113 protein-coding genes, 1 tRNA gene and 2 pseudogenes (1 of these 116 cut by a window edge) are annotated in these 109,651 nt (G+C 64.5%); 51 read left to right on the top strand and 65 right to left on the bottom strand.

Annotated elements, in window-relative coordinates:
- The 3 genes in view from tcuB to tcuA are tightly spaced (at most 23 nt apart) and all read right to left on the bottom strand, a layout consistent with a single transcriptional unit that may run on beyond the window.
- Window positions 1-243 carry the beginning of a tricarballylate utilization 4Fe-4S protein TcuB gene (tcuB, locus tag JQ580_RS26405; protein WP_212283127.1) on the bottom strand. The gene continues 858 nt to the left of window position 1, outside the view, so the window shows 243 of its 1,101 coding nt (coding positions 1-243); it begins with the start codon at window positions 241-243; its stop codon lies beyond the left edge, outside the window.
- Window positions 244-247: 4 nt separating this feature from the next.
- Complete coding sequence (locus JQ580_RS26400) at window positions 248-1,276, bottom strand: alpha/beta hydrolase (RefSeq protein WP_212283125.1); 1,029 nt, start codon at window positions 1,274-1,276, stop codon at window positions 248-250.
- 23 nt (window positions 1,277-1,299) lie between these two features.
- On the bottom strand, window positions 1,300-2,691 hold the full coding sequence (gene tcuA / locus JQ580_RS26395) for an FAD-dependent tricarballylate dehydrogenase TcuA (protein ID WP_212283123.1): 1,392 nt from the start codon (window positions 2,689-2,691) through the stop codon (window positions 1,300-1,302).
- A 151-nt stretch (window positions 2,692-2,842) separates the two neighbouring features.
- Between tcuA and JQ580_RS26390 the strand changes: the two genes are divergently transcribed.
- Window positions 2,843-3,538 (top strand): GntR family transcriptional regulator, encoded by a 696-nt coding sequence (locus tag JQ580_RS26390; protein ID WP_212283122.1) that lies wholly within the window; start codon window positions 2,843-2,845, stop codon window positions 3,536-3,538.
- Between the two features lies 1 nt (window position 3,539).
- Here JQ580_RS26390 and JQ580_RS26385 read toward each other — a convergent pair whose 3' ends face one another.
- The 15 genes from JQ580_RS26385 to mobB all read right to left on the bottom strand — a co-directional run bounded on the left by JQ580_RS26385 (window position 3,540) and on the right by mobB (window position 21,403).
- Entirely contained in the window at window positions 3,540-4,295 is a 756-nt protein-coding gene (locus JQ580_RS26385) for an IclR family transcriptional regulator (RefSeq protein ID WP_212283120.1), read from the bottom strand.
- 8 nt (window positions 4,296-4,303) lie between these two features.
- Window positions 4,304-5,185 (bottom strand): NAD(P)-dependent oxidoreductase, encoded by an 882-nt coding sequence (locus tag JQ580_RS26380; RefSeq protein ID WP_212283111.1) that lies wholly within the window; start codon window positions 5,183-5,185, stop codon window positions 4,304-4,306.
- A 59-nt stretch (window positions 5,186-5,244) separates the two neighbouring features.
- Window positions 5,245-6,399, bottom strand: coding sequence for an ABC transporter substrate-binding protein (locus JQ580_RS26375; RefSeq protein ID WP_311982488.1), 1,155 nt, complete (start codon window positions 6,397-6,399; stop codon window positions 5,245-5,247).
- Between the two features lie 58 nt (window positions 6,400-6,457).
- Window positions 6,458-7,318, bottom strand: coding sequence for an alpha/beta fold hydrolase (locus tag JQ580_RS26370; protein ID WP_212283109.1), 861 nt, complete (start codon window positions 7,316-7,318; stop codon window positions 6,458-6,460).
- The gene (locus JQ580_RS26365; protein ID WP_212283108.1) at window positions 7,315-7,758 is read right to left on the bottom strand and encodes a hypothetical protein; all 444 of its coding nucleotides are present in this window, start codon (window positions 7,756-7,758) and stop codon (window positions 7,315-7,317) included. The genes JQ580_RS26370 and JQ580_RS26365 overlap by 4 nt, the downstream gene beginning before the upstream one ends.
- 139 nt (window positions 7,759-7,897) lie before the next feature.
- Window positions 7,898-8,371 (bottom strand): Cys-tRNA(Pro) deacylase, encoded by a 474-nt coding sequence (gene ybaK, locus JQ580_RS26360; protein ID WP_212283107.1) that lies wholly within the window; start codon window positions 8,369-8,371, stop codon window positions 7,898-7,900.
- A gap of 253 nt (window positions 8,372-8,624) precedes the next feature.
- Entirely contained in the window at window positions 8,625-11,393 is a 2,769-nt protein-coding gene (gene fdhF / locus JQ580_RS26355; RefSeq protein WP_212283106.1) for a formate dehydrogenase subunit alpha, read from the bottom strand.
- Window positions 11,390-13,093, bottom strand: coding sequence for an NADH-ubiquinone oxidoreductase-F iron-sulfur binding region domain-containing protein (locus tag JQ580_RS26350; protein WP_212283105.1), 1,704 nt, complete (start codon window positions 13,091-13,093; stop codon window positions 11,390-11,392). The genes fdhF and JQ580_RS26350 overlap by 4 nt, the downstream gene beginning before the upstream one ends.
- A gap of 279 nt (window positions 13,094-13,372) precedes the next feature.
- The gene (locus tag JQ580_RS26345) at window positions 13,373-13,654 is read right to left on the bottom strand and encodes a hypothetical protein (RefSeq protein ID WP_212283104.1); all 282 of its coding nucleotides are present in this window, start codon (window positions 13,652-13,654) and stop codon (window positions 13,373-13,375) included.
- 85 nt (window positions 13,655-13,739) lie between these two features.
- Entirely contained in the window at window positions 13,740-15,392 is a 1,653-nt protein-coding gene (locus JQ580_RS26340) for an OFA family MFS transporter (RefSeq protein WP_212283103.1), read from the bottom strand.
- 347 nt (window positions 15,393-15,739) lie between these two features.
- On the bottom strand, window positions 15,740-17,764 hold the full coding sequence (locus tag JQ580_RS26335) for a sensor histidine kinase (RefSeq protein ID WP_212283102.1): 2,025 nt from the start codon (window positions 17,762-17,764) through the stop codon (window positions 15,740-15,742).
- Window positions 17,757-19,190, bottom strand: coding sequence for a sigma-54-dependent transcriptional regulator (locus JQ580_RS26330; RefSeq protein WP_212283101.1), 1,434 nt, complete (start codon window positions 19,188-19,190; stop codon window positions 17,757-17,759). The genes JQ580_RS26335 and JQ580_RS26330 overlap by 8 nt, the downstream gene beginning before the upstream one ends.
- A gap of 141 nt (window positions 19,191-19,331) precedes the next feature.
- Window positions 19,332-19,565, bottom strand: a complete 234-nt coding sequence (locus JQ580_RS26325) for a sulfurtransferase TusA family protein (protein ID WP_212283100.1) — start codon at window positions 19,563-19,565, stop codon at window positions 19,332-19,334.
- Between the two features lie 44 nt (window positions 19,566-19,609).
- Entirely contained in the window at window positions 19,610-20,866 is a 1,257-nt protein-coding gene (locus tag JQ580_RS26320; protein WP_212283099.1) for a molybdopterin molybdotransferase MoeA, read from the bottom strand.
- 9 nt (window positions 20,867-20,875) lie between these two features.
- Window positions 20,876-21,403 carry a molybdopterin-guanine dinucleotide biosynthesis protein B gene (mobB, locus tag JQ580_RS26315; protein WP_212283098.1) on the bottom strand — a complete coding sequence of 176 codons (528 nt, stop codon included), beginning with the start codon at window positions 21,401-21,403 and terminating at the stop codon, window positions 20,876-20,878.
- A gap of 212 nt (window positions 21,404-21,615) precedes the next feature.
- Between mobB and JQ580_RS26310 the strand changes: the two genes are divergently transcribed.
- Complete coding sequence (locus JQ580_RS26310) at window positions 21,616-22,506, top strand: formate dehydrogenase accessory sulfurtransferase FdhD (RefSeq protein WP_212283097.1); 891 nt, start codon at window positions 21,616-21,618, stop codon at window positions 22,504-22,506.
- Complete coding sequence (gene mobA / locus JQ580_RS26305) at window positions 22,493-23,128, top strand: molybdenum cofactor guanylyltransferase MobA (RefSeq protein ID WP_212283242.1); 636 nt, start codon at window positions 22,493-22,495, stop codon at window positions 23,126-23,128. The genes JQ580_RS26310 and mobA overlap by 14 nt, the downstream gene beginning before the upstream one ends.
- A gap of 5 nt (window positions 23,129-23,133) precedes the next feature.
- Here the strand turns inward: mobA and JQ580_RS26300 are convergent, their stop codons facing one another.
- The gene (locus JQ580_RS26300) at window positions 23,134-23,499 is read right to left on the bottom strand and encodes a hypothetical protein (protein ID WP_311982493.1); all 366 of its coding nucleotides are present in this window, start codon (window positions 23,497-23,499) and stop codon (window positions 23,134-23,136) included.
- Between the two features lie 44 nt (window positions 23,500-23,543).
- Between JQ580_RS26300 and JQ580_RS26295 the strand changes: the two genes are divergently transcribed.
- Window positions 23,544-23,750 (top strand): hypothetical protein, encoded by a 207-nt coding sequence (locus JQ580_RS26295; RefSeq protein ID WP_212283096.1) that lies wholly within the window; start codon window positions 23,544-23,546, stop codon window positions 23,748-23,750.
- Between the two features lie 26 nt (window positions 23,751-23,776).
- On the opposite strand, the gene JQ580_RS26290 is transcribed toward JQ580_RS26295, so the two are convergent.
- The 3 genes from JQ580_RS26290 to JQ580_RS26280 are packed head-to-tail and all read right to left on the bottom strand — an operon-like array spanning window position 23,777 to window position 27,728.
- On the bottom strand, window positions 23,777-25,726 hold the full coding sequence (locus tag JQ580_RS26290) for a molybdopterin biosynthesis protein (protein WP_212283095.1): 1,950 nt from the start codon (window positions 25,724-25,726) through the stop codon (window positions 23,777-23,779).
- A 10-nt stretch (window positions 25,727-25,736) separates the two neighbouring features.
- The gene (locus JQ580_RS26285; RefSeq protein WP_212283094.1) at window positions 25,737-26,846 is read right to left on the bottom strand and encodes a molybdopterin-binding protein; all 1,110 of its coding nucleotides are present in this window, start codon (window positions 26,844-26,846) and stop codon (window positions 25,737-25,739) included.
- Between the two features lie 54 nt (window positions 26,847-26,900).
- Window positions 26,901-27,728, bottom strand: coding sequence for an ABC transporter substrate-binding protein (locus JQ580_RS26280; RefSeq protein ID WP_212283093.1), 828 nt, complete (start codon window positions 27,726-27,728; stop codon window positions 26,901-26,903).
- A gap of 286 nt (window positions 27,729-28,014) precedes the next feature.
- Here JQ580_RS26280 and JQ580_RS26275 point away from each other — a divergent pair, with 286 nt between their 5' ends.
- The gene (locus JQ580_RS26275; protein ID WP_212283092.1) at window positions 28,015-28,908 is read left to right on the top strand and encodes a helix-turn-helix transcriptional regulator; all 894 of its coding nucleotides are present in this window, start codon (window positions 28,015-28,017) and stop codon (window positions 28,906-28,908) included.
- A 100-nt stretch (window positions 28,909-29,008) separates the two neighbouring features.
- Window positions 29,009-30,223: an ABC transporter substrate-binding protein gene (locus JQ580_RS26270; RefSeq protein ID WP_212283091.1), complete on the top strand. Its 1,215-nt coding sequence runs from the start codon at window positions 29,009-29,011 to the stop codon at window positions 30,221-30,223.
- A 181-nt stretch (window positions 30,224-30,404) separates the two neighbouring features.
- Here JQ580_RS26270 and JQ580_RS26265 read toward each other — a convergent pair whose 3' ends face one another.
- On the bottom strand, window positions 30,405-31,367 hold the full coding sequence (locus tag JQ580_RS26265) for a TAXI family TRAP transporter solute-binding subunit (RefSeq protein WP_212283090.1): 963 nt from the start codon (window positions 31,365-31,367) through the stop codon (window positions 30,405-30,407).
- Window positions 31,368-31,474: 107 nt separating this feature from the next.
- Between JQ580_RS26265 and JQ580_RS26260 the strand changes: the two genes are divergently transcribed.
- Window positions 31,475-32,449, top strand: coding sequence for a Bug family tripartite tricarboxylate transporter substrate binding protein (locus JQ580_RS26260; RefSeq protein ID WP_212283089.1), 975 nt, complete (start codon window positions 31,475-31,477; stop codon window positions 32,447-32,449).
- 337 nt (window positions 32,450-32,786) lie between these two features.
- Window positions 32,787-32,862: transfer RNA gene (locus tag JQ580_RS26255), tRNA-Ile, on the top strand.
- 57 nt (window positions 32,863-32,919) lie between these two features.
- On the opposite strand, the gene JQ580_RS26250 is transcribed toward JQ580_RS26255, so the two are convergent.
- Window positions 32,920-33,396, bottom strand: coding sequence for a DUF3833 family protein (locus JQ580_RS26250; protein WP_212283088.1), 477 nt, complete (start codon window positions 33,394-33,396; stop codon window positions 32,920-32,922).
- Between the two features lie 247 nt (window positions 33,397-33,643).
- Between JQ580_RS26250 and JQ580_RS26245 the strand changes: the two genes are divergently transcribed.
- Both JQ580_RS26245 and JQ580_RS26240 read left to right on the top strand, forming a co-directional pair.
- Window positions 33,644-33,913, top strand: a complete 270-nt coding sequence (locus JQ580_RS26245; RefSeq protein ID WP_212283087.1) for a hypothetical protein — start codon at window positions 33,644-33,646, stop codon at window positions 33,911-33,913.
- A 31-nt stretch (window positions 33,914-33,944) separates the two neighbouring features.
- Entirely contained in the window at window positions 33,945-34,439 is a 495-nt protein-coding gene (locus tag JQ580_RS26240) for a 2'-5' RNA ligase family protein (protein ID WP_212283086.1), read from the top strand.
- Here the strand turns inward: JQ580_RS26240 and JQ580_RS26235 are convergent.
- Together JQ580_RS26235 and ku are read right to left on the bottom strand one after the other, a co-directional pair.
- On the bottom strand, window positions 34,436-34,762 hold the full coding sequence (locus JQ580_RS26235) for a hypothetical protein (protein WP_212283085.1): 327 nt from the start codon (window positions 34,760-34,762) through the stop codon (window positions 34,436-34,438). The genes JQ580_RS26240 and JQ580_RS26235 overlap by 4 nt on opposite strands.
- Complete coding sequence (gene ku, locus JQ580_RS26230) at window positions 34,759-35,709, bottom strand: non-homologous end joining protein Ku (protein WP_212283084.1); 951 nt, start codon at window positions 35,707-35,709, stop codon at window positions 34,759-34,761. The genes JQ580_RS26235 and ku overlap by 4 nt, the downstream gene beginning before the upstream one ends.
- 161 nt (window positions 35,710-35,870) lie before the next feature.
- On the opposite strand from ku, the gene JQ580_RS34135 reads away from it, so the two are divergent.
- The 3 genes from JQ580_RS34135 to JQ580_RS26220 all read left to right on the top strand — a co-directional run bounded on the left by JQ580_RS34135 (window position 35,871) and on the right by JQ580_RS26220 (window position 36,909).
- Complete coding sequence (locus JQ580_RS34135) at window positions 35,871-35,999, top strand: hypothetical protein (protein WP_274542492.1); 129 nt, start codon at window positions 35,871-35,873, stop codon at window positions 35,997-35,999.
- A gap of 113 nt (window positions 36,000-36,112) precedes the next feature.
- Entirely contained in the window at window positions 36,113-36,481 is a 369-nt protein-coding gene (locus tag JQ580_RS26225; RefSeq protein WP_212283083.1) for a rhodanese-like domain-containing protein, read from the top strand.
- Window positions 36,482-36,717: 236 nt separating this feature from the next.
- Window positions 36,718-36,909, top strand: a complete 192-nt coding sequence (locus JQ580_RS26220; RefSeq protein ID WP_212283082.1) for a hypothetical protein — start codon at window positions 36,718-36,720, stop codon at window positions 36,907-36,909.
- A 127-nt stretch (window positions 36,910-37,036) separates the two neighbouring features.
- Here the strand turns inward: JQ580_RS26220 and JQ580_RS26215 are convergent, their stop codons facing one another.
- On the bottom strand, window positions 37,037-37,999 hold the full coding sequence (locus JQ580_RS26215; protein ID WP_212283081.1) for a helix-turn-helix domain-containing protein: 963 nt from the start codon (window positions 37,997-37,999) through the stop codon (window positions 37,037-37,039).
- Window positions 38,000-38,240: 241 nt separating this feature from the next.
- Here JQ580_RS26215 and JQ580_RS26210 point away from each other — a divergent pair, with 241 nt between their 5' ends.
- The 5 genes from JQ580_RS26210 to JQ580_RS26190 all read left to right on the top strand — a co-directional run bounded on the left by JQ580_RS26210 (window position 38,241) and on the right by JQ580_RS26190 (window position 45,046).
- Window positions 38,241-39,212, top strand: coding sequence for an ABC transporter permease (locus JQ580_RS26210; RefSeq protein WP_212283080.1), 972 nt, complete (start codon window positions 38,241-38,243; stop codon window positions 39,210-39,212).
- A 39-nt stretch (window positions 39,213-39,251) separates the two neighbouring features.
- The gene (locus JQ580_RS26205; RefSeq protein WP_212283079.1) at window positions 39,252-40,268 is read left to right on the top strand and encodes a sugar ABC transporter substrate-binding protein; all 1,017 of its coding nucleotides are present in this window, start codon (window positions 39,252-39,254) and stop codon (window positions 40,266-40,268) included.
- Window positions 40,269-40,344: 76 nt separating this feature from the next.
- Window positions 40,345-42,462, top strand: coding sequence for an ABC transporter permease (locus tag JQ580_RS26200; RefSeq protein WP_212283078.1), 2,118 nt, complete (start codon window positions 40,345-40,347; stop codon window positions 42,460-42,462).
- A complete protein-coding gene (locus JQ580_RS26195) occupies window positions 42,459-43,553 on the top strand; it encodes a hypothetical protein (RefSeq protein WP_212283077.1) in 1,095 nt (364 codons plus the stop codon). The genes JQ580_RS26200 and JQ580_RS26195 overlap by 4 nt, the downstream gene beginning before the upstream one ends.
- A complete protein-coding gene (locus JQ580_RS26190; protein ID WP_212283076.1) occupies window positions 43,550-45,046 on the top strand; it encodes a sugar ABC transporter ATP-binding protein in 1,497 nt (498 codons plus the stop codon). The genes JQ580_RS26195 and JQ580_RS26190 overlap by 4 nt, the downstream gene beginning before the upstream one ends.
- 42 nt (window positions 45,047-45,088) lie before the next feature.
- Here JQ580_RS26190 and JQ580_RS26185 read toward each other — a convergent pair whose 3' ends face one another.
- A complete protein-coding gene (locus tag JQ580_RS26185; protein ID WP_212283075.1) occupies window positions 45,089-45,301 on the bottom strand; it encodes a hypothetical protein in 213 nt (70 codons plus the stop codon).
- 238 nt (window positions 45,302-45,539) lie between these two features.
- Window positions 45,540-46,334 (bottom strand): adenylate/guanylate cyclase domain-containing protein, encoded by a 795-nt coding sequence (locus JQ580_RS26180; RefSeq protein ID WP_212283074.1) that lies wholly within the window; start codon window positions 46,332-46,334, stop codon window positions 45,540-45,542.
- Window positions 46,335-46,582: 248 nt separating this feature from the next.
- Here JQ580_RS26180 and JQ580_RS26175 point away from each other — a divergent pair, with 248 nt between their 5' ends.
- Window positions 46,583-47,086 carry a hypothetical protein gene (locus tag JQ580_RS26175; RefSeq protein WP_212283073.1) on the top strand — a complete coding sequence of 168 codons (504 nt, stop codon included), beginning with the start codon at window positions 46,583-46,585 and terminating at the stop codon, window positions 47,084-47,086.
- Between the two features lie 14 nt (window positions 47,087-47,100).
- Here JQ580_RS26175 and JQ580_RS26170 read toward each other — a convergent pair whose 3' ends face one another.
- The 6 genes and pseudogenes from JQ580_RS26170 to JQ580_RS26145 all read right to left on the bottom strand — a co-directional run.
- Window positions 47,101-47,373, bottom strand: a complete 273-nt coding sequence (locus JQ580_RS26170; protein WP_212283072.1) for a hypothetical protein — start codon at window positions 47,371-47,373, stop codon at window positions 47,101-47,103.
- A gap of 62 nt (window positions 47,374-47,435) precedes the next feature.
- Window positions 47,436-47,693, bottom strand: a complete 258-nt coding sequence (locus tag JQ580_RS26165) for a DUF3551 domain-containing protein (protein ID WP_212283071.1) — start codon at window positions 47,691-47,693, stop codon at window positions 47,436-47,438.
- A gap of 188 nt (window positions 47,694-47,881) precedes the next feature.
- Complete coding sequence (locus tag JQ580_RS26160) at window positions 47,882-48,157, bottom strand: hypothetical protein (RefSeq protein ID WP_212283070.1); 276 nt, start codon at window positions 48,155-48,157, stop codon at window positions 47,882-47,884.
- 540 nt (window positions 48,158-48,697) lie between these two features.
- Entirely contained in the window at window positions 48,698-49,915 is a 1,218-nt protein-coding gene (locus JQ580_RS26155; protein WP_249134439.1) for an adenylate/guanylate cyclase domain-containing protein, read from the bottom strand.
- 76 nt (window positions 49,916-49,991) lie between these two features.
- Window positions 49,992-50,576, bottom strand: coding sequence for a HutD/Ves family protein (locus JQ580_RS26150; RefSeq protein ID WP_212283069.1), 585 nt, complete (start codon window positions 50,574-50,576; stop codon window positions 49,992-49,994).
- Between the two features lie 58 nt (window positions 50,577-50,634).
- Window positions 50,635-50,802, bottom strand: a pseudogene (locus JQ580_RS26145) (SDR family oxidoreductase); the annotation flags it as partial.
- 1 nt (window position 50,803) lies between these two features.
- Between JQ580_RS26145 and JQ580_RS34260 the strand changes: the two are divergent.
- Window positions 50,804-50,875, top strand: a pseudogene (locus tag JQ580_RS34260) (VOC family protein); the annotation flags it as partial.
- A gap of 95 nt (window positions 50,876-50,970) precedes the next feature.
- Entirely contained in the window at window positions 50,971-51,783 is an 813-nt protein-coding gene (locus tag JQ580_RS26140; RefSeq protein ID WP_212283068.1) for a class I SAM-dependent methyltransferase, read from the top strand.
- 22 nt (window positions 51,784-51,805) lie between these two features.
- Here JQ580_RS26140 and JQ580_RS26135 read toward each other — a convergent pair whose 3' ends face one another.
- The 9 genes from JQ580_RS26135 to JQ580_RS26095 all read right to left on the bottom strand — a co-directional run bounded on the left by JQ580_RS26135 (window position 51,806) and on the right by JQ580_RS26095 (window position 63,135).
- Window positions 51,806-53,365 carry a L,D-transpeptidase gene (locus JQ580_RS26135; RefSeq protein ID WP_212283067.1) on the bottom strand — a complete coding sequence of 520 codons (1,560 nt, stop codon included), beginning with the start codon at window positions 53,363-53,365 and terminating at the stop codon, window positions 51,806-51,808.
- Between the two features lie 301 nt (window positions 53,366-53,666).
- Complete coding sequence (locus JQ580_RS26130) at window positions 53,667-54,863, bottom strand: CaiB/BaiF CoA transferase family protein (protein ID WP_212283066.1); 1,197 nt, start codon at window positions 54,861-54,863, stop codon at window positions 53,667-53,669.
- Window positions 54,864-54,946: 83 nt separating this feature from the next.
- Entirely contained in the window at window positions 54,947-56,161 is a 1,215-nt protein-coding gene (locus JQ580_RS26125; protein WP_212283065.1) for an ABC transporter substrate-binding protein, read from the bottom strand.
- Between the two features lie 215 nt (window positions 56,162-56,376).
- Complete coding sequence (locus JQ580_RS26120; protein ID WP_212283064.1) at window positions 56,377-57,072, bottom strand: ABC transporter ATP-binding protein; 696 nt, start codon at window positions 57,070-57,072, stop codon at window positions 56,377-56,379.
- Complete coding sequence (locus JQ580_RS26115; RefSeq protein WP_212283063.1) at window positions 57,072-57,842, bottom strand: ABC transporter ATP-binding protein; 771 nt, start codon at window positions 57,840-57,842, stop codon at window positions 57,072-57,074. The genes JQ580_RS26120 and JQ580_RS26115 overlap by 1 nt, the downstream gene beginning before the upstream one ends.
- A complete protein-coding gene (locus JQ580_RS26110) occupies window positions 57,839-59,143 on the bottom strand; it encodes a branched-chain amino acid ABC transporter permease (RefSeq protein WP_212283062.1) in 1,305 nt (434 codons plus the stop codon). The genes JQ580_RS26115 and JQ580_RS26110 overlap by 4 nt, the downstream gene beginning before the upstream one ends.
- Entirely contained in the window at window positions 59,140-60,087 is a 948-nt protein-coding gene (locus JQ580_RS26105; RefSeq protein WP_212283061.1) for a branched-chain amino acid ABC transporter permease, read from the bottom strand. The genes JQ580_RS26110 and JQ580_RS26105 overlap by 4 nt, the downstream gene beginning before the upstream one ends.
- A gap of 120 nt (window positions 60,088-60,207) precedes the next feature.
- A complete protein-coding gene (locus JQ580_RS26100; RefSeq protein ID WP_212283237.1) occupies window positions 60,208-61,440 on the bottom strand; it encodes a branched-chain amino acid ABC transporter substrate-binding protein in 1,233 nt (410 codons plus the stop codon).
- Window positions 61,441-61,698: 258 nt separating this feature from the next.
- The gene (locus tag JQ580_RS26095; RefSeq protein WP_212283060.1) at window positions 61,699-63,135 is read right to left on the bottom strand and encodes a lipopolysaccharide biosynthesis protein; all 1,437 of its coding nucleotides are present in this window, start codon (window positions 63,133-63,135) and stop codon (window positions 61,699-61,701) included.
- 320 nt (window positions 63,136-63,455) lie between these two features.
- Here JQ580_RS26095 and JQ580_RS26090 point away from each other — a divergent pair, with 320 nt between their 5' ends.
- Window positions 63,456-64,523, top strand: coding sequence for an endo-1,4-beta-xylanase (locus JQ580_RS26090; RefSeq protein ID WP_212283059.1), 1,068 nt, complete (start codon window positions 63,456-63,458; stop codon window positions 64,521-64,523).
- Between the two features lie 8 nt (window positions 64,524-64,531).
- Here the strand turns inward: JQ580_RS26090 and JQ580_RS26085 are convergent, their stop codons facing one another.
- Window positions 64,532-65,482, bottom strand: a complete 951-nt coding sequence (locus tag JQ580_RS26085) for a DUF6492 family protein (RefSeq protein WP_212283058.1) — start codon at window positions 65,480-65,482, stop codon at window positions 64,532-64,534.
- Window positions 65,483-65,576: 94 nt separating this feature from the next.
- A complete protein-coding gene (locus JQ580_RS26080; RefSeq protein WP_212283057.1) occupies window positions 65,577-65,885 on the bottom strand; it encodes a hypothetical protein in 309 nt (102 codons plus the stop codon).
- A gap of 183 nt (window positions 65,886-66,068) precedes the next feature.
- On the opposite strand from JQ580_RS26080, the gene JQ580_RS26075 reads away from it, so the two are divergent.
- Window positions 66,069-66,800: a 4'-phosphopantetheinyl transferase family protein gene (locus tag JQ580_RS26075; protein ID WP_212283056.1), complete on the top strand. Its 732-nt coding sequence runs from the start codon at window positions 66,069-66,071 to the stop codon at window positions 66,798-66,800.
- Window positions 66,801-66,819: 19 nt separating this feature from the next.
- On the opposite strand, the gene JQ580_RS26070 is transcribed toward JQ580_RS26075, so the two are convergent.
- The 3 genes from JQ580_RS26070 to JQ580_RS26060 form a co-directional block, all read right to left on the bottom strand.
- Window positions 66,820-67,845 (bottom strand): histone deacetylase family protein, encoded by a 1,026-nt coding sequence (locus tag JQ580_RS26070; protein WP_212283055.1) that lies wholly within the window; start codon window positions 67,843-67,845, stop codon window positions 66,820-66,822.
- 110 nt (window positions 67,846-67,955) lie between these two features.
- The gene (locus JQ580_RS26065) at window positions 67,956-68,897 is read right to left on the bottom strand and encodes an SMP-30/gluconolactonase/LRE family protein (RefSeq protein ID WP_212283054.1); all 942 of its coding nucleotides are present in this window, start codon (window positions 68,895-68,897) and stop codon (window positions 67,956-67,958) included.
- Entirely contained in the window at window positions 68,854-70,869 is a 2,016-nt protein-coding gene (locus JQ580_RS26060) for a PQQ-dependent sugar dehydrogenase (protein ID WP_249134438.1), read from the bottom strand. The genes JQ580_RS26065 and JQ580_RS26060 overlap by 44 nt, the downstream gene beginning before the upstream one ends.
- A 264-nt stretch (window positions 70,870-71,133) precedes the next feature.
- Between JQ580_RS26060 and JQ580_RS26055 the strand changes: the two genes are divergently transcribed.
- Window positions 71,134-71,367: a DUF6894 family protein gene (locus tag JQ580_RS26055; RefSeq protein ID WP_106951415.1), complete on the top strand. Its 234-nt coding sequence runs from the start codon at window positions 71,134-71,136 to the stop codon at window positions 71,365-71,367.
- Between the two features lie 9 nt (window positions 71,368-71,376).
- Window positions 71,377-71,553 (top strand): hypothetical protein, encoded by a 177-nt coding sequence (locus tag JQ580_RS26050; protein ID WP_212283052.1) that lies wholly within the window; start codon window positions 71,377-71,379, stop codon window positions 71,551-71,553.
- A 121-nt stretch (window positions 71,554-71,674) separates the two neighbouring features.
- Here JQ580_RS26050 and JQ580_RS26045 read toward each other — a convergent pair whose 3' ends face one another.
- Entirely contained in the window at window positions 71,675-72,448 is a 774-nt protein-coding gene (locus JQ580_RS26045; RefSeq protein ID WP_212283051.1) for an enoyl-CoA hydratase-related protein, read from the bottom strand.
- A gap of 120 nt (window positions 72,449-72,568) precedes the next feature.
- On the opposite strand from JQ580_RS26045, the gene JQ580_RS26040 reads away from it, so the two are divergent.
- Both JQ580_RS26040 and JQ580_RS26035 read left to right on the top strand, forming a co-directional pair.
- Window positions 72,569-74,158: a gamma-glutamyltransferase family protein gene (locus JQ580_RS26040; RefSeq protein ID WP_212283050.1), complete on the top strand. Its 1,590-nt coding sequence runs from the start codon at window positions 72,569-72,571 to the stop codon at window positions 74,156-74,158.
- Between the two features lie 158 nt (window positions 74,159-74,316).
- The gene (locus JQ580_RS26035; RefSeq protein ID WP_212283049.1) at window positions 74,317-74,547 is read left to right on the top strand and encodes a hypothetical protein; all 231 of its coding nucleotides are present in this window, start codon (window positions 74,317-74,319) and stop codon (window positions 74,545-74,547) included.
- A gap of 52 nt (window positions 74,548-74,599) precedes the next feature.
- Here JQ580_RS26035 and JQ580_RS26030 read toward each other — a convergent pair whose 3' ends face one another.
- The 4 genes from JQ580_RS26030 to JQ580_RS26015 are packed head-to-tail and all read right to left on the bottom strand — an operon-like array spanning window position 74,600 to window position 78,063.
- Entirely contained in the window at window positions 74,600-75,883 is a 1,284-nt protein-coding gene (locus tag JQ580_RS26030; RefSeq protein WP_212283048.1) for an NAD(P)/FAD-dependent oxidoreductase, read from the bottom strand.
- 12 nt (window positions 75,884-75,895) lie between these two features.
- Window positions 75,896-76,627 carry an amino acid ABC transporter ATP-binding protein gene (locus tag JQ580_RS26025; RefSeq protein WP_212283047.1) on the bottom strand — a complete coding sequence of 244 codons (732 nt, stop codon included), beginning with the start codon at window positions 76,625-76,627 and terminating at the stop codon, window positions 75,896-75,898.
- Window positions 76,624-77,277 carry an amino acid ABC transporter permease gene (locus JQ580_RS26020; RefSeq protein WP_106951421.1) on the bottom strand — a complete coding sequence of 218 codons (654 nt, stop codon included), beginning with the start codon at window positions 77,275-77,277 and terminating at the stop codon, window positions 76,624-76,626. Before JQ580_RS26020 ends, JQ580_RS26025 begins: the two co-directional genes overlap by 4 nt.
- 27 nt (window positions 77,278-77,304) lie before the next feature.
- Window positions 77,305-78,063 (bottom strand): ABC transporter substrate-binding protein, encoded by a 759-nt coding sequence (locus JQ580_RS26015; RefSeq protein WP_212283046.1) that lies wholly within the window; start codon window positions 78,061-78,063, stop codon window positions 77,305-77,307.
- Window positions 78,064-78,230: 167 nt separating this feature from the next.
- On the opposite strand from JQ580_RS26015, the gene JQ580_RS26010 reads away from it, so the two are divergent.
- Complete coding sequence (locus JQ580_RS26010) at window positions 78,231-78,875, top strand: helix-turn-helix domain-containing protein (RefSeq protein WP_212283045.1); 645 nt, start codon at window positions 78,231-78,233, stop codon at window positions 78,873-78,875.
- A gap of 154 nt (window positions 78,876-79,029) precedes the next feature.
- On the opposite strand, the gene JQ580_RS26005 is transcribed toward JQ580_RS26010, so the two are convergent.
- Together JQ580_RS26005 and aptA are read right to left on the bottom strand one after the other, a co-directional pair.
- Window positions 79,030-80,295: a D-amino acid dehydrogenase gene (locus JQ580_RS26005; RefSeq protein ID WP_212283044.1), complete on the bottom strand. Its 1,266-nt coding sequence runs from the start codon at window positions 80,293-80,295 to the stop codon at window positions 79,030-79,032.
- Between the two features lie 70 nt (window positions 80,296-80,365).
- Window positions 80,366-81,694: an omega-aminotransferase AptA gene (gene aptA / locus JQ580_RS26000; protein WP_212283043.1), complete on the bottom strand. Its 1,329-nt coding sequence runs from the start codon at window positions 81,692-81,694 to the stop codon at window positions 80,366-80,368.
- Window positions 81,695-81,842: 148 nt separating this feature from the next.
- On the opposite strand from aptA, the gene JQ580_RS25995 reads away from it, so the two are divergent.
- Window positions 81,843-82,391 carry a cupin domain-containing protein gene (locus JQ580_RS25995; RefSeq protein ID WP_212283042.1) on the top strand — a complete coding sequence of 183 codons (549 nt, stop codon included), beginning with the start codon at window positions 81,843-81,845 and terminating at the stop codon, window positions 82,389-82,391.
- Window positions 82,392-82,582: 191 nt separating this feature from the next.
- Window positions 82,583-82,735, top strand: coding sequence for a hypothetical protein (locus JQ580_RS25990; protein WP_199581104.1), 153 nt, complete (start codon window positions 82,583-82,585; stop codon window positions 82,733-82,735).
- A 42-nt stretch (window positions 82,736-82,777) separates the two neighbouring features.
- Here the strand turns inward: JQ580_RS25990 and JQ580_RS25985 are convergent, their stop codons facing one another.
- From JQ580_RS25985 to JQ580_RS25975, 3 genes are read right to left on the bottom strand one after another with little or no spacing between them, the layout of a single operon-like run.
- Window positions 82,778-85,039 (bottom strand): xanthine dehydrogenase family protein molybdopterin-binding subunit, encoded by a 2,262-nt coding sequence (locus JQ580_RS25985; protein ID WP_212283041.1) that lies wholly within the window; start codon window positions 85,037-85,039, stop codon window positions 82,778-82,780.
- Window positions 85,032-86,087 carry an FAD binding domain-containing protein gene (locus tag JQ580_RS25980; protein WP_212283040.1) on the bottom strand — a complete coding sequence of 352 codons (1,056 nt, stop codon included), beginning with the start codon at window positions 86,085-86,087 and terminating at the stop codon, window positions 85,032-85,034. Before JQ580_RS25980 ends, JQ580_RS25985 begins: the two co-directional genes overlap by 8 nt.
- Window positions 86,084-86,581 carry a (2Fe-2S)-binding protein gene (locus tag JQ580_RS25975; RefSeq protein ID WP_212283039.1) on the bottom strand — a complete coding sequence of 166 codons (498 nt, stop codon included), beginning with the start codon at window positions 86,579-86,581 and terminating at the stop codon, window positions 86,084-86,086. Before JQ580_RS25975 ends, JQ580_RS25980 begins: the two co-directional genes overlap by 4 nt.
- A 249-nt stretch (window positions 86,582-86,830) precedes the next feature.
- On the opposite strand from JQ580_RS25975, the gene JQ580_RS25970 reads away from it, so the two are divergent.
- Complete coding sequence (locus tag JQ580_RS25970; protein ID WP_212283235.1) at window positions 86,831-87,472, top strand: TetR/AcrR family transcriptional regulator; 642 nt, start codon at window positions 86,831-86,833, stop codon at window positions 87,470-87,472.
- A gap of 2 nt (window positions 87,473-87,474) precedes the next feature.
- Here JQ580_RS25970 and JQ580_RS25965 read toward each other — a convergent pair whose 3' ends face one another.
- Window positions 87,475-88,365 (bottom strand): LysR family transcriptional regulator, encoded by an 891-nt coding sequence (locus JQ580_RS25965; RefSeq protein ID WP_212283038.1) that lies wholly within the window; start codon window positions 88,363-88,365, stop codon window positions 87,475-87,477.
- Between the two features lie 108 nt (window positions 88,366-88,473).
- Here JQ580_RS25965 and JQ580_RS25960 point away from each other — a divergent pair, with 108 nt between their 5' ends.
- Together JQ580_RS25960 and JQ580_RS25955 are read left to right on the top strand one after the other, a co-directional pair.
- Window positions 88,474-88,890 (top strand): cupin domain-containing protein, encoded by a 417-nt coding sequence (locus JQ580_RS25960; RefSeq protein ID WP_212283037.1) that lies wholly within the window; start codon window positions 88,474-88,476, stop codon window positions 88,888-88,890.
- Between the two features lie 67 nt (window positions 88,891-88,957).
- Window positions 88,958-89,362 carry a DUF4864 domain-containing protein gene (locus JQ580_RS25955; protein WP_212283036.1) on the top strand — a complete coding sequence of 135 codons (405 nt, stop codon included), beginning with the start codon at window positions 88,958-88,960 and terminating at the stop codon, window positions 89,360-89,362.
- On the opposite strand, the gene JQ580_RS25950 is transcribed toward JQ580_RS25955, so the two are convergent.
- Entirely contained in the window at window positions 89,359-90,624 is a 1,266-nt protein-coding gene (locus JQ580_RS25950) for an MFS transporter (protein WP_212283035.1), read from the bottom strand. The genes JQ580_RS25955 and JQ580_RS25950 overlap by 4 nt on opposite strands.
- 151 nt (window positions 90,625-90,775) lie before the next feature.
- Here JQ580_RS25950 and JQ580_RS25945 point away from each other — a divergent pair, with 151 nt between their 5' ends.
- The 12 genes from JQ580_RS25945 to JQ580_RS25890 all read left to right on the top strand — a co-directional run bounded on the left by JQ580_RS25945 (window position 90,776) and on the right by JQ580_RS25890 (window position 99,687).
- Complete coding sequence (locus JQ580_RS25945) at window positions 90,776-91,219, top strand: hypothetical protein (protein ID WP_212283034.1); 444 nt, start codon at window positions 90,776-90,778, stop codon at window positions 91,217-91,219.
- A gap of 73 nt (window positions 91,220-91,292) precedes the next feature.
- Window positions 91,293-91,577: a hypothetical protein gene (locus JQ580_RS25940; protein WP_212283033.1), complete on the top strand. Its 285-nt coding sequence runs from the start codon at window positions 91,293-91,295 to the stop codon at window positions 91,575-91,577.
- Window positions 91,578-91,586: 9 nt separating this feature from the next.
- Window positions 91,587-93,011 carry a TolC family protein gene (locus tag JQ580_RS25935; protein ID WP_212283032.1) on the top strand — a complete coding sequence of 475 codons (1,425 nt, stop codon included), beginning with the start codon at window positions 91,587-91,589 and terminating at the stop codon, window positions 93,009-93,011.
- A 13-nt stretch (window positions 93,012-93,024) separates the two neighbouring features.
- Window positions 93,025-94,359, top strand: coding sequence for a copper oxidase (locus tag JQ580_RS25930; RefSeq protein WP_212283031.1), 1,335 nt, complete (start codon window positions 93,025-93,027; stop codon window positions 94,357-94,359).
- A 32-nt stretch (window positions 94,360-94,391) separates the two neighbouring features.
- Window positions 94,392-94,844: a cupredoxin domain-containing protein gene (locus JQ580_RS25925; protein WP_249134437.1), complete on the top strand. Its 453-nt coding sequence runs from the start codon at window positions 94,392-94,394 to the stop codon at window positions 94,842-94,844.
- Window positions 94,845-94,860: 16 nt separating this feature from the next.
- Window positions 94,861-95,163, top strand: a complete 303-nt coding sequence (locus JQ580_RS25920; protein WP_094895184.1) for a copper-binding protein — start codon at window positions 94,861-94,863, stop codon at window positions 95,161-95,163.
- A gap of 253 nt (window positions 95,164-95,416) precedes the next feature.
- On the top strand, window positions 95,417-96,679 hold the full coding sequence (locus tag JQ580_RS25915; RefSeq protein ID WP_212283029.1) for a tyrosine-type recombinase/integrase: 1,263 nt from the start codon (window positions 95,417-95,419) through the stop codon (window positions 96,677-96,679).
- A gap of 138 nt (window positions 96,680-96,817) precedes the next feature.
- Window positions 96,818-97,273: a hypothetical protein gene (locus tag JQ580_RS25910; protein WP_212283028.1), complete on the top strand. Its 456-nt coding sequence runs from the start codon at window positions 96,818-96,820 to the stop codon at window positions 97,271-97,273.
- A 15-nt stretch (window positions 97,274-97,288) separates the two neighbouring features.
- Entirely contained in the window at window positions 97,289-97,813 is a 525-nt protein-coding gene (locus JQ580_RS25905; protein WP_212283027.1) for a hypothetical protein, read from the top strand.
- Between the two features lie 217 nt (window positions 97,814-98,030).
- Window positions 98,031-98,414 (top strand): hypothetical protein, encoded by a 384-nt coding sequence (locus JQ580_RS25900; protein WP_212283026.1) that lies wholly within the window; start codon window positions 98,031-98,033, stop codon window positions 98,412-98,414.
- A gap of 123 nt (window positions 98,415-98,537) precedes the next feature.
- Entirely contained in the window at window positions 98,538-99,218 is a 681-nt protein-coding gene (locus JQ580_RS25895; RefSeq protein ID WP_212283025.1) for a DUF5343 domain-containing protein, read from the top strand.
- Window positions 99,211-99,687, top strand: a complete 477-nt coding sequence (locus tag JQ580_RS25890; protein WP_212283024.1) for a TIGR02391 family protein — start codon at window positions 99,211-99,213, stop codon at window positions 99,685-99,687. Before JQ580_RS25895 ends, JQ580_RS25890 begins: the two co-directional genes overlap by 8 nt.
- Here the strand turns inward: JQ580_RS25890 and JQ580_RS25885 are convergent.
- Complete coding sequence (locus tag JQ580_RS25885; RefSeq protein WP_212283023.1) at window positions 99,684-99,830, bottom strand: hypothetical protein; 147 nt, start codon at window positions 99,828-99,830, stop codon at window positions 99,684-99,686. The two genes, JQ580_RS25890 and JQ580_RS25885, sit on opposite strands and share 4 nt — an antisense overlap.
- 477 nt (window positions 99,831-100,307) lie before the next feature.
- Here JQ580_RS25885 and JQ580_RS25880 point away from each other — a divergent pair, with 477 nt between their 5' ends.
- Window positions 100,308-100,985 (top strand): hypothetical protein, encoded by a 678-nt coding sequence (locus tag JQ580_RS25880; protein WP_212283022.1) that lies wholly within the window; start codon window positions 100,308-100,310, stop codon window positions 100,983-100,985.
- 19 nt (window positions 100,986-101,004) lie between these two features.
- Here JQ580_RS25880 and JQ580_RS25875 read toward each other — a convergent pair whose 3' ends face one another.
- The 3 genes from JQ580_RS25875 to JQ580_RS25865 all read right to left on the bottom strand — a co-directional run bounded on the left by JQ580_RS25875 (window position 101,005) and on the right by JQ580_RS25865 (window position 103,392).
- Window positions 101,005-102,030, bottom strand: coding sequence for an AAA family ATPase (locus JQ580_RS25875; RefSeq protein ID WP_212283021.1), 1,026 nt, complete (start codon window positions 102,028-102,030; stop codon window positions 101,005-101,007).
- The gene (locus tag JQ580_RS25870) at window positions 102,027-102,971 is read right to left on the bottom strand and encodes a bifunctional DNA primase/polymerase (protein WP_311982492.1); all 945 of its coding nucleotides are present in this window, start codon (window positions 102,969-102,971) and stop codon (window positions 102,027-102,029) included. The genes JQ580_RS25875 and JQ580_RS25870 overlap by 4 nt, the downstream gene beginning before the upstream one ends.
- Before the next feature lie 124 nt (window positions 102,972-103,095).
- Window positions 103,096-103,392 carry a helix-turn-helix transcriptional regulator gene (locus JQ580_RS25865; RefSeq protein WP_212283019.1) on the bottom strand — a complete coding sequence of 99 codons (297 nt, stop codon included), beginning with the start codon at window positions 103,390-103,392 and terminating at the stop codon, window positions 103,096-103,098.
- A gap of 852 nt (window positions 103,393-104,244) precedes the next feature.
- Between JQ580_RS25865 and JQ580_RS25860 the strand changes: the two genes are divergently transcribed.
- The 5 genes from JQ580_RS25860 to JQ580_RS25840 all read left to right on the top strand — a co-directional run bounded on the left by JQ580_RS25860 (window position 104,245) and on the right by JQ580_RS25840 (window position 109,226).
- A complete protein-coding gene (locus tag JQ580_RS25860) occupies window positions 104,245-104,781 on the top strand; it encodes a hypothetical protein (protein ID WP_212283018.1) in 537 nt (178 codons plus the stop codon).
- Window positions 104,782-104,873: 92 nt separating this feature from the next.
- Window positions 104,874-105,230 carry a hypothetical protein gene (locus tag JQ580_RS25855; protein ID WP_212283017.1) on the top strand — a complete coding sequence of 119 codons (357 nt, stop codon included), beginning with the start codon at window positions 104,874-104,876 and terminating at the stop codon, window positions 105,228-105,230.
- A 10-nt stretch (window positions 105,231-105,240) separates the two neighbouring features.
- Window positions 105,241-106,086 carry a hypothetical protein gene (locus tag JQ580_RS25850; protein WP_212283016.1) on the top strand — a complete coding sequence of 282 codons (846 nt, stop codon included), beginning with the start codon at window positions 105,241-105,243 and terminating at the stop codon, window positions 106,084-106,086.
- 500 nt (window positions 106,087-106,586) lie between these two features.
- Window positions 106,587-108,728, top strand: coding sequence for a flagellar biosynthesis protein FlhA (gene flhA / locus JQ580_RS25845; protein WP_212283015.1), 2,142 nt, complete (start codon window positions 106,587-106,589; stop codon window positions 108,726-108,728).
- Window positions 108,729-109,022: 294 nt separating this feature from the next.
- The gene (locus JQ580_RS25840) at window positions 109,023-109,226 is read left to right on the top strand and encodes a hypothetical protein (protein WP_106951440.1); all 204 of its coding nucleotides are present in this window, start codon (window positions 109,023-109,025) and stop codon (window positions 109,224-109,226) included.
- The last annotated feature ends 425 nt before the right edge of the window (window positions 109,227-109,651 follow it).

The following is a 109,651-nucleotide window of genomic DNA, read 5'->3' as shown; positions in this document are numbered from 1 at the left end:
ACGCGCGATCGCGAGCGTCTTGGGGACATTGACGTTGAACTCATGCGGCGGCGAGAATTGGCAGTCGACATAGCAGGCGCCGCAGGAATGGCAGAGATTGGCGAGGTAGTTGAGATCGCCGTCCGAGAAAGAGCGCCGCATCTCCATGGCGGGAAACACCGCGCAAAGACCCTCGCAGTAGCGGCAGGAATTGCAGACCGTCATCAGGCGGTCGGCCTCGTCCAGAATTCTGGTTCCGTGCATGGTTCTACTTCACCAGGCCTTTGCCCTCGAGCCATTTCTGGATCAGGGCAGCAACCTCGAGATTGTTCTTGTCCATCATCACCATGTGCGAATTGCCTTTGATCCCGACCTGCGGAAGATCGACGACGTCGACGCTGCCGCCGGCGGCCTTGATGGCGTCCGCGAAGGCGACGCCGTTGACGCGGATCTTGGGCCAGCGCGAGTCCTTCTCGATATAGTCGCCATAAACGATGAGCGTCGGGATGTTCTTCAGCAAGTCCGCCTTGGCGGGATCACCGATACCGGCCGGTTCGATCGCGATCAGCGCCTTGACCTTGTCGGGACGAGCCTGCGCAACCCTGAAGCCGAAGCTGCCGGCTTGGCTATGGAACAGGATCACCGAGGGGCCGACGCGATCGATCTCGGCGATATAGGCGGCGACGATCGCGTCGTCCGTCGTGGTCCAGCGAGGCACGTTCTGCTTGACGAAGTTCTCGTAGCCCTCGACGGGAAACTGGTTGCCCGGCAACAGCTTTCGCTTGGCGGGATCCGGATCGTACGAGTTTGGCCCATCGCCGATGCGAAAACGCTCGAACGGATTGGCGGTGGTGAGGAAGACCGGTTCACCCTTGAAGATATCGGGGTATTGCGCCCAGCCGGCGCGCCCGCGCTCCACCGCATCGGAATTGTAGACCGCCCAGCCCTTGCGCAGGAAATAGTTCAGCCAGCCCTCGCGTCCGTCGGGCGTGGTCTCGTAGGTGACGCCCGTCAGGCCGCCGCCATGCCACATCAGCAGCGGGTAGGCTCCCTTCTCGTTCGCCGGCAGGAAGTACTGCACGTACATCTGCTCGACCTGATAGGTGCCGTTGGGATCGACCTTGGCGGGCACGCCGCCGGGCGTGAACACGACCTCCTTCACCGGCTTGCCGGAGATCTCGACGAGACGCCCGCCGACATGGAACGAGCCCATGTCGCGCAGGGTGATCGGCTCGCCGGCGTGGGCGTGGCCGACGGCCAGCAGCACCGTGAGCGAAGTGATGGCAATGCGTGACATGGTTTCTCCCTCAAGTCTTTTCTTTAGTTTCGTGCATGTTTCGCCGCTTCGCGTCCTGCGATCCGCCCGAACACGCTGCCGATGGTCATGCCCATGCCGGCGGCGTAGCCCTTGCCGAGCACGTTGCCGGCCATGATCTCGCCGGCCGCGAACATGTTGGCCGACGGCCTGCCGTCAGCCATCTGCATCCGCGCCTCCTTGTTCACGCGTGTGCCGAGATAGGTGAAGGTGATGCCGGGCCGCACCGGATAGGCAAGATAAGGCGCCGCCTCGATCTTGCGCGCCCAATGCGTCTTGGGCGGGCTGATGCCCTCCGTCACGCAATCGTCCAGGATGGTATGGTCGAACGTCCCGGGCCGCACCGCCGCGTTGAATTCAGTGATCGTCTTCTCCAGCGCGGCCGGATCAAGCTCGAGCTTGCCGGCAAGTTCGGCGATCGTCTGCCCGGCAATCGGCGGAAACAGCGTCGGCATGAAGCTGGTGACGACGCTGGAATCGAAAATGATGTAGGCGATCTGGTCGGGCTGCGCCGCGACCAGCCGGCCCCAGATCGCGTAGCGCTTCGGCCAGATATCCTCGCCCTCGTCATAGAAGCGCTGCGCCTGCTTGTTCACGACGATGCCGAACACGACGGAGTCGTGGCGCGTGATGATGCCGCCGTCGAATTTCGGCGCGCGGGCGTCGATCGCCACGGCATGACACTGGGTTGGATCGCCGACCTCCTGCACGCCCTTGTCGAGCAGCATCTTCAGGATCGAACCGCGATTATAGGGCGTACCGCGGATCAGGAAATTGTCGGCCGCTTCGCCCCAATATTGCTTGAGCCATTCGATGTTGGCCTCGAACCCGCCGGCGGCTGCGACCAGCGAGGTCGCGCGGATCTCGGTTTCGCCCCTGATCGGCCGTTTGAGGCGCGCGGCGAGGAACATGCCGTCCTCGATCACGAGGTCGGTCACCTCCGCGTCGTACTCGACATCGACACCGAGCCGCTCGGCGGTCAGATACAAGGCGTTCAGCATCGCGCGGCCGCCGCCGAGAAAGAAGGAATTGGTGCGGCCGAGGCTGAGCGTGCCGCCGAGCGAGGGTTGCCAGCGCACGCCCTGCTCCACGATCCAGTTCAGGATGTCCTTGGACTCGCGGATCATGTGGCGCGCGAGCACCTCGTCGGTCTGCCCCCCGGTGACGCGCAGCAGGTCTTCCCAGAACTCCTCCTCGGTGTAGGGACCGGTCAGGATTTCGGTGGCCGCATCATGGGCGCAACGCATGTTGCGGGTGTGGCGGGTGTTGCCGCCGCGATAGAACTTCGGCGCGCCTTCGAGCACCAGCACCGAGGCACCGCCACGCCGCGCCGAGATCGCCGCACACAGCGCTGCGTTGCCGCCGCCGATCACCAGCACATCGTACTTGCTGCTCATGCCGTCTGCCCGATGCGACGAAGTTGGAGATATTCTGTCCGGCGGCGGGCCAGGTCAACCGCCGCCATTGCGTACTTTCGTATACAAAGATATACAGAAGCCCTGCAAGCGTCATCTCTGCATGGGCAGAATGCGCCTGCTCCGAGGCAATATGGCAAGGCGCCCGGCAAAGACAGGTGGATCGATCGCGCGCGGCGGCAGCGTTGCGCTGGGCGAAGCTGTCTTCCGCTCACTGTGCGAATCGCTGCAGGCCGGCAGCTATCGCGCCGGCGACCGCCTGCGCGAGGAGGAGGTCGCCCAGCGGCTCAAGGTCAGCCGTACGCCGGTTCGAGAAGCCTTGGGCCGGCTCGCGGCACGCGGCTTCGTCGAGCCCGCCGCCGGCCGCGGGCTGATCGTGCGCAGTCTCGACATCTCCGAGGTGCTTGAGCTTTACGCCATGCGCGAGATCATGGAAGGCGCCGCCGCGCGCCTCGCCGCCGAACATGCTTCGGCGCCCGAGGTGGACGCGCTTCGCGACATCGAGCAGGCCTTTGTCGAGGCCTCCGCGACCGACGCCGCCGGGATCGCAGGAGAATGGGCGAGGCTCAACCGCGCCTTCCACGAGGCGATCTGCCGTGCCGCCCGCAACCGCTACCTCGACAATGCGTCGCGGGAATTGCAGGACTGGATCGCCCTGCTCGGCCCGACCACCTTCACCGTCTCAGGGCGTCCCTCGACGAGCCATGGCGAGCACGAGGCTATCATCGATGCCATCGCCGCGCGAAACGGCGACAAGGCGGAGCAGCTCGCGCGCGCGCATATCCGCGAAGCGCTGCGCTGCCGGCTGAAATTGTTGCAGAAGCAGTAATCTATCGTCGTGCCCGGCGCGGAGGCCGCGCGTCGTCGGCCGCGGCGGCCAGCGCAACATCGAGCCGCTCCGTCGGCCCGCCCAGCGCCCGTGTCAGGCGGATGGCCGCGTTCAACAGCAGCGAGGTCATCGTCTTTAGCGTGTCCCGCGTGAAACGCGGCTTGGGCCCCGACAGCGACAAGGCGCCGACACATTTGCCGCCGGGGCCGAACACCGGGCAGGCGAGCCCGGCGCAATCGGGATCACGCTCGCCAAAGGAGACCGCGATGCAGCCCTCGCGAATCTCGTCGTAGCCCTCGCCCCTCTCGCCGTCGAAGGCCAGGATGACGCGGCCGGCCGCACCGCGGTCGAGCGGCAACAGCATGCCGGCCTCGACCCGGTCGAGCGTCGAATGCTGGGAATCGAGGCGAAAGACGCACAGCCTGCGCTTGGCGTCATGCCGCACGTGGAACGACGGGCTTTCGCACCCGTCGGCCACCAGTTGCCGCAACAGGGGCGTCACCCGGTCATGCAGATTATTGCTGCGCTGGTAGACCGCGCCGAGCCGGAACGGCGTCGGGCCGAGATGGTAGCGTCCATCGGCGAACTGCACGAGATAGCCGAATTCCTGCAGCGACGCCATCAGCCGCAGCAGCGTGCTCTTGTACATCTTGGTGCGCCGGGCAAGCTCGGCCAGCGTCATCGGCTCCGGTGCGTCCTCGAAGGCCGCCAAGATGCTCAGGGCACGATCGACGGCGGCAACGCCGGGCGAAGGCATGTCGTCTCCTATTGGGGAAATCCGGAGGGATCGATGAGTTTCGCGATGACGGGAAAATACGCATCGCCCATTCCCTTGTCGATCGTCTCCTCAAAGAGCTCGCGCATCAACGCCGCCCCGCGGAGGTTCAACCCGGCCTGCGCGCCGAGTTCGAGTGCATAGGAGAGATCCTTCATGGCATATTCGGTCGAGAAGGCACGCAGCGGAAACTCCTTGGCGACGATCGCTTTCATGCCATGGTTGCGCAACGCGAAGCTGTCCGCCGAGCCCTTCGACAGCGTCTCCAGCAGCAGCTGTGGATCGACGCCGTTATGCTTGGCCAGCGCCACGGCCTCCGCCAGCGCATTCACCGTCTCGAACAGCACCATGTTGTTGAGAATCTTCGTCACTTGCCCTGCGCCGGTGCCGCCACAGAGGGTCACATCCGTGGCGAAATGCCGAATCAGCGGCTCGACAGCAGCGAATTGCTCAGCCGTCGCGCCGACCATGACGCTGAGCGTGCCGTCCTGCGCTGCCTGGCGGGTGCGCGCGATCGGCGCATCGATCCAGAGCGCGCCTGTGTCGGCGAGCTGCTTGGCAAACGAGCGGGTCTGGCCGACATCGGAGGTGCCGAGATCGATCACGGTCTGGCCGCGCCTGATCTTCGGCAAGATGCTCTCGAAAACGGACTTCACGTGCCGGGCGCTGGGCAGACACAGGAAGATCGTCTCGCTGCCACCGACGACATCCCCGATCGACGGCGCCGTGGCCGCCCCATCAGCCGCGATCCGCGCCAAGGGCTCCTTGGCAAGGTCGAAGGCGAGCACGGTTCGTCCGCTCTTGCGCACCAGGTTGCGACAGATCGGCTCGCCCATGACACCGAGACCGATGAATCCAATTGAGTCAGACATTCCGTGCTCTCCGAAGAATTCCTGAAGCCGGGCGGGCGCATCCCGCCCGGCCCGCGCAGTTACTTGACCAGCGGGCAGCCGCCGTCGCTCATCGGCCGAAACACCTCTTCGCCCGGCTTGGAGCTGACGATCCGGTAATAGTCGAACTTGTACTTGGACTCCTCCGGCTTCTTCACCTGGACCAGGTACATGGTGTGCAGCACGCGTCCGTCCGGGCGGATCGCGACATCCTTGTTATACATGTCGTTGACTTTCAGCTCGTGCATCTTGGCGGCGACGGCCGTCGCGTCGGTAGTCCCGGCCGCCTTGACGGCAGCGAGGTAGTGATGGACGCCGCTATAGACGCCGGCCTGCACCATGCTGGCGACCTTTCCGTCCATCAGGCCGGCATACCGCTTCGACCAGGCCCGGGTTTCTTCGTTGAGGTCCCAGTAGAACGAGGTCGTCACCTGCAGGCCCTGCGTGACCTTCAGCCCGAGCGAGTTGACGTCGGTGATGAAGACGAGCAGGCCGGCGAGCTTCTGACCACCCTCGACCACGCCGAACTCACCGGCCTGCTTGATCGCGGTCTGCACGTCGGCGCCTGATGTCGCGAGGCCAACGACGTCGGCCTTGGAGCCCTGCGCCTGCAACAGGAACGACGCGAAGTCAGCGGTGCCGAGCGGATGCGCGGCCGAGCCGATCACCTTGCCGCCGGCCGCCTCGATGAACTTCGTGGCGTCGCGCTGCAGCGCATGGCCGAAGGCATAATCGGCCGTGACGAAATACCAGGTCTTGCCGCCGGCCCGTGTAATCGCGTCACTCGTGAGTTTCGACAGCGCGTAGGTGTCGTAGTTGAAGTGGAAGCTGACGGGCGAGCAGGACTTGCCGGTGAAATCGGACGAACCGGGGCCCGAGATGACGAAGATCTTGTTCTTCTGCTTGGCGACTTCGAGGATGGCAAAGCCGGCGGAAGAGGCCGCGCCGTCCGCGATCATGTCGACACCTTCGTTGTCGAACCACTTTCGCGCCGTGGCCGAAGCGATGTCGGGCTTGTTTTGGTGGTCGGCCGAGATGATCTCGATCTTCTTGCCCAGCACCTCGTTGCCGAAATCTTCGGCCGCCAGCTTTGCGGCCGCGACCGAGCCGCGTCCGCCATTGTCGGCGAACACGCCGGACTGGTCGTTGAGCACGCCGATCCTGATGACATTGTCGGCTGCAAATGCTGTGCTCATTTGAGCGGCCAGAACAGCCGCCAACATCATACGCAATTTCATAACACACGCCTCCCGTTTACAACTTTTGCTTATCGATGACGTCTTGCAGTACCGGCGCGATGTAGCGACGGAACTGGTCTGGGTTTTCACTCATCGGAAAATGGCCGAGCCGCTCCATGACGGTCGCCTTTGCGCCGGGGATGCCGGCGGCGGTCCGCAGCGTGTCTTCCGGCGTGCAGGAAAAATCATATTCGCCGGTCAGCAGGTAGAGCGGGCACTGATTGACGTCGATGCCACCCGTGCGTCCGCGCAGATCGCCGTCGACGCGATAGAAATAGAGATCGCCCTTGAAGACACCGGGGCCACCCTGCTTGTAGCCCCACAACGTCTCGTTGCGAGCGGCCTCGGGTCCATCCGGCGCGATCAAACCCGACACCAGGGCGGCGCAGACCTCTCCGCCATGGACGTCGGGCCGGTTCAGCCATGTCGTGTCGTACCAGGGCTGCTGGAAGTCCGCCGCCTCGAGCCCGATCAAGGCGCGGAAGTCGCGCGCATGTTCGATCGCGAGGTTGAGCACGATACGCCCCCCGATCGAGCACCCCATCACCACGGGCCGATCCAGCCCGAGCGCTTTGCAGAATGCGCGGATGGTCGCGGTGTAGCTCGCGGTCGTCAGCCGGTATTCGCTGCCATATCGGCTATCGGGCGGATTGGATTTGCCGTGCCAGGGCATGTCGAAAGCGATGATGCGATAGTTTCTGGTGAACTCCTCGTCGACCAGCAGATGACGCCATTGCCGCGCATCGGAGCCTGCGGTGTGCAGACAGACCAACGGAATGCCGGTGCCGTTCTCTTCGAAATAGATCCGGTTGATCTCACCCTCGATCTCGACATGCACGTAGCGGCCAAAGATGGGCTCGATGAAGCCGCCGGTCATGACGCGCCTCCCAAGCCGGTGCGACGTGGCAATGCGAGCAGACCCTTGAAGTATTGAAGATGGGTCATGAAGGGATGGATCTCGCCTTCGAGGGTCGCCTCTCCGCGCTTTGTCAACGCTAGCAGATCGTGCCAACCAGCTGGCGGGCGTGACTGCCAATAGGCCGCCAACGCGGCCGGCGTGGCGCGATATGCGAAGCGCCAGGATCGCATCAACACAGGAGCGCGCGTCATATCCACGATCTGCCCGGCGCGGATTGTGATGTGGAACGGCTGCGTGCTCGGCCCGAGCAGGCAATCGACGTCGAGCCAGCGACCGCGAGCCGTCAACGTCGCATCGCGCGCCAGCAGAGCCGGGATCGCCTCGAAGGCTGCGATGACGGCGTCAGGGCTATGTGGGATCGGCGCATCACTGCTCCCGCCGCCGCGCTCAGTTGTCATGGCTTCATCCCCATCGTTCTATCTATCAGAACATCATTCTATTTTGTGATAGTTCTATACTGGGCTCGCGCATGAACTCAAGTCCCCTGTCGGGGCCAAGAAGCCACATAGGCGCTACCGAAAACCCTATCGGTCGTCGTCAGGCACGCACGTCAGCGACGATCGCCTTCAATGCCCCCTGCGCATCGGTGGGTTTGAGGCGAACCTGCAGACCGCGTTGTCCGCCATTGAGATAGACCAGATCATGCGCAAGCGCGCTCTGCTCGATTACGGTGGGTACCTGCTTGCGCTGGCCGAACGGGCTGATGCCGCCGACCTTGTAGCCGGTGAGGCGCTCGGCCTCCGGCGGCTTCATCATTTGCGCCGACTTGCCGCTCGCGGCTGCGGCGAGCTTCTTCATCGACACTTCCTGGTCGGACGGCACGACAACGCAGACCGGCTTGCCGTCGACCTGCGCCATCAGCGTCTTGAGAACGCGCGCGGGGTCCTCGCCGAGCGCAGCGGCCGCCTGGAGGCCGATACTCTCGGCGTCAGGATCGTAGTCGTAGGCGTGGACGGTGAAGGCAATACCGGCAGCCGTGAGCGCGCGGGTGGCGGGGGTGACCTTGGACATTGGTCACATGTAGCACCGCCATTGCGAGGAGCGAAGGTACGATGGGCTGAGGGCGTATGTGCGCTACACCTTCAGGGCCGTCCCCGCGAACGCGGGGACCCATAATCCCGGGAGGAGTTTGGCCAGGGCTCTTTGTCGAGACTACGACCGTCGGTAATCGTGAGTTCAGGCGGTATGGGTCCCCGCGTTCGCGGGGACGGCAGCGGAGCTTGGAGGCGCTATGCCGCAGGTTCCGCTGGCGAGAAGGCCCTCGCTACTCTGCCGCGTCCCGCATCTCCGCGCGTTCGGCTCTGGCCGCGCAGAATTTGAACTCCGGAATCTTGCCGAACGGATCGAGCGCCGGGTTGGTCAGCAGGTTGGCCGCTGCTTCCGCGTAGCAGAAGGGCATGAACACCATGTTTTCCGGCACGTCGCGGTCGGAGCGGACCTTGACCTCGACGGCGCCGCGACGCGTCTCCAGACGGATGAAATCGCCGGGCGCGAGCTTCTTCCTGTGCATGTCCTTGGGCGACATGAAGGCAACCGCCTCCGGCTCGATCTGGTCGAGCACGTGGGCGCGGCGGGTCATCGAGCCGGTGTGCCAGTGCTCCAGCACGCGGCCGGTCGAGAGCACCATCGGATATTCGGCGTCGGGCAATTCATCCGGCGGAATGACGTGGGCCGGCACGATCTTGCCGCGACCGCTTGCTGTCGGAAAGCCCGTGGTGAAGATGATCTCGTTGCCGGGCACGTCGGGGCCGTCGACTGGATAAGTGACGGCGCCTTCGCGCAGCAGCCGCTCCCAGGTGATGTTCTTCAGCGACGGCATCAATTGCGCCATCTCGGTGAAGACGTCGCCGGGACCGGCATAGTCCCAGGGCAGGCCCATGCGCTTGCCGATCTCCTGGATGATCCAGAGATCCTGCCGCGCATCTCCGGGCGGCTTGACCACCTGACGCGCGAGTTGCACGCGGCGGTCGGTGTTGGTGAAAGAGCCTTCCTTCTCGGCAAACGCAGATGCCGGCAGGATGACATCGGCGTGAAAGGCGGTCTCGGTGACGAAGAGATCCTGCACCACGAGATGATCGAGCATGGCGAGCGCCTGGCGCGCATGCTGCAGATCGGGGTCGGACATCGCGGGATTCTCGCCCTCGATATACATGCCCGTGATCTCGCCGGCATGGATCGCATTCATGATCTCGACCACGGTCAGGCCGCGGACGGGATCGAGATCCTGTTGCCAAAGCTTTTCGAAGCTACCGCGCAGATCGTCGCGGCCGACCGGCTGATAGTCCGGCAGGAACATCGGGATCAGGCCGGCGTCAGAGGCGCCCTGCACGTTGTTCTGGCCGCGCAGCGGATGCAGGCCGGTGCCGGGCCGGCCGACCTGGCCGGTGATGAGCGCCAGCGCGATCAGGCAGCGCGCATTGTCGGTGCCGTGGACATGCTGGCTGATGCCCATGCCCCAGAAGATGATCGACGATTTCGCACGCGCATAGGTCCGCGCCACTTCGCGCAGCGTCTGCGCCGGGATACCGCAGATCGCCTCCATCTTCTCCGGCGTGAATTCCTTGATCTTCTCCTTGAGGTCCGCGAAGCCCTCGGTGTAGCCGGCAATGTACTGGTCGTCGGTCAGGCCTTCGGTGATGATCGTGTGGATCATCGCGTTCAGCATCGCGACGTCGGAGCCCGGCTTGAACTGCAGATGCTTCGTCGCGTGACGCGACAGCGACTGCCGGCGCGGATCCATCACGAAAAGCTTGGCGCCGTTCTGCTTCACCGCGTTCTTGATGAAGGTCGCGGCCACCGGATGGTTCACGGTCGGGTTGGCGCCGATCACGATGATTACTTCGGCATCCATCGCGGCCGAGAACGGCGCCGACACCGCGCCCGAGCTCAAGCCTTCGAACAGCGCCGCCACCGACGAGGCGTGGCACAGACGGGTGCAATGGTCGACATTGTTGGAGCCGAAGCCGGTACGCACCAGCTTCTGGAACAGATAGGCCTCTTCGTTCGAGCCCTTGGCCGAGCCGAAACCGGCCAGCGCCTTCACACCCTTCTCGTCGCGGATCTTGACGAGGCCCTTGGCGGCGATATCGAGCGCTTCTTCCCAGCTCGCCTCACGAAAATGCGTGAAGGGATTGGCCGGGTCGACCTGGTCGTTGGAATCCTTCTTCGCGTTCGGCAGCCGGACCAGCGGCTTGGTCAGACGATGCGGATGGTGGATGTAGTCGAAGCCGAAGCGGCCCTTCACGCAGAGTCGGTTGTGATTGGCGGGGCCGTCGCGGCCTTCCGCATAAATCACCTTCTCGTCCTTGACCTCGTAGGTGACCTGGCAGCCGACGCCGCAGAACGGGCAGAGCGAGTCCACCTTCCTGTCGGCATAGGTGACGCGGGTCTGCTTGTCGTCAAGCATCACGGCCGGCATCAACGCGCCGGTCGGGCAGGCCTGAACGCATTCGCCGCAGGCGACGCAGGTCGACTCGCCCATGGGGTCGTCGAAGTCGAACACGATCTTCGAGCCATGGCTGCGATAAGCCATGCCGATGACATCGTTGACCTGGACCTCGCGACAAGCGCGCACGCACAGGCCGCACTGGATGCAGGCATCGAGATTGACGCGCATCGCCGGATGGCTGGCGTCGGTTGCCCAGCGCTCGGCAGCGGGGAAGCGGCTCTCGATAACGCCTGTCGTCTCGGCCCAGTGCCAGAACTTCGACTCCGGATCGTGGCTGGTCTCGCGTGCCGGCTGGTCGGCGACCAGCAGCTCCATCACCATCTTCTGCGCCGAGACGGCGCGCGCGCTCTCGGTCTTGACCTTCATGCCGACGGAGGGCGTGCGCTTGCAGGACGCGGCGAGCACGCGCTCACCCTCGATCTCGACCATGCAGGCGCGGCAATTGCCATCGGGCCGATAATCCGGCGCGGGAGAATAGCAGAGATGCGGAATCTCGCGTCCGCCGCGCTTTGCGACTTGCCAGATGGTCTCGCCAGGATTGGCCTCGACCTGCTTGCCGTCGAGCTCGAACGTAATCTTGGTCATTCGGCCGCTTCCTTGAACTCGTCAGGGAAATATTTGATCACGGTGGACAGCGGATTCGATGCCGCCTGTCCGAGCCCGCAGATCGAGGCATCGCGCATCGCCTGGCTCAATTCTTCGAGAAGTGCGCGGTTCCAGACCGGTTGCTGCATCAGCTGCGCCGCCTTCTGGGTTCCCACGCGACACGGCGTACACTGGCCGCAGCTCTCGTCCTCGAAGAACTTCATCAGGTTCAGTGCGGCCGCACGCACGCTGTCCTTTTGCGACAGGATCACGATCGCGGCCGAACCAATGAAGCAGCCGTATTTTTCCAGCGTGCCGAAATCGAGCGGGATGTCGTCCATCGATGCCGGCAGGATGCCACCGGACGCACCGCCCGGCAGGTACGCATAGAATTGATGGCCGTCGGCCATGCCGCCGCAATATTCGTCGATCAGCTCGCGCACGGTGATGCCCGCGGGCGCGAGCTTCATGCCAGGATTTTTCACGCGGCCGGAGACCGAGAAGCTGCGCAGGCCATGACGCTCGTGGCGGCCATTGCCCTTCCACCAGTCGGCCCCCTTCTCGACGATGTCGCGCACCCACCACAGCGTCTCGATGTTGTTGATCAGCGTCGGCAGGCCGAACAGGCCGACCTGGAACGGATAAGGCGGCTTGTGCCGGGGCAGGCCGCGCTTGCCCTCGATGCTCTCGAGCAGCGAGGATTCCTCGCCGCAAATGTAGGCGCCGGCGCCGCGGCGCATGTGAAGCGTCGGGCCGCCCGCCGGCAGCTTTGCGATCTCGCGCTCCAGGATCTCGCGCGAGGCCGGATATTCGTCGCGCAGATAGATGTAGATGTCGGAGGCCTGCACCACATGCGCGCCGATCAGCATGCCCTCGATGAACCGATGCGGATCGCTTTCGAGATAGACGCGGTCCTTGAAAGTGCCCGGCTCGCCTTCGTCGCCGTTGATCGCCATCAGCCGCGGACCGGGCTCGCCGAGCACGGCGCGCCATTTGCGCCCCGTCGGGAATCCGGCGCCGCCGAGGCCGCGCAGCGATGCGTCATCGAGCCCCTTCAGCAGATCGTCTTTCGACAATTCGCCCGAGCGTACGCGGTTGAGGAGCTTGTAGCCGCCGCCTGCGACATAGGCGTCGTAGTCGACATATTTTGGCAGGTGCGCGTGGGTGTCGCCCGCCTTCGCGGCCGCCATCACGCTGGCGACGGTCGCATGATCAACGAAGTTGTGGCCGACTTCCGCGGCGGGCGCAGTGTCGCAGCGGCCGACACAGGGTGCGCGGACGACGCGGATGCCGGGACCCGATGCGCTCTGCAGATCTTCGAGCAACCTTTCGCCGCCGAGCATCGCACAGGTGAGCGAATCGCAGACGCGGATCGTCAGCGGCGCGATATCCGGCTCGCCCTCCTTCACCACGTCGAAATGCGCGTAGAAGGTCGCGGTCTCGAACACCTCGGCGAAGGCAAGCTTCATCTCGTCGGCGAGCGCGGCCAGATGCGCGGCCGAGATCTGGTGATATTTATCCTGAATCAGGTGCAGATATTCGATCAGGAGATCGCGCCGCCGCGGCTTGTCTGCGAGCAATTGCCCGATCTCATGGGAGGCGGTGGGATCGACCTGCCGCCCCTTGGGCGTGGCCTTGGCGCGCCGGCGCCCTTCGCCGGGATGCTCGAACGAGCGGACCTTGTGCACGTCATGGCTCATCGATTCGTCTCGATCTCGTGTTCTAGAACCGCTCCACTTCTAACTTCTGGCATGCCAGATGCCAAGCAAATTATCGTGCTCGCGGAAATAGTTATGTCCAAACCAGGGATGCCGTTGAAGCGCAGCTATGCGGCTTCGCGATCATCAGAGGGGTTCAGCAGACAAACGAAGCCTGAATTGGCCCGGAGATCAATAAAGGCTTCCCATGCTGCGATAGCGAAATCGTATCGAATTCGCTCTTGGGGCGACCGGTGCCGCTCCATGCCTCGAAGCCGCCGGTCAGCTCTTGCCCATGCACTCCTCGATATAGAACCAGCGATCGTCGCCCGCGAGGCCCTTGGCCTTCACATCCTTGCGGCAATCCTTGAGCTTCGACTTGTTGGCGCTCCACTTGGCCTTCATGTCCTTGAGCTTCTGCGCGGTCAGCTTGATCTTGCCGGGCTTGGCCTCGGTCGCGGCGGGCGGCGTCGCAGCTGGTGCCGCGGCGGTCTGTGCGGACGCGGATTGCAGGGCGCCGGCGACGAGCAGCACGGCGGCGGCATAAATGAGCTTACGAACCATCGAATTCCCCCGGGGGTTGTTTTGAAACAATCGAAATGAGCGGCGGGCGCGCACGTGGTGCGCTCCCGCCGCGATGAACGCGCGATCAGAAGATCTTGACCGCGCTCTCCAGCGTCTTCCACACGCCCCAGGCCAGCGGCACGCCGACGAAGGCCCAGAACAGCGCCGCCTTGGCGTCAAGTCCGCCAAACCCGATGCCATAGGAGCCATGCGGCCCCGCCGCGGCGGCGCTGGCACTCGCTGCCTGCAACTTGGCGACGTCGGCATCCTTCATGTGCCATTTCGAATCGACCGGCTTGATCAGATAGTTACAGATCAGGCCTGCGATCAGCATCGCGCAGAGGATGTACATCGTCGTATTGTAGAGCTGGTCGCGCGGCACGCCCGCCGCGAGCTGGAACTCGCGGATGTAGTTGACCACGACGGGGCCGATGATGCCCGCCGTCGACCAGGCCGTCAGCAGCCGGCCGTGGATGGCGCCGACGAACTGCGTACCGAACATGTCGGCGAGATAGGCCGGCACGGTTGCGAAGCCGCCGCCGTACATCGACAGAATGATGCCGAAACCGAGTACGAACAGCAACTTCGAGCCCATCGCCGCGAAGGTCGGCGCCAGCGCATAGAGCACGATGCCGAGGATGAAGAACGTGTAGTAGGTGTTCTTGCGCCCGATCTTGTCCGACAGCGACGCCCAGAAGAAGCGGCCGCCGATGTTGAACAGCGACAGCAGGCCGGCGAAGCCCGCGGCGATCGCGGCGATCTGCGCCTTCTGCCCGGCATCGAGCGCGTTGAAGCCGACGTTCGGAAGGCCGATCAGCTTGCCGCCGAAGATCTCTTGCAGCATGGGCGAAGCCATGCCGATCACGCCGATGCCGGCCGACACGTTCAGGCACAGCACCCACCAGATCAGCCAGAACTGCGGGGTCTTGTGCGCATCGTTGAGATGAACGTTGTTCTTCGAGATCATCGCGTTGTCTTTGGATGGCGGGGTCCAGCCCTCGGGCTGCCAGCCGGGCGGCGGCAGGCGATAGCGGAACGCGCCGATCATCATGAATACGAAGTAGATGACGCCCATCGCGACGAACGTCTCCCAGACGCCGACCGAGGTCGGGCTCTTGAAGTAGTTCATGAGAAGGTTCGCCAGCGGCGCGCCGATCATGGCGCCGCCGCCGAAGCCCATGATGGCCATGCCGGTCGCCATGCCGCGGCGATCGGGGAACCATTTGACGAGCGTGGACACCGGGGAGATGTAGCCGAGGCCAAGCCCGATGCCGCCGATCACGCCCGAACCCAGCCACAACAGCCAAAGTTGATGAGTGTAAACCCCGATCGCACCGAGGAAGAGACCGCCGCACCAGCACAGCGCCGAGACGAAGCCCGCCTTGCGCGGGCCCACCCGCTCCAACCAGCCGCCCCAGACCGCGGCCGCGATACCGAGCAGCACGAAGAACAGGGTGTACATCCATCCCATGCTGGCGACCTTCCAGTCGCAGCTGGTCGTGAACAACTCCTGCCATAGCGACATGTCCGGGCAGGCCTTCGGCGCGGTCAAACCGATCGCGCGCGACAGCGGCAGCCAGAACACCGAGAAGCCGTAGGCCATGCCGATGCAGAGATGGATGCACAGCGCCGCCGGCGGCACCAGCCAGCGATTGAAGCCGGCAGTCGCGATCGTGCGTTCTCGATCGAGCAAGCCGGAAGCACCGACCGGTGCAAGAACGGTATCGGCAGTCGTCATAAGCATTTCCTCCCAAGCGCGGCCTTGCCGGCACATCGGTTTGAGACCGTTCATGCGCGTGCTTGGCAGCCGCGCATGACCGGTCGGCCTTCATTCATGCCGAAGTGGAATTACGTGGCGCGCACTGCATCTTGTGCGCCGAGCAAGCAACTGATCGCGGGCGATGTCCCTTCGCCTGCCAACAGCGTTGCAGTGACCTCTATCGCGCCCTCATCCCCCCTCAGCACCCTGTCTTGGTATGAGCAACGGGCGTGCCAGAAGTCGTGTCGTTAGGATTCAACGACTTCCCGCAGCGCAACTCGCTGCGGCGGACAAAATGTCCCGAATTACCGAGACAAAATGTCCAATCAGGTCGCTTCCGGCAGCCACATCGTGAATGTACTTCCGGAACCGAGGTGGCTCTCCACCGTGATCTGCCCGCCTTGGCGCTTGATGAGGGTCTGGCTGATGGAGAGGCCCAGGCCGGTGCCTTGCCGCCGCTTCGTGGTGTAAAAGGGATCGAAAATCTTCTCGATCACCTCATTGCTCATGCCGATGCCGGTATCAGTGACCTCGATGGCGACGCCGTGATGACCGTCGCGCTCGGCATCGAAGGAGCGGAGCGTCAGGGTTCCGCCGTCCGGCATGGCGTGAATCGCGTTGACGATGAGATTGACCAGGACCTGCTGCAGCTCGTTCCGGTTCATCAGCACGAGCCCGCTGGCGCGGTCATCTCTGACCACGGCGATCTCCGTCTTGTTCAGAAGATGCTGCACCAATGGCAGGCAGTCGGAGATGACGCTCGCTGGCGCATGACGCTCGACATAGCCGGCATATTCCTCCGGCCTTGCAAACTGCAACAGCTTGGTCACGATCTGGCTGATGCGGTGAATTTGCTCGTCGAGCAGACGAAACTCGACCTTCGCCTTGTCGGCGTCGGCGCCGAACACGCTGCGGACGACGTCGAGATTGCCCTGCATCACCGCGATCGGGTTGTTGATCTCGTGCGCGACGCCGGCGGTGATCTCGCCGATCGCGGCCAGCTTCTCGGACATGATGAGCTGCTTCGTGGTGGCCTCGAGCTTGAGATTGGCGTGCTCGAGGTCCCGGGTGCGCTCCAGCACGCGGACGTTCAGCTCCTCGTTCCATTCCCGGAGCTGTCGGTCGCGCTCCTGGATCTGGTCGAGCAGGCTGTCGAGATGAACCGCGACGCGGCCGATCTCGTCGCCCAACACCGGCATGTTGGTGCGGGCGGAAAGGTTCCCGCGCTCCACCTCGCCGATTGTCGCCGTGACGCGCTCCAGCGGCATGAAGATGGAAGTCGCCCAGCGCAGGAAGATCGGTACGGTCGCTATGGTGATCGCGATGAAGGCCGCGATGATGATCGCCAATGTCTGGTATTTCGCTTCGCTGAACGGCTTCTCCAGAAAGCCGACATAGAGCATGCCGACCCGCTTGCCGTAACTGTCGGCCAGCGGCTCGTAGGCGGAAATGTACCAGTCATTGACGACGAACGCGCTGTCGAGCCAGGTATGCCCCTCACCCAGCACGGCCGAGCGCACCGCAGCCGACACCCGCGTGCCGAGCGCGCGACGTCCCTCGAACAGACGGACGTTGGTCGATATCCTCACGTCGTCCAGGAACAGCGTCGCGGTGCCCTGGCTGCCCTCCGGCAGACTCGCCGCGCGGTAGACCAGATCGTTGATCGTGTCGATGAATTCGAGATTCTGGTTGAGCAGCGTGCCGCCGACCAGCGCGGCGGCGCCGCCGTCGGGCAGCATCGCCCGGCTCGCCGCATGCACGACCATGCCGCGCGTCTCCGTGCTGCGATTGGTCGGCACCGCGTTCGGGGTCGGCACCAGGTCCAATCGCGCGCGCTCGGCCAGGGCCGGTGAAATCGCGGCAAGCTCGTCATTGCCGAAAATGTCGACCCCCGTCGCAGCGACCTTGCCCGACAGCGCCGACATGACGATCGGCCAGTCATGTCTCGGTTGACGCTGCAGCGGCGGCGATGAGGCGAGGACGTCGCCGCGATCGTTGATCAGATACAGGAAGTCAAGCCCGATCTCCTTGCGGGTCTCGTCGAGCAGCTCCCGCAGCGAGCCGTGAGCATCCGGCCCCAGCACCTCGTGGAAACGGGCCGACAGGCCGAGCGCCCGGATCTGGACTCCGGTCTTCTCCAGAATGCGGGCGAGATATTGGTGGGCGATGGTGAGATCGCCGTTGACCTTGGAGATCAGGGCAGCGTCGAATTTCGCGTTCCAGCGAAAGATCGCAACGCCGAGCAGGAGCGGCAGGATGACCAGCATCGGCAGCAAGGCGATCGCGAGCAACCGGAAGCGGACGGAGCGTCCCCGCACGAGCTCGTCGTTGCGGCGGGCATCATCAGACATCCCATAACGCGCATTTGCGATCGATGGTCTTGCGCGACACACCGAGCCGCCGGGCCGCCTCCTCGCGATTGCCGTTGACCTCCTTCAGCACACCGAGGATGTGACGGCGCTCGAGCTCGGCGAGGCTGTCGGCAGGCGCCGACTGACCGTCGTTGCGAGGACCGGCAAAGTCGTCGGGGAACGCGCCGAGGATCAGCGTACGCTCGATCAAATTGCGCAGCTCGCGCACGTTGCCGGGCCAGTCATAGCTTGCGAGCGCCGCCCGCACCGAGGCGTCGATCGGCACCGGCGGCATGCCGAGCTGAGCCGACAGCTTGCTCATGAAGAGGGCGGCCAACTCCTGCACGTCATCGCCGCGATCCTTCAGGAGCGGCAGGTGAATCTGCATCACGTTGAGCCGGTAGAACAGATCGGCACGGAAGCGCCCCTTCTCGACCTCCTTCTGAAGCTCGGCATTGGTTGCGAAGATGAAGCGCAGGTCGACCGGAACTTCACGCTCGGAGCCGACCGGACGGACGCGGCGGTCTTCGAGCACGCGGAGCAGCTTGCTCTGCATCGGCATCGGCAGCTCCCCGATCTCGTCGAGGAACAGCGTGCCGCCATGCGCGTACAGGAACAGGCCCTCACGCCCCGAATCCGCGCCGGTGAAGGCGCCCTTGATGTGTCCGAACAGCTCGGCCTCGATCATCTCCGGCGGGATCGCTGCGCAATTCACGGGCACGAAGGGCTTGTCGGCGCGGTCGGACAGCGAGTGGATCGAGCGTGCTGCCACTTCCTTGCCGGTGCCGGATGCGCCGGTGAGCAGAACCGAGGTCGGCAGGCGCGCGACGCGGGCGATGGTCTCGCGCACGCGCAGCGTTGCAGCCGACTGCCCGATCAGATTGTCGCGCAGGAAGGTGCGGTCGGACGAGGCTCGCAGCGCGTAGCGCAGAACATAGTTCTCGCGCTGGAGGCGGACACGGTCGAGGCATCGGGCCACGGCGTTGAGGATCTGGTTCGAGCGGAACGGCTTGAGCACGAAGTCGGCCGCGCCGGCGCGCAGGGCCTGGATCGCGGTGTCGAGGTCGGCATAAGCGGTGATCAGGATCGCGTCGGCGAAAAAGCCGACGGCGCGCTGCTCGGCGAGCCAATCGACGCCGTTCTTGCCGGGCATGATGTTGTCGAGAATCACGACGTCGTAGCGGTTGGAATCGAGCTTGCGCGAGGCCTGGTCCGTATCGGCGGCCTCGTCGACCAGCTTGCAGCGCGGTCCCAGCGTGCGCATCAGAAAATTGCGCATGCCCGGCTCGTCGTCGACGATCAGGATCGAGGCCTGCGCCAGCGCCCCGAACTCCGGCCCTGCAGCCGTCTTGCCGGACTTGACGGCCGGCTCGCGTCCCACCGCAGGACTTGCGGCAACGCCTGCCCTCGATGTTGAGAAAGTCATGCCCGATGTCTTAGGTTTGAGAGTCTAGGTTTGAGCTCATTCCACTGCACCCAATGGCGCTTTTCGCATTGCAGCGAAGTTCCGGCCGTTCCCCCGCAGGCGCAACATAGTCAAACGTCGTCGCCGTGAACATTCGCCTTTCTACGAGGCGTTGCTCTTTTCGACCAGAAACACGATCCGCGCCTCGTTGCGCTCGGTGATCTCGACCTTGTCGCCGGTCTCGCGGATCAGGTTCGGAATGTCAATCACCGACAAGGGATCGGTGCAATGGACCTCGAGCTGATCGCCCGGCTGCAACGGCTTGAGCGCCTTGCGCGTCTTCAGGGCGGGCAGCGGGCATTTCAGTCCGGTGAGGTCGAGCGTCGTTCTGGTCATGGACGCAACATGGCGGGGCGAGGCGGTGCGGTCAACGCAAGTCTCTACAGCAGATCGGCGTAGGACAAAAAGCCTACGTCCTGCCCCGCCTCGACTTGCGTGATGCTCTCGCCGAGTTCGACGAGGCCGTCTGTCTCGACCAGCGAGGACAGCAGCCCCGCCCCCTCGCGCGGAAACTTGACGGCCTCCAGCCGACCGTCCTGCGCGCGCCGCAGGGAGACGCGCACATATTCGCGGCGTCCGATCTTTTTCGTGTAGGTGAACGCAGCGTGCACCGGGATCGGCAACAGCGGCTCGGGCAGCCCACCCGCCAGCGCCAGCACCGTCGGCCGCACCACGTGGACGAAGGTGACGAAGCTCGCGACCGGATTGCCCGGCAATCCGATCAGAGGCGTGCCGTCGATGATACCCATCGCCACGGGCCGACCGGGCTTGATCGCCATCCGCCACATCACCAGCGAGCCGATGCTCTCGACCGCCGCCTTGATGTGGTCCTCTTCGCCGGTCGAGACGCCCCCGGTCGTGAGGACCAGATCATGAGAGCCGGCCACCTGCTTCAAACCATTGGCGAGCGGAATGCGCTCGTCGCGCAGGATGCCGAGATCGCTGACCTCGCAGCCGAGGCGGCGCAGCATCGCCATCAGCATGAAGCGGTTGGAATCGAACAATTGCGAGGCCGCGCGCGGCTCGCCGGGCGAGGCCAACTCGTTGCCGGTGGAGAACACCGCGACACGGATGCGCCTGACGACGTCGAGACGGGTCAAACCGAACGCAGCGGCAAGCGCGACATGCTGCGGCCGCAGCCGCTGGCCGACGCGCAGCGCGACGTGCCCCTTCGCGATGTCCTCGCCTGCTGGACGAACATTTGCGCCGGGCTTCAACCCCGACGGCAGCACGATCTTTCCGGCATCGTCGATGCGGACATCCTCCTGCATGAAGACGGTTTCGGCATCCGGAGGCATCGGCGCGCCCGTGAAGATGCGCGCAGTGTGGCCCGGCTTGATCGGCGCCTGCGCAAGGCCGCCGGCCTGGATGCGGCCATCGAGCGGGAATGCCCGCTCCGCAGCTTGCGGAATGTCGGCGTTACGCACGGCGTAGCCGTCGACGGCCGAGTTGGTGAAGGGTGGCAGCGGCAGCGGCGCTGCGACATTGCGCGCCAGCACCCGCCCGTCCGCCTCGACCAGCGCGACCGTCTCGATATCGGCGATCGCTTCGACGCGTGTCGTGATCAGGCGAACGGCCTCGTCGACCGACATCATCGGGCCGCCGAAGGCAAAGCAATCGTTCGAGAGTTGCGCCATGGTGCCTCGTCAGCGCATCGCGGCGCTCTTCGCCACCGCTTCCTCGACCGGCATCGCCGCGCGCAGCAGCAGCGCCGCGGCCGCCGCGATATCGTCGAGATGGACAGTCGGCAGCCCGGTGTCAATGGCAGTGTCGGCGGCAATCCCGGCAATTCCGGGATCGTCGGGAAACAGCAACGGCTTGCCGTTCGCCGCGCGATGCACCTCGATCTTGCGATGCGGCTCGCGCTTGAAGCCCTCGACCACCACGAGATCGACCGCAGACAGCTTGCCCAGGAGTTCCGGCAGCCGCGGCTCCGCCGCCCCGCGCAACTCGTGCATCAGAGCCCAGCGGTTTGACGACGCCACCAGCACCTCGGCTGCACCGGCCTCGCGATGGCGCCAGGAATCCTTGCCGGGCACGTCGACGTCGAACTGGTGATGCGCATGTTTGATGACCGAAACGCGCAGGCCCTGCGCGATGAAGTGCGGGATCAGCCGCGTCAATAGCGTGGTCTTGCCCGCACCGCTCCAGCCTGCAAGGCCGATGACTTTCATTCCAGCTCCGTCTCAGCAAGCCGCATGGTCTGTGGTGGAACCACCGCTCCCTCCCCGTCATTGCGAGAAGCGTAGCGACGAAGCAATCCAGACTGTCAGCGCGGAAGTAGTCGGATTGCTTCGCTACGCCCGCAATGACGAACGGAGGGATTCACCTATTCTCGCCCATGCTTATATCGGCTTGACCCGAATGTCATGCTAACCTCGCGGCCATGATGAAGATCGACAAAGCCCCAGTGCCCCTGATCCTCCCCAATCCGGACGACCCGCGCCTGACCCAGAGCGTGACCGGCACCGACCAGACCGGTGCCAAGATCGAGATCAAGGTGCCGATGGAGCGGCCGCTGACGCTCTATTTGAATTCGCAGGAGATCGTCACCATGATGACGATCGGCGACTATCCCGAATATCTGGCGCTCGGCTACCTGCTGAACCAGAACATGCTGAAATATAACGACGCTGTTACCGAGGTCGAATACGACGACGACCTCCAGGTGGTCGTGGTGCGCACCACACATCACACCAATTTCGAAGCCAAGCTGAAGAAGCGCACGCAGACATCCGGCTGCGCACAGGGCACGGCCTTCGGGGACTTGCTGGAGGCTGTCGAGAGCGTCGCGCTGCCGAAGGCGGAGCTGCGCACATCCTGGCTGTACCGGATGACGCAGACCATCAACACTATGCCCTCGCTCTATCTCGAAGCCGGCGCGATCCACGGCTGCGTTCTGTGCAAGGAAGGCGCGCCGCTCTGCTACACCGAGGACGTCGGCCGCCACAACGCCGTCGACAAGATCGCCGGCTGGATGTACCGCCACGGCGTCGATGCTGGCGACAAGATCCTCTACACCACGGGGCGGCTCACCTCGGAGATGGTGATCAAGACGGTCCGCATGGGAATTCCGATCCTGGTGTCGCGCTCCGGCTTCACCGCCTGGGGCGTCGATCTCGCAAGACAGGTCGGGCTGACGCTGGTCGGACGCACGCGCGGCAAGCGCTTCATCGCGCTCGCGGGCGAGGAGCGCATCGTCTACGACCAGGATCTCGCTTACGTCGAGGAAGAGTCGGCGAAGCACAAGCGCAAGGGTGAAGCTGGTGACGACTGACATTCCGCGAACGCAAGGCGTGCTGCTCGCCGGCGGTCTGGCGCGGCGCATGGGCGGCGGCGACAAGCCGATGCGTACCATCGGCGGCCGCACCATTTTGGAGCGCGTGATCGCGCGCGTGTCACCACAATGCAGCGGGTTAATCCTTAATGCGAATGGTGATCCCGCGCGTTTCGCATCTTTCGGCCTGCAGGTCGTCGCCGACGACGTGCCCGGCTTTCCCGGTCCGCTCGCCGGTATTCTCGCGGCGCTCGACTGGACCGCAGCAAATCGACCGGGCGTCGAATGGGTGCTCAGCGTCGCAGGCGACTGCCCGTTCCTTCCCCGCGACCTCGTCGCGCGCCTGCACGATGCACGCGAGCGCGAGAACGCACGGCTCGCGGTCGCCGCATCAGGCGGGCAGTCGCATCCCGTAGTCGGCCTGTGGCACGTCGCCTTGCGGGACGATCTCAGGCATGCGCTGGTCGTCGAGGATCTTCGCAAGATCGACCGCTGGACCGCGCGCTATCCGCTCGCGACGGTGAATTGGCCGGTCGAGCCGCTCGATCCGTTCTTCAACGCCAACACGGTCGAGGACATCGCCGAAGCGGAGCGGCTGGCGGCGCTGGATGACGCGGCCTAGCCGCCTTATGATTTGGGAAATTCATTGAGGAGTTGTGCCCAGACGACCGCAAAGGCGACCAGCCCGCAGAGGCCGATGGCCGTGGTCACGCGCGGCAACCGATGGAGCGCGATCAGCAGCCAGGCCGGCAGGAAGAAAAACGCGAAGATCATTCCGAGCGGGAAGACCGCGAGCCATTGAAAGCCGGTGCCGTCGCCCTGGGGCACCTGGGCGATGAAATAAAAGGTATAGAGCCAGAACAGCGTTCCGGCGGCGGCGACGAGGGTCGCAGCCTTGCGGAAATTGAAGACGGCTGGCGTGGCCATGGCTTGGATCATGTTTCTTGGTCGCGGCTGCAGCCATCCGAGTTCATGGCGCCGTTCGAACCGCACCAAGGCCGGCAGCGACCAATATTGTGACGCGGCCCGGATGAGCCATGACCGACGATTTCCTGAATGCCATCTTCACGATTGTCGATTTCGCCGTCGATCTGTCGGAAACGATCGACAGCACCAAGCGGAGCAAGCCTGACATCGTCGAGGTCCCGCCAGACCCGACGGCTCCGCCCCCTGGCGCGCAGCGTGCGCTCGCGGAGGTCGAGGCGCGGGCGCGCGAGGCTGCCATGATGGTCAGAACGTCGTAGCGGCAAGCTTTTTGGGATAAGTTCGTTCAGGCCGGCCGGAAGCCCGCCCGTTCCAACGCCGCACGCACCTCGTCCGAGCCCAATGCCTCGAGTAACGCCTGCACGGCCGGGCGCTGCTTGCGCGCCGTCACCAGCGCGAAGTCGTAATGCTCTTCCGCGTACGGAATGAAACCGAGGCCGGCGGCATGGGCGACCGGCGCAATGGTCATGCCCCAGTCGGCGCGGTGCTGCGCGACGGCCGCGGCAACCGCGTTGTGCGAGCGCGGCTGGTTCCAATAGCCTTCCGGGCGCGCGCCGTCGAGCAAGCGGTCGATCAGCATGCGGGTGCCGGCGCCCTGGTTGCGGTTGACCATGATGCAGGCGGGATCAGCGAGCGCCGCGGCGACGGCCTGTTTCGCATCAAGGCCTTCGAAACGCCTGTCGCCCTTGCGGAACACGATGCCCTGCATCCGCCGCCATCCGGGCACGAGTTCGAGCCCCTCGACAAGGTAGGGCGAATTGTAAGTCTCGCTCTTGTCGTCGAACAGATGGATCGGCGCGAGATCGCATTCGCCGCGCTTGGCGGCCGCGAGTCCGCCGAGGCTGCCAACGGAGATCGAACGCACGTTAAGGCCCGCATGCGCGAGCTGTGCAGTGACGAGATCGAGGCCAGTGCAGTGACTGCCGACGATGACGAGATCGGGCACACGTACATGCGGCGTGAACAGCGTCACCTCGGCTTCGGTCCCCGCCGGCATCTGGTCGGCGAGCGCATCGATCCGCAAAAAGCCGTCGGCCTGCGCGAAGGACGTGATCGCACCAGACCCCTTGCCGGAGGGATAGGCGATCAGACCGTCGCGGCCCTCGACAAGCGAGACCATGACGAATTCGGTGCGGCCGAGCTCGGAGGCAATACGCACCGGCACGGTTGCGCTCACCTTTGCATCGGCGCGCGGCGGCAGCCCGGCCAGCTTGCGCAGCACCGGCACGATCATGTCATGGAAGGTGAACATCGCCGAAGTCGGAAAGCCCGGCAGGATCACCACCGGCTTGCCGTCGCACACCGCAAGGCACAGCGGCTTGCCGGGCTTGAGCGCGATGCCGTGCGCGACGATGCCGGGCCGGCCGAGCCGGCCGATGATGCGATGGGACAGATCGCCGGCGCCTTTTGAGGTACCGCCGGACAGCACGAGCATGTCGGTACCGGCAAGTGCCCTGCGCATCGCGGATTCGAGTTTCGCTTCATCGTCTGGAATGGCACCCAGGAAGACTGCCTCGCCGCCGTTCTCGTCGATCGCAGCCGTGACGATCGCGCCGTTGGTATCGTAGATCGCGGCGGGCGGAAGCGCCTCGCCGGGCTGAACCAGTTCGTCGCCGGTGGAGATCACGGCCACCCGCGGCCTGCGCGCGACGTTCACCTCGGCAATGCCGCACGCGGCCAGCATGCCGATCTCGCGCGAGCCGATGATAGTGCCGGCGCGCAGCAGCGCCTCGCCGCGCGCGATGTCGGACCCGGCGTAGGACACGAATTGCCCCGGCGAGGCGGCGCGGCGCACATCGATCGCATCGGATCCAGCTGGCTGGGTGTGCTCGACCATGACGACCGCGTCGGCACCACGCGGCAAGGGACCGCCGGTGGCGATCGGCGTCGCGGTTCCCGCTGCCACTTGCATCCTCGGCGCAACGCCGCAGTGAATGCTCTCGCCGTTCAGCGTGAGGCGCCGCGGGGCGCCTTCGGATGCCACCGCAAGGTCGGCCGAGCGCACGGCAAAACCGTCGACATTGGAGCGATCGAACGGGGGAACGTCGATCGGCGCGGTGATGTCTTCGGCCAGCGCCAGGCCGAGCGCATCGCCGAGCTTGCGCTGCTCGCTCGGAACGGCGCGCGGGAACAATGCGGCCTCGAAGCGCGCCAGGGCCTCCTCACGCGAGAGGATCTTGAGGAACTGCTCTTGTTCGAGGGCGCTGCGGATCTGCGATTGCGGGTTCATCGACATGCGAAAACTCTTACCATTCCCGCATCAGATAGGCATCGACCCGCTCCCCCGCCGCAAATCCCTCGTCGCTCGCGGGAATGAGCAGCCATGCATCCGCACGGGCAATGGAGTGGAGCGGCCATTCCCCCACGGCGAGCGGCATCCACCCACGCTGTTCCCTCGCCAGCAAAGCGATCTCCGCGATGCCGACACTGGAGGCAATTTTTTGCGCCAGCGGCAGGCTCACCTGCCGGCGCGGCCGGCGCGCCGACAGTCGGTCGATGAGCGGAAGAACGAGCGCGAGCCACGCTGCCAGCGCATGATCCGGCGAGCCCGGCAAGGCGACGACGGGAACCTTTCCAAGCTTCGCGACGGCGGCAGTCCGCCCGGGCTGGAGCGCAACACCGTGGGCGATCACATGACCGCGCTGGGCCAGCGCCGTGACGGCCGCGTCGGCGCGGCCAACGCCGCTGCCCCCGACGGTGAGGATCAGATCGCAAGAAGACATATCGAGCGCCGCGGCAATCGACCCCGCATCCCGCGCCGCGGCCTCGGACGTCTGCACATCCAGTCCCGCAGCGCGTGCGATCCCGGCGATCATGAGCATCGTTGCCGTTGCGCCGGGCACGTTGACGATGCGCAGCCGGGGCCGGCGCACGAAGAGCTTGTCCAGACCGGCCATGCGCGCGAGCAGCAGATCGGCTGCGCCGACCGGAAGGCCCTCGGCGCCGGCCGGCATGCGCTCCGCGATGTCGCCGCCGGCACGCCTGACGCCCTGCCCCGGCACGCCCTCCGCCAGCACCTGCACGAGCGGCCCCGATGCATCGATTGCGTCGGCATCGAGCACACAATCGCAGCCATCGGGCATCGCGTTACCGGCCTCGACCCACAAGGGTGCCTGTGTCAAAGCCAGCGGCGAATAGGAGGATGCGCCGACGAGATCGTTGGCGCGCAACGCCCAGCCGTCCGCGGCGGCAATGTCGTGCGGCGGATAGGCCGCCAGCAGCGAATGGCCCGCTGCGATGCAGCCGATTGTTTCTGTCAGCGGCAACTCTACCGGTGCAAGCGGCTCGAGCCCGCTCAGCAACGCGGCGAGCGCGGCGTCGAGCGATGTCAGCGATGGCGGCAGGCGCTGGGTCATGCGCCATGGTGGACCACGCATCGCCCGGTTTGGCAACCGCCGGCGATGTAGGCCTCAGCCGCCCGACCTGTCCGCATTGGGAAAGAACAATTGCTGCCCGTCGACCTTGTAGCCGGCGATCGCCGTCTGCCCCTCGGGCGATGTCAGCCAGTCGATGAAGCTCTGCGCGAGATCCTTCTTCACGTCCGGAAATTTCTCGGGGTTCACCAGCATCACGCCGTACTGATTGAGCAGCCGCCGGTCACCTTCGACGACGATGTCGAGATCGCCGCGATCCTTGAACGCGATCCAGCTGCCGCGATCCGACAGCACGTAGCCATTCGCGGCGCGCGCGGCATCGAGGGCCGAGGCCATGCCCTGCCCCACCTCGCGGTACCAGGCGCCCTTGGCGGCGGCGACGTCGATGCCGGCGACGATCCACAGCGCCAGCTCCGCGGCGTGGGTGCCCGAGCGATCGGCGCGCGTCACGAACGGGGCGCCTTTGGCCTCGATCGCCTTCAGCGCCGTCGCGATGTCCTTGCCCTTGACGCCGGCGGGATCGCTCTTCGGCCCGATCAGCACATAGTCGGTGTACATGACGTCGAAACGCTTCACGCCAAACCCGTCGGCGACGAATTTCTCCTCCTGGGGCCGCGCATGCATCAGCACGACATCGGCCTCGCCCCGTCGCGGCCCGTCGAGCACCGCGTCGGCGCGCCGCGCGATCACGGTCACCTCGATGCCGGTCTTGTCACGAAAGATCGGCAGCAGATAGTCGAGCAGGCCCGACTCCTGCGTCGCGGTGGTCGTGGCGAGGACGATGCTGCGGTCCTCCGCAGACGAGGCCGCGACGCCGCCGGCGATGCCGCAGAGGAGCGCGAAGACGACGAACAAGCGGCCCATGGTCAGGTTCCTATCTATGACCCGATCATGATGACGGCCGATTGCGCCGCACTCGTGACGCGCCTGCTTTTTGCGCACATCATCCGGGAAATAACGGCAACGTTGCGAGGCATCCTGCACACCGCGCGAGCGATTCAAGATCGTTCACCAAAGCCGGGATCGCGCGCCGGGATGTGTTGCAAAGCGGCGAGATGATCAGGCATGGTCCCGCGGACGGGAATTGAAATGCAGAATTCCGACTGCGTCGAACGTCAAAAAGAAGCAAGAATTTGCATAGGAATGCAGGATGGAATTCCTGACGACCAGCGAAGCCGCCGACTATCTTCGGCTCGGCGAACGCAAGCTCTACGAACTCGTCACCACCGGCGCGATCCCCTGCACCAAGGTGACCGGAAAGTGGCTCTTCCCGCGCCACGAACTCGATCTCTGGGTCCTCTCGGGCCTCGCGCGTCCGGCCGGCATGCTGATCGCGGAGCCGCCGCCGGTCGTGGGCGGCAGCCAGGACGAACTGCTGGATTGGGCCTTGCGCGAATCCGGATCGGGCTTGGGATCGATGAGCGAGGGCAGCGTGCGCGGGCTGGAGCGCCTGCAGCGCAACGAGGTGATGGCGGCAGCGATACACTTCCACCGCCTTGATGCGTCCGACGATCTCACCGGGGATGCCAGTGTCGAAGCGCTGCGCGCCGCGCCGGATTTGCATGATGCGGTGCTGGTCGCATTCGCGCGCCGCGAACAGGGCCTCGTGCTGCCGCAGGGCAATCCCAGGCATCTGCACGGCCTGACGGACGTGCTCGCGCTCGGCGCCCGGATGGCGATGCGTCAGCAGGGCACGGGCGCGCAGATGCTGCTCGACCTGCTCCTGAAGCGCGCCGGCGCCTCGACGCGGGATTTGCGCCGGGTCGAGACGTCGGCCCTAACCGGACCCGATCTCGCCGAACTGGTCCGCGCCGGCCAGGCCGATTGCGGCATCGCCACGCGCGCCGCCGCGCGTTCGGCCGGCCTGGATTTCGTGCCGCTGGTCTGGGAGAATTTCGACCTCGCGATGCGGCAGCGCAGCTATTTCCGCCCGGCCATGCGGGCCCTGAGCGGATTCCTCAACGAACGGCGGCTGCGCCAGCGCGCCGAGGAGCTGACCGGCTACGATCCCTCCCCCGCAGGACAGATCCGCTTCGCAGCCTGACATTGACGCACGCCCCCAAATAGTTGCAAAAGAAACCAATTCAGCCGGGGGCACACCCGGGGCAACAACGGCCAACGTGCCGGATCAGGGGAGGACAAGCGTGAATCCAATCAGATTTGGACTGCCGGTCGCGGTCGCCTTGACGGCGGCGCTGCTGTCCGGCGCGGCGTCGGCGCAGCTTTCCGACGACATCGTCAAGATCGGCGTGCTCACCGACATGAACGGCCCGGCCTCCGCGCCGACCGGCCAGGGTTCGGTGACGGCGGCGCAGATGGCGATCGACGATTTCGGCGGCAAGGTGCTCGGCAAGCCGATCAGCATCGTGGTCGGCGACCACCAGCTCAAGGCCGACATCGGCGCCTCGCTCGCGCGGCGCTGGTACGACGTGGAGCAGGTCGACCTGATCGTCGACGTGCCGGTCTCGGCGGTCGGGCTCGCGGTGCAGAACATCGCCAACGAGAAGAAGCGGCTGTTCATCACCCACTCCACCGGAACCGCCGACTTCCACGGCAAGTTCTGCTCGCCTTACGCCATGCAGTGGGTGTTCGACACCCGAGCGCTCGCGGTCGGTACTGCGGATGCCGTGGTCAAGCGCGGCGGCGACAGCTGGTTCTTCATCACCGACGACTACGCCTTCGGCCATTCGCTGGAGCGCGACGCCTCCGCCGTCGTCACCGCCAATGGCGGCAAGGTGCTGGGCTCGGTGAAGCCGCCGCTGGCAACGCCGGATCTCTCCTCCTTCGTGCTGCAGGCGCAGGCGTCCAAGGCCAAGATCATCGGCATTGCGGCAGGTCCGCCCAACAACATGAACGAGATCAAGACCGGCTCGGAGTTCGGCGTGTTCAAGGGCGGCCAGCAGATGGCGGCGCTGCTGGCGCTGATCACCGACATCCACGGCCTCGGCCTGCAGGCGGCGCAAGGCCTCCTGCTGACCACCTCGTTCTACTGGGACATGGACGACAAGACCCGCGAATGGTCGAAGCGCTATTTCGCCAAGCTGAACAAGATGCCGTCGATGTGGCAGGCCGGCGTCTACTCCTCCGTGATGCACTATCTCAACGCCATCAAGGAAGCCGGCACCGACGATCCGCTCAAGGTCGCCGCCAAGATGCGGGAGAAGCCGATCGAGGATTTCTTCGCCCGCAACGGCAAGCTGCGCGAGGACAATCTGATGGTGCACGACCTCTGGCTGGTGCAGGTGAAGACGCCGGAGGAGAGCAAATATCCGTGGGACTATTACAAGATCCTCACGACCATCTCCGGCGACAAGGCGTTCGGGCCGCCGGACCCGGCGTGTGCGATGGTGAAGAAGTGATCATGTAGCCGCGCTGACGGTGCACCCTCTCCCCTTGCGGGAGAGGGTGGCTGTGCGAAGCGCAGCCGGGTGAGGGGTTCTCTCCGCGAGTCGAACTCTCAATTTGTACGCGCGGAGAGAACCCCTCATCCGGCGCTTCGCGCCAACTTCTCCCACAAGGGGAGAAGGAAGAAAGCGCGTTCTACTTCACCACGCCGATCTCGCGAAAATATTTCATGACGCCCGGATGGATCAGCTCCGGCCTCGGCGCTGCCGCGACCGTGTTCGAGGCCGTGGTCTCGCAGGCCTGGGCGAGCTTCTTGCAGAAAACCGCTTCGACACCGTGCAGCGTCTTCGCGAGGCGATAGGCGACATCGTCAGGCAGATCCTCGCGGGTCAGCACGAAGCTCCAGGATCCCAGCGAGGCGATCGGCGCGTCCTGCTTCGGGTAGCTGTACGCGGGCACCAGGAGCGGTTTCAGGAACGCATGCTTGGCGCGGATGCGCGTCATCTCTTCGGCGCTGGGGGCAATGAAGCGCGCGCCTGACGCGCTCGATGCGACCGCTGCAAAACCGGGCCAGCCGATGCCGGCGCCCCACAGCGCGGCGACGCGGCCGTCCTCGACCATCGCGGGGCCGTCGCCGGCGCGGTCGAGATAGACCGCCTTGAAGTCTTCGTCCTGCTTGAGGCCGAGCCCATCCAGCACGTAGCGCGCCAGGATCGGCAGGCCCGAGCCTTTGGCGCCGAATGCGACGGGCTGTCCCACGAGATCGCGGATCGTCTTGTAAGGACTGTCCGCGCGCACCACGAACATGCCGGGGTTGGAATAGATCGCCGTCAGTATCTTCAGCCGCACGGGCGCGCGGCCGATGCCGGCAAAGGCCTCATAGGCCGGCTCGCCCGCGACCAGCGCGAGATCGAGCTCGCCCTTCTCCAGCAGCGGAATGTTCTCGCTGCTGCCCTTGGTGTTGCGGGGCGCGATGGCGATCTGCGGATCGGCCGCGTTCATCACCTCCGCAAAGGCGTTGCCATAGAGCGGGAAGCCGCCGCCCGGCGTAGCAGTGCCAAGACTAATCGTCGTCGTCGAAATGGCGGTGCCTCCGGTTTGAGCGGCAGCGGGGCCTGCGAGCAGCACGGCTGCGAGAAGGGTGGTCGCGAATCTCATGGTCATTCCCGGCGGGCCTGCGTCAACACCGACTTGCGGCGAAGTAGGCAGCGGCCCGGATTTGTGAAAGCATGCCCCTCAACGACAATAGAACAATGGGAGGCGTCATGTTGCGAATTTTGCGTCAAGGTGTTTTCGGGCTCGCGGTTCTCTCAGCTCTTTTCAGCGCCACGCCTCCCGCGTCCGCCGCCTATCCCGAACGCCCCGTGCACTGGATGATCGGCTTCGCCGCCGGCGGCCCCGTCGACATCGTGGCGCGGATCATGGCGCAGGCGCTGTCGGACAAGCTCGGCCAGCAATTCATCGTCGAGAACAAGGCGGGCTCAGGCGGGAACATCGCCGCCGCAGCCGCGATCAACGCAGCCCCCGACGGCTACACGCTGCTGTTCGTCGCGCCGAACAATGCGATCTCGACCTCGCTCTACAAGAAGCTGCCGTTCGACTTCATCCGCGACACCGTGCCGGTGGCGAGCATCATGCAGCTCACCAACATGCTGGTGGTCTCCAACGCGTTCCCGCCGAAGACGGTCCAGGAGTTCATCGACTACTGCAAGGCCAACCCCGGCAAGATCTCCTATGCCTCCTCCGGCAACGGCACCTCGGTGCACATGTCGGCCGAGCTGTTCAAGGCGATGACCAAGTGCGACATGATCCACGTGCCCTATCGCGGATCGGCGATCGCCTTCCCCGACATCATCTCCAACAAGGTGCAGCTGATCTTCGACAATCTGCCCTCCGCGCTGGAGCAGGCCAAGGGCGGCAATGTCCGCGCGCTGGGCGTGACCTCGCCGCAGCGCTGGCCGAGCGTGCCCGACGTGCCCGCGATCGCCGAGACCGTGCCGGGCTTCGAATCGGTCGGCTTCTACGGCATCTCCGCGCCGAAGGGCACGCCGAGCGAAGTGGTCGAGACCCTCAACAAGGCCGTCGGCGACGTGCTGAAGGACCCGAAGGTGGTCGCGCGCCTCACTGAAGTCGGCGGCATCCCCAAGCCGATGACACCGGCCGAGTTCGGCAAGCTGGTCGCTGATGAGACCGAGAAGTGGCGCAAGGTGGTGGAGTTCGCCGGGGTCTCGGTGGACTAGCGCGGCTCGGCCCCAAGGCGGTTACGGCATCGGAGGGGGCGGCTGGTCCCCCTCCACACCCCAAAAGTCGCAAAACAACCCCATGCACAGTAGAAGGCCCCAATAAATTCAATGGGTTACCGGCAGCAAAAAGCGGCCCGCTGCAGGGACGATTTGCGCCGTCGGGCAAAACAGGAGTATGCAGGCATTTCTGCAAAATTCGGTTATCCGAAACTCACTCGCGAGGCCGCACCGACGTTTCCCGCCCGCCCGAGCCAGCATTGCACCCCCGCCCCCATCCCTGTAAACGAACCGCGCACCGTTGCCGGCCGCGCGTTCCCGCGAGCCGCTCGCGGCGGGGCCTGTAGCTCAATGGTTAGAGCCGGCCGCTCATAACGGTCTGGTTGCAGGTTCGAGTCCTGCCGGGCCCACCAATGATTCGTGCCTGAAATCAATCTACGCCGAGTGCGTAGCTACCCTCACTCGAGAGCTCAAATCCTCTTGTACGCAACATGCGCTGTCGCAAACGGAATGCCGGCGCGCCCGGCGCTGCCGCGCACGATGCAGGCGTGGTCATCGATCGCGTAGAACCAGTCATCGAAGTTCAGCTTGAACGACTTGCCATCGCCTTGGGGCGTGTCGCGCGTGTACTTCCAGTGAAAGGCGCATCCGGCCTGCTCGCCGGTGGCTTCGCCTTCCAGGCGATTCTCGTGGCCGGTGTACCGGCCTTCGCCGACCTTGTGAATCGTCCAGCGCAGCGTGTCGCTATGGCCGTCATCGAAGGTGTAGGTCTCGGTCAGGACGACGGTGTCGGTGTCCGCGTCCAACTCGCCATGAGCCCTGATCGTCGCTCGCTTCAAAAGCCCGCCGACAAGGCTTTCAACCACCACCCATCCTTCCAAGCGACCCACGAAGAAACGCTCCGGGAGGAATACCGGCGTGGTGCCAGCGAACGCATCTATGGCCATGGCTTTTCCTCCGAGTTGGATGACGACATAAGCCGCCGCTCGGCACCGGGTTCCTCTGGATGGAAATCCCGCCTAGTCCGCTGGGCGCCTGCAATTTGCAGATTCCTCCGTCCATCCTTCGCATTCTCCACAGCCCCAGGGAACACGTGGACAAGCCCGGCCCTGCCGTTTGGGAATCCCTGACCCGTGCTAAGCGCCGGGAACAAGCCGGGGCGGGGCGGATTCGTCCCAGCAAGGAGCGATCTCGATGCTGATGACGAAGGACAGGCGGCCGGCGATCCGCACGCTGCGTGGATGGGCGCTCAACGTGCTGCAGGAGGCCGGCGCGATCCACGAATGCGAGGAGCACGGCTGGGCCAAGGACCGGGCCGATCCGCATGCGCTCGCACACGCCATTGACCTTGCCCGCGAGGCGCCGCCGCCCGGCGTCGCGCCGGACGACGCAATCGCGGAACTGCGCGACGTCCTAGACTCGGTGGGAGATACCTGCCCGGAGTGCCGGGACGAAGATTGCTGACGCGGTATCGATCGCTGTATCCGGTGTCCACATGGACAAAACGTTCATCCTGACAGCGGAGTTGGACCCTGCCAGCTTCGATTGGCTGGACGGGCTGCGCCGCGCGCATTTCCCGCCGGCGCGCAACTTGCTGCCGGCGCATCTCACGCTGTTTCATCGCCTCTCGCCGGCGCAGACCGACAGGCTGGGCGATCTCGCCTTGCCCGATGCGCCACTACCCATGCTGTGCGACGGCGTTCGCCTGCTCGGCTTCGGTGTCGCCATCGAGATCGCCTGCCCTGAACTCGCGCGATTGCGGACGGCGCTGCAGGCCGCCATGGGCGGCGAGTTGTCCCGGCAGGACAGCCAGGGCTGGCGGCCGCATGTCACCATCCAGAACAAGGTTACGGCCGCAGCAGCACGCGGTCTTTACGACGAGCTTCGCGCCGGGTTCGTGCCGCGCGCGGGTGCCGTTGGCGGGCTGCTGGTCTGGGAGTACCTGAACGGTCCGTGGAGACTGGACCGCCGGCTTCCATTCGACGGCTAGGCTCTGCGCCGCTGCACCTCGGCATACCATGCGGCGTAGGGCGTGTTCTTCGCCATGTGCCGGTTGAGATCGGGAGCGCCGTCCGGCCACCAGACCGGGCCGCGCTCGCCGAGGGCGCGCTTCGCGTCGTCGACAGCGCGATGGGCCGCCGCTTCGGACCCGGCATCGGCCGCCGCCTTGGCGTCGCGGACGGCTCGCCGCGCCGTCATCAGGCGCTTGACCAGCTCCGACGTCTCCCGCTCGCCCAGATGCGGATTGGCCATCCGCCACAGGCGTCCGCGGACGACGAAGTATCGCCCGTCCGGCGTCACCGGATGTTTCATGCCGATTTGCGCCGCGCCCCCGAGGCCTGCTTCTTCGCGGACGTCTCCTTGGCCGCCTTCTTGCCGGCGATCGGCATCAGCATCTCCTTCTGGCCGGCCGCGGCCTTCTTCGGCTTCCTGGCCGGCTTGTCCGGCTTCGCGGGCGCGGCCTCCGTCCCGGCTGACTTCCCAGCTGCCTTGCCGACGCTCCGGCGCAGCGCCTCCATGAGGTCGACCACGTTCTCGCCCTTCGGCCGGTCCTTTGGCCGGATGACCTTGCCGGCGCGTTTCTCGTTGATCAGCTCGATCAGCGCGGTCTCGTAATGGTCCTCGAACTTCTCGGGCGTGAAGCGTCCGGCCTTCTGGTTGACGATGTGCCGGGCGAGATCGAGCATGTCCTTGGTGACCTTGACGTCCTGGATCTCGTCGAAATAGTCCTGCTCGCTGCGCACCTCGTAGGGGTAACGCAACAGGGTGCCGACGAGGCCCTTGTCCATCGGCTCCAGCGCGATGATGTGCTCGCGGTTGGTCAGCACCACGCGCCCGATCGCAACCTTGTCCATCTCGCGGATGGTCTCGCGGATCACGGCGAAGGCGTCGTGGCCGACCTTGCCGTCGGGCCGGATGTAATAGGGGCGGATCAGGTAACGCGGGTCGATGTCGGACCTTGCGACGAACTCGTCGATCTCGATGGTGCGCGTGGACTCCAGCGCGATCTCCTCGAGCTCTTCCTTGGAGACCTCGATGTACTGGCCCTTCTCGAGCTCGTAGCCCTTGACGATGTCCTCGTTCGGCACCTCGTCGCCGGTGTCCGCATCGACCTTCACGTATTTGATGCGGTGGCCGGTCTGCCGGTTGAGCTGGTTGAACGAGATCTTCTCGCTCTCGGATGTGGCCGGAAAGAGCGCCACCGGACAGGTGACGAGGGACAGTCTCAGGAAGCCTTTCCAATTGGCGCGGGGGGCCATTTACGCAGAACTCCGGTTCGAGGCGGCACGGATTCAAGACGGACGGAGGCCCGGGGTTCCGACATGGCTTGTGGAGAAAACAGCAGCGCAAGTGTAGGACTTCATGTCGCATCGCTCCGCCGAGCCCCCGCACGGCCGCCGTCTGGCGGCAGGAGACCTCCATGACCAATGAAAAAGGCCCGAACATCAAGAAGAAGCAGAAATGCAAGAACTGCGAAGGCAAGGGCCTGCTCAAGAAGGGCGACAAGGTGGTGAAGTGCCAGCGCTGCAAGGGCACGGGCGAGCGATGAGGCGTTGGTCTGCCGGCGGCCCCTTTGCCCCCCATGCGGCGATCCTCCGATAGGAGGAGGCCAGGCACCGCCGACATGCTATCCTGCGCCGGAAGCAGTCACGGAGAGAACCCATGCCCACCAGCGTCAAGCAAATGATCGAAGCCGCCAACGCGGCGGTCCCCAAGATCACGTCGGACGAGGCGGCCCAGATGATCAAGAACGGCGACACGCTCGTCGTCGACGTGCGCGATGCGCCCGAGGTCGCGGCCAGCGGCAAGATCGCGGGCGCCGTGCACGTCTCGCGGGGGATGCTGGAGTTTCGCGCGGATCCGGAATTGCCCTCCCACGACAAGGCGTTCGACCGGAGCAAGACCGTCATTCTCTACTGCGCGTCCGGCGGCCGGTCGGCGCTGGCCGGCAAGCTGCTGAAGGATCTGGGCTACGAGAAGGTCTACAATCTCGGCGGCTTCAAGGACTGGACCGGGGCGGTCGAGAAATAGCCCGGCCCGGCCGCCGCGCAGCCGCTCGCGCCTGTGGCGCATCCTGTCGGGACGCCGGCAGGCGGCGGGCCCCCCTGGGTGAGGTCCTTTCCTTCCCGCGGGGGGCATTCGCATACCGGCCTGGCGGCTTCGACCGGGACTTATCTTGGAGGCAGCTCTTGGAGGCAACTTTTGGAGGCAACGATCTGCCGTGATGCGAGTTGTTCCCTGGTGCGAGGACCACAGCGAGGCGCGCCATGACCAAGCCCACCGCCAAGGATACCGGACTGACACCTGACGACTTCCCGATCGAAGCCGACAAGACCAAGCTCCGGACCCACAAGGGCGAGCCGGTGGCCTCCGCGGAGTCGGAAGAGATCGCGGACGAGCTGGCCGACCGGTTGAACGAGCAAGCTCACCGGGAGGAGCAGGACCGCTGGTCGGCGTGACCCGAGATGCGAGCGGGGCAAGCTGCCGTGGCGCGTCGCTGATCGTCCAGCCTCGCTTGTAAGACAATTACCGGCGCACCGGGACAGATCGCAAACGAATGCGGAGCCGCCGACGCGCGCCCCCGCCCTACTCGATCGACGTCGTCTGCCGCCGCCTCAGCTCGGACGGGCTGTGGCCGAACTTCCTGCGAAACACCGTGCTGAAATGCGATGAGCTGCTGAAGCCCAGCCGATAGGCGATCTCGGTCACCGACAGCGCGCGCAGCTCGGGGCGCATCAGCGCGTCGTAGCAGCGCTGCAGGCGGCGGTTCAGAATCCATTCCGACACCGACATCTCGGTCGAGCGAAACAGATAATGCAGGTGCCGGAGCGAGACGCCGTTGCTCCGGGCGATCTTCTCCAGCGACAGATCCGGATCGGTCAGGTGCTCCTCAATCCAGGCCTTGACGGAGCGCAGGCGCGCGTTGCGGGCGGTGGCGTCTTCCGAGAATTCGTCCTTGTCGCCCATGTCCAGCGCGAGCGCCAGCACGTCCATCAACTCGTGACCGAGCCGGCCTCGCGCCGCCTCCTCCAGGTGTGATGCTTCCGCGGCGAGCAGCGTGCAGAATTCGGCGGCGATGCGCCCGAGCCCCCGCCCCGTCGCGATCGTTGCCGCGGACGGCATCTTGCCTTCGGCGAAGCGCGACGAAAACTCCTTGCGCGGAATCTCCAGATACAACGAGCGGAATTGGTTCGAGCACTCCAGATCGTAAGCGTCGGAGGCCGAAAAGATCGCGCCGATGCCCGGGCTGGTCACCAGCGTCTGGCCGGCCTGAAGCACGTCCATGTTGCCCTGCTGCAGAAACTGGACGTAGTAACAATCCTTGTCGAGCTTTGCGATGTGTCGCTCGCGCCGCGAGATCCGCTGCTCCGACAGGAAGACGTCGCTCATCGTGACCGGGCCAAATTGCGCCTCGCGGATAAAGCCCTGATAGTCGGCCGGCTTCACCGCGTTCACGTCGACATGAACGTAGTGGTCGCAGATCGCATCCTGCCAGGCGGCAAAGCGCTTGGCGGGGTCCAGCTCCTCGGTCGTAAACACGAGATCCATCGGCGGCCCGTCACGTCGGGACATATCTGTGCGGCGCACAAAAATTGCCGACCGATTTTAGGTTGCTGTCAGCTTCACGCAAGACTCTTTGCGCGCCTGCGCAAAAGGTTTGCGCGTTGACGCAAGTCAGGATGGGCGCTCTCGCCTATCAAGCGCAAAACAAAACTTGGGACGGGGGGAGGCAAGCGCGCGCCGAGACGGCGATCCCGCACGCGCGATGCCGAGCCCGGGGAAGGCGACGATGAAGCGCGTTCGGGTCAGCCAGCAGGAGATCGTGTTCGCGGTCTTCGCGGCACTCTTCCTGACCTTCTCGGTTTTCCTCAACGGCTTTCTCTCCGCCGACAACATGCTGACATTGCTGCAGAACGTGGCGGTGCTCGGCATCCTGGGCCTGGCCATGGCGATCGTCGTGATCGGCCGCGGCATCGATTTGTCGCTGATCGCGGCACTCGCGGTCCCCGGCGGCCTCGTGCTGCAGATGGTGCAGAACGGCCATTCGCTGCCGGCCTCGCTGCTCGCCGCCGGCCTGCTGGCCATCGCGGTCGGCCTCGTCAACGGCTGGCTGATCGCCTACGCTGAAGTGCCGCCACTGTTCGCGACGCTGGCGACCGGCCTGTTCGTCGCCGGTCTCGGCCAGGCCGCCCTCTTCCAGCTCGACGTCGTGCAATGGAGCGACGGCATGGCCGGCTTCGAGCGGCTCGGCCAGGGCAGCATCCTCGGCATTCCCACCTCGATCGTGATGTTCGCGATCGCCTGCGTCGTGGTCTTCGTGCTGCTGCGCCAGACGCGCTGGGGCGCCTACATCTATGCGATCGGCGACAACCCTTTCGCGGCGCGCGTCACCGGCATCCCGTCGCGGCCGATCATCGTGCTGCAATACGTCCTCGCCGCGCTGATCGGCTGCTTTGCCGGCCTCGTGCTGGCGGCGTCCGTCAACTCCATGCCGACGCGCATCTTCAACTCGACGCTGATCTACGACGTCATCCTCGTCGTCGTGCTCGGCGGCATCGGCCTGTCGGGCGGGCGCGGCGGGGTCGTCAACGTCATCATCGGCACGCTGCTGATCGGCACGATGCTGAACGGAATGACGATCCTCAACATCCCCTATGCCGGCCAGAATCTTATCAAGGGCCTCGTGCTCCTGATCGCCGTCATCACCGACACCCTGCTCAATCCACGAAATGAAGAAACGGCCCAACAGGGCGACATCTGATCTGCCTGAAGAAACGCATATCCAACAAGGAGGAAGACAATGGCCAGCGTTCATAAGTTCGCGCTTGGAAGCATCGCCGCACTGGCGCTTTCAGCCGTCGCGGCTCCGGCCCTCGCCCAGCAGGGCCTCGACGAACCGTTCCAGAAGCCGTTCCGGGAAGCGCTGGCCGGCAAGACCGTCGCCTACGTGCCGGTCGCGATGAACTTCGACCTGACGGAAGGCTGGTACGCCGGGCTCAAGAAGGAGCTCGAGCCGTACGGCGTCAAGTTCGTGATCCGCGATCCCAACTGGAATACCAATGCCGGCGCGCAAGCCGTCACCTCGCTGATCTCGGAGAAGCCGGCGGTGATGGTGATCCACAATCCCGACGTGCAGACCTACGCCAAGCTACTGCAGCGCGCCGAGAACGAAGGCATCTACGTCATCCAGATCAACATGGGCTCGGCCTATCGCAGCTCGGCCTTCGTCGGCGCCAACTGGATCGAGATCGGCGAGCGGCAGACCGAGGGCGTGGTGAAGGCCTGCCAGGGCAAGTCGAACAAGATCGCCATCATCCAGGGCGCGCTGTCGGCGGCAGCCAGCGCCTACACGCTCAAGGGCGTCGAGAACGTCCTCGCCAAGCATCCTGAAATCAAGGTCGTCTCCAGCCAGGCCGCCGATTGGGATGCCGCCAAGGCCAAGGCGATCACCCAGACGGTGCTGAAGCAGAACCCGGATCTCTGCGGCATCGTCGGCTTCTGGGACGGCATGGACATCGGCACCGCCGCCGCGATCAAGGAAGCCGGGCTGACCGGCAAGGTGTTCCTCGCGACCTCCGGCGGCGGCGAGCGCAAGGGCGCCTGCGAGCTCGTCAAGAACGGCTCGTTCGATCTCGACATGAGCTACGACGTGCCGACGCAGGCCGCCCAGATGGCCGGCACCATCAAATGGCTGCTGTCGTCGGGCGTCAAGGCGGGCTCGGTCAAGGGCTCGGAATACACCACGCTGATTCCGATCACCAAGGAGAATGCCGACAACCAGATGACCTGCTGGAATCTCTCCGATCTCAAGAAGTGATTGTCGCATGACTGCGCGTCCCGGGCTTCCCCGGGGCGCGCGCCACTTTATCTGATGAAAATTCCTGGGAAGGCCGATGCGCGAGACACCGACGCGGCTCCGATACCGCTACTGGCCGGACCATCTCCTCGGCGAGATCCTGTCCAAACGATGGACCGAAACCGCCATCCCGGTGATCCTGCTGCTGATCATCGGCTTCGCACTCAGCCGCTCGCTCGAGCATTTCCTCTCGCCGGCGAGCCTCGCCGACACCGCGCGGCAGGCCGGCGAGATCGGCTTCATCGGTCTCGGCATGGCGCTGGTCGTCATCGTCGGCGGCATCGATCTCTCGGTGGGGTCGATCTTCGCCCTGACGGATTTCTGCGCGCTCTATCTGCTCGACGTGCTGAACTGGCCGGTCCCCGCCGTGGTGGTGGCCACCATGATCGTCGGCGGGCTGCTCGGCGCTGTGAACGGCGTGCTGATCGGATATCTCAGGCTGCGCGCCTTCATCACCACGCTGATCACGCTGATCATCTACCGCTCGGCCTATGAGCTCCTGATCCAGCGCTATTCCAACGCCATCGCGTCGGCCTTCCCGGACATTCCGTCCTGGGACTTCATCGGCGGCGGCAGCGTGTTCGGCATCCCCAGCGTCGCGCTGGTCTACATCGTCATCGCGATCTTCGGTCACGTCTTCCTGACGCGGCTGCGGCCGGGCTGGCACATCACCGCGATCGGCGGCTCGCGACGCTCGGCCTATAATTCCGGCATTCCGGTTCGCCGCACCATCGCGCTCTGCTACGTCGCGAGCGGCGTGCTGACCAGCATAGGCGCGCTGTTCTTCGCGGCAAGGCTCGGCACGGTCGGCGGCGATATCGGCGTCGGCCTGGAGGTGATCGTGCTGACGGCCACCGTGCTCGGCGGCATTACGCTCGGCGGCGGCAAGGGCTCGGTGGTCAAGTCCATGGTCGGCGTGCTCATTGTCCTCCTCGTAACCAACGGGCTGACCGCCATGAACGCGCGCGGCGGCGTCAACCGCATGGCGCTGGCGACGATCCTGCTGGCGGCGGCAATGGTCGACATCCGCTGGCAGAAGAACCGCACCCGCATCATCAGCAAGGTCTATGTCGCCCCGACCTACCACGCGTTGCCGCCTCCGCCGCCAACCGAAATCGGCAGCGGCGGTCCGTTCGAGCAGAACGACAAGCTGCGCGACGTCACGCTGATCGGGCTCGGCCGGATCGAGGCACCCGAGGACGTCATCCTCGATCGCAACGACGTGCTCTATGCCGGATCCCGTCACGGCGACATCATCCGATTCTTCCCGCCGGATTACGAGCGGATGGAGGTGTTCGCCCATATCGGCGGCCAGCCGCTCGGCATGGCGTTCGACAAGCAGGACAATCTCTACGTCTGCATCGGCGGCATGGGCCTCTATCGCATCACGCCCGACGGCACCGTCGAGAAAGCCACCGACGAGACCAACCGCAGCCTGTATTCCGTGAACGACGACAGCCGCCTGCGGCTCGCCGACGATCTGGACATCACCGACGACGGCCTCATCTTCTTTTCCGAGGCCACGGTGCGCTACGAGATGGACGAGTGGCCGGTGGACGGACTGGAGGCGCGCGGCAACGGCCGCATCATCTGCTACGACACCAAGACCGGCACCACCCATACCGCGCTGCGCGGCCTCAAATTCCCGAACGGCGTCGCGGTCGCCAGCGACGGGCAATCGATCCTGTTTGCGGAGACGTTCGGCTGCTCGATCAAGCGCTACTGGTTCGCCGGCCCGAAGAAGGGTGACGTCGAGATCGTCATGGACAATCTGCCGGGCTACCCCGACAACATCAACCTCGCCTCGGACGGCAATTACTGGCTGGCGCTGGTCGGCATGCGCAGCCCGTCGCTGGATCTCGCCTGGAAGATGCCGGGCTTCCGGAAGCGCATGGCCAAGCGCGTGCCGGTCGACGAATGGCTGTTCCCGAACATCAACACCGGCTGCGTGGTCAAGTTCAACGAGCAGGGTAAGATCCTGGAATCGTTCTGGGACCTCAAGGGGCTCAACCATCCCATGATCACATCGATGCGCGAGCATCGCGGCTATCTCTATCTCGGCGGCATCGCCAACAACCGGATCGGCCGCTTCAAGCTCGACAATGCCGATCCCGACTTCGTGCAGTACGACAAGCGCTGGGGGAAGCCGTCGTGATCGCCGCGATCAGTGAATTCGCCAACCGTTTCCTCGGCCGGGGCGAGGCAGCCATCACCGTCCCGTCATTCGACGGAGCGCTGAAGCCAAACCAGGCGCTCGAGCAGGCGGAGATCCTGCTCGCATGCGACGCGCCGGAGGATCTCGCTGCGGACGGCAATTCGCTGCTCATTGCCGACGGCCCCCGGCTGAGACGCTTGACCGGAGACTCGACAACGACGGTTCGAACCTTCGAGCGGCCGATCTCCGCACTGGCGTCCTTGCCGGGTGGTGGTCTCGCCGTCGCGCTCGGCGGCACCGAGGTCCGGCTTTACGACAACGCCGCGACCGAGACGGCCAGCGCCGCCTTCATGCAAGGGCTGCACGCTGTCAATGCGCTGGCTCCCGCCAGCGACGGGACGTTGATCGCAACCGATGGATCGTCGTTGCACGATGTCGGCGACTGGGCGAGCGATCTGATGGAGCTCGGCAGGACCGGCCGGGTGCTGCGGCTCGATCCTAAGTCCGGCGCGATCACGCAGCTTGCCGGCGGACTGGGCTACGCGTTCGGTGCCATCGCGAACAACGACGCCGTGCTCGTCAGCGAGAGCTGGCGGCATCGCCTGGTTTCGATCGCGCCGGACGGACGCCGCAAGGACCTGCTCCGCCACCTCCCCGTCTATCCGTCGCGGCTTTCGCCGGCGCGCGGCGGCGGCTTCTGGCTCACCGCCTTCACCGCACGCACGCAGCTGGTCGAATTCGTGCTGCGCGAGCCGGCCTATCGCCGCCGCATGATCGCGGAGATCGACCCGGAATTCTGGGTCGCGCCGCGCCTGCGCTCCGGCAATTCCTTCAAGGAGCCGCTGCAGGGCGCCCACATCAAGACCATGGGCGTGATGAAGCCTTGGGCGCCGCCGCGGTCATACGGCCTCGTCATCCGGCTCGGAGCCGACGGCTTGCCCCGCTATTCGCTCCACAGCCGGGCCGATGGCGTCAACCACGGCATCGTCGCCGCCGTCGAAGTCGGCGACCACCTCGTCATGATCGCAAAGGGCGCCGGCCGCGTCATCAGGCTGCCGCTGGCAACCCTCGGCGAGGAGGCCCGCGCATGAACGACCTCGTCCTGTCGCTATCGAAGGCGACCAAGCTCTACGCCGGCGTGCCTGCCATCGAAGGCGTCGATTTCGACCTGCGGCGCGGCGAAATCCACGCCCTGGTCGGCGAAAACGGCGCGGGGAAATCCACGCTGACCAAGGTGATGGCCGGCGTCGTGACGCTGACCTCCGGCGCCATGACGGTCGACGGGGCCGACGTCACCCTGAAGACCCCGCTGGAGGCGCGCAATCTCGGCATTGCCATGGTGTTCCAGGAGAACAGCCTGGTGCCGACGATGACGGTGGCGCAGAACCTGTTTCTCGGCCAGGAGAAGTTCTACAACCGCCTGCGCGGCATCTACATCGCGGCCCAGCAATTCCTGCAATCGCTCAACTTCGACGTAACGCCCACCGCGACGGTCGGCGGCCTCGGCGCCGCCAAGAAGCAGATGGTCGAGATCGCCCGCGCCGTCCTGCACAAGGCCAAGGTGATCATCTTCGACGAGCCGACGGCCACGCTGACGCCGGAGGAGAAGAAATACTTCTTCGACCTGGTCAAGGACCTGAAGAAGCGCGGGGTCTCCATCATCTTCATCTCGCACGCGCTCGAAGAGGCGTTATTGCTCGCGGACCGCATCACGGTGCTGCGTGACGGCAAGCACGTCGTGACCGACGACGCTTCCCGCTTCGACCGGGCGCGCATCGTCCAGGCGATGGTGGGGCGGGACCTTTCGAACACGCTCTACGGCGCGCGCAAGACGCAGGTGCGGCCCTCGGGCAAGCGGGTGCTGACGGTGCAGAACCTGAAGATGGCGCCGATGGTGAAGAACAATTCGCTGTCGGTGTTTGCAGGCCAGATCACCGGCGTCTTCGGTCTCGTCGGCGCCGGGCGCACCGAGACCTTCAAGATCGTCGCAGGCGTCATGAAGCGCGACTTCTTCCACGGCGGCGAGGTGATCCTCGGCGATAAGCCGGTCCGCTACCGCGTGCCGGCGCCGGCGGTGCAGGCCGGCATCGCCTACGTCACCGAAGACCGCAAGGTCGAAGGATTTTTCGAGACCGCATCCATTGCGCGCAATATCTATCTCGGCCTGCTCGCCAAGTTTCCCAAAGGACGCACCTGGCTGTCACGACGTGAAAGCACCGCGGCCGGGAAGTCCTGGATCGAGCGGCTCAAGGTGCGCGCCATCGGCGACGAGGCCAAGGTCGTCGAATTGTCCGGCGGCAACCAGCAGAAGGTCGTCATCGCCAAATCGCTAATCCAGGATCCGGAGCTGATCATCTTCGACGAGCCGACGCGGGGTGTGGACGTCGGAGCCATCGTCGAGATTCACGAGTTGATCAATTCGCTGGCCGACAAGGGCAAGGCGGTGGTGGTGATCTCCTCCTATTTGCCCGAGATCATGGCGCTCTCAGACCGAATCCTGGTGTGCAGGCAGGGCAAGGTGGTCGAGGAGTTTTCCGCGCTGGAGGCGACGGAGGAAGCCATCATGTACGCGGCGATCCACTGACGGCTACACGCCCGCCACATCGCCGCGCAATCGACGAATCAATCAGGCGGAACGCGGCATGGAGACGGGCTGCGCGCTCCGCTCACCGAGCAGCTTGCGGGTCGTGCTGTTGACGAAGTGCAGCGACATGCAGGCCGGGCACCTCACGGACAGGTAGCTGTCCGCGGGCTCGAAATTCTCGGGCCCCTCGTCATCGATCCGATGCTGGACGTTCATGCCGGTGTGCGGGCAGGTGAAGAGAATCTGGCGCTGCATGTTCGTATTCATGCGCCTGAACCGCGGCCGGCGAAATTGCGGATGATTCCTTAGGGGCCTTCCCTGTGTTTGAGATGGGTCAATGCGGGCGATCTGCCCGCGCCTATGCTTTGCGTGACATCGGGCGCGTTCCCGCCCCCGGTGCCGAACGAAGCGGAGCCCGGACTCCTAGGCACTCCGGGCACCGCTTCGCAACGGCGACCGACCGCGACCTCCGAGCGGATAGGCGGCGATCCCTTCAATCCTCAACCCGAAATAGCCGCCAGCGCTCCGGCACGCCCCTGAGCTGATGCACGCCGTGATCCCTGAAGCGGATCTCCGACTGCGCCATCAGTTCCTTGACCGCGCTCGAGACCAGGACCTCGCCGGCGCGCGCCTTGGCGGCGACGCGCGTGCCGATGTGAAACGCGAGACCGACCATCTCGCCCCCGCTCACACTGTATTCGCCGGCATGAAGGCCCACCCTGATCTCGAGCCCGAGCGTCCGCACGGCCTTCTGGATCGCAGTCGCGCAGCGCACGCCGGAAGCCGGCGCCTTGAATGTCGCCAGCACGCCGTCGCCGGTCGTCACCACTTCCTTGCCGCGCGTGTTCTTCAGCTCCTTCCGCACAGCCGCATAATAGTGGCCCATGACCTTGGTCCAACGCGCGTCGCCGAGCTTCGCCGCCTGTTCGGTGGAGCGGACGATATCGACGATCAGGATGGTGGCGAGCGCCTGCTTGAGCTCGGCGCTCTGCTCGGCGGATCGACGCCGCAGCGTGATCGGTCCGGCCAGCGGTTCGTAGCGATGGCTGCGGCGCCGGGCGATGGCGGCTTTGGCATAGTCCTGCGCGCGCTGCGGCGTGCGGCAGCGAACTGTCTTCTGCTGCGGCAGTCGCGTCCAGTAGACTCTTCGCCCATCGCCGGCGCCCTGCACCTCCACGGCGCCCCACTTCAGGAACACCGCTGAACCAATCCGCCGAACGCACCACGCCTTCGACGTATAGCCGGATACGTTGGACTGAAGGACTCCGATGCGCAGGAATTTGGGCATGAACGTGCGGCCGATCGCGGGACCGTTTAAGCTACTTGTGGTAAAGCGTAGTGGCACATGCGCGCGTTGGCAATACGATCGGCCGCGGAGCAGTCCCGGCAGCGGATCAGGCTGCGCTTGACGACTGCGGCCCGACCGGCAAATCTTGCTACGCTGCTGGCGCGGCCCAATCCCGGTGGGATCGATTGTCCGGGCTGCTCATTTGAAACCGACGCATTCGAAGCCAATCCATTTGAGACCCATGCAAGATGAAAAACCAGATTCGACGTGCTCTTGGAGGCGCCCTGTTGTCAGCCGGGCTTGCACTTGCCGCCGTGCCTGATATGGCGCATGCGCAGTCGGGCAGCGCCGGTGGCAGCATCGGCAATGACGAAAAGTCGCTGTCCGGATCGCGCCAGACGCCTCGTGCCGCCGAGCCCGCAAAGCCCGCACGGCGCAGCGCGCCCGCCGAGGAAGCGCCGGGTCGCGCGCCGCAACGGAGCGGCGGAGGCGGCAGTTATGACGGAGCCTGGGTCTTGACCAGCGTCGGCCAAACCTGCGCCGGCTCCACCGACACGGTGGTCATCACCAGCGGCACGATGGTGGGGCAATACGGCACCGGGCGCGTCAGTCCGAATGGCGGCGTGTCGGGAACGGGAGCTGCGGGAGGTTTGAGCTGGACAATGTCCGGCCGGTTTTCGGGCCGCAGCGGGTCCGGCACGTTCAGGCGGTCCGACGGATGCGTCGGAAGCTGGACCGGATCGAAACAGTGAGAGGACGCCTGCGATCACAGAAGGATCGCGAGCTCATAGATCAGGACGGCTCCGCCGAGACAGCGACGCCATGGATTCACGCCGCGAAAGATCTCGTCGAGTGCCCAGACCACGAGCCCGCCTCTGAAAACGATGTCCAGGACCGTGGCGGAGGTGCCTGGCCAAGGCCAGATCCAGCGAAGGACGCCGGCCACGATGACGACCCAGAGCACGAGATTGGGCGCCTGGGCGATGGTGATCTCGCCGGTTTTTCGGTTTCGAAAGAACCATTGCAGGATCCGAGACATGATCGCCCCTGGCACCTCGAACAAAGGCGCCGTTGCCGGCGCCCCTGTTCGCTTTGACTGTTTTACCGGACGCGTTGCGTCTGGCGTTGCGGTGCGTAGGCTCTCATCGGATTGATGCCGCAGCCCTGGTTGGTGCCGCTCGCAGTCGCCATGCACTGTCGATAGCTGGAGAACTGACAATTGCCGGGGTAGCCGGACTGGCGTCCCTGCAGGCAGTAGCTGTCTTGCACGAGCTCTCTTGCGGACGCGGCAGAGTAGGCTCCGCCGATCGTGAGTGCGGCAACGGCGGCAAGGGCCGCGATGGACAAATGACGATGCATGCGATGACTCCGGATCATGGTGCCGCATTCTGCGACACCCATGCAGAGATACGTTTCCGATCAGCAAAAGAACTCAAGCCCGGCGGTTAAATCGCGGACATGTTCGCCGTCTGTGCGAGGCACGCAAACTGCAGGCAAAAAAGGCCCCGCAATCTGCGGAGCCCTCGATTTGCATTGTAACGACCGACTTACTTCATATTGCCGGGGGCCACCTTGGTGCCGCCCTGGTCGCTGCCCGGACCGGAACCGCCCTGGCCGGACGCGTCGGGCTGCATGCCGCCCTTGGCCATGCCGTTTGTACCGGTGTTCATGCCGGTCGTGCCCTTGTGCATCGAACCCTTCTCGGTGTTGTGCATGCCCGGCTTCTGCATGTTGTCGGACTGCGGAGCGGGACCGGTGTTCTGGGCGAAAGCAGAGCCGCACATCAGAGCGAGAGCGGCGGACGCGATGATCATCTTCTTCATGGAAAACTCCTGGTTCGTGTGTGCGGGCCAACGTCGCGCGAAGTGGCCTCGTTCCTAATGCGATCACGCAGCACGCGAAACATTCTCGGGCGCGGTTTGAAACTTTCGGCCCTTCGAGCCGTATCTCACCGTGGCCGACCACATGACAGGAATTTAAGGTGGCCAGTCGGAAATCCGGATGTGCGTCCAACGTATCTCTTATGTCGGCACGCGAACCTCCTCACGCGCGAAGCCGACCGGCGGTCCCACCGGACGAAATTCGTCGCGCCCACGATGGGGCCGCCGTCTTCGCGAATAGGAACCGGAGCATCGGCCGCACATTGGTCCGCGCCGGGGTCCCCATAACGCCGGCACTTTGGCGGCTCCGGCTCCAGCCCACCCCTGCGGAGTCCGGAGTCGCTTCAAGGAACCAGCACGATGGATGAAAGTCTGCGGATCGTCTTCGCGATCGGCGCCACCGCCGCCGTCGCCGCGGGGGCGTTCTTCGCCATCCGGTTCTTCGCTGCGTTCACCTAGGCGTGACTGAGATCGCGATCCGCCTCACCCGTGATAGGCAAACAGCTCGATCGGATCGCTGAAGCCGCGCACCTCGTGTTCACCGACATGCTCCAGCTCGAATTGCGGTTCGACAAGTTCGGCGAACGCGCGCGACAGCAGCACGGTGCGTCCCAATTGCTTGGTAAGCGCTTCGAGGCGGGAGGCCATGTTGACGGCCGGACCGATCACGGTGAAGTCGAGCCGGCTGGATGATCCGATATTGCCGTACATGACATCGCCGACGTGGACGCCGATGCCGTAATTCAGCGGGGCGCGCCCCGTGCCATTGTTGCGCGCGTTCAGCGCGGTCATGGCCTGACGCGCCTCGGTCACGGCACGAAGCAGATTGGCGCAGGCGTCGGGCTGATCAAGCGGGAAGATCGCGAGCAAGCCGTCGCCGATGAATTTGAGGATCTCGCCGCCGTGCTTCGCGATCGGCTCGGACATCGCGTCGAAATAATCGTTGAGCAGATCGATGACGTCGTCGCGCGGCCAGTTGTCGGAGATCCTCGTGAAATCGCGCAGGTCGCAGATCATGATGGCGGCGCGCACCGTGGTGCCGGTACCGCGCCGCGTGGCGCCGGCCAGGATCAGCTCGCTGGCATGCGAACCGACATACGTCTCCAGCAGCGTTCGCGCGAGGCGGTTCTTGATGCGGATCTCGCTGACCAGCGCCAACACCGGCAGCACGCGCTTCAGCGCAGCGATATGCGAATCGTCGAAACCGCCGGGGCGGTCGGTCGCGAAAGTGATGAGATGACGCTTGCCGAGCGTGTGGTAGAGCGGCCAGGCGACATAGTCGGTCAGGCCCTTCGCCCGCATCTCGTCATAGAGCGCGTGCTTGCGGCCGAGTGCGACGTCGCGTTCGAGATTCTCACGGAGTTCGGTTGCACCGTTCTGAATTTCGTTGGCGGGACTGCCGATGTATTCGGAGCGCTCGCGCACGTCGAAATCGACCAGCGCGGTTTCCGCCTCCCGCATGCCATCGGACCACATGAAGCGGGCCCCCAGCCACTGAGGGTGATGGATCAGGACGTGAAACGTCGACCGCTTCAGCGGAATGCCGACCTGCTGCAAACGAATGCACATCTCGGCAAAAATGTTGTCGATAAAGCGCTCGTCGCGCGTGCCGTTGGTCAGCCAGTCGACGACACCGTCGGACATGGTGGTGGGATTGATGCTTGTCGGCACGTTGATGTCCTGGGCTTCGACGGTCTGCATAGCAGCAGATATCGTGTTCCGCCCCCAAATCGTCAACCTGGCCGATTGCCCGGATTGTGCGCAGCCGCCGGGCGTTCTAGCCGACCAGTCGGATCGATCCCAGCACGACAAGGCCCGAAACGAGAGTGAGGGTCGATGCCTCGGCGAGTTCGACCTTCAGCGTGTTTTTGTGCGAAATCGCAAAATCCTCGCTTCCGAGACGGACGCGGCAGACGCCGACCGCCGCGTAGACCAGATGCGTGCCGGCGGGAAGCTGCCGCTCGCCGGGCTCCTTCAGCGCCACAAGCGCGATCTCTGCCGCACCGCGCCGGGCCATCAAGTTCACGACCTCGACCGGACCCGCCTCGAGCGCGGTCACGATCTCCATCTCGCCGGTGAAGCGCACCGTCGTGAAAGGTTCACGCTCGTCGAATTCCTGCGTCGGCGACCTCAGCACCAGCCCGCGCCCGCCGACGACCATCTGCAGGCGGTCGATGCCCGGCATGTGCGAGAACGGCCCGGGCGCCACGATCGGCGTCGAGGCAAAGCGCCACAGCAGGCTGTCCCAATCCTTTGCCGCCACACCGGCGCGCCAGGCGCCCGCGATATCAGTAAAAACGCCGCCGCCGTTCTTCCAGGGCGAGCGGGTGTAGTTCTCAGTCTTCAGCAGCGTGGTTTTCATGGCCACTTGGATAGCATTCACACGCGGCCGTGCGAAGCCTCCGTAGCCCGATCAGACTTCACATCCCGCCCAGGCCGCTATCCACGGCCAGCGTCTGCGCGGTGACGTAGACGCTTTCGTCCGACAGTAAGAACAGCACGGCATAGGCGATCTCCCAGGCCGTGGCCTGACGGCCGAACGGGACGTGGCCCTTGCCGCGGTTGGGGCGACCGGCGCCGGCTTCGCGGCAGGCGCTCTACGACAAGGCGCTCGGGCTTCGCTATGTAATCGGCCATGAGGGGCAGATCGGCGGGGGCAAATCGTAAGACGGGCGCGGGCAGGTTGCGCCGTTGCTGGCTCGGGCGGGAAACCATGGTAACATGCTCCCCGTGTCCGAACCTGCAGCGAGGCCATCATGCCCGACACTGACAAGGTTTTCGCCGGCTCCATTCCGAAAATCTACGACGAGTATCTCGTGCCGATGATCTTCTCCGTCTATGCGGAGGACATCGCGAAGCGCGTCGCCGCCCGCACTCCTGCCGTGCTGCTGGAGATCGCCGCGGGCACCGGCGCCGTGACGCGCGCCGTGGCCGCAGCACTGCCGCGCGGCGTTCGTTATGTCGCGACCGACCTCAACGAGCCCATGCTCGCCGTTGCCGCCCAGCGCCAGGCCAAAGACGACCGCATCACCTGGCGACAGGCGGACGCCATGGCGCTGCCTTTCGGCGACGCCGAGTTCGACGTGGTCTGCTGCCAGTTCGGCGCGATGTTCTTTCCGGACCGCGTCAAGGCGTATGGCGAGGTCAAGCGCGTCCTGAAGCCGGACGGCACCTTCGTGTTCAACGTCTGGGACCGTATCGAGGACAATGTGGTCACGCACGAGGCGACCGTCGCGCTCGGCAAACTGTTTCCCGACGATCCGCCGCGATTCATGGTCCGCACGCCGCACGGCTATTACGACAGGAGCCTCATCAAGAGTGATCTCGAACGCGCAGGCTTCCGCGACATCTCGATCGAGACGCGATCCGAAACGAGCCGCGCGCCCTCGCCCGAATATGTCGCGCTCGCCCTCTGCCAGGGGACGCCGCTGCGCAGCGAGATCGAGGCGCGAGATGCCGCCAAGCTTCAGGCTGCGACCGACCTCGTTGCCGAGACGCTCCGCACCCTGCACGGATCCGGAGCGGTCGACGGCAAGATCCAGGCGATCGTGATCGAAGCGCAGGCGTAGAGACGCCGCCGCGGGCGGCCTGTTACCACCAGCTTCGCTGCATCGGCTGCGTCGACTGGTAATACTGGTACTGGCCGCGCTGCCGGCGCGGATTGGCGGGCTGAACGTAGGGGTCACGCTGGTAGAAGAAGCCGAAGCCGTTGCCGCCATTGTCCCAGCCGTCATCGCTGGCGATCATGGCAGGTGCGGTCGGCTTGCGCGTGATGAAGCCGCCTTGCGGCTGGTCGCTCAGCACCGCCACGAACTCGGTCCGGTAATTGGTCTCGGCGCTCAGCGGCTCGTCCGAGATGATGATCGAGGAGCGCGGCAACGCGGTCGGCCCGATGCGATCCCAGACGTCCTGCGGGATCGTGATGCGGTCGAGCGCATTGCGGGCCTCGTCGCCGTTTTCGATCGTGACCACGCTCCAGCGCAGCCCCGTCCCGGACTTCGCCATCGCCGTGAAGATATGCGTACCGAGCGGCTGCTCGGGATTGCGGATCGTGACGGGGACTTCGATGCTGGTGTCGAACACTTCGCCGCCGCCGTCAGGCGCCGGCTTGTGCGTGTTTCGCCGCACATAGAGCTTCTGCGTCGAGCGGCTGATGTAGACCGAGACAGGCTCACCCGCGAGCTTTGCGTCGGTCGCTGCCTTGACGGCCTCGGCCTTCCTGGTCGCAGCGGTCTTGGCGGCGTCCTTTGTCGCGGCCACGGCATCGCGCTTCGGCTGCGCGGCGGCCTTGGCGGCGTCGAGCTGCGTCGCCGCGTCGGCGGCCTTGTTGGCCGCCTTCTGCTTCAATTCCTCGGCCTTGGCGCGGGCCTGATCAGTCTTGGCATTCGCGAGCGTCTTGTCGGCGAAGGCGAGCTCGGCGTCCGCGCGGGCCTTCTGCTGTTCCAGCTTGCGCAGCGCGGCAGGCAGCGACGAAGCTTCCTTCGCGGCGGCTGAGGCAGCCTTCTTGGCCTCGTCGGCAGCCCTCGTCGCCTCCTCGGCCTCGACGGACAACTTGTCGGCCCGGCCGGGCACGGCTGCGATGGCCTCCGGCTTCGGAACGAACAGCGAGGGGTGAGAGAATTCGGTCGGGACCGTATCGTGGGGCGAGATGATCACTCGCATCCCGATATACGTCTTGTCGAACAGGCCCTCGGCAAAGCCGAACGGCATGCGCACGCAGCCGTGGGAGGCGGCGTAGCCGGGCAGCGGTCCGCCATGCAGCGCAATGCCGTTCCAGGTGATGCGCTGCATGTTCGGCATCCAGGCATCGTCATACATGGTCGAGCGGTGGTCCTTGTCCTTCTCGACAATGGCGAACACGCCGGCCGGCGTCTCGCGTCCCGTGGTGCCGGTCGACACCGGCGCGCGCAGGATCCAGCCATCGGCGTCGTAGAAGGTGACCTGCTGGCTCTTGATCGACACGATCGCCATGATCGGATCGCCGGCCTGCCGCGGCGCGACCGCCTCGGCCGGCTGGCGCGCCTGCTTGGCTGCTTCGGCGCTGGCGGTCAGCGCCGCCAGGACGGCGACTGCGGCGAGCGCGACACGTCCGGAGGGCCGGCAACGCCGCATCGCCGTGGAGGATTGCGCCGTCGTCATCAGGTCTTTCATGCCATACCCCGGTCCAGTACCAGTCCGCGCTCTTATCGATCAGATTGCGATCTTTGGATTAAGAAATCGCAGCCACCTTGCGTTCCGTATCCGGCAATATCGGGACCTCGAAGCGGCAAATCTCTCTTATACGAGGGGTCGCGCAGGCGGAAGGTGGCCCGGGGCCGCGGCTGGCCTGGGCTGGGCACGAATCACTGCGGCACGGTGTCGGCCGGTGGGATGAACCGCGTGTCAGGCCCGAGACTCCGGCCGCGCGATGTGACCGTCATCACAGAGAATTGTGAGATGGTTCCTGAACGGCCTACGGCGCGACCCCGACTGCCTTGCTGTCGACCGCAGCCTGGATTTCCGCATCGCTCAAGCCCGCCTCGCGCAACACCTCCCGCGAATGCTCGCCGAGGCGCGGCGCCATGCGATGGATTCCGGCCGGGCTCTCCGAGAATTTCGTCGCGGGGCGCGCCTGCCTGATCCGTCCTTCGGTGGGATGATCGATCTCCGCAAACAAGCCGACGGCGGCGAGATGCGGCTGCTCGCCGATCTCGGTGAGCTTGGCGAATGCCGTGTGCGGCACGTCGAGCCGCAGCAGCAAGTCCTCCCACTCCGCAGTGGTGCGGGTCGGCCCGATCTCGCTCATGCGGTCGTAGATCTTGTCGATGTTTTGCGAGCGCAGCACGGGATCGCGCACACCGAGCTCGTCGCTCAACTCAGGTCGGCCGACGGCCTCGAAGAAGGCGCACCAATTGTCTCCGGAATAGGGCAGCATGGTCAGCCAGCCGTCCTTGGTTTTCACCGGGCGCCGGTTCTTCATCCGCTTGTAGCCGGTCGGGCCGATCGGCGGATCGAAGGCGTGGCCGCCCAGCATCTCGATGCTGTTGAAGCCGGCGATGGTTTCCAGCATCGGCACCTCGACCATCTGGCCCTGCCCGGTGCGCTCGCGCCGGAACAAGGCCGCAGAGACCGCGCCGACCATCGCCATCGCACAGATCTTGTCGCCGATCAGGCTCGGGACGAAGGCCGGCTCCTCGTCCGATCCGATGGACGATGCGAGGCCCGAGGCGGCCTGGATGATCTCGTCGAAGGCAGGGCGCGCGGCCCACGGGCCGTCCTGGCCGAAGCCGGTCGCTGCGGCATAGATCAGCCGCGGATTGAGCTTCGCGCAGGCCTCGTAGCCGAAACCAAGCCGCGCCATCGCCGCGGGGCGCACATTGGTGACGAGCGCATCGACCGTCGGGATCAGCCTGGCCAGCGCCGCCTTGCCGTCCGGATGCTTTAGGTCGAGCGCAAGGCTGCGCTTGTTGCGGTTCACCGCCATGAACTGCCCGCTCATGCCGCGGTTTCGGAACACGCCGGTGTAGCGCCAGGTATCGCCCGCGGGCGGCTCGACCTTGATGACATCGGCGCCCCAATCGCCGAGCATTTGCGCGGCATAGGGACCGAACAGCACGCTCGTCAGATCGAGAACGCGGATGCCGCTGAGGGGACCGGTCGCTGTCGTCATCTCTTCACCCGGGCTGGAGCAATGCAGTCAATTCTCGAGCGGGCAAGGCCGGCGCCCTGCCCGCCCGTCGCGAGACGTTGATCCTACTCGCCGATCACGTCGCCGAACAGCTCCCAGGACTTTCCGTTGAAGCGCGCCATCTGCAATTGGCGGATCGGCGTCACCTGTTCCGCGGAGGTGTTGAGCTTGATGCCGGGCAGCAGCATCGGCAGCTCGACGTCCTTGAAAGACTGCGTCTGCTTCATCAGGTTCGCGCGCGTCAGATCGTTGCCGGCCCGTTGCAGCACCAGCTCCATGATCTGCGCCATGGTGTAGCCGGTGACGTTGAAGATGTCGGCGGGATCGGCTCCGGAATTGTAGGTCTTCATCCACGCGCGCCAGGCTTTCATGCCGGCGTCATTCTCCCAGCGCGGATCGCCGGGATCTTTCAGGAAGGCGCCGGTGACGATACCGAGGGAATTGTCGAGTCCGGCCGGCACCAGCACGGAGCCGACGGAATTCGAGACGGCAGGAAGGATGATCTGCGGCTTCCAGCCGAGCTCCGCGATTTTCTTGATCGCCTGCGCCGCGAATTTCGGCGTGCATTCGTTGAACACGACGTCGGCGCCAGCGACCTTGAACTTGACGATCTGGGAGTCGACGGTCGGGTCCGTCGTCTCGTAGACGGCTTCCGATACGATCTGGTTGACGTGCTCGCCGAGCCCCTCCTTGAAGCCGGCGAGATAGTCGCGGCCGGGATCCTCGTTGGGCGTGATCACCGCGATCTTCGCGTTTGGCTTGTTCGCCAGGATCCACTTGGCGTAGATGCGGCCTTCGGTCCGGTAGGTCGGCTGCGAGCCGGTGGTCCAGGGGAAATGCTGCGGATCGTTCCAGCGGCTGGCGCCGCTCGACGGGAACAGCTGCGGGATCTTTTTGGCGTTGAGATATTTCTGGGCCGCGATGTTCGGGCCGGTGCCGAGCATCGAGAACATCGCCAGCACCTCGTCGCTCTCGGCCAGCCGCCTGACCTGCTCGACCGTCTTCGGGGGCGAGTAGCCGTCGTCCATGCTGAGCAGTTCGACCTTGCGGCCGTTGATGCCGCCCTTGTCGTTGAGCATCTTGAAGTAGGCGATTTCGGCGCGTCCGATCGCGGAATAGGCGGAAGCAGGCCCAGAATACGGCATGGTCTGGCCGAGCTTGATCGACGTATCGGTCGCGCCGGTGTCGTAGTTTCCGGCCATCGCGGCCGAAGCGGCGCTCAGGACTGCGAATAGAGCGACAGCTCCACGGATCAGTTGTGTTCCCGGCATGCCCGGCATCTCCTTCCCTGGCAGAGTGCATCGACGCGCGTGCCCACAGGCCGTCGTCGACGTCCTCCACTTCTGTTCTTGGTTATCATCGGCCGCATCGATCGCGATGCCGGCGAACGGGACGATAGCCTGAATATGGCGGGAGAGATGTAGCGAAGAATTCAGATGCGTATGCGCATCCCGCAGCGGTCACATGGCGCGCGCACGTCACGGGGACGTGAGCATCAGACCTCGAGCCACTCCTGCCGCACGGCGGCATTTGCCTTGAGCTCGTCGGGTGTGCCCTCGAACACGACGCGACCGTGGCCCATGATGTAGACACGCTTGGAGATCCGCAACGCGATCGACAGCTTCTGCTCGACCAGCAGAATGGCAACGCCCGCCTGCGCGATCCGCGCGATGAGGTCGCCGACCTGCTGGACGATCAGCGGCGCGAGGCCTTCGGTCGGCTCGTCGATCATGATGAGGTCGGGATCCCCCATCAGCGTCCGGCACGTCGTCAACATCTGCTTTTCGCCGCCGGACAACACGCCCGCGGCCGTGTCGGCGCGCGCGGCGAGATTGGGGAACATGTCGAGCATGTCCTGCAGCCGCCACTTGCCGGGACGGCGCGTATCCTTGACGCCGAGCAGGAGGTTCTGCCGAACCGTGAGGCTCGGAAAGATGTCGCGATGTTCGGGCACATAGCCGAGCCCGAGCCGCGCGATCTTGTAGCTCGGCAGCCCGACGATGTCCTTGCCCTTGAAGCGGATCGTGCCCTGCGGGGCCACCTCGCCCATGATGGCTTTGACCGTCGTCGAACGGCCGACTCCGTTGCGGCCGAGCAGGCTCACGACTTCACCGGCGGCCACATCGAGATCGACGCCCTGAAGGATGTGGCTCTTGCCGTAATAGGCGTGGAGATCCCTGACCTCGAGCATCAGTGTGCCTCCTCGCCGAGATAGGCTTCCTTGACCTTCGGGTCGCGCCGGATCTCTTCCGGCGTGCCTGATGCGATGATATGGCCGTAGACCAGCACCGAGATGCGATCGGCGAGGCCGAAGACGACGCTCATGTCGTGCTCGACGATGACGAGGGTCTTGCCCTCGGTCAGCCGGCGGATCAGCGCCACGGCGCGCTCCGTTTCGGCGTTGCTCATGCCGGCGGTCGGCTCGTCCAGCATGACGACGGTCGCGCCGCTCGCGATGGTGATGCCGATCTCGAGCTCGCGTTGCTCGGCATAGGTCAGAAGACCGGCCGGAACGTCGCGCCGATGGGTGAGATGGATGTCGTCCAGGATCTTCGCGGTGCGCTCGCGCACTTCGGGCAGGCTGTCGACGTTCTTCCAGAAGGCATAGCGATGCCCCGTCGCCCAGAGCACGGCGCAGCGCACGTTCTCCCACACCGACATCCGCGCGAACACGTTCGTCACCTGGAACGAGCGCGACAGGCCGCGCCGATTGATCTCGAACGGCTGCAAGCCCGAGATCACCTCGCCGTTGAGCTTCACCTCGCCCGACGTCGGCTTGATATGGCCGCTGATCAGATTGAACGTCGTCGACTTGCCGGCACCGTTCGGGCCGATGATCGCGTGACGCTCGCCTTGCGCGACGCTCAAATTGAGGTCACGGATGATGCCGACATTGCCGAAGCGCTTCTCGACGGCAAGGACTTCGATGGCTGCGCTTTTTCCTGATACCGCTCCGCTCATGCCAGATACCCCCGGTCACGGGCGACGGTCGCAGCCCTGTCCCACGCCTCCGCGATCCGCCCCCAGCTCAGCCGTGCGACAAAACCGCCGCCGACCAGGAGAACCAAGGCGACGATCCATGTCACTGGCGATTGCGGCTTGAAGCCGATGCCGAACAGATTGATGGTCTCACCGCCGGAAAAGCGCGCGACCGTCTCGATGGCCAGGATGACGCCGCAGGCGAGCGCCACGGTGGGAACGACCGCGACGAGATAGGACAGGATCACGGTCCGAAGCGTGCCGGCGCGAACCAGCGGCCGGTGCATCATCAGAAGGCCGGCAATGCCGCCGGGCGAGAACATCACGATGCCGATGAAGATGATGCCGAAGTAGAGCTGCCAGACGCTGGTGACGCTGGTCAGCCCGAGCTGCAGGTAGGTCACCAGGATCGCGCCGAGGATCGGCCCGAAGAAATAGGCGGTGCCGCCGATGAAGGTCGAGAACAGCACGAGGCCCGACTGGATCGCGCCGAGATAGGCGGAGTTCGCGATCTCGAAATTGATTGCGGCCAAGCCACCGGCGACACCGGCAAAGAAGCCGGCAAAGCAGAAGGCGAGATAGCGGACGACATGGGGATCATAGCCGATGAACTGGACGCGTTCAGGATTGTCGCGGACGGCGTTGCTGATCCGGCCCAGCGGCGTCCGGGTCAGCGCGTACATCGCGATTGCCGACAGCACCAGCCAGAACGCGATGAGGTAATAGACCTGAAGCTGCGGACCGAATGACCAGCCGAACATCTTCGGCAGCGCGGTGCGGTCCGTGGTGACGCCGGATTCGCCGCCGAACACCGATCGCAGGATCAGCGAAGACGACGCCACGAGCTCGCCGATGCCGAGCGAGATCATCGCGAACACGGTGCCGGCGCGCTTGGTCATCACCCAGCCGATGATGATTGCGAACACGAGGCCGCCGAGCCCGCCGAACAGCGGGATGAACGGCAGCGGGATCGGCCATTTGTGCGCGACCACCGCGTTCATCATGTGGCAGGCCGCGAAGCCGCCCAGACCGTAATGCACGGCATGACCGAACGACAGCAGGCCGGTCTGGCCGAGCAGGATGTTGTAGGACAGCGCAAAGACGATGGCGATGCCGATCAGGCTGAACGATGTCAGCGAGCCGCCGGAGGAGAACAGCATCGGCAGGACGATCAGCGCGGCGATGCCAAGCAGCCAGACGCCGTAGAAGCGCAGGCCGTCGCCGGCAGGCTTGCCTGGAGCATTCGATGCCGATGTCGAGGTCGGGGTCACCTTGGCGGTCATGACTCGCGTGTCCCCATCAGGCCCATGGGGCGTACGATCAGAATGATCACCAGCAGCAGATAAGGCACGATCGGCGCGACCTGGGCGATGGTGACGTTCCAGATGTCGGTGAGGACGGAGGGACCGGCCGACGGATCGAGCGGGCCGAAGGCGCTCGCGAGCGAGCCGTCGAGCGCCACCGCAAAGGTCTGCACCAGGCCGATGACCAGCGAGGCAATGAACGCGCCCGGCAACGACCCGAGGCCGCCGAACACGATCACCACGAACAGGATCGGGCCGAGTGCCGCGGCCATATCGGATTGCGTCACCAGCGCGGGACCGGCAATGACACCGGCGAGGCCGGCCAGCGCGCTGCCGACGCCGAACACCGCCATGAACACGCGGCCGACGTTGTGGCCGAGATGGCCGACCATATGCGGATGCGTCAGCGCCGCCTGCACGATCAGGCCAACGCGGGTGCGCTTGAGCACGATCAGCAACGCAATGAAGATCACGATCGAGACGGCCAGCATGAAGAGCTTGTAGGCGGGATAATTGGTCGAGAAGATCGTGAAAGCCGGGAAGTCGAGCAGAGCGGGCACGCGGTAGTCGACCGGGCTCTTGCCCCAGATCATCGACACGATCTCCTCGATCGCAAACGCGAGGCCGAATGTCAGCAACAGTTCCGCGACATGGCCGTGCTTGTGGGTGTTGCGCAGGCCGTAGCGCTCCACGGCCATGCCGATGGCGCCGACCAGCAACGGCGCCAGCACCAGCGCCGGCCAGAAGCCGATCCATTTGGTGAGCTGGAAGCCGAAGAAGGCGCCTAGCATGTAGAAGCTGGCATGGGCGAAGTTGAGCACGCCCATCATGCTGAAGATGACGGTGAGCCCGCTCGACAGCAGGAAGAGCAGCATGCCGAACAGCACGCCGTTCAGGGTCGAAATGACAATGAGTTCAAGCACAGCGCACTCGTCTCTGGCCGGGGCCCGATGGCCCCGGGTGAATGTCGTCCAATCAAAGGCCTTCCGCCCGCCGCCTTCCCAGGACCAGTGACGGTCGCGCGAGAGCGGTGGGCCAGGTGATTACGGCCGCGCCATCTTGCAGGTCGTGGAGACCATCGCCTGCGCGGTGTCGACCTTTGAGACCATGTGCCACCCCCAGCCGGTGTTCTCCTCGTCGAACGGCTCGTTGGCGGCGAGCTTGCCGAAGGAGGAGATGTAGATCGGCTGGAAGAATTGGTGGTCGTCCTTGCGCATGAGGCCCTGGCCGCCGTCGAGAACCTCGAACTTCAGGTCTTCGAGTGCCGCCGCGACCTTCACGGGGTCGACCGAATTGGCCTTCTCCGCCGCCGCCTTGAACATGCGCATCTCGTTGACTGCGCGCGGATACCATAGCGAAATTCCGACCTTGGCGCGGAACGCCTTTTCGAAATCCATTGCCGCCTGGTTGCCCGAATTGGCGAAGCCTTCGGTGATCTGGAAGACCTGGTGGTCGAGGCCGGTCTGCTTGATCGCGGTCGGCCCACCGGCACCGCCGGCATAATAGGTGTACCAGTTGACCTTCAGGCCGGCGTCGGCCGCGGCCTTGAGCAGCAGCGCGATGTCCTGGCCCCAATTGCCGGTGACGACGCTGTCGGCGCCCGAAGCCTTGATCTTGGCGATGTAGGGCGAGAAGTCGGTGACCTTGAGCAGCGGATGCAGCTCGTCGCCGACGATCTGGATATCCGGACGCTTGGCGCCCAGCATCTTGCGGGCGTCGGTGCGCACCGATTGGCCGAACGAATAATCCTGGTTGATCAGGTACACCTTTTTGATCGATGGGGTGTCCTTCATGTAGTTGGTGAGCGCTTCCATCTTGATGTCGGAGCCTGCGTCCCAGCGGAAATGCCAATAGCTGCACTTGTCGTTGGTCAGGCTCGGATCGACGGCGGCGTAGTTGAAGTACAGGACTTCCTTGCCGGGATTGCGCGTGTTGTTCTTGGTGACGAAGTCCGAGAGCGCCGCGGCGACGGACGAACCGTTGCCCTGCGTAATGAAGCGGACCCCCGAGTCGATCGCCTTCTGGGCCTGCACAAGGCTTTCCTGCGGATTCGTCTTGTTGTCGAGGCCGACGATCTCGATCTTCTTGCCGAGAATGCCGCCCTTGGCGTTCATCTCCTCGGCCAGATACTGAAAGGTCTTCAGGCCACCCTCGCCGACGCTGGCACCACCGCCGGAGAGCGGATCGATGTAGCCGATCTTGATGGTGTCCTCGGCCGATGCGGCTTGGCCAAGCATCGGGGCAATCACGGCAATGGCCAAAGTAAGTTTGCGCATCATTTAGTTTCCTCACTGGCTATCGACTTTAGTCGATGATCCCGTTGCGCTTGTTGCAGCGCAATTTAGGCCCCTAATGAGCAGAATGAACGTTGATTTACAAGCGCCGCCGAACATAGCTCCGGCCACGGCTATGACATGCGGAGGCGACTGCCTCTCTCTTGCGCACAGCTTTCCGCGTCGAGAAATAGCGGCAGGGGAACTGTCACGTCGCGGAGAGCCGCGGGGCCAAGGCACGCGCGACTGCGTCAGCGGCAGCTAAACGCCCAGCGGCTTGCGGTTGAAGCTCCGCAGGAAACGCAGCGACAGCGTCCGGACACTGGCGACGTTGAGGAGCCAGGCGGTCGCGACATAGGCAAGGCCACCGGCGAGGCTGACGATGACGAGCGACATGAAGCCGGTACCGCCCGCTTGCGACCGCGCAGCCAGGATCGCAGCCGCCATCACCGCTGCGGAGGCCGCAATACCGGCGAGGCGGCCGAAGTCGAACGGGACCGGGTGGGCGCGATGCATCAGGACGACGGCAACGAGGAAGCCGAGCGCCTCTGTTGCGAGCGTCGCCAGCGCCGCGCCGTAAAGGCCATAGCCGGCGACCAGCGCGACCATCAGGGCGACGCTGACCACCAGCGTCAGGAAGGATTGCGCCGCCAGCATGAAGGGCCGCTCGGCGAGCTGGAAGCTGATCTGCACGTAGAACTGATTGGCGATGCCGAAGAAGCGGGCGAGCACCAGCGTCGGCAGCAGCGCCGAAACACCCGCGCGGAAGTCGACGCCGACGAGCGTGCCGGCGACCTGATCCGCTGCAAGCGCGAGCCAGATCGCAACGGGCGTGACGACGACGAGCAGCAGCTCGAGGCTTTCGGTTAGCCGCTCTCGCGTCGTCTCCTTGTTGTTGTCGGACAATGACCGGAACACCAGCGGCACCGTGGCCGCGGCGACGCTAGACGCGATCATGACCATGAACTGACGCGGCAGGTCTGCGGCGACGCCGAAGATGCCGGCGGCATCCTTGCCGAGCAGATAGGCCACGATCAGGCGGTCGCAGGCCGAATAGACCGCAACGGAGAGCCCGGCCAGCGTCAGCGGCAGGCCGTAGCGGGCCAGCTGCATGAACTGGTTGCGGTCGAAGCGCGCGATCCTGGTGCGGTCGCCGACGAGGTTCAGGATGATGCCGGTGAGCGATCCCAGGCCGAACGCTGCGAGCAGCCCCAATCCACCCCAGCCGAGCCAGATGCCGAGCAGGCCGAAGCCGACGCTCGACACGCTGCGCACGATCGAGATCGCGGCAAACCGGTAGGGACGCAATTTGGCGCGCTCAAACTCCTGACCGACATCGACCGCATTGGCCATGATCGCGACGAACATGCTGGCGAGCAGCAGTTCGACACTGAGGTCGCTGCGGAACAGGAAGACCAGCGGGGTCGTGGCGCAGAGCACCGCGACGGTGAGCCCGAAGGCCACCATTGCCGTCCCGCGAAAATCCACCTCCGCCGACATCGCCTGATAGCGCGACACCGACAGCTTGATCCAGGCGAAGAAGATCGCGCCCAGGATGCCGGCAAGGCTGATGCCGACGACATAGACGCCGTACTCGGACGGCGTCAGCAGCCGCGTATAGGCCGTGACCGCGAAGAAGCCTACCGCCGCAGGCAGGATGTAGGCGACGAGATAAATCGAGAAATGGCGGTTCAGCATGCGAGCACGGGACCGGCGGCGGTCTTGCGAGTGTGGCGGCCGTTCATCAATGCGGCCTTGAATGGCGCCTTGCGGGGCGAGTGAATGCGCCGCAGCATCGCTCAAGATTGTCACATAAGTTTGCAGATCGGGCGGCGAATGAAGCTCTGAAGCGGCTTTCGCGCGTTAGCGTTAAATTTGCCCTTCCCGAACACGGCATGGCGCGATCCTGGAAGGAAACCATGCCCCGCAGACGGCGGAAGTTAACCCCACGAGACGAAACCCCGGCGTTGTGAAGCGACGCTTGGTACGATGGTGCGTTGGCTCGAAAAGGGACTGCCGTGACCAGGCTCGACAGACGCGAATTTCTCCTCGGCGGCGCCGCAGCACTCGCGGCAGGCGCCTCCGTGTCGGCGGCGCCGGCGTCGAAGCTGGCACGACGCAATCAGGGGTTCGGCGCAGCCGCCACGCTCTGGGACCTGCAGGCCGATCCGAGGCTCGGCGAGGCCATCAGCACCTATTGCACCCAAGTGGTGCCGGTGCTCGAACTGAAATGGCCGATGCTGCGGCCGAATGCGCACACGTTCAATTTCGAGCGCGCCGATGCCATCCTGGATTTTGCGCGGGACAACGACCTGACGATGCGCGGCCACGCGCTGGCCTGGTATCACGACATTCCGGACTGGGCCAAGCAGATCAAGGAGACCCGCGGCGTCGAGCGCGCCTATGTCGACCACATCGGCACGGTCGTGTCTTATTACAAGGACAAGCTGACGTCGTGGGACGTCGTCAACGAGCCGATCCCCGACAATCCCCGCAGCCCGAAGGACCGGCGCGACACGTTCTGGACCCAGCATCTCGGCCAGAGCTGGATTCCATTAGCCTTCCGCACGGCGGCTGCAGCCGATCCCTTCGTCAAGCTCGCGATCAACGAATACGACATCGAGTCCGCCAAGGACTCTTTCATTGCCAAGCGCGCGGCCTACCGACACCTGATCATGGACTTGCTCGACCAGGGCGTTCCGCTCCATGCCGTGGGGCTGCAATCGCACCTCCATGCCGAGCTCGAGATCGACACCCATGGGCTCGCCGAATTCGTCACCGAGCTGCGCTCCTGGGGACTTGAGGTGTATGTCACCGAGCTCGACGTCGACGACCAGAAGTTGACGGGCAATCCGGCGGAGCGCGATGCCATCGTCGCCAAGCGGGTCAACGACCTGCTGACGGCGATCTCGACCAGCGGCCCGGTGCGCTCGATCCTCACCTGGGGCCTCTCGGACCGCTACAGCTGGATCAACGGCACCTTTGCCCGCGCGGACAAGCAGCCGAACCGCCCGCTGCCGCTCGACGGCGAGTTCAAGCCGAAGCCGTTCATGGACGTGATCAGCAAGTTTACGAAAGACGCTTGAACGCGAGCCTAGCTGCGCGCCTTTGCCTCGAACTCGGCCGCGTCGTCGATATGGTCCGGCGCCAGGCTTGGAGCGCGGCGATCGCGCGAACTGAGCCGGAACACGTCGCGGATGTCATCGACCGAGGTCGACGAATAGGACTGGATGCAGAGCGCGACCTGCTCGGGCCTCGCGGCGCGCATCAGCGCTTCGATGGCCGGACGGTCGAGCGGCGTGTCGTCCCAATGCGAGACCGCGATGCTGTCTTCGGTAACCCGATGGGCGGCCAGGTGCGCGGGCGAGTTCGCGACGAAGTGGCCGTACATCAGATATTCCGAGAACTTCTTCTTACGGCACAGCGCCAGGACCCAGTTCAAGCCGGTCGCCGACTTGATGGCATCGGTCATCGCGCGCGCGGTGTCCTTGTCCCAGACCAGCGCGTTGCCGACGTAGTCGTCGGCTGGGAAGGAGCGGTCCTTGATGCCGAGAAGCTGATCAACGGTGCGCAGCCACAACCCATGCAGGGGGTGATCGGCGCCGATGTCCTTCGGCGTGACGAACAGCGGCGTCTTCCCGGCGCCGGCATATTGGCCGACGTCGAATGCGCGGAAAAAGAGATTGTCCGAATCCAGGATGCAGACGCGCTGCTCGGGCGCGTTGAGGACGCCGGCGATCTTCAGGATCTGCTGGATGTGCCAGCCGTGAACCGGCGACGACAGCAGCGACAGCCAGACCCGCCGCTTGCTGATGAACTGGAGCGCCAGCGGCAGCGCGAACAGCCATTTCGGCAAATAGCGCGAGGCCGGAACGATGACCCGCTTGTCGGAGGCGAACCGCGCGAACAGCGGCAAATCCTCATCGTTAACGAGGACATAATGCCGCGTGTATCCCGTGAGCCAGGTGTCGATGCTCTCGCTGAGCAGCGAAAAGCGTTCGATATCCTTGGCATAGCTGGCAGTCAGCAGGGCAACGGAATGCATGGGCGCGCTCAAATGGCCATCGGACCGTACTCATAGCGGTGTCGGCATGGGTTGGAAACGTCGATCCGCAATCAAGGTAAAATGAAACGAAGCGTTAGCCCTCCGGCGGCACCGTTGCACCACGCTCGGCTGGCGCGACGGAGTCCCGGCCATCACGGATGATTACGGGGCTCACCCGCCAAAGATGTGAATGACCCAGTTGCAGCTTGATTATTTGGCGCCACCGCGCAAGATATCCTGCGTTTTGATTTGGACGAATATTTTCGACCGGGGGGTCGTTATGGGTGTAATCGAATTTTTCAGGAGCACCTCGTTGGGCGACGAGGATTGCACGGGTCTCCAAAACATACTGGTTGCCGAGAAGACGTAGGCTCATCGGCGCGCAGGAATCGTCAGGCTTCACTTTTCCCGCTCGCGGGTCGAGCTTGGGGTCTCGCACAAGCTTGCGCCTGTAAACCGGCCTGCAAATCGACAAGAATTCGCCCCGGTGGACCGCTAGAAGCGGTCTGCGTGGTTGATTCTTGCTCAGTTGTTCTTCCGTCGGGACCGGGGATTTACCCCCGGCCTGGCGCTAAAGGCCCAATTGATGGCGAACGACAGAATCGAGCTCTTTGTCGGATTGATCGAATCCATTGACGCGCCGGGCGCGGTCGAGGAGTGTCGGCGGCTGCTCTCGGTCGATGAACGGATCCGCGCCGATCGCTTCATGTTCGAGCGGCATCGACGGCAGTACATTTTCGCGCATGCGATGCTACGCCTGGCGCTGTCGCAGATCGCCTCCAACGTCGCGCCGTCCGACTGGTCCTTTGCAACCGGTCGCTACGGGCGCCCGTTTGTCGCAGCGCCCGTGACATCGAGCGCGCTGCATTTCAGCCTGTCGCACGCCGACGGCTGCGTCGCTTGCGTCGTGTCGCGGCATGAATCCGTCGGCGTCGACGTCGAAACAGTGTCGCGGCGGGTGGCGCCGCTGTCCACCGCGCTTCGCTTCTTTGCGCCGGAGGAGGTCGAGGCGCTGCGCGCACTGCCGGAGCCGGCGGCGACCGAACGCTTCTTCGACTATTGGACACTCAAGGAAGCCTACCTAAAGGCCAGGGGCTTTGGGCTCAATCTGCCGCTCGACGCCTTCGCGATGCAGGTCTCGCACGAGGCGATCGAGATCAGCTTCAAGCCCGATATCGCCGACGATCCCAACGGCTGGCGCTTCTCGCTGTGCTCGCCCTCGCCATCGCATCGCCTCGCGATCGCCGACGGCTCTCGCGCGGACGGCGGGCTTCCCATCAGCCGCAACGCCTGGCCGCTCCGGGAAGCGGCGGAATGACGCCGCCGCGGAGGCGGCATCACCGCGCCTCTTCGAACCCCGCCAGCACCGAGGTCAGGTTCGCGCCCAGAATATCCGAGAGGTAGCCGCCCTCCTGCACGAACACGGTCGGCAGGCCCATCCTGGCGATGGCCTGGCCGATGCGGCGGAAGCTCGGCGTCGTGACCGCCAATCCCTTCAGCGGATCATGCTCGGAAGCATCCAGGCCGAGCGCGATGACGAGCGCACCGGGAGCAAAGGACTCGATCGCCTTGCGCGCGACGTCCATCGCCTGGATGTAGCCGTCATCGCCGGTGCCGATCGCGAGCGGGATGTTGAGATTGGTGCCGAGGCCGGGTCCCTCGCCGCGCTCATGCGCATACCCCCACACATAGGGATAGTAGGCGACGGGATCGGCATGGATCGACACCGTGTAGACGTCGGGCCGGGCGTAGAAGATGCCTTGCGTGCCGTTGCCGTGATGGACGTCGACGTCGAGAATCACGACGCGCTCGTGCTTCTGCCGCAGATGCGCGGCAGCGATCGCGCTGTTGTTGAGGAAGCAGAAGCCGCCGGCCATGTCGCGATAGGCGTGATGGCCGGGCGGACGGCAGAGCGCATAGACCGCATCCTCGCCGTCCATCACCATCTGCGCGGCGGTGACCGCAACGTCGGTCGCGGCACAGGCGGCGGCCCAGGTGCCCGGACCGATCGGCGCCGCGGTGTCGGCGGTATGCCAGCCGAGCCGGCCTACGATATGGGTCGGGTAGGTCGCAGCATGGCGCACCGGATGGATGTTGCCGATCATCTCCGGGCCGGAATCGCCGAGCGCGGTCCAGGCGTCCCAGGCTTCGCTCAGGAACGACAGATATTCCGGACTGTGAATGCGCGCGCGAGGCCCCTGCCCGAATGTGGTCGGTTCGACCAGCTGGTGCTTGCCGTCCTTCAAGCCCTTGAGCAGGCGGTCGGCGCGCTCCGGCTGCTCGGTGGTGCGCTTGACCACACCGCGGACCAGGAAGAATTGCGGATCGTGGCTGCGGTGCAGTTCGGTATGGACGGCTTTCACTCAAACACTCCGTAGTCGTTTTGAAGCTGCCACAGATGTCTTGATCACTGCGGCCGCCAGATGCAAGCAAGAAGAATGCCGCCTCGCCCTGCGCCGGAAGCAGACCGAGCTCAGCAGCGTCCGCGCTGCAGGCAATGCTCGCGACCCGGCTGATCGGTGCGGAAGGACTCGATGAAGCCGCCCTGGCGCTGGGTGACGAAGACCGTCTTACCGTCGCTGCCGCCGAAGGCGAGATTGGTCGGCTCCTTGGCTTTCAGCACAATCTCCCGCTCGACCACGCCATTCGGTTTCATCAGCGCGATCGTGCCCTTGAGAATGCGCGCGACATAGAGCCGGCCAGCAGTATCGGTGCGCAGTCCGTCGACGGTGTCGGGCTGAAATGCCTTGACCAGCTTCGCGGCCGTGAGCTCGCTGCCGTTGATCGCGTAGGACCAGATCTGTCCGTTGCTGGATTCCCCGACGTAGAGCGTCTTGCCGTCGGGGCTGAGATCGATGCCGTTGGTGGTGCCCATCGCACGCGGCGCCGACATGATCTGTCCCTGCACCGTGCCGTCGGCGGCTTTCGTGATCCGCCAGATATGGCCTTCACGGCCCTTCCAGTTCGGATCGCTCGCATAGATCGTGCCCTCGCGCGCGATCGTGATGTCGTTGGGCTGATTCATCTCGTCGGAGTGAAACCAGAGAGACGGCTCGGTCGTCCCCTTCGCAATCGCGAAGATGTTGTGCTTCTTGTAGTCGGCGATGAACATGGTGCCGCTGCGATCGAAGCGGATGGCGTTCCCGACACTGCCATCTGGCAACGCCGTGAAGATCTCCGACGCGGTGCCGCCGGCAGGCAACCGACCGATGGTGCCGGGCTTGCCGAGATTGACCACGAACAAATTGCCCTCGAGGTCGGCCGCGGGCCCCTCGATGCCATGCGTGTATTCGCCGGCAGGCGTGACCTGCGCGCTCTCGAACAGCTTCGTCTCCGCGCGGGCGGACGCCGTCGCAACGACGATGAGGAGGCTACTGCACAGGCACCAGAAATTCCTGCCGGATGTAATAGCCATCGCCGTCGCTGCACTCGCCATTCAAATAGGGATCGGCCGGCCGGAAGAATCGGCTGAAGCCGGGTTTGTCTACAGCGTTCCTTTGTGTCACGACAACGACCTTTCCGGCCGGTATTTCGCCGCATTCCTTGTTGGCCTTGCCAAAGAACTTGCGCTGCGGTGGTCCCGGCTTGATCCGCATCCGCGTGCCCGGAACCATTGTCGCAACGAGCACATCCGTGGTGTCGAGCAGGCGCGCATATCCGGGCTCGGTCTTCGGCAGGCTCTCGCCGCCCGGCGGCATCAGCTTCCCGGCGCCGAGACCGCGGAGCCGCGTACGCAGTCTGCCGGCGCCGGGATCGCCGGGATAGATCCAGCCGTCCTGCGAGAGCATGAAGCGGAGCACCGCCGCGTCCTTCTCCGCTTCCGATTGGCCGCCCTTCAAACCGAAATCCGAATGGCAGCCAATGCAATGCTTCTCGACGAGGCCTTTACGCAGCGTGATGAGCCGGGCGCTGTTCTGCGCATCCCGAGCGACGAAGGCCGCGAGCTGGTCGATCATCGCCTGGCTGCGCATGTCACACGGCAGCGGTGGCGGCGGATCACCCACAGCACGGTCGATGCGGATCACTGTCTGGTTCTTGTCCTCGACCAGCCAGATCGCGCCGTCCTCGGCAACCGTCATGCCGACGGGCGCGCCTTGCGGCCGCGCACCGTTGACGCGTTGCCAGCCTGCGATCAGCTCGTCGAACGGCGCGGCGGCGACCTCGCCAGTGTCGGTCTGAAAGCTGCGCACCGGATCGGCAGCGCAGCTGACTCGGTAGCGCACCGGCGCCGGGGAAGGCTTGGGAAAACCGTGATCGTCGACATCATAGACGAGGACACGGCTGCCGGTCGGACGATAGCCGTGCAGACCGACCAGCAGCCTGCCCTCCAACTCCGGAAATTTATCGCCGTGATAATAGAGCATCGCGAGCGGCGCGCCATGCGGCGGCATCAGCGATAGCGGCGGCTTGTAGAGGGCGTTGGCCGTGCAGAGCGATTTGTAGACCCCGCTTTTCAGCACGTTTCTGAATTCCGGGCTCGGCGTCGACAGATCATAGCAATAGGGCCAGCCATAATGCCTGCCCGGCTCGATCGCGTTGATCTCCTCGTTCGGCTTGAAGATATCAGGCAAATCGCGGCTGTTCTCGCCCTGCAGGAAGGCGTAGCCGGCATCTGGAAAATTCGGATGCAGCGCCATCGCCATCGAATTGCGCAAGCCCCGTGCATAGACAATGTGCGGCGGATCGGGATCCTTCGGTGTCAATGCCGGAAAAACGCCGCTCGCAGGCGGTGTGAACAGCCAGATCGACGCCATGGCGGAGGCGCCCTCGGCCGCCGCGCAAGGCCTTGTGATCGGCGCCTGCGTGATGCAGTCGTCGCTGTGCGAGCCGACATTGACGAAGAGCCGGCCTGCTTTGTCGAAGACGAACTGCTTGAGCGGATGTGCGCTCTCCTCGACCTTTGTGCCGTCTGGCAGCGTGATCCGGCGGCCCGGCATGTGACGGATGATGGTCTCGACCGTGCCGCGCGGATTGTCCGCGAGCGGATCGAACCGGAAGATGGTCTCGGCGGTCGATGCGTAGAGCTTCCTGTCCGGGCCGATGGAAAGGCCGAACGGATATTCGATGCCGGTCAGCAATTCCTTGAACCGCGCGCCCTGAGCCGCGCGCGGATCGAGCAGTAGCAGCCGTCCATCGGCGTGGCCCCAGCCGCCCATGTCGGCAATCACGAACAGCTCGCGGCCGGGCACCTGGACGATCGCACGCGGAAACTTGAGACGATCCTCTTCGCTGGCGACGAGCCCGGCGCAAAATCCGGCCTTCATGTCGATCTGGATCCTGGGAAAAACGAGATCGCCGCTGCCACAGGTTTCCGCGCCGATCACATAGCCGCTGCGGCGGAGCGGGTCCGACGCCGCCGCCGAGGTGAGCCCAAGTAGCGTCGCCAAGAGTCCCGCACATGCGCGCAGGCCTCGGCGTTCACGCCCGGATGTGAAGCAGCTCACGACATCTCCCCCGATTTCCTGCGAAAGTCTGTTCCATGCTGTCCGAACGCAGTCCAGTCGAACATCACTCGCCTGTGATTAAACCTTTAGCGACCTCTGGGCCGACCAATCTCCGTAGATTCCCTCACCGGGATCGACCCGAATGTTTCGCGAAGGCTTCGGGTGGTACCGATTTGCCACCCGAGTTGCTCCCGCCAGGAGGCGCATATGGTCCAGGTCTTTTTTCACTGCTCGAACACCGAGGGCACGCTGATCGACCGCTACGGCACCGCCGTCTCCAATCTCACGGAGGCGCGCGACCGTGCATCCCAAATCATGCGTTCGATGATCCTGACGCCCAGCAACGAAGACTGGCGTGATTGGGTGATCCATGTCAGCGACGACGACGGCGAAGAGATTTTCGATCTCCCCTTCACCGCCATGCTCGGCAAGCCGCATTGAGGTGATGCCATGCTGGTCGCGTCACTAAGCCTGTTCCGCCAGCCGCTGAGCTTCGTCGCCACCAAATGGCAGACGCTGATCCGGGTCGCCGGCAACCCCTACCGCCCCGAGCTGCACTATATGCGCGGGCCGGGCCCGAAATGGCGCGCCAAGTATCAGGCCAGCCGGCTGAACCGCTCGCTCTAAGCGCGGCAGCCTTTTCCTCCTGTTTTCTGTGTCTTGGTAATGGCCGGGCGTTCTTGGACCCCTCGCGGGAGCGTGGATGCCCGGGTCAGGCCCGGGCATGACGAGCCCGGAGTGCAACTCCTCACCGCCCGGTGAACTTCGCCTTGCGTTTCTGCACGAAGGCATTGCGCCCCTCGATCGCATCGGCGCTCTTGCGGATCACGGCTTGAAGCTCGATCTCGCGACGGAACTGCGCCTCGTAGGTCGCATGCTCGCTCTCCTCGACGAGACTGCGCGTTGCCACCAAAGCGCGGGTCGGGCCCTCGGCGAGACGGCGTGCCAGCGTCAATGCCTCATCCATCAGCTCTTCATCGTCGACGACTTGCCGCACGAGGCCGATCTCATGGGCGCGTTCAGCCGTCAGCGGCTCGTTCAGCAACATCAGCTCGAGCGCGCGCTGGCGGCCGATCAGCCGCGGCAGCAGCCAGGTCGAGCCGAGATCCGGCACCAGCGCGATGCGGCTGAATACCTGGATGAAGCTCGCCGACCGCGCCGCGACGATCATGTCGCCCGCCATCGCCAGGCTGAAGCCGCCGCCGGCCGCCACGCCGTTGACGGCGACGACCACAGGCACGCGGCATTCGCGCAGCGCCTTGAACGCGGGCCAGTAGAACCGCATGACGCCGGCCGCGATGTCCTCCCCCAGCGCTTCAGACGCCTTCAAATTCTGTCCTGAGCAAAATCCCCGCCCCGCGCCAGTGAGGATCAGGGCTCGAATACCCTCGTCCTGCGACATCTCGCCGATGGCGGCGGCGAGCGCGCCGAGCAGGTCCGGCGTCATCGCGTTCAGGCTCGCCGGCTCGTCCAGGGTCAGGACTCCGACCGCGCCATCCCGCGCCTGTTTCACACCAGCCATGTCGCGTCTCCCTTTGGATTTTCTCGTTGGCGGCAATGTGCCATCCTTCGCACGTCCCGCCAATGCTGAGCTTTCGCGCCAGCACAGCAACGCCGAAACAACAGAGATCAAGACGACATCATGCCTCATCAGTTCAGCCTCAACCAAACCGTCCGCAAACCCGCCGTCACGTCCAAGGGCGGCATCGTCGCCTCGCAGTCGCGGCGGGCAGCCGAAGTCGGCGCGCAGGTGCTGGCGGCGGGCGGCGACTGCGTGGACGCGATCGTGGCAACCACCATGGCGCTGAACGTGCTGGAGCCCTGGAACAGCGGGATCGGCGGCGGCGGTGCAATGGTGCTCTACCGCGCCAAGGAAAATCGCACCGAAGTGATCGACTACGGCATGTCCGCGCCGCAGAGCCTGCGCGCCGCCGACTATCCACTCAGCGGCGCAGGGGCGGCCTCCGATCTCTTCCCCTGGCCGCGAGTGAAGGACGATCGCAACATCCACGGCCCCGGTTCGATCGCGGTGCCCGGCGTCGTCGCCGGAATGGAGGAGGCGCATCGCCGCTACGCCAGGATGCCGTGGAAGGATCTGGTCACGCCGGCAGCCACGCTTGCCAGCGAAGGCCTGCTGGTCGATTGGTGGACCACGGTGACGATCTCGGGCTCGGCCGCCGATCTCAGGCGCTATCCCGCCAGCGCGGCCGCGTTCCTGAAGGACGGGCTGCCACCGACCGCGCCATGGGGCATCAAGGCCGAGACGCGACTGCCGCAGGACTCGCTGAAAGCGACGCTGTCACATCTCGCCGAGGCCGGTCCGCGTGACTTCTACCAGGGCGATCTCGCCAGGAGCATCGCCTCCGACATCAAGGCCGATGGCGGTTCGCTGTCGGTCGAGGACCTCGCCGCCTTCCGCGCGCATTTGCGCGAGCCGCTGGCGATCCCGTATCGCGACGGCAAGGTGTATGCGACGCCCGAACTCACGGCCGGACCGACCATGGCGCACGCGCTGCGCCTGTTGCAGCAGAGCCTGAAGCCGGGAGGTGCGCCGGACGCAGCGGCCTATGTCGAATATGCCCTCGCTCTGCAGGCGGCCTTCCGCGAGCGGCTCAAGGACATGGGCGATGCCGACGGCAAGCGATCGCTCGGTGCCGAATATCTGGCGCCCGCCTGCACCACGCATTTCTCCGTGGTCGACCGACACGGCAACATCGCCGCGGTGACGCAGACGCTGCTGTCGTCGTTCGGTTCGAGATACGTGACGCCGCACAGCGGCATCGCGATGAACAACGGCATCATGTGGTTCGATCCGACGCCGGGCACCACCAATTCGCTCGCGCCCGGCAAGCGCTGCCTCTGCAACTACACGCCCGTCATCGCAGAGACGAAAGACGGCAAGCGACTCGCGGTCGGCGCCTCCGGCGGCCGGCGCATCCTGCCCTCGGTGATGCAGCTCGTCTCCTTTGCGATGGACTTCGGCATGGATCTCGATGCCGCCATCCACCAGCCGCGCATCGACGCCAGCGAAGGCGCGGTGGTGATCGGCGATGCTCGCCTGCCGGAGGATGTCCGCAAAGCCCTTGCCGCGCGCTTCGACTATGAAGAAACTCGCGTGCAGGCTTTGCCGCAAAAATTCGCTTGCCCGAGCGTGGTGATGCGCCAGGGCGGCGTCAATTCCGGCGCGGTCGAGATCTTCCATCCCTGGGCGGATGCGGTGGCGGAAGGCTGAGCGCAACGATCGACGCGAGGTCGTGCCAGCACCTCTTGAGCGCTCGCGCGATGATGCATCTGCACGAGTCTCATGACGCCTCCACGGTTGCGAGGAACCAACCTGCCTGCGCTTCGTTGATTGACCGGACAAATGCGCTCGCCCCAATGGAGGACATCATGAAGAAATTTGCGCTCGCCGCGTCGCTGGTCATTGCGGCCGGCTTCACCTTTGCCAGCCCCGCACTGGCCAAGGGCGGACATGGAGGCGGTCACGGCCACGGTCATGGTCATGGCCATTCGATGGGCCATCATCACCACGGCGCCCCGCACGGATGGTCGCGTGGACGCAAGGTCGGCTGGCGCGGTCACGGCTGTCCGCCCGGCCTGTGGAAGCAGGGCCGCTGCTGACGCCCGATAGTTTACGATGCAAGGCGCCGCTCCTGACCGGGCGGCGCCTTTTTCAAATGCCGAGCCGGTCCCGCACCCGCCCCGCGATCACGGCGGTGGTCACACCCACCGGCCAGAACGCGTGCATCGGGATCGGCTTGATGCCGGTTATGGGCATGTCGATCTCGGCCTTGGCGCCGCCGACCAGTCGTCGCGCCAGCTGCGCCCCCATCGCGGTCGCGAGCGCGACGCCGCGGCCGTTGCAGCCGAGTGAGATCAGGATGTTTTCGGCCGGCTCGTGCACGTGAGGATAGTGGTCCTTAGTGATGGCGAGGCGGCTGTTCCAGCCGTGCGTCCAGGCGACACCTTTGAGCTGCGGCCAGAGCCGCTCGGCATAGCGCATGAGATAGGCGACGTCGTGCGGTGACTTGATCCAGCGCATCGGGCCGCGGCCGCCCATCAGAAGGCGGTTGTGCTGATCGATGCGATAATAGACCGTGATGTGGCCGCTCTCGTACAGCACGGACCGCGTCGGCATGATGGCGCGGGCCACCGCGTCGGAGAGCGGCGCCGTGGCGGCGATCGAGGAGAACACCGGCACGATGGTGCGGCGGAGCGCCGGCCAGAGATCGTCGGTAAAGCCGTTGGTGGCGAGCAGGACCTTGTCGGCGTGAACCACCGCCCGCGGCGTCTCGATGCGCCAGCGCGACCCCTCGCGTCGCAACGACAGCGCGGGCGTCTCGCCATGCACCTTCGCGCCGGCAGAGATCGCCGCACGCGCGAGACCGCGGGCGTAGCTGAGCGGATGCAGATCGCCGCCGCGCGCATCCAGCATCGCGCCGATGTAGCGGTCGGTGCCGGTCATCTCTCGGAGCTGCTCGCGGTTCAGATAGGTCACCGGCATGCCGCGGCGGATGCACTGCTGCGCGGTCTTTTCGATTGCGGCGGCACTGGCCTCGTTGTAGGCCGCACGCAGCGTGCCGCTCTGCCTTGCCTCGCACGGGATCTGATAGCGGCGGATCAGCTCGTGGGTGAAATTCGTGGTGCCGTAGGAGAACGCGATCATGCGGCGGCCGAGGTCCGCGCCGAAATCGGCTTCGATCTGATCCGGGTCGTGCTTCAGTCCGGGATTGGTGTGGCCACCATTGTTGCCCGACGCGCCCCAGCCCGGCTCCTGCGCCTCCAGCACCAAGGCATCGACGCCCTGCTCAGCCAGATGCAACGCGGTGGAGAGGCCCGTGTAGCCGCCACCGATGATCGCGACGGCGATAGTCTTGTCGACATCGAGCGGTGGCGTAGCGACCGGCGCGACGGCGGTGTCGGCGTAGAGCGAGGGCGGCAGAGGCAGGCGCGTCATATCGAAAACCGGTCAGAGCGGATGCAGCACGCGTCGCAGGAAGTCCTGCGTGCGCGGATGCTGGGGTTGGTTGAGCAGCGCCTTGGCCGGCCCCTGCTCGACGATGATTCCGCCGTCGATGAACAACACGCGGTCGGCAACGTCGCGGGCAAAGCCCATCTCGTGGGTGACGACCAACATCGTCATGCCGTCGTCGGCGAGCTTGCGCATCACGCCGAGCACCTCGCCGACCAGTTCAGGATCGAGCGCCGAGGTCGGCTCGTCGAACAGGATCGCCTTGGGCTGCATCGCGAGCGCCCGCGCGATCGCGACGCGCTGCTGCTGGCCGCCGGAGAGCTGGGGCGGATGCGCGTCGGCCTTTTCGGCGAGACCCACCTGCGCGAGCAACGCGCGGCCACGCTCGAACGCCTGCGCGCGGGGCTCCTTCTTGACGTAGAGCGGCCCTTCGATGACGTTCTCGAGCGCCGTTCGGTGCGGAAATAGGTTGAAACGCTGGAACACCATCGAGACCTGGGTGCGAACCTTCACGATCGACGGCGCATCGCGATCGACCTTCAGGCCTTCGATGCTGATCTCGCCGCGGTCGTAGCTTTCGAGACCGTTGATGCAGCGCAGGATCGTCGACTTGCCCGAGCCGGACGGGCCGATGACACACACCACCTCGCCCTTCTGCACGGACGCGGTGATGCCCTTGAGCACCTCGTTCGCGCCAAAGCTCTTGTGGACGTCGTTGAGCTCGATCATTTCTTGCCGGCCCGCTTCTCGAAATGACGAACCAGCAGGATCAGCGGGATGCTCATGGTGAGATACATCAGCGCCACCATCGTGAACACGTTGGTGTTCTTGAAGGTCGAGGACGCGATCAGCTTGCCCTGAAGCGCGAGCTCGGCGACCGTGATGGTCGAGGCCTGCGACGAATCCTTCAGCATCATGATCATGACGTTGCCATAGGGCGGCAGCACGATTCGCACCGCCTGCGGCAGCACCACGCGGCGCATGGTCAGCCACCAGCCCATGCCGATCGACTGCGCCGCCTCGATCTGGCCCTTGTCGATCGCCTCGATGCCGGCGCGGAAATTCTCGGCCTGATAAGCCGAATAGGCGATGCCGAGCCCGAGGATCGCGGCCTGCAGCGCCGACAGCGTGACGCCGAGATCGGGCATCACGAAGTAGAGATAGAACAGCAGCACGATGATCGGGATGCCGCGGATCACGTTGATCAGGCTGGCGCTGAGCAGCGACAGCGCCTTGATGCCGGAGACCCGCATCATCGCCCAGAGCAGTCCGAGCACCGTCGAGAGCAGCAGCGAGCCGATGGTGACGACGATTGTCAGCACGACGCCGCTCATCAGGATCGGAAAGAACTCGACGGCGTCGTGCCAGAAGCCTTTCATCGTTCAGCCTTCGTCGATCGCGATCGGTCAGCCCTGAGCCTTCAGGCCCCATTTGTCGAGGATCTTGTCGATGGTGCCGTTGGCCTTGAGCTTCGCGAGCGACGCGTTGATCTTGCCGAGCAGGGCGGCCTCGCCCTTGCGCACGCCGATGCCGACCGAGCCGACCGTGACGGGCTTGTAGCCGTCGACCAGGCGCACCTCAGGGAAACCGCCCTGCTTGAGATTGTAGGCGAGGATCGGATAGTCGGCGTAGCCGGCCTTGAGACGGCCGGTGTTCACGTCACGCAGGATGTCGGGAATGGTGTCATAGGCTTTCACGTCCGCAAACAGGCCGGACTTCTTCAGCGCATCGACGAAGGCGGTGCCGACTTGCGCGCCGACCGTCTCGCCCTTCAGATCGTCCTGCGTGGCATAGGCCTTGGTGTCGGCCTTCGGGACCACCAGGCCTTCGCCATAGGTGTAGATCGGATCGGAGAAGTCGACGACCTCCTTGCGCGGCGCCGTGATGAACATCGCGGCGGCGATGATGTCGATCTTGCTCGAGGTCAGCGACGGGATCAGGGCCGAGAACTGCATCGGCTCGATCTGCACGTTGAAGCCGGCATCCTTGCCCACCTCCGTGACGAGATCGACCATGATGCCCTGGATGCTATTGGTCTTGGTGTCGAGGAAGGTGAAGGGAATGCCGGTCGGCGTCGACCCGACCTTCAGCACCTGTTGCGCCGAGGCCGGCGTCAGTGCCGCAATTGCGAGTGCCGCCATCGCGGCCAAACCAAAACGCTTCATCGCATCCCCCTTTGGGTCCGGCCGATGGCGGCGCTCGCGGGTGTTGCGAGTCAAGCCGTTTCGGCCTAGTTTTCACCAATATGAAAATTTGGTCACACTTTCACGGACGACGCAAGTGGTTTTCATGCACATGAAGGAAGCGGCCTGACGTGAGCGGTGGCAAGAGAATGCGCAAGCCGGCGGCAACCAGGCCGGCGAAGCGGGCGAAGGCCAGAGCCGTCACCAAGCCGGCGGAGCCTGCAATGGACGTCGCGGTCGGCCGCCGTATCAGGGACCTCCGGCGCGTGAGGCAATTCTCGCTGGAGACGGTCGCGGCGCGCACGGAGCTGTCGATCGGTTTCCTCAGCCAGATCGAGCGCGGCCTGTCGTCACCATCGCTGCGCGTGCTGGCGACGCTCGCCGACGTGCTCGGCGTCGGCATCGCCGCATTGTTCGGCGCAAGCCCGAGCGTCGACGGCGCCTCCGATCAGGTGGTGACGCGCGGGCTGCAGCGGCCGGAGCTGAAGCTGTGGCGCACCGGCGTATCCAAGCAATTGCTGAGCCCGGCCAGCGCCGACAACAAGCTCAATCTGTTCCTGGTGCATCTGGAGCCCGGCGGCTCCACCGGCGACGAGCTCTACACCCATGACGGCGAGGAAGCCGGTCTCGTGCTCGACGGCGAGATGATGCTGACGGTGGACAATGAGACATGGTCGCTGAAGACCGGCGACAGCTTTCGCTTTGCCAGCCGAAGGCCGCACCGGTTTTCAAATCCGGCCGAGGACGCCAAGGCCGTGGTGCTATGGGTGAATTGCGTGACGGGAGCGGGGTGACCCGTGCTTATCGTTCATCGCGCGCAGCGAAAGTGAAAGGCCGCGACGCTCTCACATCGTCATTGCGAGCGCAGCGAAGCAATCCAGACTGCCTCGACGGAAAGACTCTGGATTGCTTTGTCGCAAGGGCTCCTCGCAATGACGCGGAGAAAGTCTACCCAAACCGATGATTATAACGGTCGACCGTCAGCGCGCTGACGTCGATGTCCGGCTTCTTGCCCGACAGCATGTCGGCGAGCACGCGCGCCGAGCCGCATGACATGGTCCAGCCGAGCGTGCCGTGGCCGGTATTGAGGTGGAGATTGGCGTACGGCGTCGGGCCGATCACGGGCGGGCCATCCGGCGTCATCGGACGCAAGCCGCTCCAGAACGTAGCCTTGGAGAGATCGCCGCCGCGCGGGAACAGGTCGGTCAGCGAATGATCCAGCGTGGCACGGCGCGCATCATAGAGCTTGGTCGAGAAGCCCGAGATTTCGGCGGTGCCGCCGACGCGGATGCGATCGCCGAGACGCGTGATCGCGACCTTGTAGCTCTCGTCCATCACGGTGGATTCCGGCGCGCCGGAGGCGTCCTTGATCGGCACCGTGATCGAATAGCCCTTCACCGGATAGACCGGCAACGAAATCCCGAGCGGGGCTGCGAGCCGCGACGAATAGCTGCCGAGCGCAAGCACGTAAGCGTCAGCCTGCAACATCCCGGCACTGGTCACGACGCCGCTGACGCGCGCGCCCTCGGTGACGATGCGATCGATGCCGGTGTTGAACATGAAGCGGACGCCGAGCGCCTCGGCATGCCTGGCCAGCGCCTGCGTGAACATGTGGCAGTCGCCGGTCTCGTCCTGCGGCAGGCGGAGGCCGCCGACGAATTTATCCTTCACGCCTGCGAGCGCAGGCTCGACGGCGATGCAGCCTTCGCGGCTCAACGTCTCGTAGGGCACGCCATATTGCTTGAGCACGGCGATGTCCTCAGCCGTGCCGTCGAGTTGCGCTTGGTAGCGGAACAGCTGCAGCGTGCCCTGCGCGCGCTCGTCATACTGGATGCCGATGTCGCGGCGCAGGTCGCGCAGGGAATCACGGCTGTATTCCGCGATCGGGATCATCCGGCTCTTGTTGACCGCATAGCGCGCGCTGGTGCAGTTGCGCAGCATCTTGAGCAGCCAGACCCACATCACGGGATCGAGCTTCGGCCGGATCACCAGCGGGCCGTGCTTCATCAGGAGCCACTTCACCGCCTTCACCGGCACGCCGGGCCCGGCCCAGGGCGAGGAATAGCCGGGCGAGACTTCGCCGGCATTGGCGAAAGAGGTCTCCAGTGCCGGCTCGGGCTGGCGGTCGACGACCGTCACCTCATGGCCTGCACGCGCGAGGTAGTAGGCAGAGGTGACACCGATGACACCGCTGCCGAGGATCAGAACTTTCACGCTTGGTCAAACTCCCGCGGCATCACGCTCGCCGCTGCAAGAAAACAACTCGCAACGGCGAGAGCAATTATCAGGCCACCCGCTTGATGGCATCGCCCAGGATCGAGACGATATCGTCGATGTGGCTCTTCTCGACGATGAGGGGCGGCGACAGCGCGAAGCTATCGCCGCTCATGCGGAAGTAGAGCCCGCGATTGAAGCAGTCGACCATGACGTCGTAACCACGCGCACCAACCGCGCCGTCTCGCGGCGAGAGCTCGACCGCGCCCATCAGCCCGCAATTGCGGATGTCGATGACGTTGGGCAGACCTTTCAGCGAATGCAGCGCATCGCGCCAATATTCGGCGATCGAGGCACCGCGCGTCAGCAGGCCCTCGTCCTTGTAGATGTCGAGCGTCGCGATACCGGCGGCGCAGGCGGTCGGATGCGCCGAATAGGTGTAGCCGTGGAACAGCTCCATGACGTTTTCCGGGCCGATCATCATGGCGTCGTGCACCTTGCGATGCGCGAACACCGCGCCGCAGGGAATGGTGCCGTTGGTAATGCCCTTGGCGGTGGTCATCAGGTCGGGCGTTACGCCGAAGAAATTGGCGGCAAACGGCGTGCCGAGGCGGCCGAAGCCGGTGATGACCTCGTCGAAGATCAGGAGGATGCCGTGCTTGTCGCAGATCTCGCGCAGTCGGTTGAGATAGCCCTTCGGCGGCGGCAGCACCGCGGTCGAGCCCGGCACCGGCTCGACGATGACGGCGGCGATGGTCTCGGCGCCGTGCAGGCCAACCAGACGCTCGAGATCGTCGGCAAGCTCGACGCCATGCTCGGGCTGGTCCTTGGCGAAGGCGTTGCGCGTGAGATCGTGGGTGTGTCGGATGTGGTCGACGCCCGGCAGCAGGGTCGTGAAGGCGCGGCGGTTGGCGACCATGCCGCCGACCGAGGTGCCGCCGAAGCCGACGCCGTGATAGCCGCGCTCGCGGCCGATCAGCCGGGTGCGGCTCGCCTGGCCGTTGGCGCGGTGATAGGCGAGTGCGATCTTCAGCGCGGTGTCGACCGACTCTGAGCCGGAGTTGGTGAAGAAGATGCGGTCGAGCCCTTTCGGCGCGATCTCGGCGAGCCGCTCGGCGAAGTCGAATGCCAGCGGATGGCCCATCTGGAAGGAGGGCGCGAAGTCCAGCGTCATCAGCTGCCGCTCGACCGCGGCGGCGATCTGCCTGCGGCCGTGGCCGGCATTGACGCACCACAGGCCGGCGGAGCCGTCGATCACCTTGCGGCCGTCGACCGTGGTGTAGTGCATGCCCTCGGCCGACGAGAACAGCCGCGGCGCCTTCTTGAACTGCCGGTTGGCCGTGAACGGCATCCAGAACGAGTCGGTCTTGATAGTGTTCGGAATCTGATGAAGGGTCACGGCCGCGCTCCTTTGCTGACCGTACAGCAGAGGCACGGCTTCAGATGCGCAACAAGTCCTTTTCTAGTGACCTGCAAGCCATTGATTCCACTGGGGCCGCTGGGCCATATTTGCGCGATCCGCAACACCTGCAACAGGGGCCAGAGGCATGAGCGTCGACATCGGTGGACGGCTGCGATTCATCCGGGCCCGCCAGAAGCTGTCGCAGCGCGAGCTCGCCAAACGTGCCGGCGTCACCAATTCGACGATTTCCCTGATCGAATCCAACCAGATGAACCCGTCGGTCGGCGCGCTCAAGCGCATCCTCGACGGCATCCCGATGGGGCTCGCCGAGTTCTTCGCGCTGGAGCCGGAGTCCAGGCGCAAGATCTTCTACCGCGCCGAGGAGCTGACCGAAGTCGGCAAGAAGCCGATCTCGTATCGCCAGATCGGCGACAATCTGTTCGGCCGCAGCCTGCAGATCCTGAAGGAGCGCTACGAGCCCGGCAGCGACACCGGCCGCGTCCACCTCGTCCATGACGGCGAGGAAGGCGGCATCGTGATTTCAGGCAAGCTCGAGGTCACCGTCGAGGACGAGCGCCGCGTGCTCAATCCCGGCGACGCCTATTATTTCGAGAGCCGCCGCCCGCACCGCTTCCGCTGTGTCGGCGGCAAGCCGTGCGAGGTGATCTCGGCCTGCACGCCGCCGACGTTCTGAGGCGCGTTCGATCGCATCCGGGAAGTTACGGGCTGTCACCGGTATCTTACGGTGGTTGAGCCATCTCAATTTCTGCGCGCCGGGCCGCTATATACTGCGAACCGTAGCCGAGCAGCCTGGCTCAGAGGTGCTGCGGTTATGGCCCCGGGCTCCTAGGCACTCCGGGGCCGCTTCGTACCAGGGGCTCGCGCATGAAAACCACTCTCGCCAATGCGGAAGCCGCGCTCGACGAAGTCCAGCGCGACACCGACAAGCTGAATTCGCGCGAACTGCGCAAGGCCATCGCGAAGTACATCGAGGCGCAGAGAGAGCAGATCAAGACTCTCCGCAGGATGATGAATTGATCGGCCGCTGCGGCGCGAGTAGGCCTCGCCCCGCCCGCCGCCTCAACGCTGCGTCAGCAACGCCTCGATCCGGATCGGGAATTTGCGCACCCGCACGCCGGTCGCATGCCAGACTGCGTTGGCGACCGCGCCGGCACTGCCGGTGATGCCGATCTCGCCGACGCCCTTGATGCCGAGCGCGTTGACGTGCGGGTCATGCTCCTCGACGGTGATGACATCGAGCGGCGGCACGTCGGCATTCACGGGGACATGGTACTCGCCGAGATTGGCGTTCATGATCCGCCCGCTGCGCTTGTCGGTGACGGCCTCCTCGTGCAGCGCAAAGGACAGACCCCAGATCATGCCGCCGAACAGCTGGCTCTGCACCATACGCGGGTTGACGATCCGTCCAGCGGCGAAGGCCCCGACCATGCGGCTGACACGGACCTGGCCGAGCTCGGGATCGACCTTCACCTCCGCGAACACCGCGCCATGGGCATGCATCGCATATTCCTCCATCGTCGCCGGGTTCGGCGCGCCGGTGCCGCGCGCCTCGACCTCGGCGATGCCGGCGCGGGCAAGGATCTCGGAATAGCTCTCCCCGCGGCTCTCGTCGTCGCGGCGGATCAACCGTCCTTCGCGCGCGATCACCCCGGTATTGCCGGCGCCGAACAGCGGCGAGCGCTCGTCGCCGGTGGCGAGATCGGCGAGCTTGGCGATCACGGCAGCGCCGGCGCTGTGGATCGCCGCCCCCGCCGTTGCCGTGTGCGCTGAGCCGCCGGCAATGCCGGCATCAGGCAGGTCGGACGTGCCGGCCTTGAACGCGACGCGGTCGATATCGAGGCCGACGGCGTCGGCGGCGATCTGCGCCAGCGCCGTCCAGGCGCCCTGCCCCATGTCGTGTGCACCGATCTCCATCACGCCCGAGCCGTCGCGGCGGATCGCCGCGCGCGCTTCGGCCTGGAACATCAAGGCCGGAAAGGTCGCCGTGCCCATGCCCCAGCCGACCAGCAGGCCAGCATCGTCGCGCATCTGTCGCGGCTGCAGCGGACGCTTCGCCCAGCCGAAGCGCGCCGCGCCTTGGTCGTAACAGGCCCGCAGCGCCTTTGACGAGAACGGCTTGCCGCTGACCGGCTCGACCTCGGCATAGTTCTTCAGGCGGAAGGCGAGCGGATCCATGCCGCAAGCCCACGCCATCTCGTCGATTGCGCTCTCCAGCGCGATCGAGCCGGTCGCCTCGCCGGGCGCGCGCATGAACAGAGGCGTTCCCGTGTTGACCCGCACGGCGTCATGCGAGGTGCGGATGGCGGGTGCGGCGTACAGCGTGTGCGAAACATCGGCCGCGGGTTCGTAAAAATCGTCGAACGTGCTCGACACCGTCCGCGCGTGGTGATCGAGCGCGGTCAGACGCCCCTCTCCGTCGGCGCCGAGGCGCAGGCGTTGGCGCGTCGGCGCGCGATGGCCGACCGGGCCATACATCTGCTCACGGCGCAGCACCAGCTTGACCGGCTTGCCGACCAGCTTGGCCGCCATGACGCCGAGTACCGGCGGTCCCGCCATCAATCCCTTGGAGCCGAAGCCGCCGCCAAGGAAGGGGCTGCGGATGTGGATCTTGTCGTGGGCAATGCCGAACAGCTCGGCGACGCGCGCCAGCGACAGCGCCAGACCCTGAGTCGGCATGTCGATCTGCAGATTGTCGCCGTCCCAGTGAGCCACGATCGCATGCGGTTCCATGGCGTTGTGATATTGCGGCGGCGTCTCGTAGGTCGCGTCGATTTGCTTTTGGGCCGAGGCAAGGCCCGCCTCGATATCGCCGCGGTGATTTTCCGTGGGGTTGCCGACGCCGACGACCGGCGGCACGAAGCTCTCGCCGGCATCGAGCCCGACCAGCGCAGGCAGCGTCTCATAACGCGGCGCCAGCAGCACGGCGCCTTCCGTCGCAGCTTCCAGCGTCTCGGCGATCACGACCGCGATCGGCTGATTGGCGTAGCGCACCTCGTTGCTCTGCAGCACCTCCATCCGGAACACGAACGGATTGGTCTTGATCTCCGGGTCGATCGCAAGCTGCGGCTTGTGGTCTGGCGTCATGACATCGACGACGCCGGGATGGCGTTTTGCGGCGGCGACATCGAGCGAGGTCACGCGGCCATGCGCGATGCCGGCCACGGCGATCACCGCAAACAGCATGCCGGGCGGATGGTTGTCGGCGGCATAGGTCGCCTGTCCCGTGACCTTGAGGACGCCGTCACGGCGGGTCAGCGGCTGGCCGATGTTCGAGCCGTGCCTGAGATGGGCGGGCGCGCTGGTCAGGTTGAGCTCAGGCATGGATGGCTCCTGATGTCGAGGCAAAGGGAGAGGCCGGCAGTGCGGGCAGGCGCGCGGGCGTCCCGGCGGCAGCGAGGGTCAGCGCGCGCACCACGATGCGGCGTGCGAGTTCGATCTTGAAGGCGTTGTCGCCGGACGGCTTTGCGTCGGTGAGCGCGCGCCAGGCGGCCTCCTGGAAAGCATCGGCCGTGGGCGCAACGCCTTTGAGCACGTCCTCTGCAGCGCGGGCACGCCAGGGCTTTGCGGCGACGCCGCCAAGCGCAAGCCGTGCTTCCGCGATCTTGCCGTTCTCGATTCGCAACGCGGCTGCAGCCGATACCATCGCGAAGGCGTAGGAGGTACGCTCGCGAACCTTGAGGTAGCGCGCATGCGAGGCAAATTCGCGCGCCGCCTTCGGCAGGCGTACCGCAACGATGAGGTCGCCGGGCTCGAGCGCGGACTCGCGCTGGGGCGCATCGCCGGGCAGGCGGTGCAGCTCCTCGAGCGCGATCTCGCGTCGGCCACCCCGGCCTTCGATCTCGACGACGGCATCGAGCGCGACCAGCGGTACGCAGAAATCGGAGGGATGGGTGGCGATACAGCTTTCGCTCCAGCCGAGCACGGCGTGGGTGCGGTTCTCGCCGCCGCGGGCATCGCAGCCGCTGCCGGCCTCGCGCTTGTTGCAGCGGCTGGCAGTGTCGTAGAAATACGCACAGCGCGTCCGTTGCAGCAGATTGCCGCCAACCGTCGCCGCATTGCGCAATTGCGCGGATGCCCCGGAGAGAAGCGCTTCGGCGACGGCGGGGAAGGACCTTGCGAAGTCCGCATCATGCGCAAGATCGGCATTGCTGACGAGCGCCCCGATGCGCACCGACCCGTCGGCGAGGTGCTCGATGCCATCGAGCCCGTCGAGATGGGTGATGTCGACCAAGCGATCCGGACGGGTGACGTCGCCCTTCATCAGATCGAGCAGATTGGTTCCGGCGGCGAGGTAGACCGCGCCCGGCTGGGCCGCGGCAGCAACCGCTTCAGCGACGCTGGCGGGCCTGACATAATCGAACTGTTTCATGCCGAGCGCCTCTGGTTGGTTTCGTCCATCTGGCCTTGCGCCTCGAGCACGGCATCGACGATGCCGGCATAGGCGCCGCAGCGGCACAGGTTGCCGCTCATGCATTCGCGGATGCGCTCGGGATCATTGCCAGCCTGCGCCTCCTGCATCATGCCTATCGCGCTCATGATCTGGCCGGGCGTGCAGAAGCCACACTGAAATCCGTCATGGGCGATGAAGGCGGCCTGCACCGGATGAAGCTGGTCGCCGCGCGCGAGGCCCTCGATGGTGAGGATATCGGCGCCATCATGGCTGATCGCGAGCGCGAGACAGGAATTGATGCGCTTGCCGTCGACCAGAACGGTGCAGGCGCCGCACTGCCCGCGATCGCACCCCTTCTTGGTTCCGGTCAGATGAAGGCGCTCACGCAGGAGATCGAGCAACGTGACGCGTGGATCGTCGAGGACGAAATCGCGCCGCGCACCGTTCACGGTGAGGCTGATGGAGTGGTTCATACAAGGCTCCGATCAGATTTGGACATGAGTCATCGCGCAGCGCGCCACCGCCGTGGCCGCCGTCGATAGGCGCTGGCCGGGCAGACGCCGGCCAACATCGAGGTGAAGATACGGAGGCTCCCTCCGCTTAACAAGGGCTGCAGAGAAATATTTGGAATTGGTCGAAAGCCCCTGTGCCACCAACGCGATGCACTGGGACCGGGTTCATCAAGGGTTCAATCTAACCAATTCGTGATCTACATTGGCGGCATGGACGATCACGCCGACCATACCCGCAAGCCCCGCGCCGATGCCGTGCGCAATCGCGAGCGCGTGCTCGAAGCGGCCAAAGTCGTGTTCAGCGCCGGCGGTCCGGAGGCGAGCCTGGAGGCGGTGGCAAAACGCGCCGGCGTCGGCATCGGCACGCTCTATCGGCATTTTCCGACACGCGAAGATCTGTTCGAGGCGGTGTACCGGCGCGAGGTCGAGCAGCTCAGCGAGCTTGCCGAACAACTGAAGAACGCCAGGGATCCGGTCGACGCGCTGCGGCGCTGGCTGCGCTCCAATGTCGAATTCGTTGCCACGAAAAAAGGCATGTCGGCGGCGCTGGCGCTGACGTTCCAGAGTTCGTCGGAACTCGCGGCCTACTCGATGGACCGGCTGACCAAGGCGATCGGCTCCCTGCTCGACCGCGCCGTCGCGGCCGGTCAGATGCGCGGCGACATCAGTCCGGAGGACTTGCTGAGAGCGCTCGTCGGCATGTGCTACATGCACGACCAGCCCGGCTGGCAATCCTCGGTGCTGCGCATGCTCGACGTGTTCGTCGACGGATTGCGGATGCAGCCCGTCATGAAAGCCAGGGTACGCTCTACCGGCAAGCCCGCCAAACCGGCTGCAAAGCCGAAGCGATAGCGTCACCCTGTCAGGATCGGCCTCAGCGCCTCGCGGTGATCCACGATGAAGTCGAAGAAAGCGGCGATCCGCGGCACCCGCCTGAGATCGGGATGCGTCAGGATGCGCCAGCTTCGCGTCAATTCCGGAATCGGACCAAGGACGCGCACGAGATCGGCTTCGGCGTCGCCGAGCGCGACGGGAAGCGGACCGATGCCTACGCCGGACTTGATCGCGGAAACGAGGCCCAGCACGCTGTTGACGCGCGCAGCCATCTGGGCATCGGGCGCGACCTCCTTCAGCCATTTGACCGCGCGATGCTTGGCAAGGGATTCATCCAGCCCGACCAGCAAATGAAGCGTGAGATCCTCGACACGATCCGGGCTACCGTGCCGGTCAAGATAGTCGCGACTGGCGTAAACCGCCCAGATCGACTCGGCGATCTTGCGCCCGACCAGCTCGTCGTCGGTATCGCCCGAGCGAAAAGCGATGTCGACCTCGCCCTTCGACAGGTCGAGATAGCCGTCGCTCATGACGAATTCGACCCGCAACGCGGGATGCAGCGCGTGAAAGTCGCCGATGAGCCCGGATTGGATGAGCCGGGCGACAACCGGCTCGGGACAGGTGACGCGGATCACGCCCTTCATGTCTTGCTCCGCGTCAGCCGTCCGACGGCTGAAGTCGTCGATGGTGGCTTCGACCCGCTCGGCATAGGGCAGCATGATGTGACCGAACTCCGTGAGGCGGTAGCCGCTCGGCTGACGCGTCACCAGCGCGCGGCCGAGCTTCCGCTCCAGCTCGTCGAGCCGCCGGTGCACGGTCGACTGGCTGAGGCCGAGCGCCTTGCCGGCGGCAATGGTGCTGCCGTGCCGCGCGACCGCCAGGAAATATTTGAGGTCGTTCCAGTCGAACATGCAGCGATTATGCACTTCTGCGGCTGCCGGCCGCAATGTTGCGGCTGCCGGGCCTGAACGACGGCACCTAGGCTGATGCCTTCAGCAACGTTTCGATGGAGATTTTGAATGCGCCCTCACTTCACTCTCGGCGCCGTCATCGTTCTGGGATGGTCGGCCGCAGCCACCGCGCAGGACCATGGGACACAGGGTATCGCCAAACCGAATCTGGTGCTTCAACAAGCGGTTGAAGGCTTGCCGAAGGACGAGAAGCAGTTCGTCCGGGTGATGACCGCGTCGTTCAAGCCGGGCGACAAGACGGTCTATCATACCCACCGCTTTCCGGTGACCGTCTACGTGCTGGAAGGCGCCTTCACACTCGAACTCGAGGGCAAGCCGCCGCTGACGGTCAAGGCCGGCGAGGCATTGGTGGAACCGCCGAACGTGGCGATGACCGGCTACAATCGGACAACCGGGGAGACCAGGGTCGTGATTTTCTATGTCAGCGCGGTCGACACGCCCTTCCTCGACCCGCTGTCACACTAGGCCGTTTGCCCGAACATCCGCATGGCGATATCCTTGCTGGACCGGGACGACCAAGCGAGGTTTTGCCATGCGTGTGCTCTTTGTCCTGATATTTGCGCTGCTGGGTAGCGTCTCCGCCCGCGCGGCCGACGATGTTGCGGCGGCACAGGGCGTCATCCGCGCCCAGGAGCAGGCCTTCGTCCGTGACGATGCAAGCGCCGCCTATTCCCATGCCGCTCCGGCGATCAGGGAAATCTTCCCCGCACCCGACATCTTCATGTCCATGGTGCAGAGCGGTTACGCGCCGGTCTACCGTCACAAGAGTTTCGAGTTCGGCGAGAGCAAGATCGAGGGCGGCCGGATTGCGCAGCGCGTTCACATCATCGACGCCAACGGTGAAGCCTGGGAAGCGCTGTACACGCTCGAGCAGCAGCCGGACGGCAGTTACAAGATCACCGGCTGCACGCTGCTGAAGGCGGGACAGGCGGTTTAGGTCGCAAAGCCCGGCCCGGCCTTCGCCGCACTCATCCGCGAGCGGATCAGCAGCGTCACGACGATGCTGATGTTGACGGCATTCCACGCCACGCCGTTCGCGAACGCTGCGGCATACGAGCCGGTGGCGTCGAAGATGACACCGGACACCCAGCCGCCGAACGACATGCCGAACACGGAGGCGAAGATCACGATGCCGACGCGTGTTGCGGCTTCCCGCGCCGGCATGGCCTCACGCACGATGATGGCGTAGCTCGGCACGATTCCGCCCTGGAACAGGCCGAACATCGCGGAGATGAGATAGAGCGAGGCGAGGCTGTCGAAGAACAGATAGAACACGAGCGCGAAGCCCTGCGCCAGCGCCCCGATCAGCAGCGTGCGGATGCCGCCGATCTTGTCGGCGAGGAAGCCCGAGCCGATGCGGCTGACGATGCCGCAGGCCATCATCAGCGACAGCATCTCGGCACCGCGCGCCACGCCATAGCCGAGATCGCCGCAATAGGCGACGATATGCACCTGCGGCATCGCCATGGCGACGCAGCAGGAAATGGCGGCGATCGAGAGCAGCACCGTCAGCGTGTTGGTCGAGAGCTTGAGATCGACGCGCGGCGGCGGCGCATTGGCGTGGTCGTGGACCTTGTCGTGGCCCATCTGCGCGCGCAGCACCAGCACCAGGATCGTCATCAGGACGACGCAGACAATTCCGATGCCGATATGGGTGTGGCGCCAGCCGACCTCCTGCATGCCCCAGTTCACGATCGGAGGCCACATCGTGCCGGCGAAATAATTGCCGCTCGCGACGATGGTCACGGCGAGGCCGCGATAGCGCTCGAACCAGTGCGAGGCCTCCGCCATCAGCGGCGCGAAGGTGGCGGACGTCCCGAGCCCGATCAGGAAATATGCCGCAACGAACTGCCAGAGCTGGGTCGACAGCCCCGCGAACACATTCGCGACGCCGAGGAAGGCGATGCTGATCGCCATCGCCGGCACGATGCCGAATCGGTCGGTGATCTTGCCGGCGATCACGCCGCCGAGCCCGAAGCCGAACATCATCAGGGTGAAGGCCAGCGAGACCGCGCCGCGGGTGGCGGAGAATTCGGTCTGCACCGCGGGAATCATCACGACGATCGCCCACATGCCGACACCGCCGATCGAGCCGATCAGCAGCGCAAGCACGAGGCGTGTCCAGGCCTGACGGGAATCAGGGCTGAATGTTTCAGGGGTTTGTTCTGAGTGATTTGGCGCGTGCACGGGCCGGACCATGGCCCGCGGATGCTCAGGGGGTCAAGCATCGTGGCGCGATATTGGGCATGCGCGGTGCGCTGCGGTAAGAAGCAGCTTGGCGAATGCACGATTTGCCATTAGTTTGCAGTCCGCGTGTGCAGCTTTGCCGCGCGGAAGACATGCTGGCGGAATGTTGCTGCAACTGACACGAGCGATGCGGATCAAGGTGGGGCGGATCATTGCCCTCGCCTATCTGTTCTGCGTGCTCGCCCCGGCGGCCGCACTGGCCTGGGGCAGCGGACCCGCACCGTGTCTCAATGAGGCCTCACTGGCCGACCTCGTGCCGGCCCTTCACCAGATGCCGGGCGTACATCTGCACGGCGGCGTCTCGCACGATCATGCGGAGGCACACGCGCATCACCACGCCGCCGCGCAGGACGCGCCCGCTCCGCATCGTCATGGCGATAAGGGGACAGCCGGGCCGTGCTGCGCAATGATGTGCGTGAGCGCGCTGCCGGCGGATCTTCCCACCGTCGCCAAGCCGGCCGCGCCCGTCTCCGCCTGTGCACCAGACATCGTAGCCAGCCTGCACAGCACGGCGCCGCCCCTGCATTACCGTCCCCCCATCGCCTGATCTGACACGACGATTTCGGGCCGAGCGCGCTTTTGCGCGCGCGAACCTGTGGTGTCCAGATCAGGGATGATTCATGCTTGCGCTTTCCGGGGCGAAGTCCGCCGCCGCATCCGCGGTGGGTGGACGACATTTTCGATTTGATTGGCTTCTGCTGGCCCTGATTGCGCTGGGGCTCGCTGGCTGCATGCCGGCAACGACGCAAGTCGCCGGCGCCGATCCCGCTGATCCCTCGGCAAAGGTCGCCCCTGTCGGCCATCGGTCGACCATCGCGCCCTACACCAGCCTGCGGCCCGCAGCGCCCGCGCCATGGCGCGACCGCAACGACGCCGTCACGCCGCAGCCGAAGCAAGACCGGTAGGAGCGCGCCATGGCACACCATTTTGCGCGAGGTCTCCTCGTCCTCACAGCGCTCAGCGTCTCCGGCTGCGCCGCGTTTTCGCCCGACAGCGGCATGAGCACAGTCTCCGAACTGACGAGCCAGAGCATCAACAAGGACGTGGCCTTCGTGCGAACAGCCGATGGGGCGGGCGCCGTCGACGAACGTGTGCGCCACCTGCTCTCGCGCACGTTGGGCGTAGAGGCCGCCGTGCAGATCTCGCTGCTCAACAACAAGGGATTGCAGGCCGCCTATAACGAGCTGGCGCTGGCCGAGACAGATCTGGTCGAGCAGAGCCTGCCGCCCAACCCGGTGTTCTCGATCTCGCGGATCGCGGGCAACGGCGCCAGCGAGATCGAGCGTCAGGTGATCGGCGACATCCTTGCGCTCGCCACCCTGCCGTTCCGTTCCGACATTGCCCGCGAGCGTTTTCACCAGGCCCAGCTACGCGCGGCGCTGGCGACGCTGCGGCTCGCCGCCGACGTCCGCCGCGCCTACTGGCGCGCTGTCGCCGGCAACGAGATGGTGGGGCTGCTGACGGATGCGAAGGCAACGGCGGAATCGACCGCACAGCTCGCCGTCAAGCTCGGCGAGACCGGCTCGCTTAACAAGCTCGACCAGGCCCGCGAGCAGGTGTTCTACGCCGAGACCACCGCCGACCTCGCCACCGCAAGGCAGATGGCAGCGAGTGCGCGCGAACGGCTCGCACGCCTGATGGGACTGTGGGACGGCGGTCTCGACTTCCGCCTGCCCAATCAATTGCCGCCGCTGCCGCGCCGGCCGCAGGCCCTGCCCTCGATCGAGGTCGATGCGGTGGCCCACCGCATCGACCTGCAGATCGCGCGGCTGGAGCTGAATGCGCTGGCGAAAGCGCTGAACCTCACCGAGGCAACGCGCTTCGTGACGCTGCTCGATCTCGCCGGCATCTCCCGGCGCACCAGGGATCCCGAAGGCGCGCCGTTCCACGAGCATGGCTTCGACGTCCAGTTCCAGATCCCGATCTTCGACGGCGGCGAGGTACGGGTGCGGCAGGCCGCCGAGACCTACAATCTCGCCTTCAACCGCTTGACCGAGCGAGCCGTGAACGTGCGCTCGGAAGCGCGTGACGCTTATCGTGTCTATCGCTCGGCCTACGACATCGCCAGCCACTATCAGCGCGAGATCATCCCCTTGCGCAAGATCATCACCGAGGAGATGCAGCTCCGCTTCTCCAGCATGCAGGTCGATATCTTTGCGCTGCTCACCGAAGCACGACAGCGTCTGGCCTCGCTGCGCGGCGCGATCGACGCTCGGCAACGATTCTTCCTCGCCCAGTCCGACCTGCAGACCGCCGTCAACGGCGGCGCCGCGCCCACCCCGGGCGGAGACAGTTCAACCACGATCGCCGCGGCAGCGCCTGCCGATGGCGGTCATTGAGATGGAGACCGGCATGTTTTCCCGCAGGGGATTTTTAGGCACCGCCGCGCTCGTCGGCGCATCCGCAGTCCAGGGCCGCGTGCAGGCGGCCTCGATCCCGGAAGCGGCGCATATGGACAAGGTGGTGATGCAGCCGCCGCTGCATCCTATCAGCGGGCCCGACTATCGCCCCGTGGTCACCCTGAACGGCTGGTCGCTGCCGTTCCGCATGAACGGCGACTGGAAGGAATTCCATCTCGTCGCCGAGCCCGTGGTGCGCGAGTTCGCCGAGGGCATGAAGGTCAATCTGTGGGGCTATAACGGCCAGTCGCCGGGTCCGACGATCGAGGCGGTCGAGGGCGACAACGTTCGAATCTTCGTCACCAACAAGCTGCCCGAATACACCACCGTGCACTGGCACGGCATGATCATCCCGAGCGGCATGGACGGTGTCGGAGGGCTGACGCAGCCGCACATCCAGCCCGGCAAGACCTTCGTCTACGAATTCGAGATGCGGAAGAGCGGCACCTTCATGTACCACCCGCATTCCGACGAGATGGTGCAGATGGCGATGGGCATGATGGGCATGGTCGTCGTGCATCCGCGCGATCCGAGCTTCCGGCCGGTCGACCGTGACTTCGTCTTCGTGATGAGCACCTACCGCGTCGATCCCGGCACCTATCTGCCGCAAGTCAACGAGATGACCGATTTCAACATGTGGACCTGGAATGCGCGGGTGTTTCCGGGCATCGATCCTTTGCCGGTGCGCCTCGGCGACAGAGTGCGCGTGCGCATCGGCAATCTCAGCATGACAAACCATCCGATCCATCTGCATGGCCACAGCTTCGCGGTGACCTGCACCGACGGCGGCTGGATCCCGGAGAGTGCGCAATATCCGGAGACGACGACCGACGTGCCCGTGGGCGCGGTGCGCGTCTTCGACGTGCTCGCCGACAATCCCGGCGACTGGGCGTTCCACTGCCACAAATCCCATCACACCATGAATGCGATGGGGCACGCGGTACGCAACCTGATCGGCGTGTCGCGCAAGGACCTCGCCAAGGCCGTCGGCAAGCTCGCGCCGGACGCGATGGCGATGGGCTCGACCGGCATGGCGATGGGCAACATGGAGATGCCCGCGCCCGATAACACCCTGCCGATGATGACCGGCACCGGCCAGTTCGGCCCGATCGAGATGGGCGGCATGTTCACGGTGATGAAGATCCGCGAGGACCTCGCGCGCGACGACTATCGCGATCCCGGCCCCTATCAATTCCCGAAAGGCACCGTTGCCTACGAGGTCGCCGCACCGGCCTCCGAGCCGGCGCGGCAACAACCGGGCAAGCCGACGCACAAGATGAAGATGTGAGCGTTTCGATGAGACCCCAACTGGAGATGACGATGACAACCATCAGGCTCGGCCTCGCGCTGGCCGCGCTTTCGCTCGCGCCGGCCTTTGCGCACGACAAGCACGCGCATGCGAATTTTTCAGCCGGCGAGCCCGGCGACCCCACCAAGCCCGCGCGCACCATCGAGATCCTGATGAACGAGATGGACTACACACCCGCCCGCATCGAGGTCAAACGCGGCGAGCAGATCCGCTTCGTGCTCCGCAATGTCGGCAAGGAGGACCATGAATTCCTGCTCGCCACCACCAAAGAGAATCTCGCGCACGCGGTGGAGATGAAGAAACATCCGCACATGGAGCATGACGATCCCAATGGTGTCAGGCTCGCCCCGAACAAGACGACCGAGATCCTCTGGAAATTCAGCAAGCCCGGCACGTTCGAATTTTCCTGCCTCATTCCCGACCATCGCGACTACGGCATGGTCGGCCACGTCACCGTGAAGTAGCGACAAGGAGATTTCCATGAACCGTATCATTCGCACTGCCGCAGCGCTGACGCTGACTGTCGGCCTTGCCACTGCGGCCCTCGCGGCCGGGGCGGCCTCGATCAGCGGCGAGGTCAAAAAGATCGACGAGAGCGCCGGCAAGATCACGCTCAAGCACGGGCCGGCCAAGAGCCTCGGCATGGAAGACCCCATGACCATGGTCTACCGCGTCAAGGACCCCGCGATGCTCAAGCAGGTGAAAGTCGGCGACAAGGTGACCTTCGAGGCCGAGGAGGCGGCCTCGGGGTACACGGTGACCAGGATCGACAAGGCGAAATAGTTAGGGGGCCCTTCATCGCCGGTTTGGCCCAGGTATATCCACAACGTCATGGCCGGGCTTGACACAGTTGCTTGCCCGTAGCGGGCCGCAGCAAGTAGACAAAACTGTCAACAACGGGATTGTCCTTTAGTCTAATGCCGTGCTTGCAAGTGATAACACGGAGTAGCGACGCTTAGCGACCAATAGCGGGGGTCTATGGCCCCCGGTTTGGCCCCGTCCCGCCAATCGTGTTTGCTCCGGTTAGGAGCAAGACATGAGACGAAAGCTAACAGACAGGTTTGTCCGCAACATCAAGGCAGCGCCTACCGGCAAGCGCATAGAGTGCTACGACACGATGACGCCCTGCTTCGGCGTGCGCGTCACCGACCGCTGCCACAAGACCTACTTCCTGTATCTCAGGTGGCCGGGTGGCAAGGTGCCGACGCGGCGCGAGATCGGGAACGCGGATCGCCTCTCCCTCGCTGCAGCTCGCAAGAGGGCCCGCGAGTGGCTTGAACTGGTCGAGCTGGGCATCGATCCCTGCGAGAAGCAGCGCACGGCAGAGGCCGAGGCGAGACTTCGCCGAGAGACGACGTTTGAAGCCGTGGCCGAGGCGTGGTTCCTCAAGATCAAGCATCAGCGCAAGGTCGAAGAGGTCGAGCGCGACGTTCGGCGCGAGTTCATTCCGCGATGGCGCGGACGTCCCGTCACCAGCATAACGCGACAGGAGATCGCGCAGGTCATCGAGGACAAGGCCGAGGGCCGAGCCCCCGCGCCCAACGCGAAGAAGCAGGGACCGGCTCCCGCTCAGGCTCGCAACCTGCTGGGGCACGTCAAGCAGTTGTTCTCGTGGGCCGTCGCCAGTGGCAAGTATGGACTGGAGGTCTCTCCCGCGCAGCTCGTGCAGGGTCGCGCCATCTACGGCAAGAAGCGCCGCCGATCTCGGGTCCTTAAGGACGACGAGCTTCGCGAGGTGTGGAATGCGGCCGATCAGCTCGCATATCCGTACGGGCCCTGCATCAAGCTAATGATTCTCTCTGGCCAGCGCAGTGCGGAGGTTGCTGAGGCAGTGTGGCCCGAGTTCGACCTGCGCAAGAAGCTCTGGATCATCCCGAAAGAGCGCATGAAGATGGACCACGACCATCTCGTGCCGCTGACAGAGGACATGCTGGCGCTGCTCGCAGACCTGCCGCGCTTCAGCGGCCCGCATCTCTTCAGCACCACGTTCGGCGAGCGCCCCGCCAACGGCTGGAGCAAGGCGAAGGAGCGCATCGACCGGATCACCGGTCCGCTGCCGCACTGGGTCTTCCACGACCTGCGTCGCACGATGCGCACAAACCTGAGTGCGATACCGCAGATATCGGACCGAGTGCGCGAGGTCATGATCGCACACAACAGCGGCATGCACGCCGTCTACGACCTGTACGACTACGCCGAGGAGAAGCGGCAGGGCTTCGGCCTGTGGAACGCGCGGCTGCGGGGCATCCTTGCAGCAGAGCCGACCAGCAACGTCGTGAATTTGTTCGAATCCGCCTGAACTTGCAGTTTCCCAGTCGGCCCGCATAGCGTCGCGAAAATTCTAGGCAAATAGATACCGTTAGTTAGTCACGTTGCTTCACCGTACAGAAACACGCGCATTCTACCCTGATGAGATGAAGATCGGCGGGAGCCAGTGATGGTTGAAGTAATCAAAACAGAGAAATATCAGCGCGGCACGTTTGGAACTTTTATCAAGTGGGCCTTCATTGCATTCAACGTCGTCATGTTGGTCTGGATCATTGGTGGCTTCCACGCTGCTTCGACCATCGAGGTTCACTCGAACGCCGAGCGTGCAGGTCGCGCAATCGGCTCCGCAATTGGAGTTGCCTCTCTCCTGACGTTGTGGGTGTTCGGCGACGTCATACTAGGCGTAATGGTCCTCTTCACACGAGGAACGAAGGTGATCGTAGAGAAATCGATAGAGAGGACGTCTCCACTCGGAGCGATGTCAACATCAGGCGGCGACTTCAGCAAGGCAGATGAGTTGATCGCTCAGTTGAAGAGACAGCAGGCCGAGGAGGTAATTACAAGACAGCCGCAATATGCGCGCTCACAGAGCGGCGCCGGATCCACGTTTGGCAAGCGACGCTAAGCAAGGAGAAGCACCATGGATGTCCTGATGGGACTTTTGACGATCACGAGTGTTGGCGGGATCGCTGTCGGACTGGTGATGTGCGTGTTCCAGCAGCTGCGAGATCGTGGAAAACAAATCGCTTTCTACGGAGTCGTCGGTTTCGCGTTCATCTTCACCTTTGCGCTTTTTCAAGGTCCGAAGACTTCGGTCCAGGCAGCCGCGGTCCAGCCAGTGGTGAAGACAGATGGGCCACCAAGCTACAAAGACGTATTGGGCAGGCTCAAGGTTGACAGCCTGACGTGGGAGAAAGACGGCTTCGGCACCGTAATGAAGGCGTCCTTCGTCATTCGAAACAACAGCACCGTTGATGTCAAGGACATCGTGGTGACGTGCAAGCATTCGAGTAACAGCGGAACGAACATCGACAGCAACACGCGAACCGTCTACGAGAAGGTGCCGCACAATTCCTATCAGGCCGTGATCGGCTTCAACATGGGCTTCATCCACAGCGCGGTATCGCGTTCCGCGTGCTCGGTGGACGCATACTCGCCGGCATAGCGCCTGCTTCGCGTCGTAGGGTGCCAATGTCGCTCGCGGACTGCCTAGCAACAAAGATGATGAGCAACGTCGCGAATCTGTTCACGTCTGCGTGAAGAATTACAGCGGCGCATAGCGAGCCTTAGCGGGTCGCAGCAAATGACTATAACGCTCGCGTCGACAATCTCCTGTGGTGCCTTAGGCTCTGTAGTCTACGCAACAGAGGAGCACTGTCCGAATGCCGAAGAAAACTCCTGGCCGCCGGAAGGTTGGCTCGAAGAACCGCTACGCGAATCCGCGTGTGGTGCAGTCTTGGCGTCAACCGAACCGAGCCTATGTCAGTTGCCTTGCGACGGCAGCGTGGGACGACGGTAAGGTCGAAGCAGAAATCACGGAGGCCGTCAGCGCTATAGTGCCGCGATGGCGGTCGTTTTTCGACAGCCCACCAACGGATCGCGCGCTAGTGATGCGTGCCCGCAACTCCCGCTGCGGCCCAACGGCCAAGACCGAAGCTCCCAACGTCAGTCCGTATAAGAAGAAAATCTGGCCGATTGCTAAACGCGACTACAGGGCGGGCAAACGCACTTACAAGTTTTCCTCAGAAGACGACCCCGCTGCCTGAGATGCTCGATGCCTCTCCGCAATAGGTCCAATTCTCTTGCGGACAACATGGTTGTATGATTACCGGCAGTTGTGATCGCGACCGAATGATATATCTTGGGGTTTTGTGACCTTGAGGGAATCAATGGCGTCGCATCCATACATATCCGGGCCGGGCAATATTACGTCGATGGTCGCGTACCTCCGGAAGAACTTTCCGGCGACGGTTACATCAGACACTGTCAAGAAGCTTGGCTTAGCCTCGAACAATGAGAGCTATGTCATCAACGCTCTCCAATTCCTTGGCATCATCAACGAGGAGGGCAAGAGGACCGATAAGGGTCAAGAGACTTTCGCGATCCATGACGATGAGGCTTTTAAGAGATCATTCGGGGAATTAATCAAGGCCGCCTACAAAGATCTGTTCGACCTTCGCGCAGATGAAGCGTGGACCATGTCGAAGAGCGAATTGATCGGCTATTTCCGGAGCGCCGACAAGACGAGCGAGGTGATTGGCACCCGTCAAGCTGCAGTCTTTCAGGCGTTACGCGGAATAGCTGGATACGAAAACGGCGCGGGCGAAAAAGCGGCAGGGACAAACAAGTCCGCAGCGAAATCGACGAAGCAGAAAAATACGAAGACCGAGAAGGTAAAAGCATCTACGAAGGTTGCCGCGCTCGCGACCGACCCAGCAGTGCACTTCAAGCCGGCCAAGAAGGACATGGCCCTGACAGTCCGCGTCGAAATTAACCTACCTGCGGAGGCGAGCGCTGAAACCTACGACAACATCTTCAAGAGCATTAAGGCCAACTTGCTGAATGAGTGACGCTCTCGCTCTCTTTGAGCGCTTTGCGCGCAATGCAAAGAACTTCGGCGAGCGAGCTCGTTTGGAGTCGCGGGACGTACATCCTTTCGACGAGCGCAACATCCATCCTGAAATAGCAAATGTCTCGCTCGGACTGTTCGACAACGGCCACTATTCTCAGGCCACTTTCGAGGCGTTCAAGCTTCTCGACAACTTAGTCCAGAGCGTCTCCGGAATCAGCGAAACTGGATATAAGCTCATGATGTCAGCGTTCAACGAAGCCAGCCCCAAGATTCAATTGAATGCTCTGCAGACGATGAGCGACAAAGATGAGCAAATGGGCTTTCGTTTTGTATTCGCAGGATCAATGTCAGCAATACGAAACCCGCGCGGCCACGAAATTCGAGCGGACCCGATCGAACTCTGTCTGGACCATCTCTCCTTCGCGTCTGTCCTGCTCCGAACACTGGAGAGCCGTATCAGCCCCTAGGAACGACGTGCGATCAAGGCGTCGATGGCTCGCTTTGCCGCTGCAATGGCCTTCTCATCTTGCTGGTCGCACGCATTTTGTAACTTCTCGAACAGCCTCGCCAACCTGCGCGCCCGCTTGGCGTTGCCCAGCTTCGTACCCATAGCTATCTCCCGTCAGTCACGACGGGCAAACCAGCTATATCCTGTGCGAAACCGGGACAATCAACGCGAAGCGCCCGAGTTAACGGGGCGTTTTTGGGCTCGCTGGGCGAGCCACCGGGGGTCGCGTGCGCCCGGCGGTGCCGGTGGCGGCCCTTGGCCCCAGCAAGCGCCACGTGCCCGCCTAACCGAAGCCGGGCCGGCCTTGGCCGGGTTTGGTGCCGTTCTGGGGGCTCGCCAGGACTCGCAAAAGGTCGCGTGGGAGCGTTTTGGCGGGCGGGCCGTACCCCAAATGCCCCGGGGGGCACGAGGTGGTGCTAATATGGGCTGCTGCTATGCAGCAAAAAGGCATAGGCGCCCGCGCTACCAGCAACCAGCGGACACCACCACCCGGGAACTGCTACTTTTGAGCAATCAGTGCGCGCAGGCATCGCGGGCCAAGATGGCCAAGGGTGCGGTCTGAATTTCGGGGATGGTCCAGTGGTCGAAGCGGAGGACGATGGAGACGAAGAGATCGAGTACGGCAGAGAGTACGTGCACACAGCCGATGACGCGCTTGCAGAGGCGAGAAAGCTGATCGCCCCCATGAGCGACAGCGATGTCTGGCCGGACTGGCAGAGTGGCGTACCAAGAGTTCTGCGGCGGATGGTTTGGACGCCAAAAATTTATCTTGGAAAAGTTCGCCATGACCACAGGAAGGTTCAGGCGACAGTTAGGTATTCGTGGGTTAAGCCGTGCCTTCTCTCGGAGCTCCGAGACAATTACGGCTTGCTGCCGTCATCGAGATACTCAAGCGAGTGGTACGGAGTGTATCGGGTGTTTGTACCTGGGATCTCAATAGGCCGATTCTGCGGGTTAGATCCGACAGGGACGATTTACATAGGACGGGCGGGCAGCAAGCGCGGTTGGTCGATTCTGAGAACCCGCCTCATGCAGCTCGCTAAGCGAGAGCATCACGTTACTCAAGCTTGGGATTATTACACGGCGCGGCACCAAAAATATCCGTGGTCCTCGCTGGCAGTCGATTGGGCCTATATCCAGCATTGGGTTGATCAGAAGGGCGACGAGGTCATAGGAGCACCGCGAGCCGAAAGCTGGCTGCTCGAATCGTACAATGACTGCTTCGGCGAATATCCGCCGATGAACGAGAAGGGTTGAGCATGCTCTCCTCGTCTCATCAGATGGGTAGATCGGATTGCATCGACGCAATGCGATAAAGCCCGACCTCCGATCGTTCGATCAAACCATCCCTGCACATCTTGGACAGCAAGTTCTTGATATTGGCGTAGTCATCGTCAACCGCTTTGGCGACGGCCGCTATACTCATCGAATGCCCGGCCTTGGCGAGGACCGACAGTATGCGAAGGCGTTCGGGACTCATTTGATCTCTCATCTTCAGACCGAGGTTCTCAAGGCGCATGTTCGCGTCGAACTGCACGGCTAGTTTGAATTCCTCACACTCGCGACCATTCCCCCAAATGTACCGCGAACCATCCGGGTCCTTGCCCAAAACCATGAGGTGATCCACGCCTCCGGTCAGACCGAGAGTGCCGGACACTGTGTCAATCAGGTCGTCAGCCGTAGCCTTGCGCTGGTGGTGCAACACGAGAATCGCGACTTTCGCCTCTGCGGCCAGAGCCTGCATACTCATCAGTGCCTCGTAGTCGGATTCGTACTGCGACTCCTGCGAGCGGCCCTTTGGGGGGCGGACTTTCTGCAGGATGTCGACGATAATCAGACGCGGCTTCGCAACCCCGTCGATCCAGCGCTTCATCCAGTCAATCCCGCCGACGTTCAGCCTCGGCCAGGTCGTCGCGTAATCAAAGCGTGGCCAGATGCTCTTGTGAGCGCCAAGCATCTTGGTCATGCGATTTTGCATTCGCCTGTCGCTGTCCTCTAGGAACAGCCCGAGTACGTCGCCCTGCTCGCAGGGTTTTCCGAGACACCAGTTCCCCGCCGCAACTGCCGTCGCTATCTCAAGGCCGAACCAGCTCTTTCCAACCTTCGGGCGCCCAGCGAGCATGCTAAGACCCTCGGGAAGAATACCGGGGATGATTTCCTTTATTGCCTCGAATACCTGCGTCTGCAGAACGTCGGTGCGACGCATCACGTCGTCGTAAGCTGGCAGCGGCAGCCCCTTTGGAGCGGCAGCGGCCTTCGCCTCTTCGAACGATGCCCTCGTGCGCTTGGGTTTCTCGGTCATGCACCGAACTCCTGCGCGAGCATCACGCGATAAGCGTCGCGCCAACTTCGGTCGTACTGATCCGCAAACCAGTAAACTGTGTCCTCGCGAATGGACTTGACCTTGGCGCACTCGCGCCACTTGTCCTGAATGGCTCTGTCGCCGGGGTACTTGTTCGGAGCATCACGGCTCCACTCGTCGAAGTGCCCGAAACCGCTATCTCCTAATGCGGCATAGATAGCAAAACCGATTTTGGTCCAGTCATCGTAGTTCACGTCGGCTGGTATTACGCGAAGCGCGCACCATATCTTGAGATCGGTGTTTTCGGCAGCCAACACGTCATTCGGGTCATCGGAAAGCCCACGCCCGGCGCTCTCCGTCATCATCGCCAGAACTTCGGCCGGCGGAAGCTCCCGCGGAACTGCTCCGAACGATGAGCGATGCGACGCCGACCGCCGCTGTTCGCAGACCAAATCAATGAGCCATGATGGCGCGGGCGCGATGGCATAGAAGCTGGTGATCCAGCGGCGGCCGCGAGATGGCGGCGCTATCACGTATGCGCCGTCACCCCGGACGTCTATGCCGTCGCCGAGCTTTGACGTGGTGCTGAGGACATGACGACCGGGATATCTGTAGTACCAGTGACTACCGTTCTGCGTCTCAACTATCGCGGTATGGGGCAGATGTCCTCGGTGGTGATGCTGCAGAGCCTCCAGAGCCGCGTTGCCGTTCTTTCCATTCTTGTTGTCAACGTCGATAGCGAAGAAACCGGAAACCGCGCCGGTCTCGATGGCCACATCAGCACGCGGATAGCGCCGAAACATTCGTTCGACAGTCTCTGTGTCGCTCGACGCCCCCCATCGCCGGCCCGTCTTCTCCATGGACAAATGCGGGATGCGATCGCCTCTGACGGGAAATACTGCGCAGCCACGCCGCGCGTATCGCAGTGCTGCATGGAGCACGGGTGCTGGCTCGGTATTCGGTCCTGTGGTATTCTTAGACACGGCTTGTTCTCCTTCCAGAACATGCTGAACAGCCCGCTCGGACAGGTGGCTCTGTCTGGGCGGGTTTTTTTTTTTGCTTTGGTCACGCGACTCTCGGGCGGCTGTCGATGTACGCGGTGACCTCGTCCTCAAAGAACGCGATGCGGTTAGGGCTGATGCGAATGGCGATCGGGAAGCCCGGCAGCGTCTTCATCCAGCGATACAGCGTGACGGGGTGACAGCCGACGCGCCGCGCGGTCTCGCGCGGATCGATCAACGCGCGACCGTTGCTTACGGCAGGGATGGGATAGTCAGCGCGCCAGCGGTTGGGGGCTCGCTTCGCGCCGGCTGGCAGCGGATGGTTTGCAATGTGCTTTTCGAACGACGATGACTTCGGCATCGGAATGGTCTCCGCAGCTTTGAACTGGAGAGAACCGCGATGAGGTCTTTGACGTGAGTGTGCTGTGACTGTGCTGGTGCGGCGCGCTCAAGACAAAGAACCGCTGTCGGGTTCTCAGTTTCTCTTGAGCGCCAAGCGGATGACTCACCGTAGTGGACAGGGCCGCGTTATTCGTCTCGATAAAGCGTTTGACCGCGTGGCGCGCGCTCAGCTGCCCTTATGCTTGCACGGGGCACGGTGGGTGTGCAATCGCCAACTTTCAGTTATACACATGGGCTAAGGCTGCGGTTTGCGGCGCCACCACCGGGCGGGCGCGGGGCCAACGTGCGAATACCGGGGGCGTGACGGTTACCACGAATACCAATTGTAAGCAGTAACTGGGAATGAGTGTGGGAGAGCTGCAAAAGTAGCCGCCGCAGGCAGTTGCAGGTGTGCGAACATCGCCACCATCCTCCCTGCAGCCATCGCAAGCCTTCGAGTAATCGCGGCTTACCCCGTACCCCGAGTATTCGCGGTAACCGCAGTATTCGCGGTAACCGGGCTAGCGAACTTGGCGCTGGGCAGGCTGTTGGTACCACCAAATATGAGCCGAAACCGAGCGAAGCGAGTGCCCCTCCGGAGAAAAATACCATTCTCAGATACACTCAACAGACTCGGTGCAACCGCCAACGCGCGAAATAGCCGGTTCTCGCCCGGTGGCCCGCAGCGACAGTATCGCATCACTGCAGCTCCGTTATTCACCGCGATTGCTCACACGACAGGCCGGGGCTTATTGCTGGGCCAGCGCGCGGCGCAAAATTGCATGCCCGTTTAGATCAACCTGCGTCGTGCCCAACCGAGGACGACGAAGGCATGACCAGCAAGGCGAGGAACACCAGCAAGCCGTGGCGCGTGGTGGGGCAAGAGACCAAGTCCGCCGCTCCATCGGCAGAACTGCATCATCTGCCCGGAAAGGCAAAGACACCGCGCAAGCCCGATGGATCGTTTGCCAAGGGAACGCGACCGGGGCCGGGACGCGCGAAGGGCCAGCGCAATCGCACGACAGTGATGCTCAAGGACGCGATCTTGCAGGCTGCGGCGCTCTTAGGACAAGACGGCAAGGGCAAGGACGGACTTACTGGTTATCTCATGATGCTCGCGAGCAAGGAGCGCCAGACATTCGCAAAGCTGCTTGAGCGCGTTCTGCCTCTGCAGCTCGACGTCAAGGAGTCGCCTCGTGAGTACACCGTTGAGGAAGCGGCCGCCGAGCTAAACAGGCGCGGCCTTCCAGTTCCAATGTTGCTCGCGCTCGCGCCGCCATCGAACGAGATCCCGGTCGCTGCCAACGAAGACACCGCTGAAGACGACGAGTTCGAACAGCTCGCGCCTGGAACTATGCGCATAGAGTAATTGCGATTGCTTGGTCGATTCTACCGAAGGTAGCATGCCACTCTAAGGGCAATGGCAGGCATTGCGCCGGCCGCACCTTCAAGGAAGAGACCATGAACCACATTACGTATCTGAGAGTGAGAGACGGGGCGCTCGCCCATTCGGACGAGGCACTCGACGAGCGAGGACTGCTTCGCGACGGCTATATGGTGCGACGAACCATCTGCGTGATGGACTCCGCGCGCGTGCCAGCCTTCTTCGACGAGGAGACAGCGAGAAAGTTCGCCGACGTCGAGGCTCGCAGGGAGAGACTGTCGAATGCATGGCGCGAGCCAGCGCCTCAGCAACGGCAGCCTCTCGCCGCCGAGCTGGCGGCATTAGAGCGACGGCCGACAACTTCGCCGGCCCGCGACGCAGAAGCGGCCCGGGCCGAGCGCGATCGTCGGCTCGTTGACGCATGGCGGCACTGAGGAGGTAACGATGACAGCCAAACTGACGGCGAAAGCCAACGCCAAGCTCTCACGCCTCGCCGACGAGGTCGACCAGGCCCGGAGCCTTATCGACCTGACGATGCAGCGCATCAGCGAGTGTCACGTGGCGATGCGCAATATGAGCGAAGACGCTGATCCTGATCGATGGGCGGCCTTAGAGGCGGAGGTCGAGCGCCTCGACGGCAGACGCCAGACCGAGCAAGCGCGGCACGCCTGCCTCGCACGTCAAGTCGCGCGCCTGCGCTCGTGGCTCGACAGCCTCCCCGTCGGCATTGAGCTAGCCGATGTTCCCGTTGTTGAGTGGCATCGCGACGAGAGCGACGACTTGCAGGAGTGCGTGGAGATTGTACGCATCGAGATCGAGCAGATCCTCAGTACGCGAAAGAGCGTGGCTAACTCGGTTCCTCCGGTGGAGGACCTGTACATTCAGGCCGACCGGCACGTGGAGGCTCTCGCTAAGCAAGGAGCACCGAGCATCAAGGTCGAGAACGGCCAGCTGAGTGTACAGTACGTCAGCGGCTGGTCCGGCGCCGCATATGAGGCCGTCGCGACAATGGCGTGGCTCTGTGCCGACCAGCTCGTGGACGCCCTTCACGCCCGGATCGACGAGCTCCGGGCCGACGAGCTGCGCCGCGGCCTCATCGTCATGCATCCTAATGATCGAAAGCGCAAACTCGCCGATCTCGACCACCGCATTCGGACGTTGGAGCTGGAGGAGGAGCACTACATCGTGCAGGCCGAGGGTAACGGCATCGCCATTGCTCGCCGGGAGAAGGCCAGCCCGGCCGCCGTGCTGGGCGTCGCCGTGCTGGGAAAACGTGAGATCGCCGCCTGACGCATAGGGGCGGCCGCGGACAAGTGGGCGAGTGTCCGCGTCATGACAAAAACCCCCACACCGGGCGGCATGGCTTCCTTCGTGCGCGGCCCGGACTCTCTCTTGCTGCACCCAGCCCGGGGATAGCCCCCGGGCTCAAGATGACGTAAAAGCGCCAGCCAGGAAGGACTGGGCAACCGGGCTTGACCCGGCCATCCACGCCTTTCCACCGGCACGCAGAACGTGGATGCCCGGGACAAGCCCGGGCGTGACGGATTCCTCCGTGACCGACCGCGCCCGGAACACCCCGGCCTGACCACCTGCCGCACCCCCGCGTTAACCCTTTGCTAACCATACACCCGGCAAGAATTGCCGGGTGAAGTCGAGTGTCGTCAGCCGCGTAAAACGGGAGGTCCCCCGTGGACGCCAGTGCGGTGCCTCACTTTCGGAACGGCGGCCCTTCGGCTGCCGCGCAGACAATTGGGGCGCGCGGACGGCAGTCGCGCGGGGGAGCAGCTACCATGGTCGACGTCACCGCGGGACAGGGCGTAGCCAGCACGAATGCCGGCGTCCCCACCGTCAACGAGATCATCAACATCCTCAAGCGCGGCGACATCGCGCTGGCGCTCGGCATCCTCACCATCCTGGTGGTGCTGATCCTGCCGCTGCCCGCGATCGTGCTGGACCTGTTCCTGGCGATCTCGATCACACTCTCGATCCTGATCCTGATGACCTCGCTGTTCATCCAGACGCCGCTCGAATTCTCGGCCTTCCCGACCGTCCTCTTGATCTCGACCATGCTGCGCCTGTCGCTCAACATGGCCTCGACCCGGCTGATCCTGTCGCACGGGCACGAGGGCACGGCGGCCGCCGGTCACGTCATCGAGGCCTTCGGCAGCTTCGTGATGGGCGGCAATTTCGTCATCGGCATCATCGTCTTCGCCATCCTGATCATCGTCAATTTCGTCGTCATCACCAAGGGTTCGGGCCGTATCGCCGAAGTCGCCGCGCGCTTCCACCTCGATGCCATGCCCGGCAAGCAGATGGCGATCGACGCCGACCTCTCCGCCGGCCTGATCGACGAGGCGGTCGCCAAGCATCGCCGCAAGGAGCTGGAGGACGAAAGCGGCTTCTTCGGCGCGATGGACGGTGCCTCGAAGTTCGTCCGCGGCGATGCCATCGCGGGCCTCTTGATCGTCTTCATCAACGTCGTCGGCGGCATGATCATCGGTGTCGCGCAGCAGGGCCTGTCCTTCGCCGACGCCGGGCGCAGCTACACGCTGCTGACGGTCGGTGACGGCCTCGTCACCCAGGTGCCGGCGCTGATCGTGTCGACCGCGGCGGGCCTGCTCGTCTCCAAGGCCGGCGTCACCGGCGCCGCCGACAAGGCGCTGATGAAGCAGTTCTCGGGCTACCCGCAGGCGCTCGCGATGTCCTCCGCGGTGATGCTGGTGCTGGCGGCCCTGCCGGGCATTCCAACCCTCCCCTTCCTCGCGCTCGGCGGCGGCGCCGGCGCGCTCGCCTGGCACGCCCGCAACCGCAACCGGGCGACCGCCAGGGCCGTCGAAGTCGCGAAGACCGCGCCCGCCGCGGGAACGCCGGGTGCGCCGGGCTCCGCCGCGGCCGAGGAGCCGATCTCCGCGGCGCTCAAGATCGACGACCTCAAGATCGAACTCGGCTACGCGCTGCTGCCGCTGGTCAACGGCCCCGACGGCACCGACCGCCTCACCGAGCAGATCAAGGCGCTGCGCCGCTCGCTCGCGATCGAGATGGGCTTCGTGATGCCGGCGGTCCGCATCCTCGACAACGTCCAGCTCGAGGCCAACACCTACATCATCAAGATCAAGGAGGTCGACGCCGGCACCGGCAAGATCTGGCCGAACCAGTTCATGGTCATGGATCCCGGCGGCAGCCAGGTGCAGGTGCCCGGCATCCACACCACCGAGCCGACCTTCGGCCTGCCCGCGACCTGGGTCGACGCCAGCCTCAAGGAGGAGGCCTCGCTCAAGGGCTACACCGTCGTCGATGCCGCCACCGTGCTCTCGACCCACCTCACCGAGCTGCTCAAGGCCAACATGTCGGACCTGTTGTCCTATGGCGAGGTGCAGAAACTCCTCAAGGAGCTGCCGAAGGAGCAGAGCGAGCTGGTCAAGGACATCGTCCCCGGACAGGTCACGGTCTCCGGCATCCAGCGCGTGCTGCAGCTGCTGCTCGCCGAGCGGATCTCGATCCGCGATCTCTCGACCATCCTCGAGGGCATCGCCGACTCGCTCGCCTTCTCGCGCAATCCCGCCACGATGGTCGAGCACGTCCGCGCCCGCCTGGCGCGGCAGATCTGCGCGCAGAACACCTCCTATGCCGGCTATCTGCCGCTGATCGCGCTGTCGGCGCGGTGGGAGCAGGCCTTTGCCGAATCCATCATCGGCCAGGGCGAGGAGCGCAGCCTTGCGATGCAACCCTCGAAACTGTCGGAGTTCATGACCGGCGTGCGCGAGGCGTTCGAGCGCGCCGCCCGCGAGGGCGAGGCGCCGGTGCTGGTCACCTCTGCGGCAATTCGTCCCTTCGTCCGCTCCCTGGTGGAGCGGTTCCGGGCCCAGACAACGGTGCTGTCGCAGGCCGAGATCCACCCCCGGGCGAGGTTGAAAACGGTCGGAAGCATCTGATTTGCCTTAAGAAGCCGTGTGTTTTTCGGCCACAGGCAAATGCTTTTTGAGTTCCCGGTGCTTTGACGACCAAACCTGGAGAAAGCACCCGGAAGGCATATTACGGCCTTGAAATAACTGCCGAAATGCACGATCAAGGCTCGCTCTTGATCGCGAGTTTTCACGACCATTCACGCTCTTGTGATGGCCTCTTGGGAACGGATCCCCCCAATACTAGGTTGTTGGGCACCGGAAGCATGAACCTGCCCGAACAGGGTGGCGACTACTTCGGGTAGATGGCGGCAGGAGCCTTCCATGAACCACTCGATTTACAGCGCAGACCGCTCGACCCACCTCAAGATCGTGGTCGTTGCCCTGGTGGCAGGGATCGCAGTCGCGGGCCTTGGCATCACCGCGCGCACGACGAGTTCGGATGAAGGTCTCACCCAGACCGCACGCGTCATGAAGGCCGGCAAGCCGGTGACCATCACCAGCGCGAACACCTCGCTCGTTCGCTAAGGGAGACATGAGTTTCAGGAATTCACGCGGCTCTTTACCAGCCCCCCAAAGTCGCCACGTGGATATGTAGACGACCCCAACCCCAAGTCGACTACAGAAAGCGCCCGCCCCCCACGGGCGCTTTCTCATGTCTGGGGTACTTTGCGCCATTGTTGACGCAGGTGACGAACGTATCAAACTCACCGCTCTCGCCTCCGTGTCCCGGACGCGCTGCAACGCCCTCCGCGTTGCCGCGCGGAGCCGGCATTCGCTGATGGATGGGCCGCGGCTCTGCAGCGCACCGCTGAAGAAGCGCCCTGCTGCGTCCGGGGCACGAGAGCGGTGTTCAACGGCACACATGATTGATCATCCTCGCGGCGCATTTCGCCCGAGCTTTGCTTCGTCGCTTCGCCCTCGATTGAAAGAGGGCGCAGGGAAGACCGGGC

The organism is Bradyrhizobium sp. SZCCT0148, from assembly GCF_018129985.1.
GTDB lineage: Bacteria > Pseudomonadota > Alphaproteobacteria > Rhizobiales > Xanthobacteraceae > Bradyrhizobium > Bradyrhizobium japonicum_H.
Note: the sequence above shows the minus strand (reverse complement) of the source record. Positions and strands in the feature narration are given on the sequence as shown.

What these genes read in the sequence shown, in the direction of transcription:
- JQ580_RS25925 (WP_249134437.1), top strand. Translation starts at nt 94,392, where the DNA reads ATGACAACCATCAGGCTCGGCCTCGCGCTGGCCGCGCTTTCGCTCGCG.
- JQ580_RS26020 (WP_106951421.1), bottom strand. Translation starts at nt 77,277, where the DNA reads ATGAAAGGCTTCTGGCACGACGCCGTCGAGTTCTTTCCGATCCTGATG.
- JQ580_RS25890 (WP_212283024.1), top strand. Translation starts at nt 99,211, where the DNA reads ATGAGTGACGCTCTCGCTCTCTTTGAGCGCTTTGCGCGCAATGCAAAG.
- JQ580_RS26170 (WP_212283072.1), bottom strand. Translation starts at nt 47,373, where the DNA reads ATGTCTCGGATCCTGCAATGGTTCTTTCGAAACCGAAAAACCGGCGAG.
- JQ580_RS26285 (WP_212283094.1), bottom strand. Translation starts at nt 26,846, where the DNA reads ATGACCCAGCGCCTGCCGCCATCGCTGACATCGCTCGACGCCGCGCTC.
- JQ580_RS25920 (WP_094895184.1), top strand. Translation starts at nt 94,861, where the DNA reads ATGAACCGTATCATTCGCACTGCCGCAGCGCTGACGCTGACTGTCGGC.
- JQ580_RS26225 (WP_212283083.1), top strand. Translation starts at nt 36,113, where the DNA reads ATGCCCACCAGCGTCAAGCAAATGATCGAAGCCGCCAACGCGGCGGTC.
- JQ580_RS25905 (WP_212283027.1), top strand. Translation starts at nt 97,289, where the DNA reads ATGGATGTCCTGATGGGACTTTTGACGATCACGAGTGTTGGCGGGATC.
- JQ580_RS25945 (WP_212283034.1), top strand. Translation starts at nt 90,776, where the DNA reads ATGTTGCTGCAACTGACACGAGCGATGCGGATCAAGGTGGGGCGGATC.
- JQ580_RS26370 (WP_212283109.1), bottom strand. Translation starts at nt 7,318, where the DNA reads ATGACCGGCGGCTTCATCGAGCCCATCTTTGGCCGCTACGTGCATGTC.
- JQ580_RS26110 (WP_212283062.1), bottom strand. Translation starts at nt 59,143, where the DNA reads ATGACCGCCAAGGTGACCCCGACCTCGACATCGGCATCGAATGCTCCA.
- JQ580_RS25975 (WP_212283039.1), bottom strand. Translation starts at nt 86,581, where the DNA reads ATGAACCACTCCATCAGCCTCACCGTGAACGGTGCGCGGCGCGATTTC.
- JQ580_RS25840 (WP_106951440.1), top strand. Translation starts at nt 109,023, where the DNA reads ATGAACCACTCGATTTACAGCGCAGACCGCTCGACCCACCTCAAGATC.
- JQ580_RS26085 (WP_212283058.1), bottom strand. Translation starts at nt 65,482, where the DNA reads ATGCATTCCGTTGCCCTGCTGACTGCCAGCTATGCCAAGGATATCGAA.
- JQ580_RS26205 (WP_212283079.1), top strand. Translation starts at nt 39,252, where the DNA reads ATGGCCAGCGTTCATAAGTTCGCGCTTGGAAGCATCGCCGCACTGGCG.
- JQ580_RS26345 (WP_212283104.1), bottom strand. Translation starts at nt 13,654, where the DNA reads ATGGTTCGTAAGCTCATTTATGCCGCCGCCGTGCTGCTCGTCGCCGGC.
- JQ580_RS25910 (WP_212283028.1), top strand. Translation starts at nt 96,818, where the DNA reads ATGGTTGAAGTAATCAAAACAGAGAAATATCAGCGCGGCACGTTTGGA.
- JQ580_RS26375 (WP_311982488.1), bottom strand. Translation starts at nt 6,399, where the DNA reads ATGAGCACAGCATTTGCAGCCGACAATGTCATCAGGATCGGCGTGCTC.
- JQ580_RS26100 (WP_212283237.1), bottom strand. Translation starts at nt 61,440, where the DNA reads ATGCGCAAACTTACTTTGGCCATTGCCGTGATTGCCCCGATGCTTGGC.
- fdhF (WP_212283106.1), bottom strand. Translation starts at nt 11,393, where the DNA reads ATGACCAAGATTACGTTCGAGCTCGACGGCAAGCAGGTCGAGGCCAAT.
- JQ580_RS26155 (WP_249134439.1), bottom strand. Translation starts at nt 49,915, where the DNA reads ATGCAGACCGTCGAAGCCCAGGACATCAACGTGCCGACAAGCATCAAT.
- JQ580_RS26260 (WP_212283089.1), top strand. Translation starts at nt 31,475, where the DNA reads ATGTTGCGAATTTTGCGTCAAGGTGTTTTCGGGCTCGCGGTTCTCTCA.
- JQ580_RS26200 (WP_212283078.1), top strand. Translation starts at nt 40,345, where the DNA reads ATGCGCGAGACACCGACGCGGCTCCGATACCGCTACTGGCCGGACCAT.
- JQ580_RS26115 (WP_212283063.1), bottom strand. Translation starts at nt 57,842, where the DNA reads ATGAGCGGAGCGGTATCAGGAAAAAGCGCAGCCATCGAAGTCCTTGCC.
- JQ580_RS26385 (WP_212283120.1), bottom strand. Translation starts at nt 4,295, where the DNA reads ATGCCTTCGCCCGGCGTTGCCGCCGTCGATCGTGCCCTGAGCATCTTG.
- JQ580_RS26350 (WP_212283105.1), bottom strand. Translation starts at nt 13,093, where the DNA reads ATGAGCCATGACGTGCACAAGGTCCGCTCGTTCGAGCATCCCGGCGAA.
- JQ580_RS26240 (WP_212283086.1), top strand. Translation starts at nt 33,945, where the DNA reads ATGGACAAAACGTTCATCCTGACAGCGGAGTTGGACCCTGCCAGCTTC.
- JQ580_RS26140 (WP_212283068.1), top strand. Translation starts at nt 50,971, where the DNA reads ATGCCCGACACTGACAAGGTTTTCGCCGGCTCCATTCCGAAAATCTAC.
- JQ580_RS25865 (WP_212283019.1), bottom strand. Translation starts at nt 103,392, where the DNA reads ATGCCGAAGTCATCGTCGTTCGAAAAGCACATTGCAAACCATCCGCTG.
- JQ580_RS26045 (WP_212283051.1), bottom strand. Translation starts at nt 72,448, where the DNA reads ATGGCTGGTGTGAAACAGGCGCGGGATGGCGCGGTCGGAGTCCTGACC.
- JQ580_RS25990 (WP_199581104.1), top strand. Translation starts at nt 82,583, where the DNA reads ATGAAAACCACTCTCGCCAATGCGGAAGCCGCGCTCGACGAAGTCCAG.
- JQ580_RS26275 (WP_212283092.1), top strand. Translation starts at nt 28,015, where the DNA reads ATGGAATTCCTGACGACCAGCGAAGCCGCCGACTATCTTCGGCTCGGC.
- JQ580_RS26330 (WP_212283101.1), bottom strand. Translation starts at nt 19,190, where the DNA reads ATGACTTTCTCAACATCGAGGGCAGGCGTTGCCGCAAGTCCTGCGGTG.
- JQ580_RS26190 (WP_212283076.1), top strand. Translation starts at nt 43,550, where the DNA reads ATGAACGACCTCGTCCTGTCGCTATCGAAGGCGACCAAGCTCTACGCC.
- JQ580_RS26180 (WP_212283074.1), bottom strand. Translation starts at nt 46,334, where the DNA reads ATGCCCAAATTCCTGCGCATCGGAGTCCTTCAGTCCAACGTATCCGGC.
- JQ580_RS26120 (WP_212283064.1), bottom strand. Translation starts at nt 57,072, where the DNA reads ATGCTCGAGGTCAGGGATCTCCACGCCTATTACGGCAAGAGCCACATC.
- JQ580_RS25930 (WP_212283031.1), top strand. Translation starts at nt 93,025, where the DNA reads ATGTTTTCCCGCAGGGGATTTTTAGGCACCGCCGCGCTCGTCGGCGCA.
- JQ580_RS25995 (WP_212283042.1), top strand. Translation starts at nt 81,843, where the DNA reads ATGAGCGTCGACATCGGTGGACGGCTGCGATTCATCCGGGCCCGCCAG.
- JQ580_RS26325 (WP_212283100.1), bottom strand. Translation starts at nt 19,565, where the DNA reads ATGACCAGAACGACGCTCGACCTCACCGGACTGAAATGCCCGCTGCCC.
- JQ580_RS26245 (WP_212283087.1), top strand. Translation starts at nt 33,644, where the DNA reads ATGCTGATGACGAAGGACAGGCGGCCGGCGATCCGCACGCTGCGTGGA.
- JQ580_RS25955 (WP_212283036.1), top strand. Translation starts at nt 88,958, where the DNA reads ATGCGTGTGCTCTTTGTCCTGATATTTGCGCTGCTGGGTAGCGTCTCC.
- JQ580_RS26030 (WP_212283048.1), bottom strand. Translation starts at nt 75,883, where the DNA reads ATGACGCGCCTGCCTCTGCCGCCCTCGCTCTACGCCGACACCGCCGTC.
- JQ580_RS25960 (WP_212283037.1), top strand. Translation starts at nt 88,474, where the DNA reads ATGCGCCCTCACTTCACTCTCGGCGCCGTCATCGTTCTGGGATGGTCG.
- JQ580_RS26130 (WP_212283066.1), bottom strand. Translation starts at nt 54,863, where the DNA reads ATGACGACAGCGACCGGTCCCCTCAGCGGCATCCGCGTTCTCGATCTG.
- JQ580_RS26215 (WP_212283081.1), bottom strand. Translation starts at nt 37,999, where the DNA reads ATGGATCTCGTGTTTACGACCGAGGAGCTGGACCCCGCCAAGCGCTTT.
- JQ580_RS25935 (WP_212283032.1), top strand. Translation starts at nt 91,587, where the DNA reads ATGGCACACCATTTTGCGCGAGGTCTCCTCGTCCTCACAGCGCTCAGC.
- JQ580_RS25940 (WP_212283033.1), top strand. Translation starts at nt 91,293, where the DNA reads ATGCTTGCGCTTTCCGGGGCGAAGTCCGCCGCCGCATCCGCGGTGGGT.
- JQ580_RS25850 (WP_212283016.1), top strand. Translation starts at nt 105,241, where the DNA reads ATGACAGCCAAACTGACGGCGAAAGCCAACGCCAAGCTCTCACGCCTC.
- JQ580_RS26280 (WP_212283093.1), bottom strand. Translation starts at nt 27,728, where the DNA reads ATGGGCCGCTTGTTCGTCGTCTTCGCGCTCCTCTGCGGCATCGCCGGC.
- JQ580_RS26135 (WP_212283067.1), bottom strand. Translation starts at nt 53,365, where the DNA reads ATGAAAGACCTGATGACGACGGCGCAATCCTCCACGGCGATGCGGCGT.
- JQ580_RS25970 (WP_212283235.1), top strand. Translation starts at nt 86,831, where the DNA reads ATGGACGATCACGCCGACCATACCCGCAAGCCCCGCGCCGATGCCGTG.
- JQ580_RS26025 (WP_212283047.1), bottom strand. Translation starts at nt 76,627, where the DNA reads ATGATCGAGCTCAACGACGTCCACAAGAGCTTTGGCGCGAACGAGGTG.
- JQ580_RS25965 (WP_212283038.1), bottom strand. Translation starts at nt 88,365, where the DNA reads ATGTTCGACTGGAACGACCTCAAATATTTCCTGGCGGTCGCGCGGCAC.
- JQ580_RS26290 (WP_212283095.1), bottom strand. Translation starts at nt 25,726, where the DNA reads ATGTCGATGAACCCGCAATCGCAGATCCGCAGCGCCCTCGAACAAGAG.
- JQ580_RS26150 (WP_212283069.1), bottom strand. Translation starts at nt 50,576, where the DNA reads ATGAAAACCACGCTGCTGAAGACTGAGAACTACACCCGCTCGCCCTGG.
- JQ580_RS26050 (WP_212283052.1), top strand. Translation starts at nt 71,377, where the DNA reads ATGCTGGTCGCGTCACTAAGCCTGTTCCGCCAGCCGCTGAGCTTCGTC.
- JQ580_RS26220 (WP_212283082.1), top strand. Translation starts at nt 36,718, where the DNA reads ATGACCAAGCCCACCGCCAAGGATACCGGACTGACACCTGACGACTTC.
- JQ580_RS26040 (WP_212283050.1), top strand. Translation starts at nt 72,569, where the DNA reads ATGCCTCATCAGTTCAGCCTCAACCAAACCGTCCGCAAACCCGCCGTC.
- JQ580_RS25885 (WP_212283023.1), bottom strand. Translation starts at nt 99,830, where the DNA reads ATGGGTACGAAGCTGGGCAACGCCAAGCGGGCGCGCAGGTTGGCGAGG.
- JQ580_RS26400 (WP_212283125.1), bottom strand. Translation starts at nt 1,276, where the DNA reads ATGTCACGCATTGCCATCACTTCGCTCACGGTGCTGCTGGCCGTCGGC.
- JQ580_RS25875 (WP_212283021.1), bottom strand. Translation starts at nt 102,030, where the DNA reads ATGACCGAGAAACCCAAGCGCACGAGGGCATCGTTCGAAGAGGCGAAG.
- JQ580_RS26365 (WP_212283108.1), bottom strand. Translation starts at nt 7,758, where the DNA reads ATGACAACTGAGCGCGGCGGCGGGAGCAGTGATGCGCCGATCCCACAT.
- JQ580_RS25980 (WP_212283040.1), bottom strand. Translation starts at nt 86,087, where the DNA reads ATGAAACAGTTCGATTATGTCAGGCCCGCCAGCGTCGCTGAAGCGGTT.
- JQ580_RS26320 (WP_212283099.1), bottom strand. Translation starts at nt 20,866, where the DNA reads ATGGCGCAACTCTCGAACGATTGCTTTGCCTTCGGCGGCCCGATGATG.
- JQ580_RS26250 (WP_212283088.1), bottom strand. Translation starts at nt 33,396, where the DNA reads ATGGCCATAGATGCGTTCGCTGGCACCACGCCGGTATTCCTCCCGGAG.
- JQ580_RS25860 (WP_212283018.1), top strand. Translation starts at nt 104,245, where the DNA reads ATGACCAGCAAGGCGAGGAACACCAGCAAGCCGTGGCGCGTGGTGGGG.
- JQ580_RS26335 (WP_212283102.1), bottom strand. Translation starts at nt 17,764, where the DNA reads ATGTCTGATGATGCCCGCCGCAACGACGAGCTCGTGCGGGGACGCTCC.
- JQ580_RS26310 (WP_212283097.1), top strand. Translation starts at nt 21,616, where the DNA reads ATGATGAAGATCGACAAAGCCCCAGTGCCCCTGATCCTCCCCAATCCG.
- JQ580_RS26390 (WP_212283122.1), top strand. Translation starts at nt 2,843, where the DNA reads ATGGCAAGGCGCCCGGCAAAGACAGGTGGATCGATCGCGCGCGGCGGC.
- JQ580_RS26185 (WP_212283075.1), bottom strand. Translation starts at nt 45,301, where the DNA reads ATGCAGCGCCAGATTCTCTTCACCTGCCCGCACACCGGCATGAACGTC.
- JQ580_RS25915 (WP_212283029.1), top strand. Translation starts at nt 95,417, where the DNA reads ATGAGACGAAAGCTAACAGACAGGTTTGTCCGCAACATCAAGGCAGCG.
- JQ580_RS26015 (WP_212283046.1), bottom strand. Translation starts at nt 78,063, where the DNA reads ATGAAGCGTTTTGGTTTGGCCGCGATGGCGGCACTCGCAATTGCGGCA.
- JQ580_RS26065 (WP_212283054.1), bottom strand. Translation starts at nt 68,897, where the DNA reads ATGGCTATTACATCCGGCAGGAATTTCTGGTGCCTGTGCAGTAGCCTC.
- flhA (WP_212283015.1), top strand. Translation starts at nt 106,587, where the DNA reads ATGGTCGACGTCACCGCGGGACAGGGCGTAGCCAGCACGAATGCCGGC.
- JQ580_RS26075 (WP_212283056.1), top strand. Translation starts at nt 66,069, where the DNA reads ATGGCGAACGACAGAATCGAGCTCTTTGTCGGATTGATCGAATCCATT.
- JQ580_RS26210 (WP_212283080.1), top strand. Translation starts at nt 38,241, where the DNA reads ATGAAGCGCGTTCGGGTCAGCCAGCAGGAGATCGTGTTCGCGGTCTTC.
- JQ580_RS26125 (WP_212283065.1), bottom strand. Translation starts at nt 56,161, where the DNA reads ATGCCGGGCATGCCGGGAACACAACTGATCCGTGGAGCTGTCGCTCTA.
- JQ580_RS25900 (WP_212283026.1), top strand. Translation starts at nt 98,031, where the DNA reads ATGCCGAAGAAAACTCCTGGCCGCCGGAAGGTTGGCTCGAAGAACCGC.
- JQ580_RS26340 (WP_212283103.1), bottom strand. Translation starts at nt 15,392, where the DNA reads ATGACGACTGCCGATACCGTTCTTGCACCGGTCGGTGCTTCCGGCTTG.
- JQ580_RS26265 (WP_212283090.1), bottom strand. Translation starts at nt 31,367, where the DNA reads ATGAGATTCGCGACCACCCTTCTCGCAGCCGTGCTGCTCGCAGGCCCC.
- JQ580_RS25985 (WP_212283041.1), bottom strand. Translation starts at nt 85,039, where the DNA reads ATGCCTGAGCTCAACCTGACCAGCGCGCCCGCCCATCTCAGGCACGGC.
- tcuA (WP_212283123.1), bottom strand. Translation starts at nt 2,691, where the DNA reads ATGAGCAGCAAGTACGATGTGCTGGTGATCGGCGGCGGCAACGCAGCG.
- JQ580_RS25855 (WP_212283017.1), top strand. Translation starts at nt 104,874, where the DNA reads ATGAACCACATTACGTATCTGAGAGTGAGAGACGGGGCGCTCGCCCAT.
- ku (WP_212283084.1), bottom strand. Translation starts at nt 35,709, where the DNA reads ATGGCCCCCCGCGCCAATTGGAAAGGCTTCCTGAGACTGTCCCTCGTC.
- JQ580_RS26035 (WP_212283049.1), top strand. Translation starts at nt 74,317, where the DNA reads ATGAAGAAATTTGCGCTCGCCGCGTCGCTGGTCATTGCGGCCGGCTTC.
- JQ580_RS26165 (WP_212283071.1), bottom strand. Translation starts at nt 47,693, where the DNA reads ATGCATCGTCATTTGTCCATCGCGGCCCTTGCCGCCGTTGCCGCACTC.
- JQ580_RS26380 (WP_212283111.1), bottom strand. Translation starts at nt 5,185, where the DNA reads ATGTCTGACTCAATTGGATTCATCGGTCTCGGTGTCATGGGCGAGCCG.
- JQ580_RS25895 (WP_212283025.1), top strand. Translation starts at nt 98,538, where the DNA reads ATGGCGTCGCATCCATACATATCCGGGCCGGGCAATATTACGTCGATG.
- JQ580_RS26055 (WP_106951415.1), top strand. Translation starts at nt 71,134, where the DNA reads ATGGTCCAGGTCTTTTTTCACTGCTCGAACACCGAGGGCACGCTGATC.
- JQ580_RS25950 (WP_212283035.1), bottom strand. Translation starts at nt 90,624, where the DNA reads ATGGTCCGGCCCGTGCACGCGCCAAATCACTCAGAACAAACCCCTGAA.
- JQ580_RS26295 (WP_212283096.1), top strand. Translation starts at nt 23,544, where the DNA reads ATGACCGACGATTTCCTGAATGCCATCTTCACGATTGTCGATTTCGCC.
- mobB (WP_212283098.1), bottom strand. Translation starts at nt 21,403, where the DNA reads ATGAAAGTCATCGGCCTTGCAGGCTGGAGCGGTGCGGGCAAGACCACG.
- JQ580_RS26235 (WP_212283085.1), bottom strand. Translation starts at nt 34,762, where the DNA reads ATGAAACATCCGGTGACGCCGGACGGGCGATACTTCGTCGTCCGCGGA.
- JQ580_RS26175 (WP_212283073.1), top strand. Translation starts at nt 46,583, where the DNA reads ATGAAAAACCAGATTCGACGTGCTCTTGGAGGCGCCCTGTTGTCAGCC.
- JQ580_RS26160 (WP_212283070.1), bottom strand. Translation starts at nt 48,157, where the DNA reads ATGAAGAAGATGATCATCGCGTCCGCCGCTCTCGCTCTGATGTGCGGC.
- ybaK (WP_212283107.1), bottom strand. Translation starts at nt 8,371, where the DNA reads ATGTCCAAGGTCACCCCCGCCACCCGCGCGCTCACGGCTGCCGGTATT.
- JQ580_RS26095 (WP_212283060.1), bottom strand. Translation starts at nt 63,135, where the DNA reads ATGCTGAACCGCCATTTCTCGATTTATCTCGTCGCCTACATCCTGCCT.
- JQ580_RS26010 (WP_212283045.1), top strand. Translation starts at nt 78,231, where the DNA reads ATGCGCAAGCCGGCGGCAACCAGGCCGGCGAAGCGGGCGAAGGCCAGA.
- JQ580_RS34135 (WP_274542492.1), top strand. Translation starts at nt 35,871, where the DNA reads ATGACCAATGAAAAAGGCCCGAACATCAAGAAGAAGCAGAAATGCAAG.